Origin of the sequence: Mycobacterium sp. 1164985.4, assembly GCF_001668575.1 — a bacterium.
GTDB lineage: Bacteria > Actinomycetota > Actinomycetes > Mycobacteriales > Mycobacteriaceae > Mycobacterium.
Genome location: NZ_LZMD01000033.1, coordinates 1 through 105,676, shown reverse-complemented (window position 1 = coordinate 105,676; position 105,676 = coordinate 1). Strand labels below are relative to the sequence as shown.

Sequence of the window (105,676 nt, the reverse complement as noted above, 5' to 3'; positions counted from 1 at the left end):
TCACCGACCCGGACGGGCTGGTGCTCGTCGGGACCGACGTCGAGGTCCCCGTGCTGATCCATCAGGCTCCGCGCTCGAGCGCCTCGGAGGCGAAGCGGGCGCCGTGCGCCGCGGCCCCCGGCAGCGCCGCGAACAGGTCCCCGGGTTCGACGTCACCGCTGCGCAGCGTGACGCCGGTGACGCGGACGTCCGGCACGGCGCCGCCCGCGGGCACCGCCTGGACCTGCCCGGCCAACGGCCCGAGCGCCGCGCCGGCGGGATGGCTGGGTCGCAGGTTCATGGCGTTGACACAGTACCGAGTCGCCCTCCTGGCCCCCGCCGCACATCGGGGGCGGTTGCGGCCGCCTTAATCGGCTACCAGCGTCAACCGCGAATCGGCATCCGGCGACAGCGGCACGTTCTCGCGCTGCAGCAACCAGGACGCGATGTTGTGGAACAGCGGCGCCGACGTGGTGCCCGGCTGTCCGTCGGCGGTGCGCTGCGGGTGGTCCATCATGATGCCGACCACGTAGCGCGGGTCGTCGGTGGTGGCGATGCCCGCGAAGGTGATCCAGTAGACGTCGTCGTAGTAGCACCCGCACGCCGGGTTGATCTGCTGTGCGGTGCCGGTCTTTCCGGAGATCTGGTAACCCTCGACGGCGGCCTGCGACCCGGTGCCCTGCTGGACGCCGGTGGGGTCACGTTGCACGGTCGCGCGCAGCATGTGCCGCACGGTCCGCGCGGTCTCCGGCTTCACCACCCGGATACCCTCGGGGCGCGGCTCGTCGGTGCGGGTGCCGTCGGGAGCGATGGTGCTCTTGACGATGCGCGGCGGAATGCGCACGCCGTCGTTGGCGATGGTCTGGTACATGCCCGCCATCTGCAGCAGGGTCATCGAAAGACCTTGCCCGATCGGCAGGTTGGAGAAGGTGCTGCCGGACCACTGGTCGATGGGCGGGACCAGACCCGCGCTCTCGCCGGGCAATCCGACGCCGGTGCGCTGCCCGAGACCGAACTTGCGCACCATGTCGAAGAAGCGCTCCGGTCCGAGCCGCTGCGCGAGCATCAGCGTGCCCACGTTGGAGGACTTACCGAAGATGCCGGTGGTGGTGTACGGCATCGTGCCGTGCTCCCACGCGTCGCCGACGGTGACGCCGCCCATGTGGATCGAACCCGGCACCTGCAGCACCTCGTCGGGGTTCGAGAGCCCGTACTCGATGACCGACGCGGCGGTGATGACCTTGTTGACCGAACCCGGTTCGTACGGCGACGACACCGCCGGGTTGCCCAGTTGGCGGTCCTCCTGGCGGCCGATGTCCTGGCTCGGGTCGAACGTGTTGTCGTTCGCCATCGCCAGCACCTCAGCGGTTTTCGCGTCCAGGACCACCGCGGAGACGTTCTTGGCACCGGACAGGTTCTTGGCCTGCTGCACCTGCTGCTGGACGTAGAACTGGATGTCGTCGTCGATGGTCAGCATGACCGTGGAACCGTCGACCGCATCGTGGCGGTTGCGGTAGCTGCCGGGAATGACCACACCGTCGGAGCCGCGGTCGTAGGTGATCGAGCCGTCCGTGCCCGCCAGCACGGCGTCCATCGAATCCTCAAGGCCTAAAAGCCCGTGGCCGTCCCAATCGATGCCGCCGACGACGTTGGCGGCCAGCGAGCCGCCCGGATACTGACGCAGGTCCTGACGCTCCGAACCGACCTCGGGGAACTTCTTGGTGATCGCCTCGGCGATCGCGGGATCAACGGCACGCGCGAGGTAGACGAAGGTCTCGTTGCTCTTGAGCTTCTTGAGCACCGTCGCCGAGTCCGGCTTGTTGTTCAGCCGCGAGGCCACCTCGGCGGCGATGTCGCGCAGCCTACGGTCGGGTTCGGGCGCCTCGGCGCTCTTGGCTCCGGCCGCTTCGAAGGCCTCCTCGAGTTGCTTGCGGACCTTGACCGGCTGGAAGGTCAGCGCCCGGGCCTCGATGGTGAAGGCGAGCTTGTCGCTGTTGCGGTCGACGATCGAGCCGCGCACGGCCTTGTCGACGTCGGTGACCTTGAGCTGGCTCGCCGCCTCGGCTCGCAGACCCTCGGCACGGGGCACCTGCAGATTGAACAGCTGACCGGCCGCGACGATCAGCACGAGGAAGATCGCCGCGTTCCCCACGCGATGGCGGAACACGAAGGACGCGCTACGCAGGCCGGTTTCGGTGATCGGCGCGCGGGTGCGCCGCGCCTTCGCCGAGCGCTCCTGCGAACCCGGCGTCGGCTTCATACCGGTGTCCGCGGTCCTGCGGGGCCGACGCTCGCCACGGCTCATGCGGCCGGACCCGCCGGAGGCACGACCGCGGGACTGAACTGTTCGACGTTCGGCACCGGGCCCGGCAGCGCCTGCGGGGTCGGGATGTGCGGTGCGCCGACCGGAACCTGGGGTTGTGCCATCGGGGCGGGGGCGGCGGCACCCGGCACCATCGGCGCGGGTAACGCTCCGGGTACCGGCACCTGTCCCGGAATCGCCTGCGGCGCACCCGGTGTGGGCACACCCGGTGTCGGCATCGTCCGCGTCGGCATCCGCACGGTGACCTCACGGGGATCGACGACCCGTGGCGCCGGCCGTGCGGGCGGCGGAGGAGGCGGCGGGGTCGCGTCGGGCAGCGGCGTGTTCAGCGGCGGCGGCGGTACGCCCTCGGCCGGTTTGGGTGTGCCGACGACGACCCAGTTGCCCGCCGGGTCCTGCACCAGGTGCGCGGTGTCGCGCGACGGGATCATGCCGAGATCGCGCGCGGCTTCGGCCAAGGCGGGGGCGGCCTGCGCCTCCAGCACATCGCGCTCGAGCGCTTCTTTCTGTTGCAGCAGAGCCTGATTCGTCTCGCGGGCGCTGCCCAGTTGGTAGGAGCGCTCGGCCGCGTCGGTGGACAGCCACAGCGTTGTACCCAGGCCGACCCCCAGCGACCCGATCACCAGCACCACGAACGGGACCCTGGCCACCAGCGTGCGCGGGTTGAGCTCCACCGAGGAGAGCTTGACGATGATGCGTTCGCGTAAAGGCGGCCGGACGACCTTCGGCGCCTTGGCCTTCCGCGCCTTGGCGCGCGCCTTGGCCTGGCTCGCGTTCTTGGGGCGGCCCGGCGCGCCGGTCGCACGCGGGATGGGGTTGGTCTGGGGCGCCGACCGCAGCGGCCGCTGCTCGCGCGTCGGCTTGCGCCGCGTCTGGGGGTCGGCCGAACGACGCGCGGCACTGCGGGCGGCTCGCCTGCGCTCGTCGTTGCCGCGCACCGCCGTTCCGCGCTTGGCCTGCTTGGCCTGCTTGGCGTTCATCGGGCTCCCCCCACCTTCTCCAACGCTCGTAGCCGCACCGGCGCGCTACGCGGGTTCCGTTCGATCTCCTCGGCAGCTGCACGCTCGGCACCGCGGGTCAGTGCGACGAACTCCGGCTCGTGGCCGGGCAGTTCCACCGGCAGGCCGGGTGGCGTCCGGGACGCCGTCGCGGAGACGAAGGCCGCCTTGACGATGCGATCCTCCAGCGATTGGTAGGCCATCACGACGATGCGGCCGCCGGGAGCAAGCACCTCGAGCGCCGTGGGCAGCGCGTCGCGCAGCGAGTCCAGCTCACCGTTGACGGCGATCCGCAGCGCCTGGAAGGTTCGCTTCGCCGGATGCCCGCCGGTGCGGCGCGCCGGCGCGGGAATGGCCTGGTACAGCAGCTCGACGAGCTCACCGGTGGTGCGAAACGGCTGGCGGGCGCGCCTCCGGACGAGCTGGGCGGCGATCCGGCTGGCGAATCGCTCCTCGCCGAACTCGCGCAGGACCCGGGTCAGCGACTTCTGGTCGTAGGTGTTGATGACGTCGGCGGCGGTCAGCTCCGCGTCGGGGTCCATGCGCATGTCCAGCGGCGCGTCGGCGGCGTAGGAGAAGCCGCGGCCGGTGCGGTCCAGCTGCATGGAGGAGACGCCCAGGTCGAACAGGATGCCGTCCGCCTGGCTCGCCCAGTAGCCGTCGTCGCCGACCACGCCGCCGATGCCGTCGTAGCGGGTACGCACGAGCATCACGCGATCGCCGAACCGCGACAGGCGCTCTCCGGCGATCCACAGCGCGTCGGGGTCGCGGTCCAAACCGATCAGTCGCAGACCGGGCAGTTCGGTCAGGAAGCGTTCGGCGTGCCCGCCCGCTCCGAGCGTCGCGTCGACGAGCACCGCGCCCTCACCGTCGGGGCTGCGCCGCGTCAGTGCGGGTGTGAGCAGCTCGACGCAGCGGTCCAACAGGACGGGGATGTGTCCGTGGTCGCCGCTGCGCCGTTCCATCGCCTTCCCTCCGTCCGACGCCCCTGCACCGAGGTCCCTGTCCGAGAGCGCGGACCTGGCGTCGGGGAAGTACGCCAGGGCCGGTTCGGGCAGAGGCCGCGATGCACGGGCTTGAGGCCTGTACCTGCGTCGACCTATCGCCGAATCAGATGATGTCGTGCAGAGCTTCATCGGTGGCCGCGGAGAAGTTCTCTTCGTGGGTCTGCTGGTACTCCTGCCATGCCGCGGAGTCCCAGATTTCCAGGTAGTCGACCGAGCCGATGACCACGCAGTCCTTGGACAGGTTCGCGTAGCGCCGGTGATCGGCCGACAACGTGATTCGGCCTTGTGCGTCGGGATGCTGTTCGTCGGTGGCGGCAGCCAGGTTCCGCAGGAAAGCGCGCGCTTCCGGATTGCTACGCGATGCCTGCGACGCCCGTCGCGCCAGCTTTTCGAACTCGGCGCGCGGATAGACAGCAAGGCTGTGATCTTGGCTCTTGGTGACCATCAACCCTCCTGCCAGCGCGTCGCGGAACTTAGCGGGCAGCGTGAGCCGCCCCTTGTCGTCGAGCTTCGGCGTGTAGGTGCCGAGAAACATCTCGTCACCTCCAACCGCCCTACCGGTCAACAGAGCCCCGGTCGCTCCGTTGTCCGCCACTTTACCCCACAATCCCCCACCATCCACCATTTGAGCGCCAAAATTCCCGGTGCGTCCCCACGTCACTCCCCTCAGCGGGTCTTTTGGGGCGACGGACGCGGTCGCGCGGGCAGCGGCTAGCAACCAAACCGCTGGCCAGCGGCCTATGGCGGGGCGGTGGGGACGAGTGGGGCGGCAAGCGACCCGAGACACGAAAAAGGGGCAGCCCGCGGCGGCGGGCTACCCCTGTGTCGGGTTACGGCCTATTCGTCGAAACGACGACGGAAACGATCCTCCATGCGGCTGGCAAATGAGCCACCCGAACCCTTGGCACGCTTCTGGCGGGGGCCACCCGGTTCGGCGACCGAATGGTCGCGACCACCCGGGATCCGCGGGCCGGTGATCGCGAAGACCACGCCGCCGAACATGACGATGAAGCCGAGAACAGAGAGCGCCGGGAAACCACTGATCTGGGTGGCCGGGAATGCGACGCCCGAAACCAGCATCGCCAGGCCGAGCACGAAAAGTGCGGCGCCCTGAAGTCGGCGCCGGGTCGAGGGCGCGCGCAAGGTTCCGCCGCGAACACTAGAAGCGAACTTCGGGTCCTCGGCATAGAGCGCGCTCTCGATCTGATCGAGCATGCGCTGCTCATGATCGGAGAGTGGCATTCGTCCCTCCCTCGGAACCCAGGGGCCGCCCGCGGCCTTACTCATCTGTCCAAACTCGTGTGTGCCCGCGTTCACGGGCGTCTAACAGTCATGATACGAGGTCGATCTGAGCCGTACCACCTAGTTCGACGCACGATTGTATGACGTGCGCCGCCGCCTGGGAGGCGCAGGCGCGTCCACTCGATAATGGTGGCAACGACACCGCCCGACCCCCGGAGAGGCAGACACAGTTGGCGACATTTCTGATCGATCTGTCGCCGAGCGATATGCAACGCCGGCTCGGTGACGCGCTCGCGGTCTACGTCGACGCGATGCGCTATCCGCGCGGCACCGAGGCCCAGCGGGCGTCGATGTGGCTCGAACACACCCGCAGACCCGGATGGAAGGCCGTCGCGGCGGTGAGCGTCGGTGATGGCGACGATGCGCACGTCGACGACAGGGCGCTGGCCACCGCCCCGATGGTCGGCATCGCCTACGGCTACTGCGGCGCCCCCGACCAGTGGTGGCAGCAGCAGGTGGTGGCGGGGCTGCAGCGGGTGGGCGCGGACCGCACACACATCGCGGCGCTGATGACGAGCTACTTCGAGCTCACCGAACTGCACATCCACCCCCGCGCCCAGGGCCGCGGGCTCGGCGAGGCGCTGGCCCGCCGGCTGCTGGCCGGCCGCGAGGAGTCACACGTGCTGTTGTCGACGCCGGAGATCAACGGCGAGGCCAACCGGGCGTGGCGGCTGTACCGCAGGCTGGGCTTCACCGACGTCATCCGCGGCTACCACTTCGCAGGCGATCCCCGCGCTTTCGCGATCCTGGGCCGGTCATTGCCGCTGTGAACGACGCGGTCTGGCACGATGACCACGTGCCGGCCCGCCACCGCAGCAGCAGAACCCGCCTGCTCGCACTCGTGATGCTGATGCTCGTCGTGCTCCCGACCGCCGTCGGCTGCGTCCGGGTGCGGGCGTCGTTCACCGTTTCCCCCGATGACCGCGTGTCGGGTCAGATCGTGGCCGCGGCAAAACCGCGCAACGCCGACGACAAGGGCCCGCAGCTGCTGAACAACTTGCCGTTCGCCAACAAGGTGGCGGTCTCGGAGTACAGCCGCGACGACTACGTCGGATCCCAGGCGGTGTTCTCCGACCTCACCTTCGCCGAACTGCCCCAGCTCGCGAACATGAACCGCGACGCCGCCGGCGTCGACCTCTCGCTGCGGCGCGCCGGCGACCTGGTGATCCTCGAGGGTCGCGCCGACCTCACCTCACTCAGCGACTCGGAGGCCGACGTCTCGGTGACGGTGTCGTTCCCCGGCGAGGTCACTTCGACCAACGGCGATCAGGTGTCCGAGGAGATCGTCGAATGGAAGCTGCGGCCCGGCGTGGTCAGCACCATGAGCGCCCAAGCCCGCTACACCGACCCGAGCGCGCGATCGTTCACCGGCGCCGCGATCTGGCTGGGCCTCGGCTCCTTCGTCGTGGCCGCCGTCATCGGCACGCTGGCTTACATGAACCGTGACCAGTCGCCGAAGGTGGGCGAGGCCCGGGACTGACGGTAGGGCGCCAGCCGTCCTGACTTGCTCGGACCGCACACGCAGGCTCTACTCTGAAACACGGTTCGGGGCAGGGTGGTCGCACAGAGAAAGGGGCGCCCGCTGAGCGTGCATGCCACGGCACCGTCGGCCGTCGAGCTGGCGGGCGCCGTCACCGATCAGCTGCGTAGTTATCTGCAGGAGCGCCGCAGCGAATGCGCCTACATGGGCGAGGACTACGCCGAAATGACCGCCGCGCTCGAGGAATTCGTGCTGCGCGGCGGCAAGCGGCTGCGGCCCGCGTTCGCTTACTGGGGCTGGCGGTCGGTCGCCGAGCGGCCCGAGAACCCACTGGACCCGGATGTGCTGCGGCTGTGTTCGTCGCTCGAACTGCTGCACGCGTGCGCGCTGGTGCACGACGACGTCATCGACGCCTCGGCGACGCGGCGCGGGCTGCCGACCGTGCACCGGTTGTTCACCGAGCGCCACCGCTCGAACGGCTGGCACGGCTCGGCCGAGCAGTTCGGCATCTCGTCGGCGATCCTGTTGGGTGACCTGGCGCTGGTGTGGGCCGACGACGTGGTTGCCACGGCCGACCTGTCCCCCGACGCCGCCGCGCGGGTCCGCCGCGTGTGGAGTGCGATTCGCACCGAGGTGCTGGGCGGCCAGTACCTCGACATCTTCGCCGAGGCCAGCGGGGCCGACTCAGTGGCGTCGGCCCTGACCGTCAACATCTACAAGACCGCCTCGTACACGATCACCCGGCCGTTGCAGATGGGCGCCGCGGCGGCCGCTGACCGGCCGGACGTGCAGGAGGCCTTCCACGAGTTCGGCACCGACCTCGGCGTCGCATTCCAGCTTCGCGACGACGTGCTGGGCGTCTTCGGCGATCCCGCGGTCACGGGCAAGCCGTCCGGCGACGACCTGCGGGCGGGCAAGCGCACCGTGCTGTTGGCGGAGGCGGTCGAGCTGGCGGAGAAAACCGACCCGGCGGCGGCCAAGCTGCTGCGCACCTCGATCGGGTCGACGCTGACCGACGTCCAGGTCAGGGAGCTGTGCCAGGTCATCGAGTCCGTGGGCGCGCTGGCCGCGGTGGAGGACCGCATCGCCGAGCTCACCAGGGGTGCGCTGGCCACCCTCGACGCCGCCGCCATCGACGATCAGGCCAAGGCGGGGCTGTCGGAGCTCACCCGATTGGCCGCGAATCGAACCGCGTAGCGATGACCACCTCACCGTCGACGCGACCGTCGAAAGGCGATTTCGCCCAGCATGTTTCGCGGTTGGCTTCGTTCGCCACCTCACCGCAGGCCCAGCCGGCCCGGCTGGGCTTCGTCGGCGCGGTCCTGATCACGGCGGGTGGACTGGGAGCGGGCAGCACGCGGCTGCATGACCCGCTGCTCGAATCGCTGCACCTGTCGTGGCTGCGGTTCGGGCACGGGCTGGTGGTCTCGTCGATCCTGCTGTGGGGCGGCGTGGCGCTGATGCTGGCGGCGTGGCTGTGGCTCGGCCGCCAGGTGGTCAACCGCACCGCGACCGAGTACACCATGGTGGCGACGACCGGATTCTGGCTGGCGCCTTTACTTCTCAGCGTTCCGCTCTTCAGCCGCGATACCTACTCGTACCTGGCGCAGGGGGCGCTGCTGCGCGACGGCCTCGACCCGTACGCCGTCGGCCCCGTCGACAATCCGAACTCGCTGCTCGACGACGTGAGCCCCATCTGGACCACCACCACCGCGCCGTACGGTCCCGCCTTCATCCTGATCGCGAAGTTCGTCACGCTGCTGGTCGGCAACGACGTCGTCGCGGGGACGATGTTGTTGCGGCTGTGCATGCTTCCAGGTCTGGCGCTGCTGATCTGGGCCGCGCCGCGCATCGCCCGCCACATCGGCGCCGACGGTGCGACCGCGCTATGGATCTGCGTGCTCAACCCGCTGGTGATCATCCATCTGATGGGCGGCGTGCACAACGAGATGTTGATGGTCGGCCTGATGATGGCGGGCATCGCGTTGACGTTCACCGGGCGCCATGTCTGGGGTGTGAGCTTGATCGCCACCGCCGTCGCGGTGAAAGCGACGGCGGGACTGGCGCTTCCGTTCATGGTCTGGGTGTGGGCGCGAGACCTGCGTGGCAGGCGCAACTTCTCACCGGTCAAGGCGTTCGCCACGGCGACGGTGGGCTCGGCACTGATCTTCAGCGTGGTCTTCGCGGTGCTGTCGCTCGCGGCCGGCGTGGGGCTGGGCTGGCTCACGGCGTTGGCCGGTTCGGTGAAGATCATCAACTGGCTGACGCTGCCCACCGCGGCGGCGAACCTGATCAACGTCGTCGGCGGCATGTTCCTGCCGGTGAACTTCTACGCGGTGCTCGACGTGGCCCGGATCATCGGCATCGCGCTGATCGCGCTGTCGCTTCCGTTCGTGTGGTGGCGGTTTCGGCACACCGACCGCGAGGCCCTGACCGGTATCGCGGTGGTCATGGTCATCGTGGTGTTGTTGGTGCCGGCCGCCCTGCCCTGGTACTACACCTGGCCGTTGGCGGTGGTGGCCGCCCTGGCGCAGAGCCGACGCTCGATCGCGTTGATCGCGGGCCTGTCGACGTGGATCGCCGTGATCTGGAAACCCGATGGCGCACATGGGATGTACTCGTGGTCGCACGTGATGTTGTCCATCGCGTGCGCCGTGGTGGCGTGGTATTCGCTGAAGAATGCGCCGGAGTCGCGAGCGGTCAATAGGCCACGGCCGCGAGCGGTCAATAGGCCAGAGCCTGGGCCCGGCGAACCACCTCACGGGCCTGATGCGAGTGAAGAGCATCAACCGGCCGGGCATTAGGCAGTTCTTCGGTCGTGCCGTCACGCCGGATCGACAACGACTCGTCGGGCGTGAAGAGCCAACGCACGATCTCGGTGTCGTGGTAGCCCCCGTCCCGCAAGACGACGAGTAGGCCGGGCAGGCTCTTGACGACGTGGCCGTTGTCGTCGAAGAAGACCTTCGGAATCACCACCACGCCGTTACGGCGCACGCCGATCAGCTGGCCGTCCCGCAGTTGTTGGTGCACTTTGGTCACCGCGATGCCGAGCATCTCGGCGACGGTGGGTAGGTCGTAGACGTCTTCGGCGGGATCGAGGACGTCGTCGGCGGCCGGAATGCTGCTCACCGCACCGAGTCTAAATCCGATGGCTCCGTAACATGTCTCCGATGGAGGCCTATCCGCGCACGGACCCGCTGCTGGGAACCGTGCTCGACGGCCGGTACCGCGTCGACGTCATGATCGCGACCGGCGGCATGTCGGCGGTGTACCGCGGATTGGATCTGCGCCTCGATCGGCCCGTCGCGCTGAAGGTGATGGACACCCGGTACGCGGGCGACGCACAGTTTCTCACCCGCTTCCAGCGTGAGGCCCGCGCCGTGGCGCGGTTGGCCGACCCCGGCCTTGTCGCCGTGCACGACCAGGGCGGTGGCCGGGTGGGCGGTCCTCCCCCGTTCTTGGTGATGGAGCTCGTGGAGGGCGGAACGCTGCGAGAGCTGCTGCGCGAGCGCGGGCCGATGCCCCCGCACGCCGCCGCGGCGGTGCTCGGCCCGGTCCTCGGCGGGTTGGCCGCAGCGCACCGCGCCGGCCTGGTGCACCGCGACGTCAAACCCGAGAACGTGCTGATCTCCGACGACGGCGACGTCAAGATCGCCGACTTCGGGCTGGTGCGGGCCGTCGCCGAAGCGAAGATCACCTCGACCAGCGTCATCCTGGGCACCGCGGCGTATCTCTCGCCCGAACAGGTCAGCACCGGCGACGCGGATCCCCGCAGCGACGTCTACTCGGCGGGCATCCTGACCTACGAACTGCTGACCGGCCACACCCCGTTCGCCGGTGACTCGGCCCTCGCGGTGGCCTATCAGCGGATGGACAACGACGTACCAGCGCCGAGTTCGGTGATCGCCGGTGTCCCAGTGCAATTCGACGATCTGGTACTGCGCGCGACCGCACGCGATCCGGCCCGGAGATACGCCGACGCCCGCGAGATGCGCGACGATCTGGACGCGATCGTCGACGAACTCGGGCTGCCGCCGTTCCGGGTGCCCGCCCCGCGCCACTCCGCGCAGCACACCGCGGCCACCATGCGTCCCGCACCGGCGCCGGCGACGGCTCCGCCCGCGCCACGACAGGCGACCCGCACGCTACCGCGCGACGACCGCCCTGAGTCCGAATACGAGCCTGTCTCGGGACGGTTCGCCGGAATCGACATCGAGGAGTTCTACTGGGCCAGGCAGCGTGCCCGGCGCGCCCTGCTGTTCTGGGTCACCGCCGTCATCACGTTGACCGCGCTGATCGCCGCCGGCGCATGGACGGCAGGCACCAACCTGATGAACCTGATCTAGTCGTACCGTCGGACTCCTCAACGCGGCTCGCCCCTCGCCGCTTGATCGTCGTCCGACTAGTCGTACTGTCGGACTCCTCAACGCGGCTCGTCCCTCGCCGCTTGATCGTCGTCCGACTAGTTGTACCGTCGGACTCCTCAACGCGGCTCGTCCCTCGCCGCTTGATCGTCGTCCGACTAGTCGCGCAGCATCTCGGCGACGAGGAACGCAAGCTCCAGGCTCTGCTGCGTGTTCAGCCGCGGGTCGCAGGCCGTCTCGTAGCGCCCGGCCAGGTCGGCATCCGAAATGTCCTGTGCCCCACCGAGACATTCGGTGACGTTCTCGCCGGTGATCTCGACGTGGATGCCGCCGGGATGGGTGCCCAGCGCCCTGTGCACCTCGAAGTAGCCCTGCACCTCGTCGACGATCCGGTCGAAGTGGCGGGTCTTGTAGCCGGTCGACGACTCGTGGGTGTTGCCGTGCATCGGGTCACACTGCCAGACCACCTGATGGCCGGTGGCCTGAACCTTCTCGATGATCGGCGGCAGCAGATCGCGCACCTTGTTGTTGCCCATGCGGGTGACAAGCGTCAGCCGGCCCGGCTCGTAGTTCGGGTCCAGGCGTTCCACGTACTCGACGGCCAGCTCCGGTGTCATCGTCGGGCCGAGCTTGACGCCGATCGGGTTCGCGATGACCTCCGCGAACGCGATGTGCGCGCCGTCGAGCTGACGTGTGCGCTCACCGATCCACACGTAGTGCGCGGACAGGTCGTAGAGCTTGGAGCCCTGCTCAGTTTCGGAGAGCCGCAGCATCGCCCGCTCGTAGTCGAGCACCAGCGCCTCGTGGCTGGCGTAGATCTCGGCCGTCTCCAGGTTGCGGTTGTCGACGCCGCATGCGCTCATGAACGTCAGCGCACGGTCGATCTCACCGGCGAGCGCCTCGTAGCGCGCCCCCGCCGGCGACGTCCGGACGAACTCGCGGTTCCAGTCGTGCACCAGGTGCAGCGACGCCAGCCCGGAGCCGGTCAGGGCCCGCACCAGGTTCATCGCGGCGCTCGCGTTGGCGTACGCACGCACCAGCCGCGACGGATCGTGTTCACGGACCGCGGCGTCGGGCGCGAAACCGTTGATCATGTCGCCGCGGTAGGACCGCAGCCCCAACGCATCGATGTCGGCCGAGCGCGGTTTGGCGTACTGCCCCGCGATGCGGGCCACCTTGACCACCGGCACGCTCGCGCCGTAGGTCAGCACCACGGCCATCTGCAGCAGCGCGCGCAGGTTGGCCCGGATGTGCGGTTCGGTGTTGTTGACGAAGGTCTCGGCGCAGTCCCCGCCCTGCAGCAGAAACGCCTTGCCGCAGGCCACGTCGGCCAGCAGCCCCTTGAGCCGCTCGACCTCGGCGGGCACGGTCACCGGCGGAACGCTTTCCAGCACGGTGCGCATGTTCTTCGCCGCCTCGACGTCCCAGGTCGGCTGCTGCACCGCGGGCTTGGCCAGTGCCGCGTCGAGCCGCTGCCGCAGCTCATCGGGCAGCGGCGGCAACGAGGGCAGCTGTTCGATGGGTACGTCGACGGTCCAGTTCACCCGTTCATGGTAACGGGCCGCGACACGTGCATTTCACCGCTGGCCCGGCGCTTCCCCCGTGGTCATCAGCTGGAACCGCCGCAGATTGTGGCGAGCGTCGACCAGCGCGTCGTGGGCGTCGCGGGGGCGCGGCGGCATCCGCGGCGAACCGCGCTCCTCCCAGAACTGGCGCAGCTCGCGGGTGAAGCGCGGGATCGCCGGCGGCAGATCGGTCATCGGACCCCACAGCTGGCACAGCACGACGTGGTCGTAGGCGCCCACCCAGGCCCACAGCTCGATCGGCTCGTCGCCGTCGATGCCGAAGAAGTCCTCCAGCTCCGAGCGGATCTGGCGGCGCGAGCGCCACAGCTGCGACGCCGGCGGAGGAAGCTTCGGCAGCACATGCTTGCGCACCCAGCTGCCGGCCCGCTCGGGATTGAATTCGGTTGACACCGCGTAATATTCGCGACCATCCTCGGCGGCGATGCCGATCGAGATCAGTTCGATGGTGCGCCCGTTGTCGATGAACTCGGTGTCGTAGAAGTAGCGCACTACGCGGGTTCCTTTTCGGGTTCCACCGCGACCGCCCGGTCCTTCGGAGCGGGCGCGGCGTGGATCTCGCGGTCGAGTTGTTCGTCCACCTTGGCATCGTCGGGAAACTTCGGCATCCCCGCGATGGCGTCCTGCAGCCAGAGCTTGGCCTGCACCACCGGCCGGCGCAGCCAGCGTTCGCGTTCCAGCGCCCGATGCATCTTGCGGGGGCGGTTGGTGTAACGCCAGCGTGCCCACGGCGCATGCGGCCGCGACAACCGGATCGCGCCGACGAACAGCAGCGGGGTCAAGAACATCCCCACCAGGCCCGTCCACACCTTTCCCTTGAGCAGCACGATGACGGCCAGCATCAGGGTCAGCACGGCCGCCACGATCACCCCCGCCCGTGCGATCACCGAGTGGTCGTTGCGCCAGATGTCGATGTCGAAGAACGACAGCGGGTTGAAACCCAAGATCAGCAGGCCGGCGACCGCGACCGCCGCGAAGACCGCATCGACCGAGGTCCTGCCGTCCTCGGCCCAGTAGACGTCCTGGAGATGCAGGATCAGCGCGAACTCGTCGAGCACCAGGGCCGCGCCGACTCCGAAAAAGATTGCCGCCACCGTGAATTCGGGTACTCCCCCGTCAACGCCCAACGTCACCATCGTCACACCGGAGATCATGACCAGGACAACGCCGATCACCACGTGGTGGATGTGCAGCCCAGCGCCCTGTGCCTTCGAAACAGAGATGTTGCGCGGCTGCCACCACTTGCGGGGTGCGTCGGTGTTGGCGTGGCTGCGGATGTACCGCACGATCGTGCGGGTCACGAAGAACGTCAGGATGAACGCGATCAGGCAGAACACGAGCGGCATCCGCGCGTGCGGGACGCCGAACACGAGGTGTAAGTCCGCGAGCACGCAGAAAACTTACGCCGACCTGCGCGTGTCGTGCCCGGGATACCGGCCGACGCGCCGTGGTGCCCGGATAGTCTGGTCGGTGACATGAGTACGTGGCGGTCGCCCGGCGGGGCTGGTTGGGGGCCAACGCTCGCCTGGCGGCTGTTTCAACTGCTGACCTTGGCCGCGTTGGTCTGGGCGGGCTGGCGTTTGCTCGGCCGGATGCCCTACCGCATCGACGTCGACGTCTACCGGATGGGTGGCCAGGCCTGGCTGGACGGCAGGCCGCTCTACGCCGACGGCGCGATGTTCCACACCAGGGGCGGCCTCGACCTGCCGTTCACCTACCCGCCGCTGGCCGCCGTAGCGTTCGCGCCCTTCGCGCTACTGTCGCTGGAAGCGGCCAGTGTCGCGATCACGGTGACCACCCTGGTGCTGCTCGTCGTCGCGGTGACGATCGTGCTGCACCGGTGTGACGTCTGGCCCCAGACCTCGGTGACCACCGAACCGGCGTGGGTGCGGCGGGCGTGGCTGGCCGCGGCCGTCGTCGCCCCGGCGGTGGTCTATCTGGAACCGATCAGGTCCAACTTCGACTTCGGGCAGATCAACGTCGTGCTGATGACGCTGGTGATCGCGGATTGCGTGCCGCGCCGTACACCATGGCCGCGGGGCATGCTGCTCGGCCTGGCGATCGCTCTCAAGCTCACCCCCGCGGTGTTCCTGCTGTACTTCATGCTGCGCCGCGACGTGCGCGCAGTGGTGGTCACGGTCGTGTCGGCCGTCGTCGCCACGCTGATCGGGCTCACGTTCGCCTGGCGCGACTCCCTCGAGTACTGGACCGAGACCGTGCGCAACACCGATCGCATCGGCACGGCGACGCTGAACACGAACCAGAACATCGCCGGGGCGCTGGCCCGGCTGGGACTCGGCGAGGGCCCGCGGTTCGTGTTGTGGGTCGCGGCGTGCTTCGCCGTGCTGGCCGTCACCGTCTGGGCGGTGCGGCGCGTGCTGAAGGCCGATCAGCCGGTGCTCGCGCTGATCTGCGTGGCGATGTTCGGATTGGTGGTCTCGCCGGTGTCCTGGTCGCACCACTGGGTGTGGGCGCTGCCGACGCTTCTCGTCACAGCGCTGGTGGCCTATCGGATGCGGCATGCGGCGCTGGCCGTGGTGACGGCCGCGGGCTTCGCCTTGATGGTGTGGACGCCGATCACGCTGATGCCCGAGCACCAGGAGACCGCCGCGTCGCTGTGGCGCCAGCTGGCCGGGGGCTCCTACGTATGGTGGGCGATCGCGGTGATCGTCGCGGCTGGATCGCTGACGGTGGCTCCCGCGGAGCGCAGCAGGCCGGTCGTGGGCGCCGCGCCTGTGCCAGCGGTCAACTAGGCGGCCGGGCTCAGCCGGCGGCTACCTCGGGCATTCGGGCCGACGGCTTTGTCGTGTCGTCGGCTTTACCCTCCTTGATGTCGGCGGCGTAGAGGTCGACGTACTCCTGACCGGACAGCCGCATCAGCTCGTACATCACCTCGTCGATGACCGCGCGCTCGATAAAGCGGTTGCCCGCCAGGCCCTCGAACCGGCTGAAGTCCATCGGGGTACCGAACTTCACCTGAACCCGGCCGAAACGCCACATCTTGCTGCCGGGCGGGTTGACGACGTCGGTTCCGATCATCGCGACCGGAATGACGGGCACACCCGTCTCCAGCGCCAGCCGCGCGAGACCGGTCTTGCCCTTGTAGAGCCGGCCGTCCGGCGAGCGGGTGCCCTCGGGGTACATGCCGAGGAGCTTGCCCTCGCCGAGGATGCGGGCCGCGGTGTTCAGCGCGCTCTGCGCGCTGTCGGCGTCCGTGCGGTCGATAGGCACCTGACCGGCGACGGTGTAGAACCAGCGGGTGAACCAACCCTTCAGGCCGGTGCCGGTGAAGTACTCGGCCTTGGCCAGGAACGTTATCCTGCGGCTGACCACCAAAGGCAAATAAAAGCTGTCCGCGACCGCGAGGTGGTTACTGGCCAGAATCGCCGCGCCGGACGGCGGAACATGCTCCAGCCCTTCGACTTTCGGCCGTCCCAGCAACGACAGCACGGGTCCCATGAAGATGTACTTGAACAGCCAATACCACATGGGCCCTCCCGGTGATCGAACACCGGCCGGTGTTCTGCGACAACTTTACCCACGCACTGTGGATGCGACCACAGCGCGCAAGACTACTCCTCGACGGTGACCGGGATGTGCTGATAACGCCCCGGCCCTTGCGGCTCGGAGCCGTTCTGGCCAGGATCGCTCGGCGGTGGAGGCGGCCCGTCCGGCGGACCTTGTGGCCCCGCCGCGGCGTCGGCCTGTTCGAGGATCGCGCGGACCACCGCGAGCAGCGCGACGCTGTGCTCGGCGATGACGGTCAGCAGCGGGTGCGCTTCGCCGGCGGCAAGCGCGGCGAGTGCACACACCGGGCACCACACCTGCTGGCACTTGCCCGCGGTGCCGGTCGTCGCGCGGGCGGCGGCCAGCCGCACGGCGGGGTCGAGCTTGTCGAGGATGGCCTGCGCGAGCGCCCGCAACTCCGGGCCGAGGTCGGCGTGCGGCGTCGTCACTTCGGCCACACCTCCGGATTCGGTCGGAACCGCACGGTCAACTCACACCCTCGCAGCTGCGCGTCCAGTACGACGCATCTTCGCAATACGGACGCCAATCGGACCCGGCGCCGCAATCCGCCCGCGCCGATGATCAGGTCGTCGTCGACCCGGCCCAGCGTCAGCGCCGAGGAGTCGACCTGCGGCAACTCTAGCCGCAACCGGTACACCGATTCGAGGCCGGAGCCCGACTCGCGGTCGACGATCGGGCGCAGCGGTCCCGGCGGGGGCGACCCGTCGCGTCGGCGCGCACAGTCGAGCAGCTCACCGAGCGCCTTGGCGCCGATCGGTTCGCCGGCCAGGTGCGGGACCAGCACGAGTTGGACGTCGCCGATGGTCGCGTCGAGCTGGTCGAGGACGGCACGCTGTTCGGAGATCCGCTCGGTGTACCAGTCGAAGGCGGGATGCTCGGGCAGGTTGCGGTATTCGTACGAATCGTCTTGTACGAGTATCTGATTGACGATCAGCTCGGCGACCTGAACACCCATCAGCGCCAGCGAACCCAGGGTGCGGGCCGCTTCGGCGGCGACTACGCGCTCGGCCGTCATAACCAGGTGGGCGCTGACCTTCGAACCGTCGGTCAGCATCGCGGAGAGCACTTCGGTGCCCGCGCTGACGCGTTCGAACAGCGCGACGACGGCCGCGGTGTGCGGGTCGTCGGCGCCGGTGGACAGCCGCCGATGCCGCGGCCACGCCCGTTCCAGGTAGAGACCGAACGTCGCGGGCAGGGTGAGCATGCGCAGCGCATCGGCGGTCGACGCGCAGTCCACCACGATGCGGTCCCACCGCCCCGAGGCCGCCAGTTCGCCCACCTCGTGCAGGCCCAACACCTCCTGGACACCAGGCAACGCCGAAAGTTCTTCGGGTGCAACGTTTCCCAATTCGGACTCGGGGAACCGGTCCGACAGCAGCCCGGCGATCTCGCGCCAACGCGCCTCCAGCAGGGCCAGCGTGTCCAGCGCGAGCGCGTCCAGGGAGCCGCCCCCGGCGTCGGCGTCGTCGGTGAACACCCGGGTGGGCAGGCGTGAACCGGTCGGCGTCACGGTGGCGCCGAGCACGTCTCCGATGGAGTGCGCCTGATCGGTCGAGACGATCAATACGCGCAGCCCCGCGCGTGCATCACGCACGGCGGTCGCCGTCGCCAACGTCGACTTGCCGACTCCGCCTTTACCGACGAACAGGCCGATCTTGGCGACGGGCGGGTCGGTGGCGTTCAGCTCACTCAGCCTCGACTCGTTTCTTGAGGTCCTTCAGCGCGGTGTCGGTGAGGCGACGTTCGGCCTTCCGCTTCAGCAGTCCGATCATCGGGATGATCAGATCGACAGACAGCTCATAGGTGACGTCGGTCCCTGATCCCTTGGGCGACAGTCGATATGCGCCTTCCAACGACTTCAGCAGCGAGCTCGACACCAGCGACCACGTCACCGACTTACGGTCCGGCGGCCAGACGTAGGACAACACCATGGTGTCCTTGAGCACGGCGGCATCCAGCACCAGCCGGGCGGTCTTCGGATAGCCCTCGGCGTCGGCCTCGAGCACCTCGGTCTCCTTGTACTCGGCCACCCAGTCCGGATAGGAACCGATGTCCGCGATGACGTCCATGACCGTCGAGGGATCGGCATCGATGTAGATGGTTTGCGCCGTTTTGTCCGCCACGTTGAAAATCTACCCTCCCCTGTTGAAACTCACGGCGCGTCCGAGGCCAACGGCGACACACCCACTGGACGCGTGGCCTCCAGCCGCTGCTTGACCTCGAATGCCATGTTCTTACCCGCGACCCGTCGCCGGTGGTTCATCTTCGCCAGATTCATCTTGGCCAGCTGCCAGGCCGCCACCCCCGCGGGCTCGGCGTGCAGGAAGTAGTGCAGGACGACGCCGTCGAGCACCGGCTCCAGCCACACCTCCATCGTGCCGACGAGCGCCCCGGTGACCGTCCAGCGGTGGCCCTTGTCGCCCCGGTCCTCCACGACCGTCAACCGCAGGTCGGGCCACCACCGACGCCAGCTCGCGGGATCGGCGATGTAGCGGCCGACCTCGGCGGGGTCAGCCGCGACGAACGTGTCGTCCGCGATCTGAATGCTGTTCATGGCATACCAGCTTCACATACGAACCTGGCCCTGATCCCGGCCGACTAGGGTGTATACGGCAAGAGCAGCCGGATCGAGAGGCCAGGATCGTGCGTGAGTTCAGTGTTCCCGCGTCCTTCACGGTGGACGAGCACGACAATGTCGTCAGCGCCGTGTTCGACCATGAGCGCGACGATCCCGACCATGTGATCTTCCGTCGCCTCGTCGACGGTTCCTGGACCGACGTGACGTGTAAGCAGGCGGCCGAACAGATCCGCGCCACCGCTCTCGGTCTGATCGCCAAGGGGGTGGCCCCGGGCGACCGGGTCGCGCTGCTGTCCGCGACCCGTTATGAGTGGCCCATCTTCGACCTGGCGATCCTGGCCGCCGGTGCGCGCACCGTGCCGATCTACGAGACCAACTCGGCCGAGCAGGTGAAGTTCGTGCTCGGGGACTCCGGTTCGGTTCTGGTGATCGCGGAGACCGACGCGCATGCGGGCAAGATCGAGCACCTCACGAACGAGCTCCCCGCGCTGCGCGGGGTGCTGCGGATCGAAGGCTCGGGCACACCCGCGCTCGACGAGCTCGCCGCGGCGGGTAAGTCGGTCGACCCCAAGCAGCTCGACGAGCGGTTGGCCGCCATCAAGGCCAGCGACCCGGCGACGTTCGTCTACACGTCCGGTACCACCGGCCAGCCGAAGGGATGCCAGCTCACCCATTCGAACCTGGTGCACGAGATCCGCGGCGCGAAGGAGTGTTTCCCGACGCTGCTCGACAAGGGCGAGCGCATGTTGGTGTTCCTGCCGCTGGCACACGTGCTCGCCCGTGCGATCACACTCGCGGCGTTCACCTACAAGGTCACCCTCGGCTTCACCAGCGACATCAAGAACCTGGTGCCGACGTTCGGGATATTCAAGCCGACGCTCGTGGTGTCGGTGCCGCGTGTGTTCGAAAAGGTGTACAACACCGCCGAGCAGAACGCCCGCAACGACGGCAAGGGCAGGATCTTCGACATCGCGGCCGAGACGGCCATCGAGTGGAGCAAGGCTCATGACACCGGCGGTCCGGGCCTGCTGCTGCGGGCCAAGCACGCCGTGTTCGACAAGCTCGTCTACGGCAAGTTGCGGGCGGCGCTGGGCGGTGAGTGTCGCGGAGCGATCTCCGGCGGCGCACCGCTGGGCGCGCGGCTCGGGCACTTCTACCGCGGCGTCGGCCTGACCATCTACGAGGGCTACGGCCTGACCGAGACCAGCGCCGCGATCACGGTCAACCGGATCGACGACATCAAGGTCGGTTCGGTCGGAAAGCTGTTGCCCGGCAACAGCATGCGCCTCAACGACGACGACGAGCTGCTGGTCAAGGGCGGCGTCGTGTTCGCCGGATACTGGAACAACGACGCGGAGACCAACGCGGTGTTCTCCGACGGCTGGTTCCACACCGGCGACCTCGGCGCGATCGACGAGGACGGCTTCCTGACCATCATCGGCCGCAAGAAGGAGATCATCGTCACCGCAGGCGGCAAGAACGTCGCACCGGCGATACTCGAGGACCGGTTGCGCGCACACCCGTTGATCAGCCAGGCGATGGCGGTGGGCGACGCCAAACCGTTCATCGGCGCGCTGATCACGATCGATCCCGAGGCGATCGAAGGGTGGAAGGAGCGCAACGGCAAGAGTGCCGGCGCTTCGGTAGGTGACCTGGCGACCGACCCCGACCTGATCTCGGAGATCGATCTGGCGGTCAAGGAGGCCAACCAGGCGGTGTCGAAGGCCGAGGCGATCCGCAAGTTCCGCATCTTGGCCGTCGACTTCACCGAGGACACCGGCGAGCTGACTCCGACGCTGAAGGTCAAGCGAAAAGTCGTGGCGCAGAAGTTCGCCGACGACATCGAGGCGATCTACACCGGATAGAGCAGGTTCGACAATCGCTTGGCCTGTGTATGCCACTGCCAGTTGTCGACCACCCAGCGTCTGCCCGCCGCACCCATCCGGACCGCACGGTCCGGGTCGGCAAGCAGGTCGCCGACAGCCGCCGCGATAGCGCCGACGTCCCAGCCGTCGACCACCACCCCGGTCTCGCCGTCGCGCACGGTCTCGGGCGCCCCGCCGGAGCGTCCGGCCACCACCGGGACACCGCACGCGGACGCCTCGAGGTAGACGATGCCCAGGCCCTCGACGTCCAGTCCGGCGCCGCGCGTGCGGCACGGCATCGCGAACACGTCGGCCATGGCGTGATGGGCGGGCAGCTCGTCGCCGGGAACGGCGTCGGTGAAGACGACGTGCTCGGCCACGCCGAAGCTGTCCGCCAGCTTATGCAGGGTGGACCGATAGGGTCCGCCGCCGACGATCACCAGCGCGGCGTCGGGCACGCGTTGCCGGATCGCCGGCATCGCCCGGATCAGCATGTCCTGCCCCTTACGTGGCACGAGGCGCGACAGACAGACGACGACGGGCCGGTTGCCGAGTCCGTAGCGCGCGCGCAGCTCGGCGCGGGCGACCTCGTCGGGGGTGAACCGGTCGGTGTCCACGCCCGGCGGCAGGTGTTCGAGCGCGGCGCGCGGCCCGAACGCCGACGCGAACCGGCGCCGGGTGTACTGACTGATGTAGGTGACCGCGTCTGTACCGGATCCGATGCGCCGCAGCGCGTTTCGGGCCAACGGCAACATCGACCACCCGACTTCGTGTCCGTGCGTGCTGGCGATCACCCTGCGGGCACCCGCGTCGCGGGCCAGTGGCGCCATCAGCGCCAGCGGGGCCGCGGCACCGAACCAAACCGTCTCCGCGGAGGTCTCCTCGACGAGGCGCCGCATCCGGCCGATCACCGACGGTTCGGGGAGCATGAGGGTGGTCGGATGCCGTACGACCCGGTACGGGGCGGCGCGGTCGAAGTCGTCGGAGCGCTTCCACTTCGGCGCGTACACCGTCAGCGCATGCTGCCCGTCGGCGACGAGGTGGTCGACCAGCTCCTGCAGGTAGGACTGGATGCCACCGCGGCGCGGTGGAAAGTCGTTGGTGACCAACAGAACCCGGCTCACGTCATCGGCTCGCCCACTGCCGCCACCCGGCGAGCACGGCGTCGAGGTCCGCCCCGAGGACGTCGCGCACCGCCGTGGCGACGTCGGGATGGCCCACAACGCACGCCCGTCGGTACAGCTCGAGCAGCGTGCCGGCGCCGTAGCGGTCGGCGACGAACCGGCTGAACCACCAGGCCCGGTCGTAGGCCTGGGAACGCGCAGGTCCGGCCAGCTCGGCGTCGGTGGGCAGCGCGAGGGTCAAGGAGCCCGGCTTCGTCGTGGCGGGCCGAGCGACGTAGTCCGCGACGCCCTCGGTCAGCCAGCGGGGCGCGTCCGGGGCGGTCGCGGCGCGAGACGCGTAGTGGAAAAGCTCGTGGCGCAAAACGATTCGCAGGGCGGCGTCGCCGAGATCCGCGGCTCCGGGCGCGAACATGATCCTCTCGTCGGTGGTGGTCGCCGCGGTGTGGGTGTCGCCGCCGCCGAGGGACGCGAACTGCGCGTCGGTGCCAGCGACCGCGATCACGACCTCACGCGGCCAGTCGGGGCCCCAGAACGCGGTGACCGCCTCCGAGGCGGCCTCCATCTCGGCCTCGAGCCGCGACTCCAACCCCTCGGTCCGCGGCCCACCCAGATTCATCAACCGGACCACCCGGCCGTCGCCGAGCGTGTGCGTGCGCGACGCCGCGGTTGGCGTAGTCAGCGATGCGGGCGTGGGAGGCGTGGCCACCATCGGGCCGGACGGCACCTCGGAGCGACCGATGAGCAACAGCGCGCAGATCAACTCGGCGAGCAACAGCGCGGCGAGTTTGGACCTGTTCCTCGCGTGCGCGGCACTGCGGCGGTCAGTAACGGCGGACGTTGTAGATCGGCGCATTGTCCACCGGAGCGACTCGCACCGGCGTGCCGTAGGTCGAGGCGTGCACCATCATTCCGTCACCGATGTAGATGCCGACGTGCGAGGCATCGGAGTAGTACGTCACCAGGTCGCCCGGCTGCATCTGATCCCGCGACACCGCCTGCCCGCCGTTGGCCAGGGCCTGGCTGGAGTGCGGCAGCGAGATGCCGGCCTGCTGGAACGACCACATCACCAGTCCGGAGCAGTCGAAGGCGTTGGGGCCGGATCCGCCCCAGGTGTACGGCGAGCCGATGCGGCTCAGCGCGGCCTGGATCACGGTCGCGGAATGGCCGCCCACCGGCGGTGCCATGTCGCCCGGCGGGATGGCGCCCGGCGCGGGTGGCGCGGCCAGCACCGCAGGGTCACCGCCGGGCGGCACCGGCGCGGGCGGCGGCACCGGAGGTCCGGGCGGGACGGCCGCCAGCGCCTCGCGCTGATGCGGCGTCAACGCCTCGTACTGCGACTTCACGACCGCCATCTGCACCTGCAGCCGGCTCTGCTTGGACTGCAGGTCGGCCCGCACAGCCGCGGCCTGTTCGGCGGCGGTCTTGGCCTCGGCAGCCGACTTCGCGGAGGCCTCCTCGGCCAGCGCAGCCTGTTTTCCGATCTCGCGGTAGCTCTTCATCTGCGCCGACATCTCGGCGGCCATCACGCGCTGGATGGACAACTGGTCGATCAGGCCCTGCGGTGAGTTCGCGGTCAGGATCGCGTCCAGACCATCGGTCCTGCCGCCCATGTATTGGGCCGCAGCAACCTTGTTGACGGCACCCTGGAAGTTTGCCAGCTCCTGCCGGGCCTTGTCGGCGGCCGCCTGGTCGGCGGCATGCTTGGCCTCGGCATCCCGCTGGATGGCCAGCTTGTTGTCGAGATCCAGCTGCGCCGAGTGCATCGCCTCGGTGGTCTGCTCGGCCTGTCGCGACAGCTCGTTGAGCTTCGCCAGCGCGTCGTCAGCCGGGTCGGCCTGCACACTGACCGCGAAGAGTCCTGCGAAGAAAGTGATACCGACTATCGCGCTAACCAAGGGGTGAAGAAACCCGCGAATGGTCACGCGCGTGCGGTGGAGCCTCAAGATTTTGCGTCCTTCAACATCCGGAACGAAGCCGTGTCGAACTGCCCTTAGGTCTCAGACAGGTTACGAAACGGCATCGGGGTTGTCCAACAGAAGACGCAAATTTAACAGTCAGCTCATATTTCGTTCGGCCGCCCGCCACGCCGCGTGTCGTCAGGCGACACCCGAACTCCCGTCCCGTCGGACCGGTACCAGCCGGAGCCGCGGTGCCAGGCCGACGTCGGCGAGCACCTCCAGCGCCCGGCGCTCGTCCTCCAACAAGGTGTCCGGTACGCCCAGCAGAACGCTCACGACGCAGTCCTGACATCCAGGCCCGCGAACCGCGCAGTCGTCGCAGTCGATCTTCACCGTGCCCACGAATGGCTCCTCTCGGTCGGTGCGGTCCGCACGCTATCGGGAGGCACCGACAAGTCCCGGCCGCGTGGCAACCCGAGACTGTCGGTGGTGTTTTCTACCGTCGACCCGTGAGCCAGCTCAGCTTCGCCGATGTCGATCGGCAGGCTGACGTCTCGTTACGCGACACCACGTTCGTCGTCGTCGACCTGGAGACCACCGGGGGACGCGCCAGCGGGGACAACCACGACTCGATCACCGAGATCGGTGCGGTCAAGGTGCGCGGCGGTGTGGTGCTCGGCGAGCTCGCGACACTGGTCGACCCGGGCCGCAGCATCCCGCCGCAGATCGTGGCGCTGACCGGGATCACCACCGCGATGGTGTGCAACGCGCCCAAGATCGAGTCGGTGTTGCCGGCGTTCCTCGAATTCTCCCGCGGCGCCGTGCTTGTCGCGCACAACGCCGGCTTCGACATCGGGTTCCTGCGGGCCGCCGCCGAACGGGCTCAGATCGCGTGGCCGAAGCCGCCGGTGCTGTGCACGGTCAAGCTCGCCCGGCGGGTGCTCACCCGCGACGAGGCGCCGAGTGTCCGGCTCTCCGCGCTGGCCCGGCTGTTCGGCGCGAGCACCACGCCGACGCACCGCGCCCTCGACGACGCGCGCGCCACTGTCGACGTCCTGCACGGGCTCATCGAGCGCGTGGGCAATCAGGGTGTGCACACCTACACCGACCTGCGGGGATATCTGCCCGACGTCACCCCGGCGCAGCGGCGCAACCGCCACCTGGCCACGGCGCTGCCCCACCGGCCGGGCGTCTACCTGTTCCGCGGGCCGGGCGCCGAGGTCCTCTACGTCGGCACCGCCGTCGACCTGCGACGCCGCGTCGGCCAGTACTTCAACGGCTCGGACTCGCGCACCCGCATCAAGGAGATGGCTTCGCTCGCCACGGCGGTCGACCACGTCGAGTGCGCACACGAGCTGGAGGCCGGGGTGCGCGAACTCCGCCTGCTGGCCGCGCACGCCCCGCCCTACAACCGGCGGTCGAAGTTCCCGCAGCGGTGGTGGTGGATCACGTTGACCGACGAGGCCTTTCCCCGTTTCTCGATCGTGCGCACCCCGAAGCACGACGCGGTGATCGGCCCGTTCCGCGTCCGCGCCGACGCGGTCGACACCGCCGCGCTCCTGGCCCGGTTCACCGGTGTCCGAACGTGCACCAAGAAGCTGAGGCGCACCGCGGTGCATGGTCCGGCCTGCCCCGAACGCGAGCTCTCACCCTGCCCGGCGCCACGCGATGCGAGCGCCGCCGAGTACGCCGGGACGGTCGCACAGGCCGCCGACCTGATGGCCGGCCGCGACAGCAGCGCCCTGGCCGCCGTGATGGCGCATATCGCGGACCTCGCCGACCGCGGCCGCTACGAGACCGCGGCGCGGGTGCGCGATCACGCCGCCGCCGCGATCGACGGGTTATGGCGCGGGCAGCGGCTGCGGGCGCTGGCCGCCGTCACCGAACTCGTGGCGGCGCGTCCCGACGGCAGCGGCGGTTGGCACCTCGCGGTGGTCCGCAACGGCCAGCTGGCGGCCGCGGGCAACGCCCCGCGTGGCGTCCCACCCATGCCGGTCGTCGACGCGATCTGCGCTGGGGCACAAGCGGTTCTGTCGTCGCCGGCGCCGTTGGGCGGCGCACTGGTCGAGGAGACCGCGCTGATCGCGCGGTGGCTGTACCAGCCCGGCGTGCGCATCGTTCGCGCAGACGACGGGTACTGCACGCCAGCACACGCGGCGGGCCGGTGGGCGGCCTGGGCCGCGTCGGCGCGCTCGGCCCGCGTCGCTGCCGAACAGATCGCCGGCTCAAGCCTGCTGACTGAACCGCACCCAACGCGCGAGGAGCTGTTCGGCCGCCCCGGAGTCGATGGCCTCGGCCGCTCTGGCCAGCCCGCTCTCCCAGGCGGGCAGCCATTTGGCGTCGCTGGCTAGCCCCGCGTGCGCCACCAAAGCGCCTGCGGCGTTGAGGATCACCGCGTCGCGCACCGCACCGGGTGCACCGCCGAACACCGCGCGCACCGACGCCGCGTTGGCCTCCGCGTCGCCGCCGACCAGTTCGGAGATCTCGGCGCGGGCGAACCCGAACGCGGCCGGGTCGAACTTCAGCCGCTCGACCGTGCCCGCCTGCACCCGCCAGATCGTGCTGGTCGTGGTGGTGGTGAGTTCGTCGAGACCGTCGTCGCCGTGCACCACCAACACACTCGACCCCCGGCTCGCGAACACGCCGGCCATCACCTCGGCCAGCTCGCCCCATGCGCACCCGACCAGCCCGGCCCGCGGCGATGCCGGATTCGTCAACGGGCCGAGCAGGTTGAAGACCGTCGGCACCCCGAGTTCGCGGCGCACCACACCCGCGTGCCGGTACGACGGGTGGAAGTGCGGCGCGAATGCGAACCCGATCCCGACCTCGGCGACGCTGCGCGCGACCTCGTCGGGTCCGAGGTCGATGCGCACCCCGAGCGCCTCGAGCGTGTCGGCTCCCCCGGAGAGCGACGACGCGGCGCGGTTCCCGTGCTTGATCACCGGCACCCCGGCGGCCGCGACGACGATCGCCGCCATCGTCGACAGATTCTGGGTGTTGGCGCCGTCCCCGCCGGTGCCCACCACGTCGACGGTCGCGGTGCCGATCACGTCTGTGGGAACCCGCCGCGCGTGTTTGAGCATCGTGTCGGCCAGTTCGGTCACCTCGGCCGACGTCGGGCGCTTCATCCGCATCGCCACCCCGAAACCGGCGATCTGAGCGGGCGTGGCCGCGCCAGTCATGATCTGATCCATCGCCCACGCCGCCTGCCCGATCTCGAGCGACTGGCCGGTGGTGAGCCGGCCCAGGATCCGGGGCCAGGCGAAGGGATCGGGTTTGTCCGTATGAGCCACCTCGCGATTATGACGAAACGCCGACCCGGGTGGAGATCGACAACTACAAAGCGTCATACTTGCTCCTGTGACGAGCGCTGTAGGGACCTCGGGAACCGCAATCACGTCGCGAGTACATTCGCTGAATCGGCCGAACATGGTCAGTGTCGGCACCATCGTCTGGCTGTCCAGCGAGCTGATGTTCTTTGCTGGCCTGTTCGCGATGTACTTCACCGCGCGTTCGCAATCGGGCGGCGAATGGCCGCCACCACCGACGGAGCTGAACCTCGCCCAGGCCGTGCCGGTCACCCTGGTGCTGATCGCGTCGTCGTTCACCTGCCAGATGGGTGTCTTCGCCGCCGAACGCGGCGACGTGTTCGGGCTTCGCCGCTGGTACGTCCTGACCTTCGCGATGGGCCTGTTCTTCGTCCTGGGTCAGGGCTACGAGTACATGCACCTGGTCCAGCACGGCACCACCATCTCCAGCAGCGCCTACGGCTCGGTGTTCTACCTGGCCACCGGCTTCCACGGCCTGCACGTGATCGGCGGACTCGTCGCGTTCCTCATCCTGCTGGCCCGAACCCGGATGAGTAAGTTCACTCCGGCTCAGGCCACCGCGGCGATCGTGGTGTCGTACTACTGGCACTTCGTCGACATCGTGTGGATCGCCTTGTTCGCCACCATTTACTTCGTCCGTTGATCGGCTCGCCGATGAGTCCGTTGACCGGCTCCTTTACCGGTCCGATGAGAAGGGGTTCGATGACCGACAAGTCGCGCCGTCGGCTACGCAGGCGCCTGTCAGGTGCTGTCCTGCTGCTGCTCGGACTGGGCGTCGCGGGCGGTCTGGCCGCCACCCTGACGCCCTCGCCGCAGGTCGCGGTAGCCGACGAATCGCAGTCGGCGCTGCTGCGCACCGGTAAGCAGTTGTTCGACACCTCATGCGTGACCTGCCACGGCGCCAACCTCCAGGGCGTGCCGGACCGCGGCCCCAGCCTCGTCGGCGTCGGCGAGGCTGCGGTCTACTTCCAGGTCTCCACCGGCCGCATGCCCGCGATGCGCGGCGAGGCCCAGGCTCCACGGAAGGCGCCGGTGTTCGATGAGGCCCAGACCGACGCGCTCGGGGCCTATGTTCAGGCCAACGGCGGCGGCCCCGTCGTCCCGCGTGACGCAAATGGCGGGGTCGCGCAGGAGTCCCTGCTCGGCGACAACGTCGCCCGCGGCGGCGACTTGTTCCGGTTGAACTGCGCATCGTGCCACAACTTCACCGGTAAGGGCGGCGCCTTGTCGTCGGGTAAGTACGCGCCCGACCTTGGAGAAGCCAACCCCGCGCAGATCTACACCGCGATGCTCACTGGTCCTCAGAACATGCCCAAGTTCTCGGACCGACAGCTGACACCGGACGAGAAGCGCGACATCGTCGCCTACGTCCGCGAATCGGCGGAGACTCCCAGCTACGGCGGCTACGGCCTCGGCGGGTTCGGCCCGGCGCCCGAGGGTATGGCGGCCTGGATCATCGGCATGGTGGCCGTCATAGTCGCGGCCCTGTGGATCGGAGCGCGAGCATGAGCGAGCCGGGTAACGGCGCAGGCGACACCCCCAAGGGCACGGATGCCCCAGGCCACGGCGGCGTGCCGGGTCAGCCGACCGATGCCGAACTGGCGGCGATGTCGCGTGAGGAGCTAGTCGAACTCGGCGGCAGACTCGACGGCGTCGAAACCGTCTACAAGGAAGACCGGTGGCCGGTTCCCGGCACCAAGGCCGAGAAGCGTGCCGGCCGTGTGGTGTCGTACTGGCTTATGCTGGGCGGTTTTTCGGGCCTGGCATTGCTGCTGGTGTTCTTGTTCTGGCCGTGGGAGTATCAGCCGCCCGGCTCCGAGGGCGAGTTCCTGTTCAGCCTGACCACTCCCTTGTATGGGTTGACCTTCGGCCTCTCGATCCTCGCCATCGGCATCGGCGCGGTGCTGTATCAGAAGAAGTTCATCCCGCAAGAGATCTCGATCCAGGAGCGCCACGACGGCGCATCCCCCGAAATCCAGCGCAGGACGGTGGCGGCGAACCTGACCGATGCGCTGGAGGGTTCGGGGATCAAGCGCCGCAAGCTCGTCGGCCTCTCGCTGGGCATCGGGCTCGGCGCGTTCGGCCTCGGCACGTTGGTGGCCTTCGCGGGCGGGCTGATCAAGAACCCGTGGAAGCCGGTGGTGCAGACGGCCGACGGTAAAAAGGCGGTGTTGTGGACGTCCGGTTGGACCCCGCGGTTCGAGGGCGAAACCATCTACCTTGCGCGTTCCACCGGAAGCGGCACGTTCATCAAGATGCGGCCCGAGGACATCGACGCCGGCGGCATGGAAACGGTGTTCCCGTGGCGGGAGTCCGACGGTGACGGCACCACGACGGAGTCCCACCACCGCCTCGCGGAGATCGCGATGGGCGTGCGGAACCCGGTCATGCTGATCCGGATCAAGTCGCAGGACATGCCCCGCGTGGTCAAGCGCAAGGGCCAGGAGAGCTTCAACTTCGGCGACCTGTTCGCCTACACCAAGGTCTGCTCTCACCTGGGCTGTCCCTCATCGCTTTACGAGCAGCAGTCGTATCGCATCCTCTGCCCGTGCCACCAGTCGCAGTTCGACGCGTTGCACTTCGCTAAACCCATATTCGGCCCGGCTGCGCGCGCGTTGGCGCAGCTGCCCATCACCATCGACCAGGACGGGTATCTCGTCGCCAACGGCGACTTCATCGAACCCGTCGGGCCGGCCTTCTGGGAACGGAAAACAGCATGAGTCCGAAATTGCCGAAACCGCCGAACGTCGCCGAAATCGCGGCCCACCAAGGGAATGCGATCGACTCGCGCTACCACCCGTCCGCGGCGGTGCGACGCCAACTGAACAAGGTGTTCCCGACCCACTGGTCCTTCCTGTTGGGCGAGATCGCGTTGTACAGCTTCATCGTCCTGCTGATCACGGGCGTGTACCTGACGCTCTTCTTCGACCCGTCGATGGCCGAGGTGACCTACAACGGTGTCTACCAACCGCTGCGCGGTGTGGAGATGTCGAAGGCCTACGCGTCGACGCTCGACATCAGCTTCGAGGTCCGTGGCGGGCTGTTCGTCCGTCAGATCCACCACTGGGCAGCGCTGCTGTTCGCGGCGGCGATCATGGTCCACCTGGCACGCATCTTCTTCACCGGCGCCTTCCGGCGGCCGCGCGAGGCGAACTGGGTGATCGGGGCCCTGCTGCTGATCCTGGCGATGTTCGAGGGCTACTTCGGCTACTCGCTGCCCGACGACCTGCTCTCCGGCATCGGGCTGCGGGCCGCGCTGTCGTCGATCTCGCTCGGCATGCCGGTGATCGGCACCTGGTTGCACTGGGCGCTGTTCGGTGGCGACTTCCCGTGCGGCGGAGTCGGATACATGTGCAGCGAGGACGGATACTGGATTCCCAGGATGTACGCGCTGCACATCCTGCTGATCCCCGGAATCATGTTGGCGCTGATCGGGCTTCACCTGGCCCTGGTGTGGTTCCAGAAGCACACCCAGTTCCCCGGCCCGGGCCGCACCGAGACCAACGTCGTCGGCGTGCGCGTCATGCCGGTGTTCGCGGTCAAGTCGGGCGCGTTCTTCGCGATGACGGTCGGCATCCTCGGCCTGATGGGTGGTCTGCTGACGATCAATCCGGTCTGGAACCTCGGGCCCTACAAGCCATCTCAGGTGTCGGCGGGTAGCCAGCCGGACTTCTACATGATGTGGACCGAGGGTGTGGCGCGTATCTTCCCGCCGTGGGAGCTCTACCTCGGCAACTACACCGTGCCGGCCTCGACGTGGGTGGCGCTGTTCATGGGGCTGGTGTTCATGCTGCTGATCGCCTACCCGTACCTCGAGAAGAAGCTCACCGGCGACGACGCGCATCACAACCTGCTGCAGCGTCCGCGTGACGCTCCGGTGCGAACCGCTTTGGGCGCGGCCGCGATCTCGCTGTACATGCTGTTCACGCTGTGCGCGATGAACGACATCATCGCGCTCAAGTTCCACATCTCGCTCAACGCTACGACGTGGATCGGCCGCATCGGCATGGTGGTGCTGCCCGCGATCGTGTACTACATCGCCTACCGGTGGGCCATCGGCCTGCAGCGCAGCGACCGCGAGGTGCTCGAACACGGCATCGAGACCGGAATCATCAAACGGCTGCCGCACGGTGCCTACATCGAGCTGCACCAACCCCTGGGGCCGGTGGACGAGCACGGCCACCCGATTCCGTTGGAGTACCAGGGCGCTGCCCTGCCGAAGCGGATGAACAAGCTGGGCTCCGCGGGAGCGCCGGGTACCGGTGGCTTCCTGTCGGCCGATCCGATCGAGGAGCACGAGGCGCTCGCCGCCGCGCTGCACGCCGGCGAGCGCAGGGCGCTCACCGCGCTGGCCGAGCACCAGGCGCGCACCGGCTCGTCGAACGGGCACGGCTCACGCGATGGGGATTCGTCCAACGGCCATCACTGAGAGGCCGTTCGCGCAACAAACGAAGAAGGACTACGCGCCCTGCTGATCGAGCAGGGCGCGTAGTTCTTTGAGGTAGAACCACGGCACGACCGGCATGGCGAGCGTTACCAGAGCGGTCAGCACGTAGAAGACCCACGCGGCGACATCGCTGTCGATCGCCATCAGGTAGGTCGCGATTCCGATGGCGACCATGGCAATGCCGATCGCGCACGCGATGACCGTCGCGCAGCGCAGCCAGAGCAGGTCGACCGCCGCCGACGCCGGTTCCGCCGCCTCAAGCGTGCGCTGCTGGCGCGGCGCGGCGTACGGCAGCTTCTCGGTGGCAGGCGTCGGATCCACCCCCGGCGCCCGAACCGCGGCCGCCGGGGCGGATCCGGTGCCCTGCGGCTGCGGCGCCTCGGCCAGCGCCTCGCGCCGGGCCCGCAACAACAGCGGGACCGCTCCGACGATCACCACCGCGGAGATCCCGATGATGGTGTAGAGCAGCCACGGCGTCCCGGCGTCGGCCGAGAAGTCGGCGTGCCCCCTCCCGAGGTCCACCAATGCCACCGTCGCGGCGACTCCGGTGCCGAGCGCGACCAGCCAGATCGCCGCGCACGAGGCGAGCAGGATGCGGTCGGTGCGGTCGAGTTCGCTGGGATCCAACGTGGGGGTCAACCGCGAGCGCCCCGACGCGTCGGTTTCGTAAGTCATCAGCAGCTGGTCTGTGCGGCGTTGTTGGTGTTCGAGGACAGCACGGTCCCGTCACTCGTCGTGATCGAGCAGTTGAGCCGGCTCACCAAAAACAGGCTCGACGCCTGCACCGACCCGACCTCGGACTGCGAGATCGGCGTGACGGTCAGCGACCACGGGATGTACACGTTGCGCTGCGTCCGGCTGCGTCCCGACGCGTCGATGTAGGTCACGGTGATGATGTCTCCCGGTGCTTTGGTTCCGGTCACCGAATAGGTGACCTGTCGGGGGCCCGAGCGCGTCGTGGTGGGCGGCGGCGGCGCCGCGGGTGCAGTGTTCTCCGGCGCCGGCGGTGGCGGCGGTTCGGCGGGTGCGGGCGCCGGAGGCGGTGGTGGCGGCTCCTCGGTCACCGTCACCGTTTCCGGCGGCGGTGGCGGCGGCTCCTCGCTCGTCGGCGGCGGAGGCGGTGGCGGCGTCGTCGTGGTGATCTCGTCCTGCACAGGGGGCGCCACGGTCGTGGTGGAGGTCTCCGGTGTGGCGAGGTTGTCGGTGTCGGTGCGGGTCACCAGCACCGAGACGGACGCCACCAGGGCGATGGCCGCGATGATCGCCGCCACGCCGACGACCCACGGCCACCGGGGCGGCGCGGGCTGGTCGACGGCGTCGGCCGGTTCGTAGTGGTCGTAGTCGTACAGCGAGGAGTCGGCCGGCACATAGGGGCCCGCGGTGAAATGCTCCGACTCCGGCGCCGAGTACGCCCGCGAGTGCAACTCGGTTTCGCTGGTGTCCGGCGCGGATTCGTCGCCGACGATGTGGTCCGGTTCGGAACCTGGCTCCTGGCCCGTCAAGTCCGAACCTTCGTCATCCGGGGGATTCGGCCCGCTCATCTACGCCTATCCTTCTCGACTACTCCACCGGCGCCTACAGCGCATCGCCGGCTCGGCCGGCGCGGTCCGATTGCCCGCGCGGCCAGCGCGGCTGACCGTGCCTCGGCAACATTACCCAACGGCGTCACCGCGGGTGATGACCCGGCACGGTTGCCGCGCGAAGTGGTGGCTCGATTGTGACCTTGCGCCGCGGCGCCGACCGGCAAGGTGGACGGCCCGGCCGGTCAGTGCTTCTCGGGGCCGGTGTAGTACTCGAACGTCAGGGCCGCGACCGTCGTGATCACGAAGCAGCCACCGGCCACGATGAGCCACGGCAGCCAGATCGCCACGCCGACGGCAGTGACCGACACCGACAACGCGATGAAGATCGGCCACCAGCTGTGCGGGCTGAAGAAGCCCAGCTCGCCGGCGCCGTCGCTGATCTCGGCGTCCTCATAGTCCTCGGGCCGCGTATCGAGGCGCCGCGCCACGAACCGGAAGAACGTGCCGGTGATAAGGGTCAGGCCGGCGGTGAGCACCAGCGCCGTCGTGCCTGCCCACTCGATGCCGCCGTACTGGAACATCGCCGTCAGCACCGCGTAGACCACCGCGGCGAGGATGAAGAACGCGGTCAGGAACTCGAACAGCCGGGCTTCGATATGCATGTGGTGTCCCTACTTGCTGGCCTGCGTGAGTTGGGGTGCCTGTTCGCCGCGGCGGGTGTCGAACGGCTTCGTGGTGACCGCGGTCGGTGACTGGTTGATCGCCTGCAGCGCTTCGGCGTTCGTCTTACCGTCGATGCGCTGCTGTAGGTACGCCTTGAAGTCGTTGGGCTCCACCACACGCAGCTCGAAGTTCATCATCGCGTGGTAGGTGCCGCACATCTCGGTGCAGCGCCCGACGAACGCGCCGGTCTGGTTGATCTCGCTGATCTGGAACGTGTTGTCGGAGTTGTTGGCCTCCGGGTTCGGCAACACGTCGCGCTTGAACAGAAACTCCGGCACCCAGAATCCGTGGATGACGTCCGCCGAGGCGATCTGGAACTGGATGCGCTTGCCGGACGGCACCACGAGCACCGGGATCTCCGAGGACGTGCCGAGCGTCTCGACCTTGTCGAAGGCCAGGTACGAGCGGTCCTGCGGGTGCTTGCCGGCGATCACGCCGAATTCGCTGCCGTGTGAACCCTCTTCACCACCGTGCTCGCCCTGCAGCCCCTCCGGGCCGGACGCCACCGCGGCCGCACGCTCCGGGTCGGCCCCGTCGTAGGTGAAGGTGCCGTCGGAGAAGTCGACCTTGTTGTAGCCGAACTTCCAGTTCCACTGGAAGGCGGTGACATCGACGACGACCTCCGGGTTCGGCTCCTCGTGCAGGAGCTTCTCCTGCACCACCACGGTGAAGTAAAAGAGCACCGAGATGATCAGGAAGGGGACGACCGTCAGAACCAGCTCCAGCGGCATGTTGTAGCCGAACTGGCGCGGCAACTCGGTGTCGGTCTTCTTGGCCCGGTGGAACGCCGAGGTCCAGAAGATCAGACCCCACACGATCGCGCCCACGACGAGCGAGGCGATCACGGAACCGATCCACAGTTCGCGGTTGACGTGCGCTTCGGGCGTGATGCCCTTCGGCCATCCCAGGCCCAGCACCTCCGACCAGCTGCAGCCGCTGAGCAGCAACGCTGTAGCACCCAGGACGACTGCCAGCGACGCGGTTCGCGCCACCGCCTTCAGCCCGCGAGGTGTCACGTTGGAGCCTCCTAGAAGTCAGTGACGCGCGACCGCGGTGCGGTCGTTTTCTGGAGCGAATACTACGCAGCGTAGACCACGCCCGGGTGGCGGTCTCAACACACCTCGCGATTAGGCATACTGGCGCCGTGTGCGGACTGCTGGCCCTGTTGCGTGACCCGTCCGCTGACGTCTCCCCCGCGCTGATCGACGCGGTGTCGGGCGCGTCGCACCTGATGCGCCACCGCGGCCCCGACGAGCCCGGGACCTGGTCAGATGACCGCGTCGTGCTCGGGTTCAACCGACTCTCGATCATCGACATCGCGCACAGCCACCAACCGCTGCGGTGGGGACCTCCGGAGACGCCGGGCCGCTACGTGCTGGTGTTCAACGGCGAGATCTACAACTACCTCGAGTTGCGCGAGGAACTGACCGCCCGCCACGGCGTGGCGTTCAACACAGACGGTGACGGCGAGACGATCATCGCGGCGTACCACCACTGGGGCACCGATGCGCTGACCCGGCTGCGCGGCATGTTCGCGTTCGCGCTGTGGGACACCGTGAGCGGCGAGCTGTTCTGCGCCCGCGACCCGTTCGGCATCAAACCGCTGTATCTGGCCAGCGGTCCCGGCGGCACGGCGGTGGGCAGCGAGAAGAAGTGCCTCCTCGACCTCGCCGACGAGCTCGGCCTGGACCTCGGCATCGACCAGCGCGCCGTGCAGCACTACACGGTGCTGCAGTACGTGCCTGAACCGGAAACGCTGCAGGTCGGCATCCGGCGGCTGGAGTCGGGTAGCTACGCCCGCATCCGTGCGGGGGCGGACGCCGAGGTGACGCGCTACTTCCATCCACGGTTCTCCGCGGTGCCGTTCGTGGCGGGCAAAGAGTCCGAACGCTACGACGAGATCACCGCCGTGCTCGAGGATTCGGTCGCCAAGCACATGCGCGCCGATGTGACCGTTGGCGCTTTTCTGTCCGGCGGCATCGACTCGACCGCGATCGCCGCGCTGGCCATGCGCCACAACCCGCGGCTGATCACGTTCACCACGGGCTTCGAGCGCGAGGGCTTCTCCGAGGTCGACGTCGCGGTGGCCTCTGCCGAGGCGATCGGCGCCCGGCACGTGGCCAAGGTCGTCAGCCAGGCCGAGTTCGTTGCCGCGCTTCCCGAGATCGTCTGGTATCTCGACGAACCGGTCGCCGACCCCGCGCTGGTGCCGCTGTTCTTCATCGCCCGCGAGGCGCGCAAACACGTCAAGGTGGTGCTCTCGGGCGAGGGCGCCGACGAACTGTTCGGCGGCTACACCATCTATCGGGAACCGTTGTCGCTCAAACCGTTCGAATACCTGCCGCGCCCGCTGCGCCGGTCGCTCGGGCGAGCGTCGCGACCGCTGCCGGAGGGGATGCGGGGCAAGAGCCTGCTGCACCGTGGTTCGCTCACGCTCGAGGAGCGCTACTACGGCAACGCGCGCAGCTTCTCCGACGAGCAACTGCGCGCGGTGCTGCCCGGTTTCCGCCAGGAGTGGACGCACACCGACGTGACGGCGCCGGTGTACGCCGCGTCGCAGGGCTGGGACCCGGTTGCGCGCATGCAGCACATCGACCTGTTCACCTGGCTGCGCGGCGACATCCTGGTCAAGGCCGACAAGATGACGATGGCCAACTCGCTGGAACTGCGGGTGCCGTTCCTGGACCCCGAAGTTTTCGCCGTCGCCTCACGCCTCCCGTATGACCAGAAGATCACCAGGGCAACAACGAAATTCGCGTTACGACGGGCGTTGGAGCCGATCGTTCCCGAGCATGTGCTGAACCGACCGAAGCTGGGCTTCCCGGTGCCGATCCGGCACTGGCTGCGGGCGGGAGAGCTGCTGGACTGGGCGCACTCGATGGTGAACTCGTCGCAGGCGGGAGATCTGGTCGACCTCGCCGCGGTGCGCACCATGCTCGAGGAACACCGCAGCGGCACAAGCGATCACAGCCGCCGGCTGTGGACCGTCTTGATCTTCATGCTGTGGCACGCGATCTTCGTCGAACGCAGCATCACCCCGCAGATCGGCGAGCCGACCTACCCGGTGCAGCTCTGACTCGAGCGCTGCTCCTATTTGAGAGCAGACGCGATCTCCGCCGCCGCTTCGTCGCCGTAGGCGTCGCCCAGTCGCTGAATCGCTTCTTCGCGGTTCCAGCTCCACTCCTGCGGGCCGGGCGCCTCGAACACGAGCACGGCCACCAGCGAGGCGAGCTGCGCCGAGCGCTCCAGGCTCAGCCCGGCGCTGCGCCCGGTCAGGAAACCGGCCCGGAACGCGTCCCCGATGCCGGTCGGGTCGGCCTGGTGCTTCTCGGGAACCACGCCGACGTGGATGAAGGTGCCGTCGGAGCTGACCAGGTCGACACCCTTGGGACCGAGTGTGGTGACGCGCAGCCCGATCTGGCTCATCACCTGGGCCTCGCTCCAGCCGGACTTCTGCAGCAGCAGGTCCCATTCGTAGTCGTTGGTGAACAGGTAGGTGGCACCGTCGATCAGCTTGCGGATCTCCTCCCCCGAGAGCCGCGCCAGCTGCTGAGACGGATCGGCGGCGAAGGCCAGCCCAAGCTTGCGGCACTCCTCGGTGTGCAGGAACATCGCCTCGGGGTCGTTGGCGCCGACGATCACCAGTTCCGGCGTCCCGATTCGCTTCGTCAGGTCCGCCAGGGAGATGTTGCGCGCCTCTGACATCGCACCCGGATAGAACGACGCGATCTGCGCCATCGCCTCGTCGGTGGTGCAGACGAACCGCGCGGTGTAGGCGCTGTCGGAGACCAGCACGCCCTCGGTGTCGACGCCGACGGCCTCCAGCCAGCTGCGATAGTCGTCGAAATCGCGGCCGACGGCGCCAACGAGCGCAACGTCGCCGCCGAGCACGCCGATCGCGAACGCCATGTTGCCCGCGACGCCGCCGCGGTGCACGACGAGATCGTCGACCAGGAAGCTGAGCGAGACTTTCTGCAGGTGATCGGGCAACAGTTGTTCGGAGAACTTCCCGGGGAACCGCATCAGATGGTCGGTTGCAATCGATCCGGTCACCGCAATAGTCACGAACTACACCCTTCATTTGTTAAGTCGCCTAGGTAATTCTAGTGCGCTAACCTGCGTACAAAAGGCAGGCCCGCCTCCTAAGCAGCACTGTAGACAGGCACGTTCCTACGCATATCTCGGGGAGCAAATCTATGACCGGTCCGTACCCGCCCGAATACGGCGCTGGACCGACCGGCCCGCAAATGTATCCGCAATCACTTCCGTACCCGGAAAGTGTGCCGTCGGCCTACCCGGGAATGCTGCCGCCGCCGGTGCCGTACCGGAAAAAGAGGCGGTGGCCGGTCGTTCTGGGAGCGGTGGTGGCACTCGCGTTGGTCGCGGCCATCGTCGCGATCATTGCCAGGTCGGGCGGCGACGACGACGCCACGGGTTCGAGTGCGCTGAGCGACTCGTCGGCCAGGGCCGCCATCCAGGACTATCTGGACGCGCTGACCAACGGCGACGACGAGACCGTAGCCCGGCACACCCTGTGCGGGCTGTTCGATGCGGTGAAGGAGAAGCGCTCCGATCTGGCGCTGGCGCGCCTGTCCGGCGACGCCTTCCGCAAGCAGTACCGGCAGGCCGAGGTCACGTCGATCGACAAGATCGTGCAGCCCTCACCCCACCAGGCGCAGGTGTTGTTCACGATGCGGGTGACACCGGCCGGATCGCGGCGCAATCAGAGCGACACCCGCGAACAGCAGGCCGTCGCTCAGCTGTTGGCGCACGACAACGAGATCTTGGTGTGTTCCTACCTGCCGCGCACGTCGGGGCAGTACTGAGCGGCTGCGATCAGCCGCGGATCAGTTGAACGAGTCGCCGCAGGCGCACGATCCCGTGGCGTTGGGATTGTCGATGGTGAAACCCTGCTTCTCGATGGTGTCGACGAAGTCGATGGTCGCGCCCTGCACATACGGCGCGCTCATCCGGTCCACCGTCAGGTTCACGCCGCCGAACTCCGCGGTCAGGTCGCCGTCCAGCGACCGGTCATCGAAGAACAGGTTGTAGCGCAATCCAGCGCACCCACCCGGCTGCACGGCGATGCGCAGGGCGAGGTCGTCGCGGCCCTCCTGGTCCAGCAACGCCTTGGCCTTGGCGGCAGCAGCATCGGTCAGGATCACACCGTGGGTGGCGGTTGCCGTGCCCGGGGTTCCTGCCGACTCTTCCTGAACTGTCATTACGTCTCCTGTAGGCCTCATTGTCGTGGCGCGTACTGAATCAACGGTACCTCCTTTCGACGCTATTCCCGAGTTTGTCCCCAGGCCGCCGACGCCCAACGGCGCGGAAGTAACCTGGCAGGCGTGAACCTGCTGGGCCGCAAGAAAGACGACAAACCGAACGCCGACGCATCGGATGCCGATGTGGCGGAGAACACGGATACGGAGGCGCAGTCCGCCCGGCCCGGCGGCACCACCCCACCCAAGGGCAGGCCGACGCCCAAGCGCGACCAGGCCGCCCGCAAGCGCGGACCGGTGGCGCCGGCCCCGATGACGGCGGCCGAGGCGCGTCGCCGCCGCAAAGAGATGCGCAACAAGATGAGCCGCGAGGAGCGGCGCGAGGAGAAGGCGGCCCGTCGCGAGCAGATGAACGAACGCCGCGACCGGATGATGGCCGGCGAAGAGGCCTACCTGCTCCCCCGCGACAAGGGTCCGGTGCGCCGTTACGTCCGCGACGTGGTCGACGCCCGCCGCAACGTGCTCGGGCTGTTCATGCCCTCGGCCCTCGGTCTGATCTTCGTGATGCTCGCGGTGCCCTCGGTCCAGGTCCAGCGGCTGATCTCGCCCTTGATGCTCGTACTGGTGCTGATCATGGTGATCGACGGCTTCATCCTCGGTCGACGGGTCAACAAGCTGGTCGACGAGAAGTTCCCCGACAACACCGAAGGCGGCTGGAAGCTCGGCTTCTACGCGGCCAGTCGCGCGTCGCAGCTGCGGCGCATGCGCGCACCGCGCCCGCAGGTGAACCGCGGCGAAAAGGTCACCTGAACCCGGTGCGCACCCTGGTGCTCGGCGGCATCCGGTCGGGTAAGTCGCAGTGGGCCGAAACCACACTCGCCGCCGAGGCGGCCGACGCGCAGCCGATGCGCTATCTCGCGACCGGTCCCTCGCCCGCCGGTGATCCCGAGTGGGCGGCCCGGGTGACGGCACACCGAGAGCGTCGCCAGGATCGCTGGGAGACCGTCGAAACCACCGATGTCGCAACGCAATTGCGCACCCAGCCGATCGCTACCCTGGTCGACGACATCGGCTCGTGGCTGACCGCGGCGATGGACCGATCGGATGCGTGGACGGGCGGCTCGATCGCCGTCGACGTCGATGACCTGCTCGGCGCCGTCGACGGGTTTCCGGCTCCGCTGGCGCTGGTCAGCCCCGAGGTGGGGTTGACCGTCGTGCCCGCGACGGAGGCCGGCCGCAGGTTCGCCGACGAGCTGGGCACGCTCAACCAGCGGCTCGCCGCGCTCTGCGACCGGGTGGTTCTCGTCGTCGCCGGCCAACCGCTCGCGGTCAAGGAGCCGGCGTGACGGACTTCCCGCCCGTCCAGCCGCCGGACGCGGAGGCGGCCGCCGCGGCGCGGGCGCGGCAGGACCGGCTCACGAAGCCGAAGGGATCGCTGGGCAGGCTGGAGGACCTCTCCGTGTGGATCGCCTCGTGTCAGGGCGCGTGCCCGCCGCGGCCGGTGCAGCGACCCCGGGTCGTGGTCTTCGCCGGCGACCACGGCGTCGCCAAGGCGGGCGTATCGGCCTATCCGGCCGACGTCACCGCGCAGATGGTCGCCAACTTCGACGCCGGCGGCGCCGCGATCAACGTGCTGGCCGAGGCCGCGGGCGCGACCGTGCGCGTCGTCGACATCGCCGTCGACACCGACGAGCCGCACTCACCGGCGATCGGTGCGCACAAGGTGCGCCGCGGCAGCGGCAACATCGCGGTCGAGGATGCGTTGAGCCCCGACGAAGTCGTAGCCGCGCTGGAGGCCGGCCGCCGCATCGTCGACAACGAGGTCGACTCCGGCGTCGACCTGTTGATCGCGGGCGATATGGGCATCGGGAACACCACTCCCGCAACGACTTTGATCGCGGCTCTCACCGACACAGAGCCGGTCGCGATCGTGGGGCGCGGGACTGGCGTCGACGACGCGGGCTGGGCGCGCAAGACCGCCGCCGTCCGCGACGCGCTGTATAGGTGCCGGGACAGCCGCACCGATCCCGTTGCGCTGCTGAGGATCTGCGGCGGAGCGGATATCGCGGCGATGACGGGGTTCTGTGCCCAGGCGGCGGTGCGGCGGACGCCGGTGCTGCTCGATGGTCTGGTGGTGAGTGCGGCCGCGCTGCTGGCCGAACGCCTCGTGCCGGGTGCCCGCCAGTGGTGGCAGGCCGGGCACCTGTCCACCGAACCCGCTCACGAGGTGGCACTGCACCGGCTGGGGCTCGAGCCGATCCTCGACATGCGCATGCGCCTCGGCGAAGGCACCGGCGCCGCTGTCGCGCTGTCGGTCGTGCGGGCCGCGGTCGGAGCGCTGACGTCGATGGCGACGTTCGACGAGGCGGGCGTCACGTCCGAGGATCGCTAGCTCGTGATCCGTTCACTTGCAGGGGCTTTCGCGTTCGGCACCGTGGTACCGGTGCGCAGCACGACTGCGATCGGGCGCGGCGCGCTGACGGCGTTGCCGGTGGCGGGCGCGGTGCTCGGCGGGCTGGCCGCGGCTGTGGTGTGGGCGGCGTCGTGGGCATTCGGGGCGGGCCCGCTGGCCGGGGTACTCGCGGTGGCGGTCATCGTGGGTGCGACCCGCGGCTTGCATATCGACGGGTTGGCCGACACGGCCGACGGCCTGGGGTGTTACGGCCCCCCACAGCGCGCCCTCGAGGTGATGCGCGACGGCTCCGCAGGCCCGTTCGGAGTCGCCGCGGTGGTGTTTGCGCTCCTGGTGCAGGCCTTGACGTTCGCCGGGCTGTCTACCGCCGGGCTGGTGGTCGCGGTCATGGCGGGCCGCGTCGCCGCGGTCCTGGCCTGCCGCAGGGGTGTGCCCGCAGCACAGGGAAGCGCGCTGGGCGCGCGGGTCGCGGGCACACAGCCGGTGGCGGTGGCCGGCGCGTGGATCGTCGCGGTCGCCGGGCTCGCCGTCCTCGCGGGTCCGCGGCCCTGGCAGGGGCCGCTGGCGGTCGCCGCGGGCCTGGTGTGCGGCGCGCTGTTGGTGGCGCACTGTGTGCGACGCTTCGGCGGCATCACCGGCGACGTGCTCGGCGCCGCGATCGAAGTGACGATGACGGTCACGGCGCTGGGGCTCGCGATCCGCTGAGCCGCGCCGGACTCCAAGAAGTCGCCAAGAATCCGCCAAGGACGGCGTCGGAGCCTTTCGGTACCGCAAGGAACCCTCCATCGAAAGGAAGCCCGACATGTTCGATCTGAGCCGCATCACCATTGCCGCCGCCGTGGGCGCGCTGGGCATCGCAGCCGTCGTGACCGCAGGCGCCGCCGCGGCCAACACCGTCGACGACACGTTCATCGATGTCCTCAGCCGGCAGGGCATCCAGCCACCGTCGGACTCCGAGGCGATCAGCGTCGCGCACGACGCCTGCGCTGTGATCGACGGGGGCGGCGACCTCGCGGCCGCCGTGGACGCGGTCTCCGGTACCACTAAGCTGGATTTCGAGGATACGGCGTTCTTCGTCGGCGCCTCGATCGCGTCCTACTGCCCCGAGCACGAGAGCCTGATCGGCTGACGTGCGGTGCGGGTGGCCCGGCTCAGCCGAGTCGGGCCATCCAGCCGTGCGTATCGGCGAAGGTGCCGCGCTGAATACCGGTCAATGTGTCGCGCAGCGCCATCGTGATCTCCCCCGGCCCGCCGTCGGCGATGCTGAACTCGCCCTCGGCGTGCTTGACCGTGCCGACGGGCGTGATGACGGCGGCCGTTCCGCACGCGAACACCTCGGTGATCTCGCCGGCGGCCGCCTTCTTCTGCCACTCGTCGACGTCGATCTTGCGTTCCTCGACCGCGAAGCCCGCGTCGGATGCCAACTGCAGCAACGAATCCCGCGTGACCCCGGGCAGAATGGAGCCACTCAGCTCGGGCGTGACCAGCCGTGCCGATCCACCGCTGCCGAATACGAAGAACAGGTTCATCCCGCCCATTTCCTCGACGAAGCGGCGCTCGGCGGCGTCCAACCACACCACCTGGTCGCAGTCGTTGTCCGCGGCCTGGGCCTGCGCGAGCAGCGAAGCGGCGTAGTTACCGCCGAATTTGGCGGCGCCGGTCCCACCCGGGCAGGCGCGCACGTACTCGGAGGACAGCCACACGCTGACCGGCTTGATGCCGCCCTTGAAGTAGGCGCCCGCGGGCGAACCGATGACCATGTAGCGGTACTGCGTCGCCGGCCGCACACCCAGTCCGGGCTCGGTGGCGAACACGAACGGCCGCAGATACAGCGACTCCTCGCCCCCGGCGGGCGGCACCCACTGCTCGTCGACGGCGATGAGCTGGCGCAGCGACTCGATGAAAACGTCCTCGGGAAGCTCCGGAATCGCGAGCCGGCGCGCCGAGGACCTCAGCCGGCGCGCGTTGGCCTCCGGCCGGAAGCTCACCACCGAACCGTCCGCCCACCGGTAGGCCTTGAGGCCCTCGAAGATTTCCTGCGCGTAGTGCAGCACGATCGCCGACGGATCGAGTTCGATCGGGCCGTACGGGATCACGCGCGCGTTGTGCCAACCCTCGCCCTCGGCCCCGTCCTTGTGCCAGTCGATCGAGACCATGTGATCGGTGTGGTACCGGCCGAATCCGGGGTTGGCCAGGATTGACGCCCGTACCTCATCGCTCGCCCGGTTCGCATTGCGCTCAACCGTGAACTCGAGGGGGCCGTCAGTCATGCAGCGATTGTATATCCGGGCGCTAGCGGGTTTTCGCCTCGACGAACGGCGGCTTGACCACCTCACACTCGAGTGCGCGGCCCCGGACGTCGACCGCGACGCGCGCCCCGTCGGCGATGTCGGCCGCGGTGTCGATCAGGGCCAGCCCGATGCCGACTTTCAGTGTGGGAGAGAAGGTTCCCGATGTCGTCACCCCGACGGGCCGGTCGCCGTCGAGCACCGTGAGGTCGGCCCGCAGCACTCCCCGACCGACGGCCTTCAGTCCGCGCAGCAGCCGGGGCGGTCCGGCCTCCTTCTCGGCGAGCAGCGCGTCGCGACCCCAGAACGCGTCCTTGCGCCAGCCGATCGCCCATCCGCAACGGGCCTGCAGCGGCGAGAAATCCAGCGACAGTTCGTGGCCGTGCAGCGGATAGCCCATCTCGGTGCGCAGGGTGTCGCGCGCGCCCAGTCCGGCAGGCTCGCCACCCGCGGCCGTGACGGCCTCGAGCAATGCGTCGAAAACCACATCCGACTGGTCCCACGGCGGCAGCAGCTCATAACCGTGCTCGCCGGTGTAACCGGTGCGGCACACCCGCACGGGCACCCCGGCGAACTCGGCGTCGGCGTAACCCATGTAGTCCATGTCGGTCGGCAGCCCCAACCCGCCGACCACCTCGGCCGACTTCGGCCCCTGCACCGCCAGCACCGCATACGACCGGTGCTCGTCGGTGATGGTGAGCCCGGCCGGTGCCCGCTCCTGCAGCGCCGCGACGACCGCGGGGGTGTTGGCGGCGTTGGGCACCAGGAAAATCTCTTCGTCGGAGACGTAGTAGGCGATCAGATCGTCGATTACCCCGCCGGAGTCGTTGCAGCACAACGTATATTGCGCCTTGCCGGGGCCGATGCGGCGCAGATCGTTGGTGAACGCGGAGTTGACGTACTCGGCGGCGCCCGGTCCGCGCACCAGCGCCTTCCCCAGATGGCTGACGTCGAAAAGCCCGACGGTGTTGCGGGTGGACGTGTGCTCGCTGACCGTTCCCGCGTACGAGACGGGCATCAGCCAGCCGCCGAATTCGGCGAAGTTCGCGCCGAGTTCGCGGTGGCGGTCTTCCAGCGGGCCCTTCAACACGTTCGTCACGCCGATCCACCCTAATGGGGACGCTCAGTTGGCACACTTGTGCAGGTGGTCGATCTCGACGCGCTGCAAGCCGCCGGGATCGCCGACGCCCACGACCGGGCAGGTCTGATCGCCTACCTCGACTCGCTGGGGTTCACCGCCGAGGACATGGTCGAGGCCGAACGACGGGGCCGGCTCTTCGGCCTTGCGGGTGACGTCCTGCAGTGGTCTGGCCCGCCCACTGTCACCCTGCGGGCGGCCGCCGAGCGGCTCGGCGTGTCGCTCGCCGATCTCACCCACGCCTGGCAGGCGCTCGGCCTGCGGGCCGCCGACCCCGACGTGCCCGCGCTGAGCAGCGCCGACGTCGACGCACTGCAGTCCTGGCGGACGATCAGCGCGGTGACCGGCCCGGGCGCCGCGCTCAACTTCCTGCGGATCATCGGTGCGACGATGGCGCGCCTCGCCGAGGCCAGCGGATCGATGATCCGGCTCGCACAGCCGGACCTGCTGATGACCCACACCCACGACGAGCTCACCACCGCACGGGCCTACCGCGCCGTCGCCGAGCTGGTGCCCGGCATCTCGGCGCTGATGGACTCGGTGTGGCGCCACCACATCACCAGCGCCAGGGCCTACTTCGAGAACGTCATCCACGACTCATCGGCGGTGGTGACCTGCGGTGTCGGGTTTGCCGACCTGTCAGGGTTCACTGTGCTGACCCAGCGGCTGAGCCCGACGGAGCTGTCCGAACTGCTGGTCGAGTTCAGCGGCGCGGTGAGCGACGTGGTGCACGGCGACGGGGGCCGGGTGGTCAAGTTCATCGGTGACGAGGTGATGTGGGTGAATTCCGACCCGGAGCAGCTGCTCCAGGCGGCGACGGACCTGATCGACTATCCGCGAGCCCGCGAGAGCGGCCTGGGCGTGCGCGCCGGGCTCGGGTACGGCCTGGTGCTCGCGCTCGGGGGCGACTACTTCGGCACCCCGGTCAACCTGGCCGCGCGGCTGGTCAGCGCGGCGGCGCCCGGCCAGATCCTCGCCGCGGGCGACGTGGTCGATGCGCTGCCCGGCCACCCCGCGACCCCTCTGGAACCCTTGACGCTCAAGGGGTTCGAGGGCCCGGTCACGGCCTACGACCTGCACCCCGGCTCCTGAAGCTAGGGTTGGGCTTCGTGAGCCCTGCAACCCCCGGATACCAAGCCCCCACCGTCACCGTCAGCTCCTCGCTGCCCAAACGCAAGGTCGACGCCTCGGTGCTGATCGTGCCCGTGGTCAACGGTGACGACGACTCCTCGGCGAGGGTGTTGGCCAGCCCGTTCCTCGACACCTCTGCGGTCGCCGAGATCGAGACCGCGCTGGCGGCGCTGGGCGCCAAGGCAGGCATCGAGCAGGTGACGCGTGTCGTGGCGCCGTCGCTCCCGGTGGGCAGCGTGCTGGCGGTCGGGCTCGGCAAGCGGCGCGACAGCTATTCACCCGACGCGGTGCGCCGCGCCGCGGGTGTCGCCGCCCGTTCGCTGAACGGCACCGGGTCGGTGGTGACCACGCTGTCGGGTGTTGACCTGACCGCGGCGATCGAGGGGCTGATCTTGGGCGCGTACCGGTTCAGCGACTTCCGCAGCGAGAAGACCGCCCCGAAGGACGCCGGCCTGCGCGAGATCACCGCGCTGGCCCCCGACACCAAGTCGGCCACCAAGGAGTCCGCGCAGCGTGCGGCGGACATCGCGACGGCGGTGGCCACCGCCCGCGATTTCGTCAACACGCCGCCCAGCCACCTCTTCCCCGACGAGTTCGCCCGGCGCGCAAAGGCTTTGGGTGAGGCGGCTGGACTGTCGGTCGAGATCCTCGATGAGAAGGCATTGGAGAAGGCCGGTTACGGTGGCATCATCGGCGTCGGCAAGGGGTCGTCGCGGCCGCCGAGGTTGGTGCGGTTGACGCACAAGGGCGCCAAGCGCAAGGGCAAGAAGGTCGCGCTGGTCGGCAAGGGCATCACGTTCGACACCGGCGGCATCTCGATCAAGCCCGCGGCGAACATGCACCACATGACCTCCGACATGGGCGGCGCGGCGGCCGTCATCGCGACGGTGGTGCTGGCCGCCAAGCAGAAGCTGCCGATCGACGTCATCGCCACGGTGCCGATGGCCGAGAACATGCCGTCGGCGACCGCACAGCGTCCCGGCGACGTCCTGACCCAGTACGGCGGCATCACGGTCGAGGTGCTCAACACCGACGCCGAGGGCAGGCTGATCCTGGCCGACGCGATCGTGCGCGCTGGCGAGGACGAACCGGACTACCTGATCGAGACCTCGACGCTGACCGGCGCGCAGACCGTCGCGCTGGGCTCCCGCACACCGGGGGTCATGGGCAGCGACGAGTTCCGCGACCGGGTGGCGAGGATTTCCCAGGCCGTCGGCGAGAACGCCTGGCCCATGCCGTTGCCAGAGGAACTCAAGGACGACCTCAAGTCGACGGTCGCCGACCTCGCCAACGTCAGCGGGTCCCGCTTCGCCGGGATGCTGGTCGCGGGCACATACCTACGCGAGTTCGTGCGCGAGGGCGTGCAGTGGGCCCACATCGACATCGCGGGCCCGGCGTACAACACGTCAGGCCCGTGGGGCTACACCGGCAAGGGCGGCACGGGTGTGCCGACGCGGACGATGTTCGCGGTCCTGGAGGATATAGCCGCGAGCGGCTGATCTGGCAGTAGCCGCGAGCGGCTGATTCGGCAGTAGCCGCGAGCGGCTAGAGGACCTTGCCGCGCGCGGTGCTGCGCATCACCTGTGGCAGCAGATGCGCGACGGCGTAGACGATGTGCGCCTCGGGCGCGACCGGGCGGATCGGCTTGTTCTTCTTGACCGCCGAGACGATCGCGTGGGCGGCTTTGTCCGGCCCATAGCCGCGTCGGGAGAACACCTTTTCGAGTTGCGCGCGACGGGCTTCGACCTTGTCCAGTTTGGACGCGGGAGCATCGAACCGGGTGGTGTGCACGATGTTGGTGTCGATAGCGCCCGGACAGACCGTGGTGAGGCCGACGCCCGCCTGGTCCAGTTCGGCGCGCAGGCAGTCGCCGAACATGAACACCGCCGCCTTGCTGGTGGCGTACGCGTTCATCGACTGCTGCGGCGAGTACGCCGCCATCGACGAGATGTTCACGACGTGCCCGCCCAGCCCGCGGTCGACCAGCCGGCGGCCAAATGACCTGCAGCAGTTGACGACTCCGCCGAAGTTGATGGCCAGCACGCGGTCGTACTCCTCGCGCGGGGTGTCGAGGAACATCCCCGCGTGTCCGACACCAGCGTTGTTCACCACGATGTCGGGCACCCCGTGTTCGGCGCACACCTCGTCGGCGAACCGCTCGACGGCGTCGGCGTCGGACACATCGACGGTGTAAGCGTGCGCGATTCCGCCGCGGGCGGCGATCTGGGCAGCGGTCTCTTTCACTGTGCCCTCGTCGACGTCGCTGACAACGATCTCGGCACCCTCGCGGGCGAAGGCAAGCGCCGTCGCACGGCCGATGCCGCTGCCGGCGCCTGTCACCGAAACCAGTGTGTCGCTGAAGTGTTCGCGCGGCCGGCCGACCTGCGCGCGCAACAGCTCACGCGCGGGGGGCTCGCCCTCGAGATAGTCGACGAGCTGCTCGACCGACGTCGCGACGGCCTGCGGATGCGACATCGGCGACCAGTGTCCGGCGGCGATGTCGCGGCGCCACAGCCGCGCCACCCATCGGCGGGTGTCCTCGTAGACGTGCGGCCGCACGAACGGATCCCTGGTGTTGACGATGAGCTGCACCGGGATGTCGACGTAGTGGTCCTTGCGCCCCGGCGCCATCGACCGCAGGTAGTTGGCGCCGTACACCTTGACGCCCTTCGCGGCGTCGGCCCTGTAGGTCGCCGAATGGTGCAGTTGCTCGCGCGGGATGCCGTCGCGCACCAACAGGATCTGGCGCACGAACTCGGCGACGAAGGCGCGTACCGCCAACGGGGCCACCACCGGGATCGAGAAGAACCCCATGTACGAGAACGACAGGAACTGGCTCAGCGCGCGCACGAACCGGCGCGGGCGCCACGGGCGCATCAGGGCACTGGTGATGAAGACGTTCAGGTGATCGATGCTCGGACCCGAGACCGAGGTGAACGACGCGATCCGGTCGCCGGCACCGGGCCGGGCCAGGTACTCCCACATGGCCGCCGAACCCCAGTCGTGGGCGAGCACGTGCACCGGCCCGGCCGGGCTGACCGCGGCGACGACCGCTTCGAAGTCCTCGGCGTACCGCGACATTCGGTAGGCCGAAACCCGTTTGGGCCCAGTCGATTCCCCGACGCCGCGGTTGTCGTAGCGCACGATACGGAACCGGTCGGCCAGCAGGGGTACCACTCCGTCCCACAGGACGTGCGTATCCGGCCACCCGTGCACGAGAACCAGGGTGGGACGGTCGGGGTTGCCCTCTTCGTAGACCGCGATCCGCACGTCATCCGTGCTGTCGACGAATCGCTGCGCGATCGCCCCCATTACACCTCCCGTGAATTGGCGAAACCGCCGGTACCGTATCAGTGCTGCGGCTAGCGCTCCTCGAGCTCGCGTCGCATCGCACGTCGGCGCTCGATCCGGCGCCGCTCGTCGTAGTCGCGCATCCGCTGCGGATAGCCGACTTTCTGCACGTCGTAGACGGGGATCCCCAGCCGGTCGGACAGCAGACGGGCACCCGCGTCTCCCCCGGCGCGGCGCCGCGTCCACTCGCCGTCGGCGGCGACCAGCACCACGGTGACATCGGTGACGGTGGTCTTCGGTTCGACGAACGCTTCGACGCCGGTGTGGTCGGCGACCCACTGGCGCAGGTAGTTCAGATCGGCGGCAGGATCGTCGCGCGGGCCTCTGGACCCGCGCTTGCCGCGCCGGAACCTGTCGAGGACTCCCACTCCCGTCCGCTCTCCCTCCGATAGCTCTTTCGATAGTGCCAGAGCGTTGGGTCGGACAGTCTGCGGCGAACTGCGCGTCCGGACGTGACAGGATGGGTATGAAGACAATCACCCCAGCACGATCGACGACCGTTCAAGGGAGCGAGGGAGTCAATCACATGGCCATCTCTGTTCAGATGCCCGCACTCGGTGAGAGCGTTACCGAGGGGACTGTCACCCGATGGCTCAAGCAAGAGGGTGACACGGTCGAACAAGATGAGCCGTTGCTCGAAGTCTCCACCGACAAGGTCGACACCGAGATCCCCGCGCCCGCTTCCGGTGTGCTGAAGAAGATCATCGCCCAAGAGGACGACACCGTTGAGGTTGGCGGCGAGCTCGCGGTCATCGGCGACGCCGACGAGGACGGGGGTGACACCGGCGAATCCGACGAGGACGAAGGCGACACCGCAGACTCCGACGACGCCGAGGAGGACCAGGAGGAGCCCGCCGAGGAAAAGCCGGCAGAGGAGCCCGCCGCGCAGTCCGAACCCGCCGCCGAAGAGACGGAATCAGAACCCGAGCCCAAGTCCAAACCCCCCGCGAAATCCTCGGGTGAGGCGACACCGGTGCTGATGCCCGAACTCGGCGAGTCGGTCACCGAAGGCACCGTGACCCGTTGGCTGAAGAAGGTCGGCGACAGCGTGGAGGTCGACGAGCCGCTGCTGGAGGTCTCGACGGACAAGGTCGACACCGAGATCCCCTCGCCCGTGGCGGGCACGCTGATCGAGATCGTCGCCGAAGAAGACGACACCGTCGAGGTGGGTGGCGAACTGGCCAAGATCGGCGATGCCGATGCAAAGTCCGAAGCCGAGCCCGAACCGGAACCTGAGCCGGAGCCGGAACCCGAACCGGAACCTGAGCCGGAGCCGGAGCCCGAACCGAAGCAGGAGTCGAAGGAACAGCCCGAGCCGGAACCCAAGCAAGAGGCCAAGTCGGAACCCAAGTCCGAACCGAAGCCCGAGCCGAAATCCGAATCGAAGCCGGCGCCCAAGCCCCAACCGAAGTCCGAACCTGAGCCGTCGAGCGACTCCGGCCCCTACGTCACCCCGTTGGTGCGAAAGTTGGCCGCGGAGAACAACGTTGACCTCGCCAGCGTGAAGGGCACCGGGGTTGGTGGACGGATTCGCAAGCAGGACGTCCTGGCGGCGGCGGAGTCGAGCAAGGCACCGTCGACCGAACAGGCCGCCGAGGCCCCGGGCAAGTCGCCGGCGGCAGCGGCACCTGCGGACGCCAACGCCTCGCGCGCATCCCTGGCACACCTGCGCGGCACCACGCAGAAGGCCACCCGGATCCGTCAGTTGACCGCCAAGAAGACCCGCGAATCTCTGCAGGCGACAGCGCAACTGACGCAGACCCACGAGGTCGACATGACCAGGATCGTGTCGCTGCGGGCGCGGGCGAAGGCCAGCTTCGCCGAACGCGAAGGCGTGAACCTGACCTATCTGCCGTTCATCGCCGTCGCGGTCATCGACGCGCTCAAGGCGCATCCGAACGTCAACGCCAGCTATAACGAAGAGACCAAGGAAATCACCTACTACGACGCCGAGCATCTCGGCATCGCGGTGGACACCGAACAGGGTCTGCTCTCACCGGTCATCAAGAACGCCGGCGACCTGTCGCTGGGCGGGCTGGCCCGCGCGATCTCGGACATCGCCGCGCGCGCGAGGTCCGGTGATCTCAAGCCCGACGAGTTGTCCGGCGGGACGTTCACCATCACCAACATCGGCAGCCAGGGCGCACTGTTCGACACGCCGATCCTGGTGCCGCCGCAGGCGGCGATGTTGGGCACGGGTGCGATCGTCAAGCGGCCGCGGGTGATCGCCGACGAGTTCGGCAACGAGTCGATCGGCGTGCGGTCGGTGTGCTACCTGCCGCTGACCTACGATCACCGGTTGATCGACGGTGCCGACGCCGGACGCTTCCTGACAACCGTCAAGCGCCGCCTCGAGGAAGGCGCATTCGAGGCCGATCTGGGCCTGTAGAAGGTTCCGAGAGAAGGGCTTACGCCTGTCGTGTCCGAAGCCGTAATCGCGATCGCGGGATCGTCCGGTCTGATCGGCACGGCTCTGGTCTACGCGCTGCGCGCCACCGACCGCCGTGTGCTCCGCATCGTCCGGCGCGCACCGTCGAACGCCGACGAGGTGTTCTGGAACCCCGACACCGGTGAGTTCGACCCGGCGACGCTGGCCGGGGTGGATGCGGTGGTCAACCTGTGTGGGGTGAACGTCGGCGAGAAACGGTGGTCGGGCGCGTTCAAACAAAGCCTGCGCGACAGCCGCATCGGCCCGACCGAGGTGCTGGCCGCCGCCGTCGCTGAGGCGGAGGTGCCGGTGCTCGTCAACGCCAGCGCGGTCGGGTACTACGGCGACACGGGCCACCGCATCACCGACGAGACCGCTTCGGCGGGCGACGGGTTCCTCGCCAATCTCTGCGTCGACTGGGAGGCCGCCACCTGGCCGGCCCGCCAGGACGGCGCCCGGGTGGTGCTGGTGCGGTCGGGGCTGGTGTTGGCGCAGGCCGGAGGAGTGCTGGGCAGGCTCAAGCCGCTGTTCTCCCTGGGTTTGGGCGCCCGCCTGGGTAACGGCCGCCAGTACATGCCGTGGATCAGCCTGGAGGACGAGATCCGCGCGCTGCTGTTCGCGATCTCGCACGAGGAGCTGTCGGGGCCGGTGAACCTGACCGGCCCGGCGCCGGTCACCAACGCCGAGTTCACGACGGCGGTGGGGCGCGCGGTCAACCGCCCGACACCGCTGATGGTGCCCGGGTTCGCGCTGCGCGCCGCGCTCGGCGAGTTCGCCGACGAGGGTCTGCTCGGCGGTCAACGTGCCATTCCGGCCGCACTCGAGCGGGCCGGTTTCGTCTTCCACCACAACACCATTGGTGAGGCATTGGCGTTCGCCACCGCGTCGCCGGAGTAGCGTCGTCGGTATGGCGGATTCGATTCGTTCGGCGACAGCGCCGGTCGACGTGCGCCGGCTGGGGTCGGTCGAGTACGAGAACGCGTGGCAATTGCAGCGCACGATCGCCGACCAGCGGGTGGCGGGCGGCCCGGACACGCTTCTGCTGCTCGAGCACCCGCCGGTGTACACCGCGGGGCGGCGCACGCTCGCCGAGGAGCGGCCCCGCCCGGGCGTCGGCACCACGCCCGTCATCGACACCGACCGCGGCGGGAAGATCACCTGGCACGGACCGGGTCAGCTCGTCGGCTATCCGATCGTCGGCCTGGCCGAACCGCTGGACGTCGTCAACTTTGTGCGCCGCCTAGAGGAGGCGCTGATCAAGGTCTGCTCCGACCTGGGCGTGCGGACCGGCCGGGTGGAGGGCCGGTCCGGGGTGTGGGTGCCGTCCGCGGCGGACCGCGAATCCGATAGCGCCGGAACCGGCCGGGCCCGCAAGATCGCCGCGATCGGCATCCGGGTGGCGCGGGGAACGACGCTGCACGGGTTCGCACTGAACTGCGATTGCGACCTGTCGGCGTATTCGGCGATCGTGCCGTGCGGAATCGCCGACGCCGGGGTCACTTCGCTGACGGCTGAACTGGGGCGTCGCGTCGCGGTCGCCGACGTCATCGACCCGGTGGCCGAGGCCGTGTGCGATGCGCTCGACGGTCGGCTGGTAGTAGCGTTGACGTAGTGACTGTCGCACCTTCATCCAATGTCGCCGGCCATGCGGCTCCGGCATCCAATGTCGCCGGCCATGCGGCTCCGGAAGGCCGGCGGCTGCTGCGTCTCGAGGTCCGCAACGCCGAGACGCCGATCGAGCGCAAGCCGCCGTGGATCAAGACCCGCGCTCGGATGGGTCCGGAGTACCAGGAGCTCAAGGCGCTGGTGAAGCGCGAGGGTCTGCACACAGTCTGCGAAGAAGCAGGCTGCCCCAACATCTTCGAATGCTGGGAGGACCGCGAGGCCACCTTCCTGATAGGCGGTGAGCAGTGCACGCGTCGCTGCGATTTCTGCCAGATCGACACCGGCAGGCCCGCCGAGCTCGACCGCGACGAGCCGCGCCGGGTCGCCGAGAGCGTGCAGGCGATGGGGTTGCGCTACTCGACGGTGACCGGTGTGGCCCGCGATGACCTGCCCGACGGCGGCGCGTGGTTGTACGCCGAGACGGTCCGCGCGATCAAGGCGCTCAACCCGAACACCGGCGTCGAGTTGCTGATCCCCGACTTCAACGGTGATCCGGATCTGCTGCGCCAGGTGTTCGACTCGCGCCCAGAAGTGTTGGCGCACAATGTCGAAACCGTTCCGCGGATCTTCAAACGCATCCGGCCGGCGTTCCGGTACGAGCGCAGCCTCGAGGTCCTGACCGCGGCGCGCGAGTACGGGTTGGTGACGAAGTCGAACCTGATCCTCGGCATGGGCGAGACGCCCGAGGAGGTGCGCACCGCGCTGACCGATCTGCACGACGCGGGCTGCGACATCGTCACTATCACGCAGTACCTGCGGCCCTCGGTGCGCCACCACCCGGTGGAGCGCTGGGTGCACCCCGACGAATTCGTCGAACACGAGCGGTTCGCTCAGGGTCTCGGCTTTGCCGGTGTGCTGGCCGGACCGCTGGTGAGGTCGTCATACCGCGCGGGTCGGCTCTACGCGCAGGCCAAAGCGATATCGGAGACGGGAGCCGCGACGGCGCCGACATCGGACTCCGTATCCTGAAGCAATGGCGAAATCCCGCAATCCCGAGGCCATGAAGGCCGCGAAGGCCGAGGCCAAGGCGGCCCGCAAGGCAGCGTCGAAAGAACGCCGCAGCCAGCTGTGGCAGGCGTTCCAGATGCAGCGCAAGGAGGACAAGCGCCTCCTGCCGTACATGATCGGCGCGTTCGTGCTGATCGTCGCCGCCTCTGTGGCGCTCGGCCTCTTCGCGGGCGGCTTCACCACCTACATGATGATTCCGCTGGGCATCGTGCTCGGCGCGCTGGTGGCGTTCATCATCTTCGGCAGGCGCGCGCAGAAATCGGTGTACAGCAAGGCCGAGGGCCAGACGGGCGCCGCGGCCTGGGCGCTGGACAACATGCGGGGCAAGTGGCGCGTGACGCCCGGTGTCGCAGCGACGGGTCACTTCGACGCGGTGCACCGCGTGATCGGCAGGCCCGGCGTGATCTTCGTCGGTGAGGGTTCGCCGTCGCGCGTGCGGCCGCTGCTGGCGCAGGAGAAGAAGCGCACGGCTCGACTGGTCGGCGACACCCCGATCTATGACGTCATCATCGGCAACGGCGAGGGCGAGGTGCCGCTGGCCAAGCTGGAGCGCCATTTGAACAAGCTGCCCGCCAACATCACCGTCAAGCAGATGGACTCGCTCGAGTCGCGGCTGGCCGCGCTCGGCACGAAGGTGGGACCCGCCGCGATGCCCAAGGGTCCGCTGCCGGCGCAGGCCAAGATGCGCGGCGTGCAGCGCACCGTGCGCCGCCGCTGACGGCCCGGCGCGCCGCCTTGCCGCGGCGCCGAACACTTCGCGATACTTCCCCGGCCATGTGTACCGCCTGCGAATGGGCACCCCATTTCTCCCGTCGGACGGTGCTGCGTGCGGGCGCGGTGGCCCTCGCCGCGACGGCGGCGAGCGCCTGCTCGGTGACGCCGGAACCCGAGACCGGCACCGAGAAGGCGACCGCTGACTTCGTGTTCCGCAACGGCCCGATCTACACCGTCGCGGGACCGCAGCCCTGGGCCCAGGCGGTCGCGGTGCGGGGCAACACCATCGCTCACGTCGGTGACGAGGCGGGCGCGATGGCGCTCGTCGGACCCGACACCCGGGTCGTAGACCTACCGGGCCGGTTGCTGATGCCTGGTTTCGTCGAAGGCCACATCCACCCGTTCCTCGGCGCCTTCCTCACCTCGGGCGTCGACCTGCAACTGCCGACCGGAGCCGACGCGCTTGCCGCGATCGAGCGGTACGCGAAGGCGAATCCTACCGGGCCGGTGCGCGGATTCGGTTGGCGCGTCGACATGTTCGGCCCCGCCGGACCCGACCGCGCCGACCTCGACCGCGTGCTGCCCGACCGGCCGGGGTTCTTCTTCGCCATCGACGGACACAGCCTGTGGGCCAACAGCAAGGCGCTCGAGATCGCGGGTGTGCACCGCGACACCCCCGATCCGATTCCTGGGTTCAGCTACTACGTGCGAGACCGCAACGGCGACCCGACCGGATACGTGCTCGAGGTGAACGCGGTTCTCGGGTTGGTCGACGCGATCGAGCCGATCTCGCCGGAGACCATGGGACGCCTGCTCGAAACGTGGCTGCCGAAGGCGTCGGCGGCCGGCATCACGTCGGTCTTCGACGCCGGAGTACCGCCGATCGGCGAGGACCAGGGTGCGCTGATCGGCCTGTACACCGACATCGAGAAGCGCGGAGCGCTGCCGTTCCGGGTGGTGGCGTCCTACAGCGTGCGATCCGCGCCGGTGGACGACGCCGTGCAGAAACTGACCGATATCCGCGACCGGTTCACAACCGATCTGGTGCGGGCCGATGTGGTCAAGATCGTCGGCGACGGTACCCAGGGCGGCTACACCGCGTGGTTGATCGAGCCGTACGCGGACAAGCCCGACTCCACGGGCGGATCGCCGTTCACCGAGCAGCAGTGGCACGAGCTCATCGGCCGGGTCGACGCCGCGGGCTTCGACGTGCACGTCCACGCATGCGGTGAGCGCACCGCCCGCGTTGCGCTGGACGCGATCGAGCGGGCCGTCGCCGCCAATCCCCCGCGCGACCGCAGGCACGCCGTCGCGCACCTGGTGTACGTCGAGGACCCCGACAGCGGGCGCTTCGGCGAGCTTGGCGTCGTCGCGCAGTTCTCGGCCAACTGGATGTCCGCCGATCCCGACACGATGCAGAACATGGCCGCCCGCTACGGCGCGCCGCGCAAAGACCTGATGTATCGCCCTCAGGACGTGCTGAAATCGGGCGGGCGCATCTCGCTGGGCACGGATTGGCCTGCGGCGGGCTACTTTTCAACGTACAGACCACTCGACTCGATCCAGATCGGCGTCACCCGCACGCTGATCGGCGAGCCGGATGCGCCGGTGTTGGCGCCGGCCGACCAACGGCTGACCGTCGCGGAAGCCGTGCACGCGAACACGCTCGGGGCGGCCTACCAGCTCCGGATGGACGATGAGGTGGGCTCACTCGAGGTCGGCAAGCTCGCCGATCTCATCGTGCTCAGCGAGAACATCTTCGAGGTCGACCCGCACGACATCCACCGGGCCGACGTGACGCTGACGATGATGAACGGCCAGATCCGCCACGAGACCTGACCTGCACCCGCGAACTACCGCCGGACCACCGCGGTGTTGGTGAAGCGGTCCTGATAGCCGCGGAAGTCCTTATCGGTGAACAGCGCGGGGATGATGAAGAACACCAGCAGCCCGCGCACCGCGGCGCGGCCGACGCCGACGTGCTGGCGGTGATCGATCGAGGCGACCCGCAAACCCAGTGCCCACTGGCCGGGCGTGAACCCGTACAACCGCACCGAGACGATGCCGAGCAGCAGCCACACCACCGCGATGGCCGTCGAGCCCAGCGGCGAGTACAGGAACGCATCCTTGCTGATCAGCCCGAGGTTGACGGCAAGCCCCACCAGCCCGTAAGCGATGAACCAGTCGATCATCAGCGCGGCGATGCGCCTGCCGAAGCGGGCGATCGACCCGGGACCGGTCTCCGGCAAACCCAGCCGCTGACCGGGATAGTCGTTGGGTCCGGCGTCGCTGGTCGGATCGGGTCCCGACAGCCAGGACCCCAGTGTGCGGGCCATACACTGAAGGATATGGGACTCGAGGAAGTCCATCGGCCGCCGGCGACAAGCACTGACGTGATTGCGTAACTTCAGCGCAACATTCGGTTGACGACCGTGCAACATCGTGTCCTTAGCGTCAACGCGCGAGTTACTGAATAAAGGAGAAAACTCAGTGGCAGAAAAGACGGCCGACGACATCCTCAAGCTGATCAAGGACCAGGACGTCGAGTACGTCGACATCCGGTTCTGCGACCTGCCCGGAGTCGTTCAGCACTTCTCGATCCCGGCTTCGGCCTTCACCCAGGACGTCTTCGAGGACGGCCTGGCGTTCGACGGCTCGTCGGTCCGCGGCTTCCAGTCGATCCACGAATCGGACATGATGCTGCTTCCGGACCCCGCGACCGCGCGCATCGACCCCTTCCGCGCCGCGAAGACGCTGAACGTGAACTTCTTCGTGCACGATCCGTTCACTCGCGAGGCCTACTCGAGGGATCCCCGCAACGTCGCCCGCAAGGCGGAGAACTACCTGGCCAGCACCGGCATCGCCGATACGGCGTACTTCGGCGCCGAGGCCGAGTTCTACATCTTCGACTCGGTGACGTTCGACTCCCGGATCAACGGCACCTTCTACGAGGTCGATTCCGAGGCCGGTTGGTGGAACACCGGTGAACCGGTCGAGGCCGACGGCAGCGCCAACCGCGGGTACAAGGTCCGGCCGAAGGGCGGCTACTTCCCCGTGGCCCCCTATGACCACTACGTGGACCTGCGCGACCAGATGGCCACCAACCTGATCAACGCCGGCTTCACCCTCGAGCGTGGCCACCACGAGGTGGGCACCGCCGGACAGGCCGAGATCAACTACAAGTTCAACACCCTGCTGCACGCGGCCGACGATGTGCTGCTGTTCAAATACATCATCAAGAACACCGCATGGCAGGCCGGCAAGACCGTCACCTTCATGCCCAAGCCGCTGTTCGGCGACAACGGCTCCGGTATGCACGCGCACCAGTCGCTGTGGAAGGACGGCCAGCCGCTCTTCCACGACGAGTCCGGCTACGCGGGCCTGTCCGACACCGCGCGCCACTACATCGGCGGCATCCTGCACCACGCGCCGTCGCTGCTGGCGTTCACCAACCCGACGGTGAACTCCTACAAGCGCCTGGTGCCGGGCTACGAGGCGCCGATCAACCTGGTGTACAGCCAGCGCAACCGCTCGGCGTGTGTCCGCATCCCGATCACGGGCAACAACCCGAAGGCCAAGCGCCTCGAGTTCCGCTGCCCCGACAGCTCGGGCAACCCATACCTGGCGTTCGCGGCGATGCTGATGGCAGGCCTCGACGGCATCAAGAAGAAGATCGAACCGCTGACCCCCGTGGACAAGGACCTCTACGAGCTGCCGCCGGAGGAGGCCGCCAACATTCCGCAGGCGCCCACCTCGCTGTCGGCGGTCATCGACAAGCTCGAAGAGGATCACGATTACCTCACCGAGGGTGGCGTGTTCACCGAGGACCTGATCGAGACCTGGATCTCGTACAAGCGTGAGAACGAGATCATGCCGATCCAGATCCGCCCTCACCCCTACGAGGTTGCGCTCTATTTCGACGTGTAACTCCAGACACGTAAACAGCACGCGACACTTCGGGCCGGGCGGGTCATTTCGCCCGGCCCGAAGCGCATCTGCAAGTAGGGTCAACACGCATGACGACCTTCGACGCACGCCTGTCCAGCTACTCGTCGCCATTCCTGAGCCTGTTCCGGATCATCGCCGGAATTCTCTTTGCACTGCACGGATCGCAGAAGGTGTTCGGCTGGCCGGTGGCGGCCCCGGTCCCGATCGAGGCCGGTTCGTGGCCGCTGTGGTGGGCCGGCCTGATCGAACTCGTGGCCGGTTTGTTGATCGCCGTCGGATTATTCACCCGCATAGCGGCTTTCATCGCTTCGGGCGAGATGGCGGTGGCCTACTTCTGGCAGCACTGGCCGCCGCTCGAGGGCCCTCCGGCGAGCTTCTGGCCGATGGAGAACGGCGGCGAGGTCGTGCTCCTGTACTGCTTCGGGTTCCTCGCGATCTCCGCGTTGGGCGCGGGCGCCTGGTCGGTCGACGCCCGGCGCGGCACGCGGATGGGTGCGGGCGCACCCGGTCGCGTGGTCAGCGGCACCGCGGCACCCGCCGGTTACGCCCAACCTGTTCGGCGCCGCGGTCTGCTGAGCCGTTTCCGGCGGTGACGCGCCGATGCGCAAGGGACTTGCGGCGGCAGCGGTGGCCCTCGCGACGGTGACAAGCATGCTCGGCCCGTCGGCCTCCCCCGCCGGCGCCCAGAGCGCCCGCCTCGTCGTCATCACCACCGGCGGCACGATCGCGACGAGCACCGACCCCAGCGGTGTGCGGCGTCCGACGGTCGGCGGCGCGGAGCTCGCCGCCGGGCTCGACGTCGAGATCGTCGATCTGATGAAGAAGGACAGCTCGCAGCTGACCCCCGCCGACTGGGACGCGATCGGGGCGGCCGCCAGGAACGCCGTGGCCAACGGCGCGGACGGGGTGGTCATCACACACGGCACCGACACCATGGAGGACACCGCGATGTGGCTGGACGTCACCTATCGCGGTGCCCCGCCGATCGTGCTGACCGGAGCGCAGCGCTCCTCCGACGCCCCCGACGCCGACGGCCCGAAGAATCTGCGCGACGCGCTGACCGTCGCCGCCAGCCCCGCCGCCCGCGAACAGGGCGTGATGATCGTGTTCGACGGCACCGTATTCCAGGCCCTCGGCACCCGGAAGATGGACACCGCGAGCCTCTCGCCGTTCGCGGGCGCTCCGATCGGCACGGTCAGCGGCGATGTCTTCAACCTGACCCAGCCCGCGCGACGCCCGTTCATTGCCGAGGTGTCGGCGGCCAACGCTCCGCGGGTCGACATCGTGGCGGCCTATCCGGGCGACGGCCCCGGACCGATCGACGCCGCCGTCTCCTCCGGTGCACGCGGAATCGTGGTGCAGGCGTTGGGATCCGGTAACGCAGGCGACGGGGTGGTCGACGCGGTGCGTCGGCACGCGCCGGCCGGCGTCGCGTTCGCGATCTCGACCCGCGTCCCGACCGGACCCGTCGAGGCGGAGTACGGACCCGGCGACGACATGGTCAAGGCCGGTGCGGTGATGGTGCCGAACCTGCGGCCCAGTCAGGCCCGGGTGCTGGTGATGGCCGCGCTCGCGGCGGGCCAACCGGTGGGCGATGTGATCGCCCGCTGGGGCTAGGGGTCCAGCCCGAGGTCCTTGCGGAACCGCTTCATCCCGTCGATCTTCTCGGCCGTCGTGGCCTGCGGACCGGCGTAGAACATCCACGGCATGGTGATGATGCCGGTGATGCCGCCCGCCTCCGCGCGCTCGTAGTGTTCGGGGGTGAACGCGTCGGTCAGCGGAGTCAGCACCTCGAAATCGTCCATCGTCAAACCCTTTTCGGCCCGCAGCTCACGCAGCTTGCCGATGCGTTCGAGCGCCCGATCGGTGGTGATCAGGTCGCCGATCCAGCCGTCGTGCCGCGCGGCCCGGCGCAGCGCGATGTCCGAGAGCCCGCCGACGTAGACGGGAATCGGCGGCGGCGTGGGCTCCATCTCCAGCTTCGGCGTCTGATAGAACTCGCCGTCGAACTCAGTCCACCCCGGCCTCCAGAGCTCCTTCATCAGCTCGAGCATCTCGTCGGTGCGCTTACCGCGACGCGCGAACTGCTGTCCCATCAGCGTGAACTCTTCCTCGCACCAGCCCACCCCGATGCCGAGTTCGAGTCGCCCACCGGCCAGTACGGCCGCGGTGCCGATCGCCTTGGCCGCGGAATACGGATCGCGCATCGCCGGCAGATACACCGTGGTGACGAACCGCGTCCGCGACGTCACGAGCGCCAGCCCGCCGATCAGCACCCACGGATCGGGCCAGTCGGTGAACGCCTCCCAGCGCCTGCTGCCGTCCTTGGTGTAGGGATAGGGTGTGGCCAACGTTTCGAGGTTGACGACGTGGTCCGGGATACCGAGGCCTTCGTAGCCGAGATCGTCGGCGGCCTTGGCGATTTCGACGACCTCGGTGGTGTCGAGGAACGCCAGGCTGACGTAGAACTTCATCCGGCGTCTCTCGCCCACGCCGGCTGGATGAACACACCCTCCGCCTCGACCGTCGGGCCCTCGGCGTCGAGCAGGTACCCCCGCGCGAACGTCTTGACACCCTCGATCCGCTCGACGTACGCCTCGGCCCGCAACGCTCCCAGCGGTGTTCCGCGCAGATAGCGCAGCGAGATCGTACCGGTGAACTTCGGTTTGGTCAGCCCTTCGCTGGCCGCCTCGCCGAGCAGGTGGTCGAGCACCAACGCACAGATGCCGCCGTGCACCCAGCCCGGCGGCCCCTCGTAGGCGCCGCTCAGCGTGAACTCGCTCCAGCACCGGCCGTCGTCCTCGTGATGGATGATCATCGGAGGCGCGATCGCATTACGCAGTCCCACAGCAGGATTCGCCCAGGCCAGCGGGCGTCCGGTCTCCTCATGGACCACCTGCACGCTCGAGCGCTGCTTGCTCTCGAGAATCTCCGCGACGGCCTCGATCTTTGCCTGCGCCTCTTCGACGGTGTCCGCGTCGATCTCGGTGTGCAGGCTCGCGTAGATCAGCCGGCGCACCGCCTCCGTCAACGGCCCGTAGAGGGCACGTTGTCTCTCGTACTCCTCGTCGGTGATCACGTCGAACCCGAAATCCATGCTCATCGGCTGTGCCCGTCCACTATGTCTCGCCACCGAAAATCTTGCGCACCACGGCTTTTGCGCGCCTTGTCACCCGCAGGTAGTTGTCGAGGAACTCTCCGCCGTCGTCGGTGTCCCAGCCCGCGGCCACCGCGACGGCGTTCAACTGCCGCCCGGGCCCGGGTAGCTGATCGGTCGGCTTTCCGCGCACCAGCACCAGTGCGTTACGCGCGCTGGTCGCGGTCAGCCATGCTTGGCGCAGCAGTTCAACGTCGCCCTCGGCGATCAGTTCCGCAGCGCCGATCGCATTGAGCGTCTGCAGCGTCGACGTGTTGTGCAGTGCGGGCACCTTGTGCGCATAGCGCAACTGCAGCAGCTGCACGGTCCACTCTATGTCGGCGAGGCCGCCGCGCCCGAGCTTGGTGTGAGTGTTCGGGTCGGCACCGCGCGGCAGCCGTTCGGCGTCGACCCGCGCCTTGATCCGCCTGATCTCCTGCACCGCCTCGGGTGACACGCCGCCGGGTGGGTAGCGGATCTTGTCGATCATCAACAGGAACCGCTCGCCGAGGTCGAGGTCGCCGGCCACGCGGTGCGCCCGTAGCAGCGCCTGCACCTCCCACGTCTGGACGTAGCGCTGGTAGTACGCCTGATACGAGGACAGGGTGCGCACCAGCGGGCCGTTGCGGCCTTCGGGACGCAGGTTCGCGTCGATCTCCAACGGCGGATCCGAGCTCGGCGTCCCGAGCAGGGCACGCACCTGCTCGGCGATCGTCACCGCCCATTTGACCGCGGCCGATTCCTCAACGCCCTCTTCGGGTTCGCACACGAACATCACGTCGGCGTCCGAGCCGTAGCCCAGCTCGCCGCCGCCCAGCCGACCCATGCCGATCACCGCGATACGGGCCAGAGGGCCCCGGTCGGTCGTGTTGGCGCGGATGACCGCGTCCAATGCGGCCTGCAGCACCGCGACCCACACCGACGTCAGCGCGCGACACACCTCGGTGACCTCGAGCATGCCGAGCAGGTCGGCCGACGCGATGCGCGCCAGCTCGCGCCTGCGCAGCGTGCGCGCCGCCGCGATCGCACGCTGCGGGTCGGAATACCGTGCGGCCGAAGCGATCAGGGCCCGTGCCACCGCCTCGGGTTCGGCCTCGAGCAGCTTGGGCCCATTCGGTCCGTCGGCATAGGACTGGATGACCTCCGGCGCCCGCATGAGCAGTTCCGGGACGTATGCCGAGGTGCCGAGCACCTGCATGAGGCGTTTGGCGACGGCGCCCTCGTCGCGCAGCGTCGCCAGGAACCACCGCTGTTCGGACAGCGCATCGCTGATGCGGCGGTACGACAGCAGCCCCGCATCCGGGTCGGGCGTGTCGGAGAGCCAGTTGAGCAGCGTCGGCAACAGCACCTGCTGCACCCGGCCGCGGCGGGCGCTGCTGCCCGTCAGTGCGGCCAGATGCGTCAGCGCACTCTGCGGACCCTCGTAACCCAACGCCGCCAGTTGCCGTTCGGCGGCCTTCTGGGTCATACCGTCCGAAATGCTCACTGCCGGTTCGCCGACCGATTCCAGCAGCGGTTGGTAGAACAGCTTCTCGTGCAGCCGCGACACCCGAAGGCTCTGGCGTTTGAGCTCTTCACGCAGCACGCCCAGCGCGTCGCGGGTGCCGTCGGGACGCATGTGGGCGGCCCGCGCCAACCAGCGCAGCGCCTCGTCGTCGTCTTCGTCGGGCAGCAGATGCGTACGCACCAGCCGCTGCAGCTGCAGCCGATGCTCGAGCAACCGAAGGAACTCATAGGACGCGGTGAGGTTGGCGGCGTCGTCGCGTCCGACGTATCCCCGCTCGCCGAGCGCGGCCAGCGCGGCGACCGTCGACGCGACATGCAACCGCTCGTCGTTGCGGCCGTGCACCAATTGCAGTAGCTGCACGGCGAATTCAACGTCGCGCAAACCGCCGGTGCCCAGCTTGATCTCCCGCGAACGCTGACCCGCGGGCACCAGCTCCTCGACGCGCCTGCGCATGGCCTGCACCTCGGAGACGAAATCCTCGCGCTCGCAGGCCGTCCACACCATCGGCATCACGGCGTCGATGTAGGCCTGACCGAGCTCGGCATCCCCCGCGGCCGGTCGCGCCTTCATCAACGCCTGGAATTCCCACGTCTTGGCCCAGCGCTGGTAGTAGGCGACGTGCGAGTCCAGCGTGCGCACCAGCTGGCCGTGCTTGCCTTCGGGTCGCAGCGCCGCGTCGACCTCGAAGAAGGCGTCGGCCGCGAACCGCATCATCTCGCCGGCCACCCGCGTCGCCAGCGCGTCGGCGGGTTCGGCGACGAAGATGACGTCGACGTCGCTGACGTAGTTCAGTTCGCGCGCACCGCATTTGCCCATCGCGATGACCGCAATCCGGGGCGGAGAGTCACCGCCCGTCGTCTTGATCGCGAGGTGCAGCGCGGCGGCCAGCGCCGCATCGGCGAGGTCCGACAGATGCTCCCCGACGGCCGGGAAGGGCAGGACCGGTTCGTTCTCGACCGTCGGCGCCAGGTCCAGGCTGGCCAGCACCAGCAGCCGGTCGCGGTAGAGCTTGCGCAGCGGCTGCAGCGCCGTCGACGTGTCGGAGGATTCGTCGGCCAGCGCGACGAACATCTCGCGCAACTCGTCGGCGGACGGCAGCGTGACGTCGCCGGCGAGCAGCCGCCAGTTCTCCGGGTTCGCGATGATGTGGTCGCCGAGAGCCAGCGAGGAACCGAACACGCTGAACAGCCGGCCGCGCAGGCTCCGGTCGCTGAGCAGCGCGCGATTGAGTTCGTCCCAGCCGTCGCCGAGGGCCTCGGAAAGCCGCACCATCAAGTGCAGCGCCGTGTCGGCGTCGGGCGCGCGCGACAACGACCACAGAAGCTCGACGTGGCCGTCGGTGTTCCAGCCCAACCGATCGAGATCCGTGGGCGCGGTGGGCTCGACGAGACCCAGCCGGCCGACGCTCGGCAGCTTCGGACGCTGCGTCGCTGGTTTGGCCACGCCTAAAAGGTAGCGCAGCGCCTATGTCGGCTAAGCACCTACAGAGCCGCGCCTTAGAGAGAGAGGTAAGCCTTCAGCTCGAACGGCGTGACGTGGCTGCGGTAGTTCTCCCACTCCGCGCGCTTGTTGCGCAGGAAGTAGTCGAAGACGTGCTCGCCCAATGCCTCCGCGACCAGCTCGGAGTTCTCCATCTCGGTGAGCGCGACGCCGAGGCTGCCCGGCAGCTCCTTGTAGCCCATCGCGCTGCGCTCCTCGGGGGTGAGCGTCCAGACGTTGTCCTCCGCCTCCGGCGGCAGCACGTAGTTCTTCTCGATACCGCGCAGACCCGCGGCCAGCAGCACCGCGAACGTCAGGTACGGATTGCACGCCGAGTCGGGGCTGCGCACCTCGACGCGCCGCGACGAGGCCTTCCTCGGGGTGTACATCGGAACGCGCACCAGCGCCGAGCGGTTCGCCGCGCCCCAGGACGCCGCCGTGGGCGCCTCGCCGCCGTGTACGAGGCGCTTGTAGGAGTTGACCCACTGGTTGGTGACGGCGCTGATCTCCTTGGCGTGCTCGAGGATTCCGGCGATGAACGACTTGGCCACGTCGGAGAGCTGCAGTGGGTCATCGGGGCTGTGGAAGGCGTTGGTGTCGCCCTCGAACATGCTCATGTGCGTGTGCATGGCCGAACCGGGATGCTCGGCGAACGGCTTCGGCATGAACGACGCCCGCACGCCGTCCCCGAGCGCGACCTCCTTGACGACGTAGCGGAATGTCATCACGTTGTCGGCCATCGACAGCGCGTCGGCGTAGCGCAGGTCGATCTCCTGCTGGCCGGGCGCGCCCTCGTGGTGGCTGAACTCCACCGAGATGCCCATCTGCTCGAGGGCGTCGATGGCGTGCCTGCGGAAGTTGGGCGCCGAATCGTGCACGGCCTGGTCGAAGTAGCCGCCGTTGTCGGCGGGCACGGGCGGGGTGCCGTCGTCCTCGCCGGGCTTGAGCAGGAAGAACTCGATCTCCGGGTGCACGTAGCAGGAGAAGCCGAGGTCGCTGGCCTTGGCCAGCTGCCTGCGCAGCACATGGCGCGAGTCCGCCCACGACGGCGAGCCGTCGGGCATCGTGATGTCGCAGAACATCCGCGCGGAATGGTGTCGGCCGGATCCGTCGGCCCACGGCAGCACCTGGAAGGTGGACGGGTCGGGACGGGCGACCATGTCGGCTTCGGACACCCGGGCGAAGCCCTCGATCGACGAGCCGTCGAACCCGATCCCCTCTTCGAACGCGCCCTCGAGTTCGGCGGGGGCGATCGCGACCGATTTCAGGTACCCGAGCACGTCGGTGAACCACAGCCGGACGAAGCGGATGTCGCGTTCCTCCAGCGTGCGCAGCACGAATTCCTTCTGCCGATCCATGACCGCAGCGTAGGCACCGGCTGTTAATTCCGTGTTACACGGCGGCTGCGTTTGCCGGGTCACCAGATGCGGCGCATCTGGGCCCCGGTACGACGGTGTAGCAGCTGGGCCCGGCGCTCCTCTGCGGTGAGCACCTCGGTGCCCGCCGGGAGGTGGTCGAGCACGGCGGTGACCGGCACTTTTGTGACCGTCACGTCGGGAAAATCGTCGGCCTTGTAGAAGCGTGCCTGCAGGATCCCCCACGGCCAGTCGGCCTTGTCGAGCCAGTTGTGCACGCCCGGGTCGCGCTTGGAGACCACGCCGCGAAACCAGCCGTCGGGGTCGATCCGCGCCTGGGTGTCGTTGAGGCTGGACTGCCGATTGACCCAGTCGACGGTCGAGAAGCGGTCGTCGGCCACCAGGATCTGCCAGTAGTAGCAGTTGGCCGGCACCGGAAACTCCACGATCAGGGCCTCGTCGTCGGCGATCTGATGGATACCGTCGTAGTAGGCCTGCTTGGTCGCCAGGCCGCCACCCTGCTGGATCCACTGGGACCGCAGCAACACGTTGAAGCCGTGGTGCTCCCGGTAGTACCGGACGAGCTCCATGTCGAAGTCGATCATCCCCTTGATCCAGTCGCCCAGTTCCGAGAACCGGCGCGCGATCTCGGCCGGCGACATGTCCTCACCGCCGTCGTCGAGGCGGTTGATCGCGACCTGGGCGTCGATCTCGGTGTTCCAGTCGCAGGCGCACTTGCGCATCAGCAACTTGCCGACCTCCGGGTTGAGCGGCCACCAGTCGCCGTCGTATCCCTCGGGGCGTTCGACGGACATGATCACCCGGAAAGTGCCGTCGTCGGCGACGGTCAGGTCGTCGAGGTCGTGGGTGATGGCCTGGAACGTCATCTGCCGTTCGACGCCCTTGAGGCTCTTCATCATTCCCGGTGCCTGCTGCGTCACCTCGACGAAGCGCACGGTGCCGCGGCGGCCGGTCAGCTCGTACACCCCGGAGCCGTCGACCTCGGCCGAGAGGTAGACGTAATCCGGGTTGGGCCCACCCTGGTTGCAGGCGTAGTTCCACAGCGGCATGAACACCGGGCGCCGGGAATCGGTGTAGACGTGGCAGAGGTATCCGCACGCGAGGATCGACAGCGCGAGCTTGTTCATGTCCTGGATTTCGGCCTCTGAGGCGCCGTCGGGTCGCCACGTCGCCAGCAGGTGGTCGGCGACTCCCTTGAGCGCCTCCATCTGCGTGTCCCAGCTGGGCAGGGTGGTCATACGTGAGCCTCCTCAGGCCTCCACGGCCACATTGAAGTGACGGACGTAGAAGTCGTAGTCCGAGCGGATTTCATCGACCGAGAGGCCGAACTGTTCCGCGGTGTAGGCGTGCGTCCCCCTGGCGCCCGCCGCGTTGGCGTCCTGCCAGTCGAAAATCGCCTGCGCGACATCGGGTTTGAACTCCAGTTCGAGCCAGTCGTAGAGGCGGCGCACCGTACCCTGCGGATCGGCCACCAGCTCGCGGTGATGCACGTCGAGGAAGCGGTCCTCGCCGATGCGGGCGCGTTCGGCGATGGCGCGCTCCATGCCCTCACGCAGATGCCGGCTCACCTCACGCCCGAGCGCCCATAGGTCGCGCTCCCCCGCTGCGGGCGGGAAGATCGTCGACACCAGGCTGGTGTAGGACGGCACGACCCTGGCCGGGTCGCGGTGCGTCATCACGAACCGCACGTCCGGGTAGGCCGCCGCGAGCGCCTCGAGGTGGAACTTGTGGTGTGGCGCCTTGAACAGCCACAGCTGCGGTGGGCATTTCGATCCGAGCAGCTTCACCACCCTGCGGTGGTAGGCGTATGTCTCGGTCAGATCGGCGCGCCGCCACCACGATCGGTACCCCGCCACCGGCAGCGTCATCTGCTGGCCGTGAAAGGCCATCCCGAGAATCTCGGTGTCCTCCATGGTCGCGTCGACCTCGAAGATGTGCATGGCGGCCTGCGCGACCGGCCGCTCCTCGTGCATCCGGATGAACGCCTGCCTACGCGGGTCGTCGGCCTCGCCGCCGGCCAGCGGCGGCGGAACCGGTTGGTACTGCTCCCATCCGCGCAAGCATCGGAACTGGGGGTCGAGTGACAACATGTCGGCCAGCGCGGTGGTGCCGGTGCGCGGCAACCCGTTGATGTCGACGGGCCCCTCGATGACGACGTCCTCGACCTCGGGATGGTCGCGGTAGTGTGCCTCGACCTCGAGGCGATTGACCAGCCTGCGGCGCAGGTCGCCGATGACGGCGGCGTCGGTGCCCGGGTCCAGGTCGCCGTCGCGTTCCAGGCTCTCCAGCAGTACGGTCAGCCCTTCGCGGAAGTCGCCGGGGCCGAAGTCGGTGTGGCCCGTTTCGGCGACCGCCTCGTCGAGTAACTGTTGTGGCTGCGGATAGCGCATGACCATCAGGTCTTCACGCGGTCGGGATAGTGGTGAGCGGTCATGGCGCGGAACCCGTCTCGCCAGTCGACCGTGCAGGGGCCGGTGATCGTCGTGCGCCTGGTGTGGTCGCCCACCGAACCGACGGACGCGCCGGGAACGGGTCGCACCTCCACCCGCGGGGACACACCGAGAAGTTCGCCGAAGTACGCACACCACTGCTGGACGCTGACCGGGGTGTCGCCGGCGAAGTTGACGATGGTGGCAGGCACGCTCGCCGCGTCGAGTAACGCCGGGATGTGGGCGCTGATGTCGTCGTAGTGAATGGGGCTGTACGGCAACGGGTCCCAGCGGGCCACGACCGGTTGCCCCGCGGCGATGGCCTGCAGGTGCCACAGCGGGAGGCCGCCGCGATCTCCGTAGGCGCTGCCCATTCGAGCGATGGTGGTCGGTATGCCGAACTCACGGGCGCAGTACCGCGCGACGGCCTCCTCGGCGATCTTGACAATCGAATAGGGTTGCGGGCTGGGCAATCCGGCGTCGCCGATCGGGTCGTCCTCGCGGAACGGATGCCAGGGGTCGGGGTGGGGTTTGTACACGGTGACCGTAGACATCACCAGCGCGGCCTTGACGGCACGGCAGTGCGACAGCAGCAGCCCGGTTCCCTCGGCGTTGACCCGTAGGCCCTGCTCGTAGTCTTCTCCGAAGTCGGCGGCAATGTGCAGGAGGTAGGTGAAATTGGTTGGCAGATCGGTGAAATCACCGACACCGAGATCGACGGGGCGGGTGGTCACGCCCAGCGCCTCGACCTCATCGCGCGCAGCGGGATCGGAGAACCTGGCGATGCCCCACACCTCGTTGTCGCGCGCGAGCGTCCTGGCGACGCCGTAGGCGATCCGGCCTGCCGGTCCCGTGATGAGGACCCGTTCCCCGCTCAGCATTGCGCAACCGTGCCATGATCGTGCGTATGGATCTCTTCGAACAGCCGTGGCCCGAAGGGGATTATCGATTCTTCCAACTCGGGCACGTCGTCGACGACGTGTTCGAAGCCGCCGCGGGGTGGGCGCGGGTGTTCGGGGTCGGACCGTTCCACGTGTTGCCCGTCGTCGATCAGGAGACCGACTACGGAGGCGAGACCCGCACGGTCCGGATCCAGGTCGCGGTCGCGCAGGCGGGTCCGGTGCAGATCGAGTTGATCCAGCAGCACTGTCAGACCCCGAGCATCTACTCCGAGTGGAGCCGTGGCGGAACCAGTTCGTTTCATCAGATCGCTACGATCACAGACGATTTCGACGCCAAGACGGCACATTTCGCGTCGATGGGCTATCCGGTCGCCGCCCAAAGCGTCGGCGGCGGTTTCCGCGTGGCCTACGTCGACACCGTGGCGGACTTCGGGTTCTACACCGAAGTGGTCGACGCCCCGGGCGCCTTCCTCGACCATGTGCGCCGCATCTCTGCGACCTGCGCCGAATGGGACGGCAGCGACCCGGTGCGCATCATGACCCGCGACGGCTACCGGGTGCCGCAGGATTCCAGGGGCCACCCCGGGACTCTAAAGTCTTAGAGACAATGGTGGCAAGCATCTGGCAGGATCCATCCGTGATGGCCACCGATGAGACCGACCCGCAGACCGACCTGACCGGCCCATTGCAGGGCACCGCGCTGGAGAAGTCGGTGCTCGAATCCCTCGACACCCTCGAACGCGCGCTCGCCGTGCAGCCTCTGGGCGCCGGCCGCTTCCGGGCGACGAACGAACGCGATCGCTTCAGCCGGATCTTCGGCGGGCAGCTGCTCGCACAGGCCCTCTATGCCGCCTCGCGCACCGTCGACCATCACGCGCCGCACTCCCTGCACGCCTACTTCGTCCAGACGGGCGCATCGGACACACCGGTCGACATCGCCGTCGACACCGTCCGCGACGGGCGGTCGATGGCCACCCGTCAGGTCACCATCGCGCAGGGCGACCGCACGCTGCTCACCGCCCTCGCGTCGTTCCACACCAATCCCACCGAACCCGAACTCGATCACCCCCGACCGGACACCCCGGCGCCCGAGGAGATGCCGCTGCTACAGCACTGGGTGCACCAGGTCCCCCCGCAACTCAGGGAGAACGCGCAGAAATGGATCGATGTCCCACCCGCGGTGGAGATGCGCATCGCGGAGCCGACGAATTTCCTCGGCGGCCGCCAAACTCCCGGGCCCCGGTCGCACTGGATGCGGTTGCCCCGCCCCATCGGCGACGATCCGGCGCTGCACAGCGCGATGCTCGCGTACGCCAGCGACTACCTGCTGCTGGACATGGCGTTGCGTAACCATCCGCATCGCGCCGACTACGCGTCCATCGCGGCGGTCAGCCTCGATCACGCTCTGTGGCTGCACCGCCCCGTGCGCTTCGACGACTGGCATCTCTACACCCAGGACACGGTCGCCGTCAGCGGACACCGCGCGCTGATCCGCGGGACCATCCGCGACGTGGCAGGACGCACCGTGGCCAGCACGTCGCAGGAAGTGTTGATCCGCCCGATCGCGACGTAGATGGCCGAACGCCGAACCCCGGACGGGCGACAACGCCGTCGCGATCTCTGCGACGTCGCGATCAGGCTGCTCGCCGAGCACGGCGCGAAGGGGCTGAGCCATCCGCGGGTTGACCGCGCGGCGGGCGTTCCGGAAGGGAGCACCTCATATTACTTCCGGACGCGCAGCGCGCTGATCCACGCCGTCGCCGAGCGGGTCGCCCAGCTGGATCTGGCGGACCTGCGCACGGTCGCCGAGGCGGACGCCGACACGTCCCGACAGGCCGCGGTCACCAGACTGGCCGCGGTGGTGATGAAATCGCTGACCGGCGACGGCCTCACCCGCACCCGGGCCCGGATCGAGCTGCTCCTACAGGCCAACCGCGATCCGGCGATATCCGCTGTCTTTCATGCGAATTCGCAGACCTATCTGGCGTTGCATCGCGAGCTTGCGGAGCGCTCGCGAACGTCGGATGCCGACCCGTCCGCCGTGGACGACCGGGCTCTGCTCACGGTGATGTTCATCAGCGGGCTCATGCTCAGCGCGGCAGCGGGCAATCAGCCGGCCATCGAGAGGGATCGGCTGGAGTTCCTGCTCGTCCAGATCGCCGAGAGCCGGCCCTGAAGGGGTTGCCTGGGGTTTCGAATGCACGCTTCGCGGGTAGGTGACGTTCAATCGGGGGGTCGCGCCGCTGAAACCGATGCGAGGAGCGACCACATGAATCTCAAGAAAACCGCATTGACGATGAGCCTGGCCGGAGCAGTGTGCGGCTTTGCCGCGCTCGGCGCGAGCGTGGGGACCGTGAACGCGGACCCGAAGTTTCCGTCCCCGCCCGTGCCTCCCATCCCCGGGCCGCCGCCGATTCCCAAGGTCAATGTGCCGCGCGTCGAGGCACCGCGGGTGCCTGACGTGAACGTGCCGCGGGTCGAGGCACCGCGAGTGCCGGATGTCCACGTGAACGTGCCACCGGCCGGGGTGCCGCCACTGCCCAAGGTCAACGTGCCGCCACCCCCGGCGCCCGTCGTCGACATCGACCTGCCCCGCCTAGCGCCGAACCTGCCCGACGTCGACGCCTATTTCGGCTTGCCGGGCGGTCACATTCCACCGGGTCAACTGATGAACGCGGCCACCATCAACGGTGTCCCGAACCCGTTCTTCAAGATCCCGCCCGGGCAGCTCAAGAAGATGCGGACCGTCCAGGGCTATGAGAACCCGTTCTTCGACGAGGTTCCGGGCCACTGGGAAATCCCGGCGTCAGTGATACCCGACGCCTGGCCGGGCGTGCCGGGTATCAACGACTACTTCGGCCTGCCGGGCCAGCAGATCGGCCCGGTACAGCTGCGGGCGGAGGCCACCATCAATGGGGTGCCCAACCCGTTCCACGGCATCCCGGCCGATGAGCTGCGGAAGCTTCCGACGGTGCAGGGCTTCGAAAATCCGTTCTTCGACGGCGCCCCCGGACACTGGGACATTCCTTAAGGGATCGCAGCACGGCACCGGCTCGCCGCGGAGCTAGTCCGAGGAGCAGGTGGTGTCCGGCGGCGGCACCGTCACGTCGACGAGGTAGCGGGCGGCGATGTCGTCGATGCACTTGTTGCCCTGGAACACCACGGTGTGCTGGGTGCCCTGGAACGTCACCAACGTCCCCCCGAGCTGCTTGGCGAGCTCCACGCCCGCCTGATACGGCGTCGCGGGATCGTTCGTCGTCGAGACCACCAGCGTCGGCGGCAATCCCTCGACCTTGAGCTCGTGCGGTTCGCTCGTCGGCGGCACCGGCCAGAACGCGCACGTACCCAGCGGAGCGTGCCCGGTGAATTCGCCGTAGCTCATGAACGGCGCGGCCTCTCGGACCCGCCGGTCCTCTTCGGCGACCTTGGCCCGGTCGGTCACCGCCGGCTTGTCCATGCAGTTGACCGCGACCCGCACGTCGGTCGAGTTGTTGTAGTGGCCCTGCGCATCTCGTCCCATGTACAGGTCGGCCAGCGCGAGCATCGTGTCGCCGGTTCCGCGCTCCATCTCGCTGAGCGCCTGCGTCAGATGTCGCCACAGGTTCGGCGAGTACAGCGGCAGGATCGTCCCCACGATCGCGTCGGAGTAGCTCAGCCCTCGCGGATCCCGGGTCTTGAGCGGCTTGTCCACCAGCGGGTCGACCAGGCTGTGGTAGACGTCGTTGGCCTTCGCCGGATCGGTGCCCAACGGGCAGCCCGGGTTCTTGGCGCAGTCGGCGGCATAGTCGTTGAACGCGGTCTGGAAGGCGGCGGCCTGCCGGACGTTGGCCTCGGTGGGATCGGCGTTCGGATCGACCGCGCCGTCGAGGATCATCGCGCGCACCTTGTCCGGATACGCCTCGGCGTACGTGGCGCCGATCCGGGTGCCGTAGGAGTAGCCGAGGTAGGTCAACTTCTCGTCACCGAGCGCCTGGCGCATCGCCTCGAGATCCTTGGCCACGTTGACGGTTCCGACGTTGGCGAGGAACTCCTTGCCCATCTTGTCCTCGCAGCGCTGGACGAACTCCTTGGTCTCCTTCTCGATCTCCGCGACGCCCTCCGGCGAGTAGTCGACCTGGGGTTCGGCCCGCAGCCGGTCGTTGTCGGCATCGGAGTTGCACCACAGCGCGGGCGTGGAATTGGCGACGCCGCGCGGATCGAAACCGACGAGGTCGAAGCGCTGCCGCACCGACTCGGGCAGTGAGCCGACGACGCCGGCGGCGGCCTCCACACCGGACTCCCCCGGCCCTCCCGGGTTGATGATCAACGAGCCGACCTTGTCGCCGGTGGCCCTGAACCGGATCATCGCGATGCGGGCGACGTCACCGTCGGGGTCGTCGTAGTTCACCGGAACCGACAGCATGCCGCACTCCGCGTCGGCGGGGATCCGCGACTCGTCGGGCTGTTCGGTCTGGCACTTGGTCCACTCGATCGGGGTACCGGGCGGCGGCACCGCGACGACGGCGCGGCCGTCCACCACATGGCTGCATCCGGTGGCCGCGAGCAGCACAGTGGCCGCGAGGACCCCGATCTTGGCGTTCATGGCTCAACATGCTGCCATGAACCCTCATCGGCCCTGGCTAGGGCGCTATCGCGTGGCGGCCAGCAACTCGTCGAGGGCAGCGGAGAAATCGTCTGCCATATCCCACAGGTCGGGCAGTAGTTCCGGGCAGGACACGATGCCGACGTTCAGTGAGCCCGTCAGCGACATGACGGTGATGTTGAGCCCCGACCCGTGGAAGATCGGGCCGAGCGGATACATCGCCTTGGCCTCGCAGCCCAGGTAGTACAGCGGCACCTGCGGGCCGGGAACGTTGGAGATGACGAGGTTGTGCACCGGCCTGGCCCCGCTGAGCCGGCTCGCGGCGTAGACGCGCATCGCGACGCCGAAGACCGCAGGCGCGGCGAACTGCGTCCAGTCCTGCAGCAGGGTGGCCCCGATCGCCGAACTGTGTTGTTTGGCAACGGAATTCGACTCGGCGATGGACTTCAGCCGGGCCGCGGGATCCTCGATGTGGGTTTCCAGTCGCGAGAACATGCCCGACACCTGGTTGCGGCCGGGCCGGTCGGATTTGTCATGCACCGAGACCGGGACCATCGCGACGAGCGAGTTCTCCGGCAGTTGGCCGTGATCGGCGAGGTACTTGCGCAGCACGCCGGACACCAGCGCCATGACGACATCGTTGACCTTCACCCCGAAGTGGTTCTTGACGGTCTTGATGTCCTCGAGGTCCAGTTGCGCGAACGCGACGTTGCGGTGCCCGGTGACGTTCATGTTGAAAACCGTCCTCGGGGCCGCGAACGGCGGCGCCATCGACAGGCCGGAGCGGGCCCGGCGGACCGTGTCGACCACCGAGGAAACCGTCACGGGCAGCGCGTTGACCAGTTTCAACGGCCGGGTGGCGAACTTGACCGCACCGCTGACCGCGATCTCCAGCGAGCTGGCGTCGCCGGGACCGTCGACGGGATCGGGCGGCAGCGCGTCGGGTTCCGTGCTGCACAGTTGCGACATCAGGCTCGCGCCGGTGACACCGTCGACGCCGGCGTGGTGCACCTTCGTCATCACCACGAGGCGCCCGCCGTCCTGCGGGTTGGTGCCGTCGACGTTTTCGATCACCCACTTCTCCCACAGAGGACGGCTGCGGTCGAGGGGCAGCGACGCGATGTGGCCGCAGATCTCGGCGAGCTCGCGGGGTCCGCCCGGCGCGGGTAGCCCGATGCGATGCAGGTGGCGGTCGACGTCGAAGTCCTTGTCCTCCACCCACACCGGATGGTCGAGGTTGAACCGGCTGTCGGCGAGCTTCTCGCGGAACTCGGGCATCGCCTTGATGCGCAGGTTCAGCGCGTCCTTGAACCGGTCGAACGTGTAGCCGCCGGGCATCGTCGAGGTGTCGAGCTCGAGAATCGAGCACACATGCAGCGGCTGCTGCGCGGTTTCGAGGTACAGGAAACTGGCGTCGAGCCCGCTGAGCCGTTGCATGTCGCCGATGTTATGCCCGGTGACGGCGGGTGTGAGCAAATCCACTCAACAGCCCTTTTAACATCTCGGACACCAAGTGGCAGACTTGGTGGGTCAGACGAACCCGGGGACCGTGCATCGGCCTCGAGGATTCGACCCGACCCACCCAATTGGGGGACAACGATGTCTGAGCAGACCGTGTACGGGACTGCCTCCGCTCCGCGGAGCAAAACCCGCACGCTCCACCTCCAGAAGTGGAAAGCAGAAGGCCACAAGTGGGCCATGCTCACCGCCTACGACTACTCCACCGCGCGCGTCTTCGATGACGCCGGCATCCCGGTGCTGCTGGTCGGCGACTCGGCCGCCAACGTCGTCTACGGCTACGACACCACCGTGCCCGTGACGATCGACGAGCTGATCCCGCTGGTCCGCGGCGTCGTCCGCGGCGCCCCGCACGCGCTGGTCGTCGCCGACCTGCCGTTCGGCAGCTACGAAGGCGGGCCGCAGCAGGCGCTCGCGACCGCCACGCGGTTCCTGAAGGAGACCGGTGCGCACGCTGTCAAGCTCGAGGGTGGCGAGCGTGTGGTCGAGCAGATCGCGACGCTGAGCGCCGCGGGCATCCCGGTCATGGCGCACATCGGCTTCACCCCGCAGAGCGTCAACGGGTTGGGCGGTTTCCGGGTTCAGGGTCGCGGCGACGCCGGCGAGCAGACCGTTCACGACGCCATCGCCGTGCAGGAAGCCGGCGCGTTCGCCGTCGTCATGGAGATGGTGCCCGCCGAGCTGGCCACCCAGATCACCGGCAAGCTGACCATCCCGACCGTCGGGATCGGCGCGGGACCGAACTGCGACGCGCAGGTGCTGGTGTGGCAGGACATGGCGGGCATGACGAGCGGCAAGACCGCGAAGTTCGTGAAGCGGTTCGGCGCCGTCGGCGACGAATTGCGCCGCGCCGCAGAGCAATACGCCGACGAGGTCGCCAGCGGGGCGTTCCCCGCCGACGAGCACTCGTTCTAGGCGAACTCCGCTTTCCGCTTGGCCAGGAAGGCGTCGACGCCCTCGCGTCCGTCGCTGGAGCAGGCGCGTGCGGCGATCAGCCGTCCCTCGAGCTCCATCTGTTCTTCGAGGCCGTTACCGAAGGTGCCGAGCAGCAACTGCTTGACCCCACCGTTGGAGCCGGCTGACGTGGCCGCCATCCGATCGGCGAGCTTGCCCGCCCGCTCTGCCAGTTCGGCGTCCGCAACGACCTCGGTCACCAAACCCCACTGCGACGCCTCCTGCGCCGACAGCGTGCGGTTGGTCAGCATGAGCTCCTTGGTCTTGGTGACGCCGATGAGCCGCGGCAAGTAGTAGGACGCGCTGCCGTCGGGGCTGAGCCCGACCCGGGTGTAGGCCATGGTGAACGACGCGGACTCGGCGGCCAGCACCAGGTCGCCGGTCACCGCGAGCGAGAACCCCGCACCGGCGGCGGTGCCGTTCACCGCGGTGATGACCACCGCATTCATCCGGGCGAAGGTCGAAATCGCGCGGTGCAGATCGTCGGCGACGCCCTTGATGTGTGCACCGCGGTCGTCGGCGTCCGCGAAATCCTTCAAATCACCGCCCGCGCAGAAGAACCGGCCCGATCCGGTGAGGACCACGACCTTGGTCGCGGCGTTGTCACACCGCTTGGCGGCGTCGGCCAGCTCACGAGTCATCGTGCCGTTCATGCCATTTGCCGCATCCGGTCGATTGAGGGTGATGCGGGTGATGGCGCCGGTCTGCTCGACGGTCAGCGTTTCGTAATCGGTCACAGTGGGACCTTATATTCGCCGCCCTCCCCGATGTTCACCTGCGTGTGGCAATCTGTCTCGCACTATGGGCAAATCGGGCGAGTCCACGCGGCATCTGGAGGTCGAGCGCAAGTTCGACGTCGGCGAATCGACCGTGTCGCCCTCGTTCGAGGGATTGTCATCGGTGGTTCGCGTCGAAGGGTCGCCGGCGCACCATCTGGAGGCCGTGTACTTCGACACCCCCGACCACGACCTCGCGGCTCGGCGCATCACGCTGCGCAGGCGAACCGGCGGTCCGGACGAAGGCTGGCACCTCAAACTGCCCGCCGGGCCCGACGCGCGGACCGAGGTCAGGGAGCCGCTGGGTGAGGACGCTGTGGTGCCGGATGCGCTGCGCGACGTCGTGCTGGCGATCGTGCGTGACCATCCGCTGCAGCCGATCGCCCGCATCTCCACCCAACGCACCGTCGACGTGCTCTACGGTCCCAACGGCGCGCCGGTGGCGGAGTTCTGCGACGACCAGGTGACGGCCTCCGCCGAGCCCGACGGCCCCCAGCAGGCGTGGCGCGAGTGGGAGCTCGAACTGGCCGACGGCGCCGACCGCGAGCTGCTCGACCGGCTGTCGAACCGGCTGATCGATGCCAGCGCCAAGCCCGCCGCCAGTGGTTCGAAGCTGGCGCGGGTGCTGGGGTCGCTGCAGGAGAACGCGTCGCAACCGTCGGATGCGGTGCACCGAGCGGTCGCCGAACAGGTCGAGCAGCTGATCGAGTGGGACCGCGCGGTGCGTGCCGACGTCGAGGATTCGGTGCACCAGATGCGGGTGACGACGCGCAAGATCCGCAGCCTGCTGCAGACCTCGCGCGAGGCGTTCGGCATCTCCGACGACGCGTGGATTCTCGACGAGCTGCGGCAGCTCGCCGCGATCCTCGGAGTGGCTCGCGACGCCGAAGTGCTGGCCGAACGCTACGCAAAGGCCCTCGATGAGCTGCCGGAAGAGCTGGTCCGCGGCCCTGTGCGGGAGCGGCTGGTCGACGGCGCCGAGCGGCGCTACGCGGCCGGGCTGCGCCATTCGTTGATCGCGATGCGCTCGCAGCGGTACTTCCGGCTGCTCGACGCGCTCGAAGGGTTGGTCGCCGCAGAAGCGGTCCCGGCGCAGGACGAGGACGAGCGCAGCCAGGCGACGATCGACGCGGCCTACAAGCGTGTGCGCAAGGCGGCGAAGGCCGCCGCGCAGGCGGACGAGGACAAGGACGAGGCGCTGCATCGAATCCGTAAGGGCGCCAAGCGGCTTCGATATACCGCGGCGGCAACCGGACAGGGCAAGGTGTCGGCTCGCGCCAAGAAAATCCAGTCGATGCTTGGCGATCACCAGGACAGCGTGGTCAGCCGGGCGCACCTGAGCCAGCAAGCCGAGGCGGCGCACGCCGCGGGCGAGGACACGTTCAGCTACGGTCTGCTCTTCCGGATGGAGGAGGAGCTCGCGCAGCGCTCGCGAGACCAGTTGGACCGTGCGCTCAAGAAGCTCGCCAAGGCGGTGCGCAAGGCGCGCTGACCCGGGCCCCGGATCGGGCGCGCCGGTGCAGGGCGGATGAGTTGGCCTGTAAGCCGGATTCTGTCCCTCACCACCGCGGCGACCGCGGCGGCGAGGTGGCGACCATCCATCTGGACACACCGTCGCCGGGTGCCTCGAGCGGCCTACCCGCAGGCTCGGGCGAGCAACCCTCGGGCGCCTGCGCGGCCGCAACCAGGTTGCGGCCTTCTTGGCCTTGCTTCGGGTGGGGTTTGCCTAGCCACTCCGGTCACCCGGAATGCTGGTGCGCTCTTACCGCACCGTTTCACCCTTACCACCCCGAGTCCGAAGACCCGGTGGTGGCGGTCTGTTTTCTGTGGCACTTTCCCGCGAGTCACCTCGGATTGCCGTTAGCAATCACCCTGCTCTGTGAAGTCCGGACTTTCCTCGAAACCCAGGCGAACCTGGATCCCGCGGCCGCCCAGCCAACTCATCCGCGAGTTCAACGTAGCGCCTGTCGCCGCTGTTCCGCGACTTCGACATACTTGGCGCATGGCGCAGGTGCCTCCGGCGCGCTATCTGATGCGCGCCAAGGATCTGGTCGACGCGCGGTACGCCGAGGCGATCACCGTCGACGACCTGGCTGCTGCCGCGGGCCTGTCCCGCGCGCACTTCAGCAGGATGTTCACCCGCACCTTCGGGGAAACGCCGCGGGCTTACCTGCAGACCCGCCGCCTGGAACGCGCCGCGGCGCTGCTGCGCAACACCGACCGCTCGATCGCCGACATCTGCGTGATGGTCGGGTTGCAGAGCGTGGGGTCGTTCACCACCAGCTTCGCCCGGGTGTACGGGCTGCCTCCTGCCGCGTACCGGGCGAGCCTGCCGCCGGCGGCGATCCACGCCCGTGTGCCGAGTTGCATCCTCAAGCGCGATACTCGGCCTCCCGCCGACAGCCGGGTGCGCAAGACAGCACACGGGGAGAAGACGCAGAGACGCGACCCGTCGTAGCGTCGAGCCATGATCAAAATCGCAAGCGCCCACCTCTGGGTACATGACCAGGAAGCGGCATTGAAGTTCTGGACCGAGAAGGTCGGTATGGAAGTGCGCCAGGATGTTTCGCTGCCGGATGTGGACGGCCTGTTCCGATGGCTGACCGTCGGGCCGCCCGGCCAAGACGATGTGTCGATCGTGTTGATGGCCGTACCCGGTGAACCCGTCATGGACGAGGCGACCCGCAAGCAGGTGCTGGACCTCACCGCCAAGGGCTTCGCGGGAACGGTGTTTTTGACGACGGAGGACTGTCGGGCCTCCTATGAGGAAATGCGTTCGCGTGGAGTCGAGTTCACCGAGGAACCACACGAGATGCCCTACGGCATCGATTGCGGGTTCCGCGATCCGTCCGGTAACAGTGTGCGCCTGACGCAACTCGCGGACCTGTCGGCCATCACGGGATAGCGCGTGCGGATTCCCACCGCTGCACTCGCCTCGGCGGCATTCTTTGTAGTGGCGCCCGGCACGTTCGTGGGGCTCGGTCCATGGTTGATCACGCGCTGGGACTTGTCCGACGCTCCGGCATGGCGGATCGTCGTGGGCGGGATCGTGGTCGTCGTCGGTTTGATCCCACCCATCCACGCGTTCGTCGAATTCGTCAGGGCCGGTGGGACTCCCATGCCCGTCGCGCCCACGCAACGTTTGGTCGTGACGGGCTTCAACCGGTTCGTCCGTAATCCGATGTACGTCGGGCTGATCACGGCGATCCTCGGTCAGGCAGCGCTTTTCGGCAGCCTGTGGCTCGTACTCTATGCGGCGATCGGATGGGCGGTCACGGCGTCGTTCGTGCGGTGGTACGAAGAACCCACGCTGGTGCGAACGTACGGGGCGCAGTACCAGACGTATCGCGCACACGTGCGCGCGTGGCTGCCCCGGCTGACGCCGTGGACGCCGGTTGGGGACGTCAGCGGTTAGGCCACGTCGCGCGGGGCGCCGGTCCTCCCGGCGGGGCGGGCTTGAGGTTCGCGCCGGGGACCTGTGAGTTCTGCCAGGCCGACATGCACAGCCCGATCCTGCCGGGTTTACACCAGCCGCCCGTGCCCGGGATCCCGAGCGTGGTTTGGGATTGCGCCCAGCACACCCCGGTCCGCTGATCCCACACCTCGCTGGCCTTGCACTGCGCGTGCGCGGCTGGAGCGGTCACAAGGGGGGACGACAGCAGCACGGCGCTGCACACCGAAGCCAGTAGGAGGACTGGAGCCGTGGTCCGGATTCTCATATCGATGCGTCTCCGTCGGTAAGCGGGGTCCTGGAGTCTCGGAGGGAGCGGCCGGTCATGACGGTGGGGTGATGGTCGTCTGTTCGTCGATGACCTTGATGGCGTCGAGCACGGCGTTCTGTTCGGCCTCGGGACTGTCCGCATTCAGCTGCAGGACGAAGAGGCCATCTGACGCCGGCACGACGACGGTCTTCTGGGCGACGAATCGCTTCTGACCGTCGTTCATGAACGTGCCTGCGTACGAAAGGGCATCGAAGCCACCGAATTTGCCCTTCGCCGGTTCTGCCAACGGCTTGAACTCGGCCATGTCCTCCAGCTGCTCCGGGGCGTATTCGAGAATCTTCGCCTGGTCTACGTTGCCGGTGAGCTTCGAGGCGATCGCGTACATGTCCGGCGGGTCATTCGGATCCTTCGGGGTGTCGTAGACGATCGCGCCGTAGGCCCATTCCGGCGTCGCCTCGCCCGCGTCGCGCCATCCGGGCGGGATCGGGAAGTTGAAGGTCGGCGTCCCGGGCTCGCCGGGTTTGATCGGCGTCTCCGCGATATCGCTCTCGGTGACGTACTCGTTGATCGTGTCGTCATCGTCGGCAGCGGGGCTCGGCGTGGCCGTCGCCGTGCCGGTCTCGCTGGTGGCCGACGTCGTGGTCGTGGCCGCCGTATCGGCGTCGGAACCACAGCCCACGAGTCCAAAGCTCAGTGCGATGACGAAAAGACCCGCCGCCGGCCCTACGGGGAGATTCTGCATCGGCTCGCCGCCTCCTACGGTTCTTGTTTCACAACGCCGAGGATTGATCTTGAAAGCGAGCCTAGAGGGTGGACACCGAAAATTCGCTACTTCGTCAATTTCAGAAAGGTGGGGGCTTGTAGACCGCCGCGAGCCACGCCTGATGCTGCCGCTCCTCCTCGGCGATCAGCTCGCTTCGTAAACGCCGCTCAGTGTCGATACGGTCGCGGCGAACTTGTTCTCGGGTTTGTCTGCGCCGAGGCATCATTGCCATTCGGTCGAGGTTCTCCGGCGGAGGCGTGACGACCTCGAGCACGCCGGTCGATTGCCCGAGCGCGGGGAACATGCTCGCGCCGTGGGGTTCCGACCGGTACACGTGTCCGGTCGGAGCGGTCAAAACGATTGTGCCGTCCGGTAATTGCTCATCGCGCCAGCCACCGCTGCCGCAATAGAACGTCTTGATCAGATGGTGGATACGGCAGTAGTGCTTGGTGTTCGACGGATGCGTCGGACCATAGGGCCAGGGCACGGTATGGTCCACGTCGCATCTCGTCACCGGCCTGTCGCATCCGGGCCAGCGGCACGTCAGGTCCCGCCACTGCAGGAACTCGATCAACTTGGCGCCGGGGCGATATCCGATGCTGGCGCTAATGGGATCTCCGGTGCTCGCCACGGCAGCGCCGGCGGCGGGCACGCCCACCGGCTTGAGTTCGGCGTGTTGCGCCAGATCCCGCACCGACTCGGCGGGCAGCACCCCGAACCCGCGCAGATATCCCGGTCTGTCGCTGGTTCCATCGACGGTGGCTTCTTCGGCCAGAACATGGATCACCGCTACGGACGCCGCCGCACGTTCGGCGCCCGCCGAGCAGTCGTCGGATCCACACCGGCAGGCCAGCGTCGCTTCGAGACGCGAGAGCGCACCGCAAGCGTCGGCGCGACGCTGGGCGACCGTCCGCGGATCGTTCTCACACACGGTGGCGGCCAACGCATCCAGCCGCGCATCCAGCGAGGCGCCGTCTTCGGCGCGCAACTTGCCCGAGAGAAACGCCAATCCGGCGCAGTCGGCGGGATTGACGTCGACATAGCGATGCTTGTCGGCCTCCGGCGGCACTCGTACCGCGGCGGGGTCGAATTCGGCGATGAACAGATCGATGCGGTCGCGCAGCTTGGGTTTGGACAGCTTCATCCACTTCTCGACCCGCCATGCCAACGCCTCATCGAGGTTCACCATGACGTCGTCGTCGACGTTCTCGGTGCGCGCGACGATCGTCGACACCATCCGATAATCGATCACACCCCGACAGAACCGCCTGAGGACCTGCGGCAGCCGATCCCGCAGTGCGATCGCGACCTCGACCTGACCGACCGCTCGCGCATGGCTGATGTTCTGCACCGGCGCGATCTCGGCCGCCACCGCCGCGATCGCATCGGCCACGTAGAACCGCGACTCGACCATCTCGGGATTGCGCCTGGCGAACAACTCACCGACCAACGACAACCGGCGCCCCATCGCCGCCGACTCCTCGCGCGCCTCTTCACCCATGAAGGTGATGAGATCGGCATCCGAGGCGTCTTCGAACATGCTTTCGACACTAGTTCTGCCCACTGACGTGTCGACACGAGAATCGTGACCCTGTGGATCAATTCGCTGTCTGGGAGAACCTCACGAAATGTCGATCCCGGGCGTCTACTGGGTATGCATCGCCAAATGGCGCATACGCAATGGCACGCCCGTGTCGACTCCGCCAATTGGGACGCCGTCGTCACCGAACTCGACGCAACCGGCGGCGCCCTAGCTTCCACGCCTACTGACCAAGCCCGAGAGCGCTGCGCTCAAGCGCCTCTACATCGACGACGACAGATTCCGTTCGACCGTCGACATGGCCCGCCACCGCTTCGGCGAGGGCGAGTACCGCTACTTGCGCGAGCCCTACCCCGAACCGGTCCAAGCGCTCAGGCGGGCGCTGTATCCGCGGCTCCTCCCGATCGCGCGGGACTGGTGGGCCCGATTGGGCCGCCCCGCGCCTTGGCCCGACCAATTCGACGACTGGCTCGACATGTGCCACGCCGCCGGCCAGACGAAATCGACCGCGCTCATGCTCAAATACGGACCCGGTCACTGGAATGCGCTGCACCGAGACCTCTACGGCGATCTGGTGTTTCCGCTACAGGTCGTGATCAACCTCAGCGAACCGGGCATCGACCACACCGGCGGTGAGTTCCTGTTGGTCGAACAACGCCCCCGCGCTCAATCGCGCGGCACATCGACCCTACTGCCCCACGGGCGCGGCTACGTCTTCACCACCCGGGAGCGGCCCGTGCGGTCGGCGCGCGGATGGTCGGCCGCGCCGGTACGGCACGGTGTGTCGGTGGTGCGCTCCGGACAGCGATACACGCTCGGGCTCATCTTCCACGACGCCGCATGAACCGAGCAACGGAGCGTGAAGCTCAGCGTCGCCGCAACACGATCACGTTGTCGGCCCACTGCGCTGTCTCTCCGTCCGGGGTCGTCACTTCACGCACCGGTTTGCGGATCTCGGCCGGATCCCATTCGGAATCCGGGAGATTCAGCGCCGCGACCACCTCCTCGGGTGGCGTGAACGTGTGGTGGTGCTCATGAAGCTCCGACAGCCACGGCGGCGGCGACCCGTGATCGACGATCAGCAGGAGCCCACCCGGGCGGACCGCCCGTGCCGCAGCGCCGAAGATCGCCGTCCGGTCGAGCGGGAAAGTGGAGTGCAGGAATTGGGCGTTCACCAGATCGAACTCGCCCTCGGGGAAACTCTCCAAGAGGTCGTGCTGTGCGAAGTCGATGCGGTCGGCGACCCCGCGCGCGGCGGCGTCTTCGGCGGCGCGCTGCAAGGCGGTTTCGGCGATGTCGACGGCGAGGACCCGCCATCCCCGTTCGGCGAGCCACATCGCGTCCCCGCCCTCGCCGCTGCCCAAGTCCAGCGCGGTCCCGGGCTCGAGGTCCGAGGCCACCTCGACGAGGCGAACGTTCGGCCGCCCGCTCCAGATCCGGTCCTGCGAGCTGTAGCGCTCTTCCCAATGTTGTTTGGCGCTAGGCGTTGACATATCCACTCCCCTCCAGGATGACCGCCGGGAAATCCTCCTCCATCAGGCTCTGCACGACGGCGGCGGCCGCGGCCGAGCCGGACGCCACCGCGGTGGCCACCTGTGGCATCTGAGCGACGACATCACCGGCAGCGAAAACTCCGTGCGCACTGGTCCGATACAGAGCGTCGACCTGAACCGGGTTCTGCGCCAGGGGCGTCGGCTCTGCAACAACGACGCCCAGTTGCTCGGCGAGCGGCGACCGCTGATGCAACGTCGTCGCCACCAGAAGACCCTCGCGGGGCAATCGGCCGCCATCGGCGAACACGACGGCGGCCAGATTTCCCGCCGCGGAATCCAATTCGGCTACCGGCCGCTCGTCGATCATGACACCGGCCGCCGTCAGCCGTTCACGCTGTGCGGCATCGAGATCGGCCGGACCATCGGTCAGCAGAATGACGTCGTCGCTCCAAAGCCGCAGCAGCAGCGTGGAATGCACCGCGCGCTCACCACGGGCCAGCACCCCCAGGGGCTGATCGCGCACCTCCCATCCGTGGCAGAACGGGCAGTGAAACACCGACCGGCCCCACAGCTCCGACAGCCCTGGCAGTGACGGCGGCCGGTACTGCATACCGGTGGCCAACAACACCCGCCTGGTTTGCTCGACCCGGCCGTCGTCCAACCGCAGGACCAACCCGTTCTCGGCTCGCTCACCGGCGACGATGTCGCCCGCCACGACCTCCACGGACGGATACGCCGACAATTCTTCGCGGCCCAACGCGTACAGTTCCGCGGGCGGTCGGCCGTCATGGCCCAGCAGCCCGCCGATGCCATGCGCGGCCAGGTTGCTCTGCGCACCCGCATCGACCAGCAGTGTGCGGCGCCGGGCCCTGCCGAGCACCAATGCGGCGCTCAACCCGGCGGCACCGCCGCCGACGATCACACAATCCCAATCTCTGTCCATGCGACCACCTTGCATTCGCTACTCCCAAGATGCCAAGCTTTGTTGCCATGCAGGCAAACGACGAGGACGGCGTCGACGCCCGGGTGCGCCGCAGGCTGCGCGAACTGCGCACCCGGCACGGCCTGACCCTCGAAGAGGTCGCCCGGCGATCGAACATCGACGTGTCGACGCTGAGCCGGCTCGAGTCCGGCAAGCGCCGTCTCGCCCTCGACCACCTGCCGAGACTGGCCGCAGCGCTGTCGGTCAGCACCGACGAACTGCTGCGTGCCCCCGAAGCCGAGGATCCGCGGGTGCGCAGCGGATCTCACACCGCACACGGGATCACCTACTGGCCGCTGACTCGACAGGCCGCCGGCGGCCTACACGCGTTCAAGATCCGGATCAGCGCCCGGCGCCGCAACCCGCCCGCCGAACTCCCCGTGCACGAGGGCCAGGACTGGATGTACGTGTTGTCCGGACAGCTGCGATTGATCCTCGGCGAACGTGACTTCACCGTGAAACCCGGTGAGGCGGTGGAGTTCTCGACATGGACACCCCACTGGTTCGGCGCCGTCCACGGCCCGGTCGAGGCCATCACGATCTTCGGGCCGCACGGCGAGCGGCTCCACCTACACGACTAGTCCAGGTACGCCGTCTGATTGACCAGCCGCACCGATGCCGCTCCGTCGGGATAGAACTCGGCGATTGACAACGACGCGAGGTCGAGGTGCAGGCGGTACAGGATGTTCGGCCCACCGTCGAGCGCCATCCGCAGCAGCGTCTTGATCGGCGTCACATGCGACACCACCAGCACCGTCTCCCCCGCATGCTCGGCGATGATCCGCGCCCGGGCCCTTCCGACCCGCTCCGCCGCGGAGTCGAAGCTCTCACCCTCCGGAGGCGCCAAGGAGGTGTCGCGCAGCCAGCGCCGGTGCAAATCCGGATCCCGTTCCGCCGCTTCGGTGAACGTCAGACCTTCCCACGCTCCGAAATCGGTTTCGATCAGATCGTCGTCCACGGTGACGTCGAGGCCCAGCACCTTGGCCGCCGCCGCCGCGGTGTCGTACGCGCGCTGCAGCGGCGACGTGACGACCGCTGCGACGCCGCCCCGTTGCCCGAGGTACTGCGCGGCGGCTTCGGCCTGCCGACGGCCGAGATCGGTCAGCGCCGGGTTGCCACGCCCCGAATACCGACGGCCGACGGACAGTTCGGTCTGGCCGTGGCGCAGCAACAGCAACCGCGTCGGCGCGCCGCGGGCACCGGTCCACGCGGTGGGGTTCGACGCCTGATGCGGCTTGGATTTTTCGGCATCCACCAGCATTTCGGCCGCGGCATCCATCGCTTCGTTGGCCAGCCGGTCGGCGTGGCTGTTCTCCGCACGCGGAATCCACCGGTAGGACACGCGGTCGAACCGGGCCGCCAGCGCCGTGGCCTGCTGGTGCAGAGGCGCGATGTCCGGGTGCTTGACCTTCCACCGGCCCGACATCTGCTCCACCACCAGCTTCGAGTCCATCAGCACGTCGACCTCGGTGGCACCCAGGCTCGACGCCTCGCTCAACCCGGCGATCAGGCCGCGATACTCGGCGACGTTGTTGGTGGCGCGGCCGATCGCTTCCTTGCTCTCGGCGAGCACCGCACCGTGGTCGGCCGACCACACCACCGACCCGTAGCCGGCCGGTCCGGGGTTTCCGCGCGAACCGCCGTCCGCTTCGACGATCACCTTCACGTGCCGAACCCCTTGACCCGCAACAGGATCGCACCGCACTCGGGGCAACGGAGCACCTCGTCGTCGGCCGCCGCGGAGATCCGCGCCAACTCCCCCTTGTCGATCTCGATCCGGCACGCCCCGCAACGGCGGCCCTGCAACTGGCCCGCACCGGCGCCGCCGCGGGCACGCTGGCGTTCGTAGAGCCCCACCAGATCGGCGTCGAGCGCCGCGACCAACTCGTCGCGCCGCGACAGGCTCTGGTGACGGTGCTGGTCCAATTCGGAGCGCACTTCATCGCAGGCGGTCTGCGCGACGCCCAGATCGCGTTGCAGGTCGTCGATCTTCGTCAACGCCTCTTGTTGGTCGCGCTGCAACTCCTCGCGCCGCTCCATCACCTCGAGCTGCGAATCCTCCAGCGCGGCCTGCCTGCGCTCCAGCGTGTCGAGTTCGTGCTGCAACTCGGTGAGCTGTTTGGCATCCACCGACCCACCCGCGAGCAGCTTTCGGTCCCGCTCCTCGCGCTGGCGTACCGAGTCGATCTCGGATTCGAACTTGGCGACCTGCGCGTCGAGATCCTCGATGGCGATCTGCAGTGCGGCCAGCCGGTCGTTGGCCTCCCGGTGCGCGGCCTGAACCTCCTCGAGCCGCCGCTGTTCGGCGAGATTCTTCACACGGTGCTCGAGGCGAGCGAGGGTGGCATCGAGTTCGGCCAACTCGAGTAGCGATTGTTGTTGTCCTACTTCAGCTTTCATGCTCAACTTTCGACATTCCATGGATCGGTGCGCACGTCCGAGACCCGCACGGGCAGCGCGTCACCGAAGTGCCCCCGCAGTAGGTCCGCGGCTTGGTCGCACCACGGGTATTCGCTGGCCCAGTGCGCGACGTCCACGAGCGCGACTTCAGAGGCGCGTCGGTGTTCGTCGGCGGGATGGTGCCGCAGATCCGCCGTCACGTACGCGTCGACACCGGTGCGGGCGACGAGGCCGAGCAGCGAGTCCCCCGCTCCGCCGCACACCGCGACCCGCGACACCTGCGCGTCCGGATCACCGGCCGCGCGCACCCCCCAGGAGGTGGCGGGCAGTGCCCGGCGCACGCGGGAGACAAACGCCGACAACGGTTCCGGACGATCCAACACCCCTATCCGCCCCAGGCCCGCATTCCCCGGGATCGGTGCGAGCGCGAAGACGTCGAATGCCGGTGCCTCATAGGGATGCGCCCCCCGCATCGCGGCCAGCACGTGGCCGCGCAACCGCGCGGGGGCGATGACCTCGACCCGGTCCTCGGGCACGTGTTCGACGGACCCCACGCTGCCGATCGCCGGTGACGCGCCATCGTGCGGCAGGAACTGTCCGGTGCCGGTCGTCGTCCAGCAGCAGTGCGAGTAGTCGCCTATGCGACCTGCGCCCGCGGCGAACATGGCCTCCCGCAGCGCCTCGGAGTTCTCGGCGGGCACGAAGACGACCCACTTGTCGAGGTCGGATTCCGCGCTCGCGGGGGCCAGCACCTCCTCGACGGTCAGCCCGAGCGTCTCGGCCAGCGCGTCGGAAACGCCGGGCGACGCGGAATCGGCGTTGGTGTGGGCGGTGAACAGCGCCCGCCCGCTGCGGATCAGCCGGTGGATCAGGGCGCCCTTGGCGGTGCCGACCGCCACGGTGTCGACCCCGCGCAGCAGCAGGGGGTGATGCGCGAGCAGCAAGCCCCGGTCGGGCACCTCGGCGACGACGTCGGCGGTGGCGTCGACAGCCACCGTCACCGTGTCGACGGTCTCCGACGGATCCCCGCAGACCAGGCCGACCGAGTCCCAGTCCTGCGCCAACTCCGGCGGATACGCCGCCTCCAACACGTCGATGATGTCGCCGAGACGCGCGCTCATCGCAGCGCCTCGGTCATCGCCTCGACCAGCACCGGCCATTCGGGCCGGACCGCCGCGCGCAGGAATTGGCCGTCGAGGCCGACGAACGTGTCGCAGCGGCGCACGGCAATGCCGCTGCGATCCAGATGTTTTCGCATCAGTTCGGCATCCGGAACGGAGAACAGGAGGAAGGGGGCCGAACCGGGGACGACATGCACGCCGATGCTAGTCAATCCGGCCACCATCTCGGCGCGCACCTCCGTCAGACGCCGGGCGGCACGGTCGGCCTCGCCCACCGCCTCCGGCGTGTTGCACGCGGCGATGGCTTCCAGTTGCAGCGTGCCCAGTGGCCAGTGCGGCCGTCGCGCTGTCAGCCGCGCCAACACCTCGGAGGGGCCGAGCGCGTAGCCGACCCGCAGCCCCGCCAGCGCCCACGTCTTGGTCAGACTGCGCAGCACCACGACGTCGGGTAGCGCCTCGCCGGCCAGCGATTCGGGTTCGCCGGGTATCGCGTCGGCGAACGCCTCGTCGACCACCACGATGCGGCCGGGCCGCCTCAGCGTGAGCACCTGCTCGCGGGTGTGCAAAACCCCGGTCGGATTGGTGGGGTTACCCACGACGACGAGGTCCGCGTCGTCGGGCACCGCGTCCGGGCAGAGGATGTACGGCGGTTGGAGCACCACGTGGGTGAAGGGGACACCGGCCGCCGCGAGGGCCGCCTCCGGTTCGGTGAACGACGGCACGATCAGCGCGGTCCGTCGCGGTCGCAGGTCGGCCAGGCGCGCGAAGCCCTCGGCGGCGCCCGCCAGCAGCGCGACCTCGTCAACGGGGCGGCCGTGCCTGCGCGCGGCCGCCTCGAGCGCGCGCTGCTCGTCGGCCGCGCCCGGATACCGGCCCAACCCGCTCAGCCGGGCCGCCAGGCGGTCGACCAGCCACGACGGCGGTGCGTCGACGCGGACGTTGACGGCGAAGTCCAGCACCCCGGGGGCGACGGCCTGGTCGCCGTGGTAGCGCGCGGCAGCGCGCGGAGGACTCGCCACAGCACGACACTAGTGCGCCGACCGGCGCGGTTCTGCGATCGGGGAGAATGGATGCGTGACCGACACGTTGTCGACCGGCCTGTCCACCGGCCCGTCCGCCGCAACCGAGGCGACCCGCCCCGAACTGGTGATCTTCGACCTCGACGGCACCCTGACCGACTCGGCGCAGGGCATCGTCTCGAGCTTTCGCCATGCGCTGGGCTCCGTGGGCGCCGAGGTGCCCGACGGCGACCTCGCGACGATGATCGTCGGCCCGCCGATGCACTACACGCTGGGGCGCCTCGGCCTCGGGGCGAAGACCGACGAGGCGATCGCGGCCTACCGCGCCGACTACGTCGACCGCGGCTGGGCGATGAACCAGGTCTTCGACGGCATCCCTGCGCTGCTCGCCGACCTGCGCGCGGCCGGTGTGCGGTTGGCTGTCGCCACCTCGAAGGCCGAGCCGACCGCCCAGCGGATCCTCGCGCACTTCGGCCTGGCCGACTGCTTCGAGGTGATCGCCGGCGCGAGTGTCGACGGCACGCGCGCCCGCAAGGTCGACGTCGTCGCCCACGCATTGGCCCAACTCGGCACCGTGCCCGAGCGCACCCTCATGGTCGGCGACCGGTCCCATGACGTCGAAGGCGCCGCCGCACACGGAATCGACACCGTGATCGTCGGGTGGGGTTACGGCGAGGGCGATTTCGACGAGCCGGACGCTGCCGCGCCGGCCGCGCACGTCGCGACCGTGGCGGACCTGCGTGAGGTGTTGGGTGTCTGATCTACTGCACGTGACGTTCGTTTGCTCGGGCAACATCTGCCGGTCACCGATGGCCGAGAAGATGTTCGCCCATCAGATCTCGGAGCGCGGCCTGGCCCACGCGGTCCGGGTGACCAGCGCGGGCACGGGCGGTTGGCACGCGGGAGAACCCGCCGACCGCAGGGCCACTCACGTGTTGCGAGAGCACGGATATCCAACCGCACACCGCGCCGCCCAGGTCAACGAGGACCACATGTCCGCCGACCTGGTGATCGCACTGGGCCGCAACCATGTTCGGATGCTCAAGGATCTGGGTGTGCCCGCCGAACGGATCCGGATGCTGCGGTCCTTCGATCCGCGATCGGGCGCCCATGCGCTGGACGTCGAGGATCCCTACTACGGCGACCACGCCGACTTCGAGGACGTCTTCGCCGTCATCGAGGCATCGCTGCCCGGCCTGCACGAATGGGTCGACGAGCAACTCGCCGGCAGGGGGCTCGCCAGCTGATGCGCCGGTGGACGTTCCTGCTGCGGCCGTCATGGCTGGCGTTGTTCGTCGTGGTGGCGGGCTTCGCCTACCTGTGCTTCACGGTGCTGGCGCCGTGGCAGCTGGGCAAGAATTCCAAGACCTCGCGGGAGAACGCGCAGATCTCGCAATCGCTGAAGGCCGACCCCGTACCGGTTACTTCTCTTCTGCCGGAACAGGATTCGGCGGCGCCGGACGACCAGTGGCGACGTGTCACGGCGAGCGGCCACTATCTGCCCGAAGGACAGGTGCTCGCGCGGCTGCGCATGGTCGAGGGTGAACCCGCGTTCGAGGTGCTCGTGCCGTTCGCGGTCGACGGCGGGCCGACCGTCCTGGTCGACCGCGGCTACGTCCGGCCGATACAGGCTTCGGGCGTGCCCGAGATCCCGCCGGTGCCGGACGGCACGGTCACCATTGCCGCGCGGCTGCGCGACTCCGAGGGGCTGGCCCAGGGCAAGGAGCCGTTCCGCCAGGACGGCATCCAGCAGGTGTACTCGATCAACACCGGACAGATCTCGTCGCTCACCGGTATCCCGCTGGCCCGTTCGTACCTGCAGTTGGAGTCCGACCAGCCGGGTGGGCTCGGCGCGATCCCGCTGCCCCACCTCGACGCCGGACCGTTCCTGTCGTACGGCATCCAGTGGATCGCGTTCGGCATCATCGCGCCGATCGGGCTGGGCTACTTCATCTACGCCGAGGTGCGCCAGCGCAGGCTGGAGAAGGCAGCGCGGGAGGCGGCGCAAGCCAAGCCCGACGCGCCGCTCAGCACGGAGGACAAGCTCGCCGACCGATACGGCCGGCGGCGCTGAGTCCGAGTGCGGCCGACGCCGCGGCCACCTGGACCGCGCGCGACAACCGCACGGCCCGCCGCAGATCGGCGACCTGCGGCTGCGGACCGTCGCCGAGGGTGGGCCGGATCTCGAGTTCGTGGGCGTACTGCGTCGGCCCGCCGAGCCGCACCCCCAGCGCCCCCGCGAAGGCCGCCTCCGCGACACCCGCGTTCGGGCTGGGATGGCGTCGCGCGTCGCGCTTCCACGCACGCAGGGCCGCTACCGGCGAGCCGCCCACCACCGGTGCGCACACGGCCACCAGCACCGCGGTGACCCGCGCGGCGAGATAATTCGCGGCGTCGTCGAAACGGGCTGCCGCCCAACCGAACCGCCGGTAACGAGGCGACTTGTGACCGATCATCGCGTCGAGGGTGTTCGCCCCGCGGTACACCAGGACGCCGGGGACACCGCCGATCGCGGCCCACAGCAGCGGTGCCACATGCGCGTCGGAGGTGTTCTCCGCGACCGACTCGAGCGCAGCCCGCGCGAGACCCGCCTCGTCGAGCACCGACGGGTCGCGTCCGCACAGCGACGGGAGGAGCCGACGAGACGCGTCGATGTCGCCGCCGTCCAGGTGATCCGCCATCTCCTCGCCGATGCGGGCCAGGGAGGTCCCGCCCAGCGCGACGAACACCGACGCGGCCGTGATGACGGCGGCCGACGCAGGGCCCCGCCGCGGCGCCCCCTCCGCCGCGATTCCGAGCAGCGCGAGCGCGCCGAGGAGCGCGACGGTGTGCAGCGCGCCCGAGGCGCGGCTATCGGCGTACGTGCGACGCTCCAAAGCCGCTGCCGCACTGCCGAAGAGCGCCACGGGGTGTCCGCGACGGGGATCGCCGAACACCAGGTCGGCGGCACAACCTGCCGCGATCCCCACCACACGCGGGCGTGAGGTCGGTGCAAACACTCCGCGAGCGTCTCACAAGGTGATCTACTCGAAGCCATGAGGTTCGGGCCACCGCGCCGCCCGAGGCGCGTCGTCGATCTGCTCAATCCCGCGGCCGTGCTGGCACCGGCGGCCAACGTGATCATGCAGCTGGCGTCGCCCGGTGTGGGTTACGGGGTGCTCGAGAGCCCAGTCGACAGCGGCAACGTCTACAAGCATCCGTTCAAGCGGGCACGCACCACGGGCACGTATCTGGCGGTGGCGACGATGGGCACCGAGAGCGATCGCAGGCTGATCCGCGACGAGGTCGACCGCGTGCACGCGCTGGTGCGATCAACCCCGTCAAGCCCGGTGTCCTACAAAGCTTTCGATCCCCGATTGCAGTTGTGGGTGGCCGCCTGCCTGTACCGCTACTACGTCGACCAGCACGAATTCTTGTACGGCCCGCTCGACGACGAGGCGGCCGACGCGATCTACGACGACGCCAGGAAGCTGGGCACCACGCTGCAGGTGCGCGAGGACATGTGGCCGCCGGACCGTGCCGCGTTCGACGAGTACTGGAAACGCTCACTGGACGAACTGCGCATTGACGAACCAGTGCGCGAGCATCTGCACGGGGTGGCCGCGATGGTGTTCCTGCCCGCTCCGCTGCGCCTGCTGGCAGGCCGGTTCAACCTGTTCGCAACGACGGGGTTCCTGCCTCAGGAGTTCCGTGAGCACATGCAACTGCCGTGGTCGGGCCGTCAGCAGCGCAGTTTCGAGACGCTGCTGACCGGGCTGCGCGTCATCGACCGCGTCGTCCCGCGCGATCTCTGGCTCCTCGGCTACCGGTTGTATCTCTGGGACATGCGGACCCGGGCACGCCTCGGCAAGCGAGTCGTGTGAACCGATCAGAAAATCAGGAGGCGCCATGCCCTTTCCGTCACTGAACCACGTCGCGCTGACCGTGCGCGACCTCGCGGTCAGCGCGCCCTGGTATCAGGAGCTGATCGGGGCCGAACCGGTCCTCGACGAACACACCGACACCGGATTCCGGCACATCGTCTGGCAATTCGACAACGGCACGCTGTTCGGCATCCACGAACACGACAAGTCGGTGCCCGACGAACAGTTCACCGAATTCCACTCGGGTCTCGACCATGTCGGCTTCGGGTGCGCGAGCCGCAGCGAACTCGAGGGGTGGGCGGAGCGCCTCGACAAGCTCGGCGTCGAACACGGGGACATCGTGGATGCCCCGTACGGTTCGGGGCTCAGCTTCCGCGACCCCGACGGCATCGCGCTGGAGTTCTTCGCACCGCCGAGTTGACCGATATGTCGTGGAAAATGCGTCAATCTGCTTGGTCGAACCGCTGGCGTTGCCGCACCCCGTAGGCCGCCGCCTTGACGGCACTGCCGTCCTCCATACCCGATCCCAGTGCACCGCCCAACGTAGCGACTGCCGCCACCAGCCAGGCCACCACCAACACGGTGGGGAATTCGACGGGATGGCCTATGTTTCGTGCGACCAGGTGCGGCGGAAGCGTCCACCAAGCCGTGAGCAGTATCAAGACGTACAGCCCGATATGGAAGATGGCGACGCCGATCGTCAGAGTGACGAGAGTCGTTGCGTTGTACAACACGGCTCGTTTGCGTTCGCCGGCCGAATGCGGTCGTTCCCATAACTCGTGGTCGAGGATGAGCCACGCAATCAGAGCGGCACTCGCCAACATGGTCGCCGCGGTCAACCGCCAGGGGCCCATGGTGTCGGACAACTGCCAAATCGTCGGATAGGCAAGGCTTACGGCGCCGGCGGCGAACGCGGCCATCATCACCTTGGACAGGCCAGCGACCAACCGCCACGGGCGGTTGGCATAAACCATGCCGCTCAGGAGTCGGAGACGGGACAGCGCAGACGGCGCGACGTAACGGACGACATCGTTGTTATGCGTCCGCTTCAGCCGCTTCAGTGAAGGAGTCGGCTTGTCTGATCGGCGCTCGATCTCGGCCACGACGGTCTGTGCCAGTTTCCTTATCCGGAGATCGATGAACACGCCGCCTACCGCGGGAATCGAAATAACTCCCAACCTGTCGGGAACGCTGATATCGGCTATCACCGGCGTCTTCCCCTGACGCCGGGGCAGATCAGTCAGGTAGATGACGATGTCCTCCGGGCTGCTACCCGGTTCGATGGTGCGGATCACCTGGGAGACGTCGGCGTCCTCGTCGACCGGATACGCGTGACGTCGCACCGACACATTCCACGCCTTGCGGGCCGGAGACTGGTTCTGCAGCGCATTTCGCAACGAATCCGCCACACGCTCGGCGATTGCCGCGGGGGCACCGGGATCCGCGATCAGCAGGATTGACAACGGCTCGTCCGGCATTCGAATCGCGTACCCATGCGCCGAACGACCAAACGCGGGCGGGCGCGCTGAGCGTCAGGCCGACGCGGCAGGTTCGTGTGATTTCTCCGCCGTCTCGGAGAATTCGCGCTGGATCTCGTCGTCCTCGCGGGCGGGCGCGCTGAGCGTCAGGCCGACGCCGCAGGTTCGTGTGATTTCTCCGCCGTCTCGGAGAATTCGCGCTGGATCTCGTCGTCCTCGCGGGCGGTCATCAGCGATACCGCGACGGCGACGACGAGACACGCGATGAAGCCCGGAACGATCTCGTACATCGCGCTCGACAGCGCCTCGGTTTGACCCCAGACGCCAACCACCACGGCGCCGGCGACCATGCCGGCGATCGCGCCGGCCGACGTGAGCTTGCGCCAGAACAGCGACAGGATGATCAGGGGGCCGAAGGCGGCGCCGAAGCCGGCCCACGCGAAGCCGACAAGGTCGAGGATCGTGTCATCCGGGTTGAGCGCCAACAGAACCGCGACCACCGCAACTGTCAAGACCCCGAGTCGACCGTAGGTGACGAGCCTCGTCGGACTGGCCTCCTTGCCGAACGCCCGGTAGATGTCTTCGACCAGTGCTGACGAGCACACGATGAGCTGCGACGAGATCGTCGACATGATGGCCGCCAGCACCGCGGCGAGCACGACCCCGGCGACGAAGGGATGGAACATGACCTGCGCCAGGCGCAGGAACACGGTCTCGGGATTGTCCAGCGTGACACCTTCGCGGAAGAAGTACGCCAGGCCCGCGAAGCCGGTGGTGATCGCGCCGAGCGAGGTGAGGACCATCCAGCTGATGCCGATGCGCCGACCGGCCTTGGCGTCGGCAGCCGAGCGCATCGCCATGAAGCGGACGATGATGTGTGGCTGGCCGAAGTAGCCGAGTCCCCAGGCCGCCGCCGACACGATGGCGAGGAAGCTCCCGCCGAAGAACAGTGATGTGCGGTGCATTTCGTCACCGGGATCGGCGGCGTTGTGTGCGGCGTCGGCGGCCCGGACCAGATCGACGACCTCGCCCGGCCCGCCGGTGGCGACGATCGCGACGACGGGAATCGTGACGAGCGCGGCCAGCATCAGCAGCCCCTGCGCGACATCGGTGAGCGAGGCACCCAGGAAACCGCCGAACAGCGTGTAGCACAGGGTGACTCCGGCGACCAGCAGCATGCCCATCAGATACGACGAGCCGAACGACGACTCGAAGAACACGCCGCCGGCGACCATGCCGGACGATACGTAAAAGGTGAAGAAGACCAGAATGATGGTGCCCGCCGAGATCCGAAGGACATGCGACTTGTCGCGCAGCCGGTTCTCGAAGAAGCTCGGCACGGTGATCGAGTTGTTGGCGATCTCGGTGTAGGTCCGCAGCCGCGGCGCGACGAACTTCCAGTTGAGCCAGGCGCCGATCACCAGCCCGATCACGATCCACGACTCGAGCAGGCCCGAGGCGTAGATGGCGCCGGGCACGCCCAAGAGCAGCCATCCGGACATGTCCGATGCGCCCGCTGATAGCGCGGCAACCGCCGGGGGCAGCTTGCGGCCACCGAGCATGTAGTCGTCGAGGTCGCTCGTGCGGCGGAAAGCGTAGAAGCCGATCGCGAGCATCACGGCGAAGTACAGGCCGATCGCCACCATCTGGAACGCGGTGTCGGATATGGGTCGTCTCGTTCCGCCGAAGGGACCTACCGGTCCTTCGATCGTATGGGAATTCCGGTGGGCGCGGACCGTATCGGCAGTCGTCGCATCTGCATGCCAGCCGCGTCGGCGCGCGCCTCCGGATTACGCCCGCGAAAGCTAATTGCCCCGCCTTGGTGTCGGTCCAGTGCTAACGTTCCGGCATCCGGATTTATCCGGGTTCACGACAGGGGCGGGACATGTCCGCAGGCAATCAAGATTGGTCCAAGCCGGCCGCGATGGCCATCCCCAAAGAGGGTTACTTCGAGCTCAAACAGGGTCGCTACGGTCCAGTGTTTCCCCGGACACCGGCATGCTACGGCTTCTCGATCATCGCGAAGGTCAAAGAAGGCCGTGAAGAAGCTGTCCGCGCCTACGGCAAGACCATCGAGGAGACGATAGCGGCCAGTCCCGATGCGCTGGCCCCGCTTCGTCTGCATTACCTGCGTTGGCAACTTTTCGACGTCGGCTCAGGACTGCATTTTCAATACCAAGGCATCTTCGACACCGACTTCGACAAGTACACCGAGGATGCCGTCCAGCTGTTCAGCGCCACGGGTATCACGACCGTGTTCACCAACCTCGAAGGGTTCCCCGAGGACTGGAAGGAAAATCCGGAATCGTTCGTGAAATTCGTTCGTGAACACCAGGTTCCGAGTTTCCTCGAGTATGGCGAGTACCCATTTGTGACCGCCGACGAGATCAAGAAGGCGCTGCGGCTCAAAGCCGCGTTCTCCACCATGCTCGACCAGATGCAGTAGCTACCGTGGGCACGTCCGACCCTCTGGTCGCGGTGAGTCGCTATGTCGAAGCGTTCAACCGCGGCGACATCGCTGGTATGGCATCGATGTTCGACTCCGAGGGTGTGATTTTGGACGGCATGGCGCCGCACGTCTGGTTGGGTCCGTCAGCCGCCCAGACTTGGTACCGCGACGTGCTGGTCGAAGGCGAACATCAGGGCGCGTCCGGTTATGCCGTCGCGCTCGGCGAACCGCGGCATCACACCGTCACCGGTGATCGCGCCTATCTCGCAATTCCGGCGACGATGACCTTCAGCCTCAAGGGCACCACGGTGACGCAGACGGGCGCATTCTTCACAGCCGCCCTGCGTCGCGTGGGGAACGACTGGCGAATCACCGCCTGGACATGGACGAAAGGCACGCAGCAGCAGTGACATCGACAACCAGTGCACTCGAACTCGACGACATTCAGCACATCCTGCTGACCCGCACACCGGCTATCACCGGACGGTACGAATTCCTCACGTTCGACACGCCCGCAGGCGGGCGCGCCTACGTCACCGCGCTGCTTGACAAGGTCCAATCCGCCGCCGATGTCCGTAACACGATGGACACGTCGAACCGCTGGGTCACCCTGGCCTTCACCTGGCATGGGTTGCGCGCACTGGGAGTTCCTGAGGACTCACTGGCCACGTTTCCTGATGCGTTCCGTGAGGGCATGGCTGCTCGTGCCGGCATCCTCGGTGACACGGGCGCGGCCGCACCGCAGCACTGGCTCGGCGGGCTCGCGGGAGACGATCTGCATGCCATTGCGATCCTCTTCTCGCGGACCGACGAGCAGTACCGAGTGTCTATCGCCAACCATGATGCACTCTTGGCGAGCTTGGACGGCGTACGCAGCCTCTCGCACCTGGACCTCAACGCGACTCCGCCGTTCAACTACGCGCACGATCACTTCGGCTTCCGCGACCGGTTGTCGCAGCCGGTGATGAAGGGCTCCGGCGAGGAACCGACGCCGGGGTCCGGTGCGCCCTTGGCGCCAGGCGAATTCATTCTCGGTTATCCCGACGAGAACGGCCCCGTCGCTGATCTCCCCCAGCCCGAGGCGTTGTCGCGCAACGGCAGCTATATGGCCTACCGCCGGCTCGAGGAACACGTCGGCACGTTCCGTGATTATCTGCGCGCGAACTCAAAAGACGCCGACGAAGAAGAACTTCTTGCAGCGAAGTTCATGGGCCGCTGGCGAAGCGGCGCCCCGCTGGTCCTCGCGCCTGCCAAGGATGATCCCGAACTCGGCGCCGATCCGATGCGCAACAACGACTTCAACTACAAAGAGATGGATCCGTTCGGATACGCGTGCCCGCTCGGATCGCACGCCAGACGACTCAATCCCCGGGACACCGCCCACTATATGAACCGCCGGCGGATGATCCGCCGTGGCGCGACCTATGGTCCCGCGTTGCCCGAGGGCGCGCCCGACGACGGTGTCGAACGTGGTATCGCCGCGTTCATCATCTGCGCCGACCTGGTGCGGCAGTTCGAGTTCGCCCAGAACGTCTGGATGAACGACAAAACCTTCCACGAACTCGACAACGAACACGACCCTATCGCCGGGACGCAGGACGGAACATTGGACTTCACCGTGCCGAAGCGCCCCATCCGCAAGGTGCACAAGGGAATCCCGGCGTTCACCACGCTGCGAGGTGGGGCCTACTTCTTTCTGCCGGGTATGGGCGGCCTGGAGTACCTGGCAACACTGGGAGAAACATCATGACCACTGCTCGCACTTACAATCAAGGGCACGTCGCGCGCGCGCATGACGGCCGCCGACGGATCAGCATCTACTGGACGTGGAGCTACCCGTGGGAAGCACAGCGTCGTCCCGGCGAGATGTACAACCGCTTTTCCACCATGACAGAAGTGCGAAACGCGTTGTGGCCCAACTACGAGACGGTCGAGTACGACGAAGCCCACTTTCTGCAGGGCATCGCCGGAACTCTGGAACTGTTCCACCGGTCGACGCTGGCCTTCCAAGATCTCGCCGGTGAGGCGACCGGCCATCCTGTGGCGGTGTTCCAGCGCATCGATCAAGCCGGCTATCAGCTGCCGATCGACGAACGCATCCTCGCCGACACCGACACACTGATGGTTTTCGGTCTCGACCACATCTTGTCGGAACAGGAGGCGACCGCTGACGAGATAGCCGCGATCAGGCAGTGGTTGCAGCGGGAGGGCACCTGCCTGCTGCTGGCGCCGCACCACGACGTCGGCTTCACCGACGACTTCGACCAGCGCGCCGTGGAATTCGCCCACCACGGCGACCCGCTGGTACCCCGCCAACAGCGGTTCGGCCAGTACACCCGCTCGCTGATGAAGGCGCTCGACGTACCGGTCCACAACACGTGGGGTTTACGCCCGGCAGTGGTCGAGGGCACCCGGGAGATTGCGCCGCTGAACGGATTTCGCGATCTTGACACCGCCCGACTGCTCGACAACGTGACGACCTTCAACTTCCACCCCCACCTACCGCACTACGAACTCACCGCACCCGAGAGCGACGGCCTGAGAGTGCTGGGGAGACAACGCGTGGACCCCAACAGACCGCACCCGTTCACCTCCGACGGCAACACCGAGTTCAATGCCCTGATTTGGATGCCACCTGCGGGTGAGCGAGCCGGCGACATCGTGCTGATCGACTCGACACACTTCACCACCCTCTTCGGCGGCACCGACAGCCTGCGCAACCTCTGGCACAATCTCGCCACCATGAAGTAAACGACCATGCAGATATTGGCCGGATGACCGGCCTGTTCGAAGTCCTCGAGAGGGCCGTTCCCGTTGCGACGCTTGTCTTCGTCGTGTCGAGCGTGATCGCAATGGGGCTTGGGCTCAAGATCGCGCAACTAGCGGCTCCGCTGAAGAATCCTCGCTTGGTGACGATGTCGGTGCTGGTCAACTTCGTCGCGGTGCCCGCCGGCGCGATCGCGATCACCCGGATACTGCGACTCGACGAGCCCTTCAGCATCGGGTTGCTATTGCTGGGTGTGGCTGCCGGCGCTCCATTTCTCCCCAAGCTCGCCGAGATCGCCCACGGAAACTTGGCGTTCGCGGTCGCCCTGATGGTGTTGCTGATGATCGTTACGGTGGGCTATCTGCCGCTGGTGTTGCCCTTGCTGCTGCCGGGCGTCTCGGTTGACCCGGCAAGAATCGCGCGATCGCTCGTCGTGTTGATGCTTCTACCCTTGGCGATCGCGCTTGGCATCAACGCGAAGTGGCCCGCTGTCGCCGCGCGCGCGAAACCGCTGTTCGACCGGTTGTCCAGCCTCGGCCTTGTACTCGTCGTGGTGCTGTTGGTGGTGGTGAACTTCGGCAAGGTGCTTTCCGTCTTTGGCACCCGCGCCATCCTGGCCGGCTTGCTGTTCATCGCACTTGGATACGTCGTGGGATGGGCGGCAGGAGGGACAGGCGCTGACACCCGCGTCGTGCTGGGGCTGGGAACAGCCCAGCGCAATATCGCCGCGGCGCTCGTGGTCGGCGGCCAGAGCTTCAGCGACCCCAGCGTCGTGGTCATGGTGGTCGTCGTCGCGATAACGAGTCTCCTGGTCCTCCTGCCGTTGTCGCGCTTCATGGCCAGACGAAGTCAGTCGCCGGAAGTGACCACGTGAAGTGACTACGTGTGTGTGAGTCAGAGAAGGCTGGCTGATTGAACACCCCCGGCACTGCGCTGGTCGGCGAACGAAACGAGTGTCTCCGTTCACATCTCCGGTAGCCGCGAGGCACGCTTGATCTTGACCGGCAAAAAAATTGTTCGCATCGAAAAGATTGCAGTATTGGTCCGGTTTTTTCGCTCGAAAGCCCGTATGCATTCTGCTTAGCTGAAGTAGCCGCGACCGTCATCGATTGCGGCGAGGTGATTACGGTAAAAGGAGTTAGCTATGTTCCTCGCGGCCCTAATTGCGCGTCGGGCGGTAGTCGGCGCGATCGGCGTTGGTGCAGTTACCGGCACACTGTTATCTACGGCAGGGTTCGCCGTCGCGCAACCGCAACCTCGGCCACCCAACTGCACGGCCGCCGACGTGGCCGGCGTCGCCGCAGGTGTCGCCGCAGCCACGTCGGCCTACCTTTATACGCGCCCTGACGTGAACGGATTCTTCACCGACCTGCAGGGGCAGCCCAGAGATGCGATGCGTGACGACGTCCAGAACTACGTTGACGCCAACCCGCAAGTGCAGGCCGATCTGGAGCGCATCCGTCAGCCACTGACTGACATCCGGCAGCGTTGCCAGTGGACTCCCATACTCGGGCAGGGCGGCGCGACTCCCTGAGAGATTGAGCCGCGAACATGCGCATGGCCAAAAAGATGTCTAGGCCGGCCCACCGAGTGTATTGGCTGTGCTGATTAAGATCTCATTTCAAATCGGGAGGAATATACTGTGTTCCTCGGCCCGCGCACCGAGCCATAAATTGCCAACGGTGACTGAAGGAGATCGCGATGAATAGTTGGACGCGGTCTTGGACTGCGGCGGGGATATTGGTTTTGACTCTGACAGCGGTTCCTGGCATATATGCGGTGCTGCAGCCCTCCGGTGTGGCCAATGCCGACGTCTGCGCCAGCGTCGGCAGGCGAGTTTCGGTGGGCGGGTGCATGAACATCGCCGACACGATCAACGCTTACGCACCGCCGCCAGCCTTCTATGCGCCGCTACCGCAGGACTTCCAAGCGCCGCCACCGCCGCCACCGCCGCCGGTGGATGTCGGCGTCTGCGCTAGCATCGGCCGACGGGTCAGTGTTAGCGGCTGCGTCTAATTGCTGCATGCTGGCCGGCGAGTACATCGCTGGCTTCCTGCCGTGAAACCCACATGTGGCGTAGGTGGCCGAACCGGGGCCCTACGGAGTCCGATTTCCGATGTCGGCAAGAATGCGCACACAGTGACCTTTCGCTGCCGCCCGAAACTTCAACTCTGGCTGGCCCGCCCTTCCTCGAAGTCGCCCGCGCGGGCCAGAATGAAGCCGCTGACCTGATGACCCCGATGTTGCTGGCCACCGAGCTGACGGCCACTGGTTCCAAGACCCGGCCGGGCCGTGTCGAATTCGGTGGGCGCGGACGGTATCGAACCGCCGACCGCTGGTGTGTAAAACCAGAGCTCTACCACTGAGCTACGCGCCCTTGCAGGGCAAGCTACACGGCCATGACCTGCGACAGGAAATTCGTCAGCCGGAGCGCAGCGCCGCCAGCGCGTCAGTCCACAGCGCCTGGTCCCGGGCCTCCCCCGGCTGCTTCATCTCGGCGAAGCGGACGATTCCCTCGCCGTCGACGACGAACGTCCCGCGATTGGCGATCCCGGCGTCCTCGTTGAACACGCCGTACGCCGATGCGACCGCGCCGTGCGGCCAGAAGTCGGACAGCACCGGGAACGTGAACCCGCTCTCGGTCGCCCACACCTTGTGGGTAGGCGGCGGCCCCACCGAGATCGCCAGCGTCGCGGTGTCGTCGTTCTCGTATTCGGGCAGTCGGTCGCGGATCTCGTCGAGCTCACCTTGGCAGATGCCGGTGAACGCCAGCGGGAAGAACACCAGCAACACGTTCTTCGAGCCGCGGAAGCTGCTCAGCGTGACGGGCTGACCGTTCTGGTCCTTGAGCGTGAAATCGGGCGCCTTCGCGCCGACACCGATCACCCTCTCCGCCCCGCGGCCTTCGACTTCGGCTGCACCAGCCGCGTGCCGATCCAGTCCCCGAGGTTCGCCGACGACGTCTGCATCAGGCCGGCGGTGGGTGCAGACTCCGCGATTTCGGCCGGTTGGACGTGGCCGGGCTTGCCGGTCTTCGGCGTCACCACCCAGATGACGCCGTCGTCGGCCAGCGGGGTGATGGCGTCCATCAGCGCGTCCACCAGGTCTCCGTCGTCGTCGCGCCACCAGAGCAGCACGACGTCGATGACCTCGTCGGCATCTTCGTCGAGCAGCTCGCCGCCGCACGCTTCCTCGATGTCGGCTCGGATGTCGTCGTCGACGTCCTCGTCCCAGCCCAGTTCCTGTACAACCTGATCTTTTTGGATGCCCAGTCTGTGGGCGTAGTTCGGGGCGTCATCCGCCGCGACCACGGTCGGTCCTCCTTCAGCCGGCTCGGGCGCACGATGCGCTCGGCGTTATCTTGCGCCCTATCGTCGCACGAAGCACTAGGCCCGCACGTGACTGGCGGCAAGGTTGGTCAATTATCAACGTTGGTCAGTACGCCGCGTCGCAAAGGTTGAGCGCGCTGGTCTTGGTGTCGTTGAGCCGGGTGATCGCGGAGTTGAACTCGTCGGGGCCGTAGTTGCCCTCGATCGCGGTGGCCACACCCCTTGCAGCGTCGACCCAGCCGTTGAGCGCGTCCTTGAGTTCAGGGCCCACCGGATCGGCGATGCTGCGCGCGACCATGTCGGCGCTGTGGTTCAGCGCGTCGATCGCCGGTCCGGCCTTGGCGGGCGCATCGCCTGCGCTGCGGTTGAACGCGTCGACGTAGGCATTGACCGCGGTGATCGCGTCGACGCTGGTCGAGCTCAGCGTCTCGCACGACGAGTGGATCGCCTCCTTGGTGATCGACGACTGGCGCTCGGACTCTCTGGCGCTGGAACTGGCGGCCGACTCCTCCCGCGACGCCGTCACCGACGCCCGGTACACCGGCGCCTCGGCCTTGTCGACCTGTGCGGAGCCCTCGGTGACGCTGCTGCAGCCGACGACGACCATGGCTGCGGCGGCCGACAGGCCGACCACGAGTGCGCCGATCCGCAGCGGTTTCTGCACCAGCGGGGCTGCCGACTGGAATGAACCGGCGATCGCCGGACCGAACCGGTAACGTCTGCAGCCGTGATCGGTG

At 68.1% G+C, this 105,676-nt stretch carries 105 protein-coding genes, 1 tRNA gene, 1 other RNA gene and 3 pseudogenes; 53 read left to right on the top strand and 57 right to left on the bottom strand.

Annotated features, from left to right (window positions below):
• Window positions 1–64: 64 nt before the first annotated feature.
• The 6 genes and pseudogenes from A5650_RS04580 to A5650_RS04555 all read right to left on the bottom strand — a co-directional run.
• A pseudogene (locus A5650_RS04580) lies at window positions 65–280 on the bottom strand (Mur ligase domain-containing protein); the annotation flags it as partial.
• A 66-nt stretch (window positions 281–346) separates the two neighbouring features.
• Window positions 347–2,239: a peptidoglycan D,D-transpeptidase FtsI family protein gene (locus tag A5650_RS04575; RefSeq protein WP_067286685.1), complete on the bottom strand. Its 1,893-nt coding sequence runs from the start codon at window positions 2,237–2,239 to the stop codon at window positions 347–349.
• Window positions 2,240–2,280: 41 nt separating this feature from the next.
• A complete protein-coding gene (gene ftsL, locus A5650_RS04570) occupies window positions 2,281–3,282 on the bottom strand; it encodes a cell division protein FtsL (protein ID WP_067286682.1) in 1,002 nt (333 codons plus the stop codon).
• Window positions 3,279–4,436, bottom strand: coding sequence for a 16S rRNA (cytosine(1402)-N(4))-methyltransferase RsmH (gene rsmH / locus A5650_RS04565; RefSeq protein WP_197501783.1), 1,158 nt, complete (start codon window positions 4,434–4,436; stop codon window positions 3,279–3,281). The genes ftsL and rsmH overlap by 4 nt, the downstream gene beginning before the upstream one ends.
• Window positions 4,411–4,842, bottom strand: a complete 432-nt coding sequence (gene mraZ / locus A5650_RS04560; protein WP_064349961.1) for a division/cell wall cluster transcriptional repressor MraZ — start codon at window positions 4,840–4,842, stop codon at window positions 4,411–4,413. Before mraZ ends, rsmH begins: the two co-directional genes overlap by 26 nt.
• A gap of 302 nt (window positions 4,843–5,144) precedes the next feature.
• Window positions 5,145–5,549, bottom strand: a complete 405-nt coding sequence (locus A5650_RS04555) for an SCO2097 family morphological protein (RefSeq protein WP_067089778.1) — start codon at window positions 5,547–5,549, stop codon at window positions 5,145–5,147.
• Between the two features lie 230 nt (window positions 5,550–5,779).
• Between A5650_RS04555 and A5650_RS04550 the strand changes: the two genes are divergently transcribed.
• The 4 genes from A5650_RS04550 to A5650_RS04535 all read left to right on the top strand — a co-directional run bounded on the left by A5650_RS04550 (window position 5,780) and on the right by A5650_RS04535 (window position 9,893).
• Window positions 5,780–6,379: a GNAT family N-acetyltransferase gene (locus tag A5650_RS04550; protein ID WP_067286723.1), complete on the top strand. Its 600-nt coding sequence runs from the start codon at window positions 5,780–5,782 to the stop codon at window positions 6,377–6,379.
• 74 nt (window positions 6,380–6,453) lie between these two features.
• On the top strand, window positions 6,454–7,089 hold the full coding sequence (locus A5650_RS04545; RefSeq protein ID WP_067286720.1) for an LppM family (lipo)protein: 636 nt from the start codon (window positions 6,454–6,456) through the stop codon (window positions 7,087–7,089).
• Between the two features lie 108 nt (window positions 7,090–7,197).
• A complete protein-coding gene (idsA2, locus tag A5650_RS04540; protein WP_067286675.1) occupies window positions 7,198–8,286 on the top strand; it encodes a bifunctional (2E,6E)-farnesyl/geranyl diphosphate synthase in 1,089 nt (362 codons plus the stop codon).
• A gap of 2 nt (window positions 8,287–8,288) precedes the next feature.
• Entirely contained in the window at window positions 8,289–9,893 is a 1,605-nt protein-coding gene (locus A5650_RS04535; RefSeq protein WP_067286674.1) for an alpha-(1->6)-mannopyranosyltransferase A, read from the top strand.
• On the opposite strand, the gene A5650_RS04530 is transcribed toward A5650_RS04535, so the two are convergent.
• Window positions 9,814–10,218, bottom strand: coding sequence for an Rv2175c family DNA-binding protein (locus tag A5650_RS04530; RefSeq protein WP_067286672.1), 405 nt, complete (start codon window positions 10,216–10,218; stop codon window positions 9,814–9,816). The genes A5650_RS04535 and A5650_RS04530 overlap by 80 nt on opposite strands.
• A 41-nt stretch (window positions 10,219–10,259) precedes the next feature.
• Between A5650_RS04530 and A5650_RS04525 the strand changes: the two genes are divergently transcribed.
• Complete coding sequence (locus A5650_RS04525) at window positions 10,260–11,435, top strand: protein kinase domain-containing protein (RefSeq protein ID WP_502687046.1); 1,176 nt, start codon at window positions 10,260–10,262, stop codon at window positions 11,433–11,435.
• A 176-nt stretch (window positions 11,436–11,611) separates the two neighbouring features.
• On the opposite strand, the gene A5650_RS04520 is transcribed toward A5650_RS04525, so the two are convergent.
• The 3 genes from A5650_RS04520 to A5650_RS04510 are packed head-to-tail and all read right to left on the bottom strand — an operon-like array spanning window position 11,612 to window position 14,382.
• Entirely contained in the window at window positions 11,612–12,997 is a 1,386-nt protein-coding gene (locus A5650_RS04520; protein ID WP_067286664.1) for a class II 3-deoxy-7-phosphoheptulonate synthase, read from the bottom strand.
• A gap of 33 nt (window positions 12,998–13,030) precedes the next feature.
• Window positions 13,031–13,528 (bottom strand): polyadenylate-specific 3'-exoribonuclease AS, encoded by a 498-nt coding sequence (locus tag A5650_RS04515; protein ID WP_067286661.1) that lies wholly within the window; start codon window positions 13,526–13,528, stop codon window positions 13,031–13,033.
• The gene (locus A5650_RS04510; protein ID WP_156744007.1) at window positions 13,528–14,382 is read right to left on the bottom strand and encodes a hypothetical protein; all 855 of its coding nucleotides are present in this window, start codon (window positions 14,380–14,382) and stop codon (window positions 13,528–13,530) included. The genes A5650_RS04515 and A5650_RS04510 overlap by 1 nt, the downstream gene beginning before the upstream one ends.
• 129 nt (window positions 14,383–14,511) lie before the next feature.
• On the opposite strand from A5650_RS04510, the gene A5650_RS04505 reads away from it, so the two are divergent.
• Entirely contained in the window at window positions 14,512–15,789 is a 1,278-nt protein-coding gene (locus A5650_RS04505) for a glycosyltransferase 87 family protein (RefSeq protein WP_067286655.1), read from the top strand.
• A 10-nt stretch (window positions 15,790–15,799) separates the two neighbouring features.
• Here A5650_RS04505 and A5650_RS04500 read toward each other — a convergent pair whose 3' ends face one another.
• From A5650_RS04500 to A5650_RS04480, 5 genes are all read right to left on the bottom strand, one after another.
• Window positions 15,800–16,525, bottom strand: a complete 726-nt coding sequence (locus A5650_RS04500; protein ID WP_067286653.1) for a lysophospholipid acyltransferase family protein — start codon at window positions 16,523–16,525, stop codon at window positions 15,800–15,802.
• 83 nt (window positions 16,526–16,608) lie between these two features.
• Window positions 16,609–16,992 (bottom strand): hypothetical protein, encoded by a 384-nt coding sequence (locus A5650_RS04495; protein ID WP_067286716.1) that lies wholly within the window; start codon window positions 16,990–16,992, stop codon window positions 16,609–16,611.
• Entirely contained in the window at window positions 16,989–18,248 is a 1,260-nt protein-coding gene (locus tag A5650_RS04490) for an ArsA family ATPase (RefSeq protein WP_067286651.1), read from the bottom strand. Before A5650_RS04490 ends, A5650_RS04495 begins: the two co-directional genes overlap by 4 nt.
• Window position 18,249: 1 nt before the next feature.
• The gene (locus A5650_RS04485; protein ID WP_067286650.1) at window positions 18,250–18,687 is read right to left on the bottom strand and encodes an SRPBCC family protein; all 438 of its coding nucleotides are present in this window, start codon (window positions 18,685–18,687) and stop codon (window positions 18,250–18,252) included.
• A 29-nt stretch (window positions 18,688–18,716) separates the two neighbouring features.
• Window positions 18,717–19,118 (bottom strand): SRPBCC family protein, encoded by a 402-nt coding sequence (locus tag A5650_RS04480; protein ID WP_067286648.1) that lies wholly within the window; start codon window positions 19,116–19,118, stop codon window positions 18,717–18,719.
• Window positions 19,119–19,207: 89 nt separating this feature from the next.
• On the opposite strand from A5650_RS04480, the gene A5650_RS04475 reads away from it, so the two are divergent.
• Entirely contained in the window at window positions 19,208–21,007 is a 1,800-nt protein-coding gene (locus A5650_RS04475; RefSeq protein ID WP_067286646.1) for an AMP-dependent synthetase/ligase, read from the top strand.
• On the opposite strand, the gene A5650_RS04470 is transcribed toward A5650_RS04475, so the two are convergent.
• From A5650_RS04470 to A5650_RS04455, 4 genes are all read right to left on the bottom strand, one after another.
• Window positions 20,995–22,131, bottom strand: a complete 1,137-nt coding sequence (locus A5650_RS04470) for a glycosyltransferase family 4 protein (RefSeq protein WP_067286644.1) — start codon at window positions 22,129–22,131, stop codon at window positions 20,995–20,997. The two genes, A5650_RS04475 and A5650_RS04470, sit on opposite strands and share 13 nt — an antisense overlap.
• A 1-nt stretch (window position 22,132) precedes the next feature.
• The gene (locus tag A5650_RS04465) at window positions 22,133–22,984 is read right to left on the bottom strand and encodes a basic secretory protein-like protein (protein WP_067286642.1); all 852 of its coding nucleotides are present in this window, start codon (window positions 22,982–22,984) and stop codon (window positions 22,133–22,135) included.
• The gene (ripC, locus tag A5650_RS04460; RefSeq protein ID WP_231992534.1) at window positions 22,953–24,026 is read right to left on the bottom strand and encodes a peptidoglycan hydrolase RipC; all 1,074 of its coding nucleotides are present in this window, start codon (window positions 24,024–24,026) and stop codon (window positions 22,953–22,955) included. The genes A5650_RS04465 and ripC overlap by 32 nt, the downstream gene beginning before the upstream one ends.
• A gap of 201 nt (window positions 24,027–24,227) precedes the next feature.
• Complete coding sequence (locus A5650_RS04455) at window positions 24,228–24,431, bottom strand: hypothetical protein (RefSeq protein ID WP_067089664.1); 204 nt, start codon at window positions 24,429–24,431, stop codon at window positions 24,228–24,230.
• 2 nt (window positions 24,432–24,433) lie between these two features.
• On the opposite strand from A5650_RS04455, the pseudogene A5650_RS04450 reads away from it, so the two are divergent.
• A pseudogene (locus tag A5650_RS04450) lies at window positions 24,434–26,317 on the top strand (DEDD exonuclease domain-containing protein); the annotation flags it as partial.
• Here the strand turns inward: A5650_RS04450 and trpD are convergent.
• A complete protein-coding gene (trpD, locus tag A5650_RS26290; RefSeq protein WP_231992533.1) occupies window positions 26,255–27,322 on the bottom strand; it encodes an anthranilate phosphoribosyltransferase in 1,068 nt (355 codons plus the stop codon). The pseudogene A5650_RS04450 and the gene trpD overlap by 63 nt on opposite strands.
• 67 nt (window positions 27,323–27,389) lie before the next feature.
• On the opposite strand from trpD, the gene ctaE reads away from it, so the two are divergent.
• The 4 genes from ctaE to qcrB are packed head-to-tail and all read left to right on the top strand — an operon-like array spanning window position 27,390 to window position 31,787.
• Complete coding sequence (ctaE, locus tag A5650_RS04445; RefSeq protein ID WP_082950603.1) at window positions 27,390–28,001, top strand: aa3-type cytochrome oxidase subunit III; 612 nt, start codon at window positions 27,390–27,392, stop codon at window positions 27,999–28,001.
• Window positions 28,002–28,045: 44 nt separating this feature from the next.
• A complete protein-coding gene (gene qcrC, locus A5650_RS04440; protein ID WP_502687045.1) occupies window positions 28,046–28,867 on the top strand; it encodes a cytochrome bc1 complex diheme cytochrome c subunit in 822 nt (273 codons plus the stop codon).
• Window positions 28,864–30,078, top strand: a complete 1,215-nt coding sequence (gene qcrA, locus A5650_RS04435) for a cytochrome bc1 complex Rieske iron-sulfur subunit (protein ID WP_067286631.1) — start codon at window positions 28,864–28,866, stop codon at window positions 30,076–30,078. Before qcrC ends, qcrA begins: the two co-directional genes overlap by 4 nt.
• Window positions 30,075–31,787 carry a cytochrome bc1 complex cytochrome b subunit gene (qcrB, locus tag A5650_RS04430; protein WP_067286629.1) on the top strand — a complete coding sequence of 571 codons (1,713 nt, stop codon included), beginning with the start codon at window positions 30,075–30,077 and terminating at the stop codon, window positions 31,785–31,787. The genes qcrA and qcrB overlap by 4 nt, the downstream gene beginning before the upstream one ends.
• 30 nt (window positions 31,788–31,817) lie before the next feature.
• Here the strand turns inward: qcrB and A5650_RS04425 are convergent, their stop codons facing one another.
• The 4 genes from A5650_RS04425 to ctaC form a co-directional block, all read right to left on the bottom strand.
• Window positions 31,818–32,480: a DUF2561 family protein gene (locus A5650_RS04425; protein WP_067286627.1), complete on the bottom strand. Its 663-nt coding sequence runs from the start codon at window positions 32,478–32,480 to the stop codon at window positions 31,818–31,820.
• Window positions 32,480–33,346: an MmpS family transport accessory protein gene (locus A5650_RS04420; protein ID WP_067286625.1), complete on the bottom strand. Its 867-nt coding sequence runs from the start codon at window positions 33,344–33,346 to the stop codon at window positions 32,480–32,482. Before A5650_RS04420 ends, A5650_RS04425 begins: the two co-directional genes overlap by 1 nt.
• A 224-nt stretch (window positions 33,347–33,570) precedes the next feature.
• Window positions 33,571–33,990 carry a cytochrome c oxidase subunit 4 gene (locus A5650_RS04415; protein WP_067286620.1) on the bottom strand — a complete coding sequence of 140 codons (420 nt, stop codon included), beginning with the start codon at window positions 33,988–33,990 and terminating at the stop codon, window positions 33,571–33,573.
• 9 nt (window positions 33,991–33,999) lie between these two features.
• On the bottom strand, window positions 34,000–35,067 hold the full coding sequence (gene ctaC / locus A5650_RS04410; RefSeq protein ID WP_067286617.1) for an aa3-type cytochrome oxidase subunit II: 1,068 nt from the start codon (window positions 35,065–35,067) through the stop codon (window positions 34,000–34,002).
• 128 nt (window positions 35,068–35,195) lie between these two features.
• On the opposite strand from ctaC, the gene asnB reads away from it, so the two are divergent.
• Window positions 35,196–37,127, top strand: a complete 1,932-nt coding sequence (gene asnB, locus A5650_RS04405) for an asparagine synthase (glutamine-hydrolyzing) (protein WP_067286614.1) — start codon at window positions 35,196–35,198, stop codon at window positions 37,125–37,127.
• A 14-nt stretch (window positions 37,128–37,141) separates the two neighbouring features.
• On the opposite strand, the gene A5650_RS04400 is transcribed toward asnB, so the two are convergent.
• A complete protein-coding gene (locus A5650_RS04400) occupies window positions 37,142–38,116 on the bottom strand; it encodes a carbohydrate kinase family protein (protein WP_067286612.1) in 975 nt (324 codons plus the stop codon).
• Window positions 38,117–38,247: 131 nt separating this feature from the next.
• Here A5650_RS04400 and A5650_RS04395 point away from each other — a divergent pair, with 131 nt between their 5' ends.
• Window positions 38,248–38,877 (top strand): Rv0361 family membrane protein, encoded by a 630-nt coding sequence (locus A5650_RS04395; RefSeq protein ID WP_067286611.1) that lies wholly within the window; start codon window positions 38,248–38,250, stop codon window positions 38,875–38,877.
• A 21-nt stretch (window positions 38,878–38,898) separates the two neighbouring features.
• On the opposite strand, the gene A5650_RS04390 is transcribed toward A5650_RS04395, so the two are convergent.
• The gene (locus A5650_RS04390; RefSeq protein ID WP_067087765.1) at window positions 38,899–39,273 is read right to left on the bottom strand and encodes a HesB/IscA family protein; all 375 of its coding nucleotides are present in this window, start codon (window positions 39,271–39,273) and stop codon (window positions 38,899–38,901) included.
• Window positions 39,274–39,396: 123 nt separating this feature from the next.
• On the opposite strand from A5650_RS04390, the gene A5650_RS04385 reads away from it, so the two are divergent.
• The 5 genes from A5650_RS04385 (at window position 39,397) to A5650_RS04365 (ending at window position 42,812) form a co-directional block, all read left to right on the top strand.
• Window positions 39,397–40,080, top strand: a complete 684-nt coding sequence (locus A5650_RS04385; RefSeq protein WP_067286610.1) for a DUF3043 domain-containing protein — start codon at window positions 39,397–39,399, stop codon at window positions 40,078–40,080.
• Between the two features lie 5 nt (window positions 40,081–40,085).
• Window positions 40,086–40,616: a bifunctional adenosylcobinamide kinase/adenosylcobinamide-phosphate guanylyltransferase gene (locus A5650_RS04380; RefSeq protein ID WP_067286607.1), complete on the top strand. Its 531-nt coding sequence runs from the start codon at window positions 40,086–40,088 to the stop codon at window positions 40,614–40,616.
• Complete coding sequence (gene cobT, locus A5650_RS04375; protein WP_067286605.1) at window positions 40,613–41,662, top strand: nicotinate-nucleotide--dimethylbenzimidazole phosphoribosyltransferase; 1,050 nt, start codon at window positions 40,613–40,615, stop codon at window positions 41,660–41,662. The genes A5650_RS04380 and cobT overlap by 4 nt, the downstream gene beginning before the upstream one ends.
• Window positions 41,663–41,665: 3 nt before the next feature.
• Window positions 41,666–42,388, top strand: coding sequence for an adenosylcobinamide-GDP ribazoletransferase (locus A5650_RS04370; protein ID WP_067286602.1), 723 nt, complete (start codon window positions 41,666–41,668; stop codon window positions 42,386–42,388).
• Window positions 42,389–42,485: 97 nt separating this feature from the next.
• Entirely contained in the window at window positions 42,486–42,812 is a 327-nt protein-coding gene (locus A5650_RS04365) for a DUF732 domain-containing protein (RefSeq protein ID WP_067286600.1), read from the top strand.
• A gap of 22 nt (window positions 42,813–42,834) precedes the next feature.
• Here A5650_RS04365 and A5650_RS04360 read toward each other — a convergent pair whose 3' ends face one another.
• A complete protein-coding gene (locus A5650_RS04360) occupies window positions 42,835–43,953 on the bottom strand; it encodes a branched-chain amino acid aminotransferase (protein ID WP_067286596.1) in 1,119 nt (372 codons plus the stop codon).
• Window positions 43,954–43,975: 22 nt separating this feature from the next.
• Window positions 43,976–45,070 (bottom strand): glycine cleavage system aminomethyltransferase GcvT, encoded by a 1,095-nt coding sequence (gene gcvT, locus A5650_RS04355; RefSeq protein WP_067286595.1) that lies wholly within the window; start codon window positions 45,068–45,070, stop codon window positions 43,976–43,978.
• Window positions 45,071–45,115: 45 nt separating this feature from the next.
• Between gcvT and A5650_RS04350 the strand changes: the two genes are divergently transcribed.
• Both A5650_RS04350 and A5650_RS04345 read left to right on the top strand, forming a co-directional pair.
• Window positions 45,116–46,201, top strand: a complete 1,086-nt coding sequence (locus A5650_RS04350) for an adenylate/guanylate cyclase domain-containing protein (protein WP_067286713.1) — start codon at window positions 45,116–45,118, stop codon at window positions 46,199–46,201.
• A 17-nt stretch (window positions 46,202–46,218) separates the two neighbouring features.
• On the top strand, window positions 46,219–47,739 hold the full coding sequence (locus tag A5650_RS04345; RefSeq protein ID WP_067286710.1) for a leucyl aminopeptidase: 1,521 nt from the start codon (window positions 46,219–46,221) through the stop codon (window positions 47,737–47,739).
• Between the two features lie 46 nt (window positions 47,740–47,785).
• Here A5650_RS04345 and A5650_RS04340 read toward each other — a convergent pair whose 3' ends face one another.
• Together A5650_RS04340 and A5650_RS04335 are read right to left on the bottom strand one after the other, a co-directional pair.
• On the bottom strand, window positions 47,786–49,552 hold the full coding sequence (locus tag A5650_RS04340; RefSeq protein ID WP_067286594.1) for an SDR family oxidoreductase: 1,767 nt from the start codon (window positions 49,550–49,552) through the stop codon (window positions 47,786–47,788).
• A gap of 50 nt (window positions 49,553–49,602) precedes the next feature.
• The gene (locus tag A5650_RS04335; RefSeq protein ID WP_067286593.1) at window positions 49,603–49,959 is read right to left on the bottom strand and encodes an oxidoreductase; all 357 of its coding nucleotides are present in this window, start codon (window positions 49,957–49,959) and stop codon (window positions 49,603–49,605) included.
• Between the two features lie 158 nt (window positions 49,960–50,117).
• On the opposite strand from A5650_RS04335, the gene sucB reads away from it, so the two are divergent.
• The 6 genes from sucB to A5650_RS04305 all read left to right on the top strand — a co-directional run bounded on the left by sucB (window position 50,118) and on the right by A5650_RS04305 (window position 57,245).
• Window positions 50,118–51,980, top strand: coding sequence for a 2-oxoglutarate dehydrogenase, E2 component, dihydrolipoamide succinyltransferase (gene sucB / locus A5650_RS04330; RefSeq protein WP_156744004.1), 1,863 nt, complete (start codon window positions 50,118–50,120; stop codon window positions 51,978–51,980).
• 30 nt (window positions 51,981–52,010) lie between these two features.
• Window positions 52,011–52,916, top strand: coding sequence for a TIGR01777 family oxidoreductase (locus A5650_RS04325; protein WP_067286591.1), 906 nt, complete (start codon window positions 52,011–52,013; stop codon window positions 52,914–52,916).
• A gap of 10 nt (window positions 52,917–52,926) precedes the next feature.
• The gene (lipB, locus tag A5650_RS04320) at window positions 52,927–53,631 is read left to right on the top strand and encodes a lipoyl(octanoyl) transferase LipB (protein ID WP_067286589.1); all 705 of its coding nucleotides are present in this window, start codon (window positions 52,927–52,929) and stop codon (window positions 53,629–53,631) included.
• A gap of 86 nt (window positions 53,632–53,717) precedes the next feature.
• The gene (lipA, locus tag A5650_RS04315; RefSeq protein ID WP_067286707.1) at window positions 53,718–54,653 is read left to right on the top strand and encodes a lipoyl synthase; all 936 of its coding nucleotides are present in this window, start codon (window positions 53,718–53,720) and stop codon (window positions 54,651–54,653) included.
• A 4-nt stretch (window positions 54,654–54,657) separates the two neighbouring features.
• Window positions 54,658–55,410: a DUF4191 domain-containing protein gene (locus A5650_RS04310; protein ID WP_067286587.1), complete on the top strand. Its 753-nt coding sequence runs from the start codon at window positions 54,658–54,660 to the stop codon at window positions 55,408–55,410.
• Between the two features lie 56 nt (window positions 55,411–55,466).
• Window positions 55,467–57,245 carry an amidohydrolase gene (locus A5650_RS04305; protein ID WP_197501780.1) on the top strand — a complete coding sequence of 593 codons (1,779 nt, stop codon included), beginning with the start codon at window positions 55,467–55,469 and terminating at the stop codon, window positions 57,243–57,245.
• A gap of 14 nt (window positions 57,246–57,259) precedes the next feature.
• Here the strand turns inward: A5650_RS04305 and A5650_RS04300 are convergent, their stop codons facing one another.
• Window positions 57,260–57,742: an RDD family protein gene (locus tag A5650_RS04300; RefSeq protein WP_067087795.1), complete on the bottom strand. Its 483-nt coding sequence runs from the start codon at window positions 57,740–57,742 to the stop codon at window positions 57,260–57,262.
• Between the two features lie 154 nt (window positions 57,743–57,896).
• Here A5650_RS04300 and glnA (A5650_RS04295) point away from each other — a divergent pair, with 154 nt between their 5' ends.
• From glnA (A5650_RS04295) to A5650_RS04285, 3 genes are all read left to right on the top strand, one after another.
• The gene (gene glnA / locus A5650_RS04295) at window positions 57,897–59,333 is read left to right on the top strand and encodes a type I glutamate--ammonia ligase (protein WP_067286584.1); all 1,437 of its coding nucleotides are present in this window, start codon (window positions 57,897–57,899) and stop codon (window positions 59,331–59,333) included.
• An 89-nt stretch (window positions 59,334–59,422) separates the two neighbouring features.
• Window positions 59,423–59,947 carry a DoxX family protein gene (locus tag A5650_RS04290; RefSeq protein WP_067286582.1) on the top strand — a complete coding sequence of 175 codons (525 nt, stop codon included), beginning with the start codon at window positions 59,423–59,425 and terminating at the stop codon, window positions 59,945–59,947.
• A gap of 58 nt (window positions 59,948–60,005) precedes the next feature.
• The gene (locus A5650_RS04285) at window positions 60,006–60,971 is read left to right on the top strand and encodes an asparaginase (RefSeq protein ID WP_067286705.1); all 966 of its coding nucleotides are present in this window, start codon (window positions 60,006–60,008) and stop codon (window positions 60,969–60,971) included.
• Here the strand turns inward: A5650_RS04285 and A5650_RS04280 are convergent.
• Genes A5650_RS04280 through A5650_RS04250 form a run of 7 tightly spaced genes read right to left on the bottom strand, consistent with a single transcriptional unit; the run spans window position 60,968 to window position 70,162 of the window.
• The gene (locus A5650_RS04280) at window positions 60,968–61,828 is read right to left on the bottom strand and encodes a TIGR03619 family F420-dependent LLM class oxidoreductase (protein WP_067286580.1); all 861 of its coding nucleotides are present in this window, start codon (window positions 61,826–61,828) and stop codon (window positions 60,968–60,970) included. The two genes, A5650_RS04285 and A5650_RS04280, sit on opposite strands and share 4 nt — an antisense overlap.
• A complete protein-coding gene (locus tag A5650_RS04275) occupies window positions 61,825–62,457 on the bottom strand; it encodes a PaaI family thioesterase (RefSeq protein ID WP_067286577.1) in 633 nt (210 codons plus the stop codon). Before A5650_RS04275 ends, A5650_RS04280 begins: the two co-directional genes overlap by 4 nt.
• A 16-nt stretch (window positions 62,458–62,473) precedes the next feature.
• Window positions 62,474–65,458 carry a bifunctional [glutamine synthetase] adenylyltransferase/[glutamine synthetase]-adenylyl-L-tyrosine phosphorylase gene (locus A5650_RS04270; protein ID WP_197501787.1) on the bottom strand — a complete coding sequence of 995 codons (2,985 nt, stop codon included), beginning with the start codon at window positions 65,456–65,458 and terminating at the stop codon, window positions 62,474–62,476.
• A 35-nt stretch (window positions 65,459–65,493) separates the two neighbouring features.
• Window positions 65,494–66,834, bottom strand: coding sequence for a type I glutamate--ammonia ligase (gene glnA, locus A5650_RS04265; RefSeq protein WP_067286574.1), 1,341 nt, complete (start codon window positions 66,832–66,834; stop codon window positions 65,494–65,496).
• 59 nt (window positions 66,835–66,893) lie between these two features.
• Window positions 66,894–68,090, bottom strand: coding sequence for a DUF1214 domain-containing protein (locus A5650_RS04260; RefSeq protein ID WP_067286573.1), 1,197 nt, complete (start codon window positions 68,088–68,090; stop codon window positions 66,894–66,896).
• A 12-nt stretch (window positions 68,091–68,102) separates the two neighbouring features.
• Complete coding sequence (locus A5650_RS04255) at window positions 68,103–69,248, bottom strand: sulfotransferase family protein (protein WP_067286572.1); 1,146 nt, start codon at window positions 69,246–69,248, stop codon at window positions 68,103–68,105.
• Window positions 69,248–70,162: an NAD-dependent epimerase/dehydratase family protein gene (locus tag A5650_RS04250; RefSeq protein ID WP_082950602.1), complete on the bottom strand. Its 915-nt coding sequence runs from the start codon at window positions 70,160–70,162 to the stop codon at window positions 69,248–69,250. The genes A5650_RS04255 and A5650_RS04250 overlap by 1 nt, the downstream gene beginning before the upstream one ends.
• 26 nt (window positions 70,163–70,188) lie before the next feature.
• Here A5650_RS04250 and A5650_RS04245 point away from each other — a divergent pair, with 26 nt between their 5' ends.
• From A5650_RS04245 to A5650_RS04230, 4 genes are all read left to right on the top strand, one after another.
• Entirely contained in the window at window positions 70,189–70,785 is a 597-nt protein-coding gene (locus tag A5650_RS04245) for a VOC family protein (RefSeq protein ID WP_231992532.1), read from the top strand.
• A gap of 38 nt (window positions 70,786–70,823) precedes the next feature.
• The gene (locus A5650_RS04240) at window positions 70,824–71,756 is read left to right on the top strand and encodes an acyl-CoA thioesterase (protein WP_067286570.1); all 933 of its coding nucleotides are present in this window, start codon (window positions 70,824–70,826) and stop codon (window positions 71,754–71,756) included.
• Window positions 71,757–72,359, top strand: a complete 603-nt coding sequence (locus A5650_RS04235) for a TetR/AcrR family transcriptional regulator (RefSeq protein WP_067286566.1) — start codon at window positions 71,757–71,759, stop codon at window positions 72,357–72,359.
• A 93-nt stretch (window positions 72,360–72,452) separates the two neighbouring features.
• On the top strand, window positions 72,453–73,214 hold the full coding sequence (locus A5650_RS04230; protein ID WP_067286564.1) for a hypothetical protein: 762 nt from the start codon (window positions 72,453–72,455) through the stop codon (window positions 73,212–73,214).
• Between the two features lie 33 nt (window positions 73,215–73,247).
• On the opposite strand, the gene A5650_RS04225 is transcribed toward A5650_RS04230, so the two are convergent.
• Window positions 73,248–74,765 carry an alpha/beta hydrolase gene (locus A5650_RS04225; RefSeq protein ID WP_067286562.1) on the bottom strand — a complete coding sequence of 506 codons (1,518 nt, stop codon included), beginning with the start codon at window positions 74,763–74,765 and terminating at the stop codon, window positions 73,248–73,250.
• A gap of 45 nt (window positions 74,766–74,810) precedes the next feature.
• Window positions 74,811–76,202, bottom strand: a complete 1,392-nt coding sequence (locus A5650_RS04220; protein WP_067286699.1) for a WS/DGAT/MGAT family O-acyltransferase — start codon at window positions 76,200–76,202, stop codon at window positions 74,811–74,813.
• Between the two features lie 162 nt (window positions 76,203–76,364).
• Between A5650_RS04220 and panB the strand changes: the two genes are divergently transcribed.
• The gene (panB, locus tag A5650_RS04215; RefSeq protein WP_067286560.1) at window positions 76,365–77,198 is read left to right on the top strand and encodes a 3-methyl-2-oxobutanoate hydroxymethyltransferase; all 834 of its coding nucleotides are present in this window, start codon (window positions 76,365–76,367) and stop codon (window positions 77,196–77,198) included.
• Here the strand turns inward: panB and A5650_RS04210 are convergent.
• Window positions 77,195–77,974, bottom strand: coding sequence for an enoyl-CoA hydratase/isomerase family protein (locus A5650_RS04210; protein ID WP_067286558.1), 780 nt, complete (start codon window positions 77,972–77,974; stop codon window positions 77,195–77,197). The two genes, panB and A5650_RS04210, sit on opposite strands and share 4 nt — an antisense overlap.
• A 64-nt stretch (window positions 77,975–78,038) precedes the next feature.
• Here A5650_RS04210 and A5650_RS04205 point away from each other — a divergent pair, with 64 nt between their 5' ends.
• A complete protein-coding gene (locus A5650_RS04205; protein WP_067286556.1) occupies window positions 78,039–79,505 on the top strand; it encodes a CYTH and CHAD domain-containing protein in 1,467 nt (488 codons plus the stop codon).
• Between the two features lie 33 nt (window positions 79,506–79,538).
• Here A5650_RS04205 and rnpB read toward each other — a convergent pair.
• Window positions 79,539–79,956: RNase P RNA component class A (gene rnpB, locus A5650_RS04200), an RNA gene on the bottom strand.
• 59 nt (window positions 79,957–80,015) lie between these two features.
• Here rnpB and A5650_RS04195 point away from each other — a divergent pair.
• From A5650_RS04195 to A5650_RS04185, 3 genes are read left to right on the top strand one after another with little or no spacing between them, the layout of a single operon-like run.
• Entirely contained in the window at window positions 80,016–80,471 is a 456-nt protein-coding gene (locus A5650_RS04195; RefSeq protein ID WP_067286554.1) for a helix-turn-helix transcriptional regulator, read from the top strand.
• A gap of 9 nt (window positions 80,472–80,480) precedes the next feature.
• Window positions 80,481–80,918 carry a VOC family protein gene (locus A5650_RS04190; RefSeq protein WP_067286552.1) on the top strand — a complete coding sequence of 146 codons (438 nt, stop codon included), beginning with the start codon at window positions 80,481–80,483 and terminating at the stop codon, window positions 80,916–80,918.
• A gap of 3 nt (window positions 80,919–80,921) precedes the next feature.
• Window positions 80,922–81,428 (top strand): methyltransferase family protein, encoded by a 507-nt coding sequence (locus A5650_RS04185; RefSeq protein WP_067286550.1) that lies wholly within the window; start codon window positions 80,922–80,924, stop codon window positions 81,426–81,428.
• Window positions 81,429–81,787: 359 nt separating this feature from the next.
• On the opposite strand, the gene lpqN is transcribed toward A5650_RS04185, so the two are convergent.
• A complete protein-coding gene (lpqN, locus tag A5650_RS04180; protein ID WP_067286548.1) occupies window positions 81,788–82,477 on the bottom strand; it encodes an envelope biogenesis lipoprotein LpqN in 690 nt (229 codons plus the stop codon).
• Window positions 82,478–82,577: 100 nt separating this feature from the next.
• Entirely contained in the window at window positions 82,578–84,038 is a 1,461-nt protein-coding gene (locus A5650_RS04175) for an HNH endonuclease signature motif containing protein (protein WP_067286546.1), read from the bottom strand.
• A 126-nt stretch (window positions 84,039–84,164) separates the two neighbouring features.
• On the opposite strand from A5650_RS04175, the pseudogene A5650_RS04170 reads away from it, so the two are divergent.
• Window positions 84,165–84,882: pseudogene (locus A5650_RS04170) on the top strand (2OG-Fe(II) oxygenase).
• A 22-nt stretch (window positions 84,883–84,904) separates the two neighbouring features.
• On the opposite strand, the gene A5650_RS04165 reads toward A5650_RS04170, so the two are convergent.
• Window positions 84,905–85,531, bottom strand: a complete 627-nt coding sequence (locus A5650_RS04165) for an SAM-dependent methyltransferase (protein ID WP_067286544.1) — start codon at window positions 85,529–85,531, stop codon at window positions 84,905–84,907.
• Window positions 85,518–86,474: an NAD(P)/FAD-dependent oxidoreductase gene (locus A5650_RS04160; protein ID WP_067286543.1), complete on the bottom strand. Its 957-nt coding sequence runs from the start codon at window positions 86,472–86,474 to the stop codon at window positions 85,518–85,520. The genes A5650_RS04165 and A5650_RS04160 overlap by 14 nt, the downstream gene beginning before the upstream one ends.
• Window positions 86,475–86,521: 47 nt before the next feature.
• Here A5650_RS04160 and A5650_RS04155 point away from each other — a divergent pair, with 47 nt between their 5' ends.
• Window positions 86,522–87,094, top strand: coding sequence for a helix-turn-helix domain-containing protein (locus A5650_RS04155; protein WP_067286541.1), 573 nt, complete (start codon window positions 86,522–86,524; stop codon window positions 87,092–87,094).
• Here the strand turns inward: A5650_RS04155 and A5650_RS04150 are convergent.
• The 4 genes from A5650_RS04150 to cobC are packed head-to-tail and all read right to left on the bottom strand — an operon-like array spanning window position 87,091 to window position 91,053.
• Window positions 87,091–88,179 (bottom strand): bifunctional RNase H/acid phosphatase, encoded by a 1,089-nt coding sequence (locus tag A5650_RS04150; protein ID WP_067286539.1) that lies wholly within the window; start codon window positions 88,177–88,179, stop codon window positions 87,091–87,093. The genes A5650_RS04155 and A5650_RS04150 overlap by 4 nt on opposite strands.
• Window positions 88,176–88,913 (bottom strand): zinc ribbon domain-containing protein, encoded by a 738-nt coding sequence (locus tag A5650_RS04145; RefSeq protein WP_067286537.1) that lies wholly within the window; start codon window positions 88,911–88,913, stop codon window positions 88,176–88,178. The genes A5650_RS04150 and A5650_RS04145 overlap by 4 nt, the downstream gene beginning before the upstream one ends.
• Before the next feature lie 2 nt (window positions 88,914–88,915).
• Window positions 88,916–90,034 (bottom strand): Nif3-like dinuclear metal center hexameric protein, encoded by a 1,119-nt coding sequence (locus A5650_RS04140; RefSeq protein WP_067286535.1) that lies wholly within the window; start codon window positions 90,032–90,034, stop codon window positions 88,916–88,918.
• On the bottom strand, window positions 90,031–91,053 hold the full coding sequence (gene cobC, locus A5650_RS04135) for an Rv2231c family histidinol phosphate aminotransferase CobC (protein WP_067286533.1): 1,023 nt from the start codon (window positions 91,051–91,053) through the stop codon (window positions 90,031–90,033). Before cobC ends, A5650_RS04140 begins: the two co-directional genes overlap by 4 nt.
• Before the next feature lie 55 nt (window positions 91,054–91,108).
• Between cobC and A5650_RS04130 the strand changes: the two genes are divergently transcribed.
• The 3 genes from A5650_RS04130 to A5650_RS04120 are packed head-to-tail and all read left to right on the top strand — an operon-like array spanning window position 91,109 to window position 93,127.
• Window positions 91,109–91,813, top strand: a complete 705-nt coding sequence (locus tag A5650_RS04130; RefSeq protein ID WP_502687043.1) for an HAD-IA family hydrolase — start codon at window positions 91,109–91,111, stop codon at window positions 91,811–91,813.
• Window positions 91,806–92,300, top strand: a complete 495-nt coding sequence (locus tag A5650_RS04125; RefSeq protein ID WP_067286532.1) for a low molecular weight protein-tyrosine-phosphatase — start codon at window positions 91,806–91,808, stop codon at window positions 92,298–92,300. Before A5650_RS04130 ends, A5650_RS04125 begins: the two co-directional genes overlap by 8 nt.
• Window positions 92,300–93,127: an SURF1 family cytochrome oxidase biogenesis protein gene (locus tag A5650_RS04120; RefSeq protein ID WP_067286530.1), complete on the top strand. Its 828-nt coding sequence runs from the start codon at window positions 92,300–92,302 to the stop codon at window positions 93,125–93,127. The genes A5650_RS04125 and A5650_RS04120 overlap by 1 nt, the downstream gene beginning before the upstream one ends.
• Here the strand turns inward: A5650_RS04120 and A5650_RS04115 are convergent.
• Complete coding sequence (locus A5650_RS04115; protein WP_067286528.1) at window positions 93,081–94,052, bottom strand: cobalamin biosynthesis protein; 972 nt, start codon at window positions 94,050–94,052, stop codon at window positions 93,081–93,083. The genes A5650_RS04120 and A5650_RS04115 overlap by 47 nt on opposite strands.
• A 36-nt stretch (window positions 94,053–94,088) precedes the next feature.
• Between A5650_RS04115 and A5650_RS04110 the strand changes: the two genes are divergently transcribed.
• On the top strand, window positions 94,089–94,916 hold the full coding sequence (locus tag A5650_RS04110; protein ID WP_067286525.1) for an oxygenase MpaB family protein: 828 nt from the start codon (window positions 94,089–94,091) through the stop codon (window positions 94,914–94,916).
• 25 nt (window positions 94,917–94,941) lie between these two features.
• Window positions 94,942–95,337, top strand: a complete 396-nt coding sequence (locus A5650_RS04105; protein WP_067286523.1) for a VOC family protein — start codon at window positions 94,942–94,944, stop codon at window positions 95,335–95,337.
• A 22-nt stretch (window positions 95,338–95,359) separates the two neighbouring features.
• Here A5650_RS04105 and A5650_RS04100 read toward each other — a convergent pair whose 3' ends face one another.
• Together A5650_RS04100 and putP are read right to left on the bottom strand one after the other, a co-directional pair.
• Complete coding sequence (locus A5650_RS04100) at window positions 95,360–96,394, bottom strand: hypothetical protein (RefSeq protein ID WP_067286521.1); 1,035 nt, start codon at window positions 96,392–96,394, stop codon at window positions 95,360–95,362.
• 146 nt (window positions 96,395–96,540) lie between these two features.
• The gene (putP, locus tag A5650_RS04095; protein ID WP_067286519.1) at window positions 96,541–98,061 is read right to left on the bottom strand and encodes a sodium/proline symporter PutP; all 1,521 of its coding nucleotides are present in this window, start codon (window positions 98,059–98,061) and stop codon (window positions 96,541–96,543) included.
• A gap of 218 nt (window positions 98,062–98,279) precedes the next feature.
• Between putP and A5650_RS04090 the strand changes: the two genes are divergently transcribed.
• The 7 genes from A5650_RS04090 (at window position 98,280) to A5650_RS26285 (ending at window position 103,626) form a co-directional block, all read left to right on the top strand.
• Entirely contained in the window at window positions 98,280–98,840 is a 561-nt protein-coding gene (locus A5650_RS04090) for a hypothetical protein (protein ID WP_067286517.1), read from the top strand.
• 5 nt (window positions 98,841–98,845) lie between these two features.
• The gene (locus A5650_RS04085; RefSeq protein ID WP_067286515.1) at window positions 98,846–99,253 is read left to right on the top strand and encodes a YybH family protein; all 408 of its coding nucleotides are present in this window, start codon (window positions 98,846–98,848) and stop codon (window positions 99,251–99,253) included.
• Window positions 99,250–100,593 (top strand): Dyp-type peroxidase, encoded by a 1,344-nt coding sequence (locus tag A5650_RS04080; protein ID WP_067286513.1) that lies wholly within the window; start codon window positions 99,250–99,252, stop codon window positions 100,591–100,593. The genes A5650_RS04085 and A5650_RS04080 overlap by 4 nt, the downstream gene beginning before the upstream one ends.
• Entirely contained in the window at window positions 100,590–101,594 is a 1,005-nt protein-coding gene (locus A5650_RS04075) for a hypothetical protein (RefSeq protein ID WP_067286512.1), read from the top strand. Before A5650_RS04080 ends, A5650_RS04075 begins: the two co-directional genes overlap by 4 nt.
• 23 nt (window positions 101,595–101,617) lie before the next feature.
• Window positions 101,618–102,484, top strand: a complete 867-nt coding sequence (locus tag A5650_RS04070; RefSeq protein WP_067286509.1) for a bile acid:sodium symporter family protein — start codon at window positions 101,618–101,620, stop codon at window positions 102,482–102,484.
• Window positions 102,485–102,754: 270 nt separating this feature from the next.
• Window positions 102,755–103,144 carry a heme-binding protein gene (locus A5650_RS04065; protein WP_067286507.1) on the top strand — a complete coding sequence of 130 codons (390 nt, stop codon included), beginning with the start codon at window positions 102,755–102,757 and terminating at the stop codon, window positions 103,142–103,144.
• Window positions 103,145–103,311: 167 nt separating this feature from the next.
• Window positions 103,312–103,626, top strand: coding sequence for a hypothetical protein (locus tag A5650_RS26285; protein WP_082950601.1), 315 nt, complete (start codon window positions 103,312–103,314; stop codon window positions 103,624–103,626).
• Window positions 103,627–103,915: 289 nt separating this feature from the next.
• On the opposite strand, the gene A5650_RS04060 is transcribed toward A5650_RS26285, so the two are convergent.
• From A5650_RS04060 to A5650_RS04045, 4 genes are all read right to left on the bottom strand, one after another.
• Window positions 103,916–103,987, bottom strand: a tRNA-Val gene (locus A5650_RS04060).
• A gap of 44 nt (window positions 103,988–104,031) precedes the next feature.
• Window positions 104,032–104,496 carry a peroxiredoxin gene (locus A5650_RS04055; protein ID WP_067286504.1) on the bottom strand — a complete coding sequence of 155 codons (465 nt, stop codon included), beginning with the start codon at window positions 104,494–104,496 and terminating at the stop codon, window positions 104,032–104,034.
• Window positions 104,493–104,921, bottom strand: a complete 429-nt coding sequence (locus A5650_RS04050) for a DUF3052 domain-containing protein (RefSeq protein ID WP_067087880.1) — start codon at window positions 104,919–104,921, stop codon at window positions 104,493–104,495. The genes A5650_RS04055 and A5650_RS04050 overlap by 4 nt, the downstream gene beginning before the upstream one ends.
• Window positions 104,922–105,045: 124 nt before the next feature.
• A complete protein-coding gene (locus tag A5650_RS04045; protein ID WP_067286695.1) occupies window positions 105,046–105,546 on the bottom strand; it encodes an Rv2240c family protein in 501 nt (166 codons plus the stop codon).
• Window positions 105,547–105,676: the final 130 nt, after the last annotated feature.

What these genes read in the sequence shown, in the direction of transcription:
- A5650_RS04575 (WP_067286685.1), bottom strand. Translation starts at nt 2,239, where the DNA reads ATGAAGCCGACGCCGGGTTCGCAGGAGCGCTCGGCGAAGGCGCGGCGC.
- ftsL (WP_067286682.1), bottom strand. Translation starts at nt 3,282, where the DNA reads ATGAACGCCAAGCAGGCCAAGCAGGCCAAGCGCGGAACGGCGGTGCGC.
- rsmH (WP_197501783.1), bottom strand. Translation starts at nt 4,436, where the DNA reads ATGAAGCTCTGCACGACATCATCTGATTCGGCGATAGGTCGACGCAGG.
- mraZ (WP_064349961.1), bottom strand. Translation starts at nt 4,842, where the DNA reads ATGTTTCTCGGCACCTACACGCCGAAGCTCGACGACAAGGGGCGGCTC.
- A5650_RS04555 (WP_067089778.1), bottom strand. Translation starts at nt 5,549, where the DNA reads ATGCCACTCTCCGATCATGAGCAGCGCATGCTCGATCAGATCGAGAGC.
- A5650_RS04545 (WP_067286720.1), top strand. Translation starts at nt 6,454, where the DNA reads ATGCTGATGCTCGTCGTGCTCCCGACCGCCGTCGGCTGCGTCCGGGTG.
- A5650_RS04535 (WP_067286674.1), top strand. Translation starts at nt 8,289, where the DNA reads ATGACCACCTCACCGTCGACGCGACCGTCGAAAGGCGATTTCGCCCAG.
- A5650_RS04525 (WP_502687046.1), top strand. Translation starts at nt 10,260, where the DNA reads ATGGAGGCCTATCCGCGCACGGACCCGCTGCTGGGAACCGTGCTCGAC.
- A5650_RS04510 (WP_156744007.1), bottom strand. Translation starts at nt 14,382, where the DNA reads ATGCCGCTCGTGTTCTGCCTGATCGCGTTCATCCTGACGTTCTTCGTG.
- A5650_RS04505 (WP_067286655.1), top strand. Translation starts at nt 14,512, where the DNA reads ATGAGTACGTGGCGGTCGCCCGGCGGGGCTGGTTGGGGGCCAACGCTC.
- A5650_RS04500 (WP_067286653.1), bottom strand. Translation starts at nt 16,525, where the DNA reads ATGTGGTATTGGCTGTTCAAGTACATCTTCATGGGACCCGTGCTGTCG.
- A5650_RS04480 (WP_067286648.1), bottom strand. Translation starts at nt 19,118, where the DNA reads ATGAACAGCATTCAGATCGCGGACGACACGTTCGTCGCGGCTGACCCC.
- A5650_RS04465 (WP_067286642.1), bottom strand. Translation starts at nt 22,984, where the DNA reads ATGCGCCGATCTACAACGTCCGCCGTTACTGACCGCCGCAGTGCCGCG.
- qcrC (WP_502687045.1), top strand. Translation starts at nt 28,046, where the DNA reads ATGAGAAGGGGTTCGATGACCGACAAGTCGCGCCGTCGGCTACGCAGG.
- qcrA (WP_067286631.1), top strand. Translation starts at nt 28,864, where the DNA reads ATGAGCGAGCCGGGTAACGGCGCAGGCGACACCCCCAAGGGCACGGAT.
- qcrB (WP_067286629.1), top strand. Translation starts at nt 30,075, where the DNA reads ATGAGTCCGAAATTGCCGAAACCGCCGAACGTCGCCGAAATCGCGGCC.
- A5650_RS04425 (WP_067286627.1), bottom strand. Translation starts at nt 32,480, where the DNA reads ATGACTTACGAAACCGACGCGTCGGGGCGCTCGCGGTTGACCCCCACG.
- A5650_RS04420 (WP_067286625.1), bottom strand. Translation starts at nt 33,346, where the DNA reads ATGAGCGGGCCGAATCCCCCGGATGACGAAGGTTCGGACTTGACGGGC.
- A5650_RS04415 (WP_067286620.1), bottom strand. Translation starts at nt 33,990, where the DNA reads ATGCATATCGAAGCCCGGCTGTTCGAGTTCCTGACCGCGTTCTTCATC.
- A5650_RS04395 (WP_067286611.1), top strand. Translation starts at nt 38,248, where the DNA reads ATGACCGGTCCGTACCCGCCCGAATACGGCGCTGGACCGACCGGCCCG.
- A5650_RS04390 (WP_067087765.1), bottom strand. Translation starts at nt 39,273, where the DNA reads ATGACAGTTCAGGAAGAGTCGGCAGGAACCCCGGGCACGGCAACCGCC.
- A5650_RS04365 (WP_067286600.1), top strand. Translation starts at nt 42,486, where the DNA reads ATGTTCGATCTGAGCCGCATCACCATTGCCGCCGCCGTGGGCGCGCTG.
- A5650_RS04360 (WP_067286596.1), bottom strand. Translation starts at nt 43,953, where the DNA reads ATGACTGACGGCCCCCTCGAGTTCACGGTTGAGCGCAATGCGAACCGG.
- A5650_RS04340 (WP_067286594.1), bottom strand. Translation starts at nt 49,552, where the DNA reads ATGGGGGCGATCGCGCAGCGATTCGTCGACAGCACGGATGACGTGCGG.
- sucB (WP_156744004.1), top strand. Translation starts at nt 50,118, where the DNA reads ATGGCCATCTCTGTTCAGATGCCCGCACTCGGTGAGAGCGTTACCGAG.
- lipB (WP_067286589.1), top strand. Translation starts at nt 52,927, where the DNA reads ATGGCGGATTCGATTCGTTCGGCGACAGCGCCGGTCGACGTGCGCCGG.
- A5650_RS04310 (WP_067286587.1), top strand. Translation starts at nt 54,658, where the DNA reads ATGGCGAAATCCCGCAATCCCGAGGCCATGAAGGCCGCGAAGGCCGAG.
- A5650_RS04305 (WP_197501780.1), top strand. Translation starts at nt 55,467, where the DNA reads ATGTGTACCGCCTGCGAATGGGCACCCCATTTCTCCCGTCGGACGGTG.
- A5650_RS04300 (WP_067087795.1), bottom strand. Translation starts at nt 57,742, where the DNA reads ATGGCCCGCACACTGGGGTCCTGGCTGTCGGGACCCGATCCGACCAGC.
- A5650_RS04290 (WP_067286582.1), top strand. Translation starts at nt 59,423, where the DNA reads ATGACGACCTTCGACGCACGCCTGTCCAGCTACTCGTCGCCATTCCTG.
- A5650_RS04285 (WP_067286705.1), top strand. Translation starts at nt 60,006, where the DNA reads ATGCTCGGCCCGTCGGCCTCCCCCGCCGGCGCCCAGAGCGCCCGCCTC.
- A5650_RS04280 (WP_067286580.1), bottom strand. Translation starts at nt 61,828, where the DNA reads ATGAAGTTCTACGTCAGCCTGGCGTTCCTCGACACCACCGAGGTCGTC.
- A5650_RS04275 (WP_067286577.1), bottom strand. Translation starts at nt 62,457, where the DNA reads ATGAGCATGGATTTCGGGTTCGACGTGATCACCGACGAGGAGTACGAG.
- glnA (WP_067286574.1), bottom strand. Translation starts at nt 66,834, where the DNA reads ATGGATCGGCAGAAGGAATTCGTGCTGCGCACGCTGGAGGAACGCGAC.
- A5650_RS04260 (WP_067286573.1), bottom strand. Translation starts at nt 68,090, where the DNA reads ATGACCACCCTGCCCAGCTGGGACACGCAGATGGAGGCGCTCAAGGGA.
- A5650_RS04255 (WP_067286572.1), bottom strand. Translation starts at nt 69,248, where the DNA reads ATGGTCATGCGCTATCCGCAGCCACAACAGTTACTCGACGAGGCGGTC.
- A5650_RS04250 (WP_082950602.1), bottom strand. Translation starts at nt 70,162, where the DNA reads ATGCTGAGCGGGGAACGGGTCCTCATCACGGGACCGGCAGGCCGGATC.
- A5650_RS04245 (WP_231992532.1), top strand. Translation starts at nt 70,189, where the DNA reads ATGGATCTCTTCGAACAGCCGTGGCCCGAAGGGGATTATCGATTCTTC.
- A5650_RS04240 (WP_067286570.1), top strand. Translation starts at nt 70,824, where the DNA reads ATGGCCACCGATGAGACCGACCCGCAGACCGACCTGACCGGCCCATTG.
- A5650_RS04235 (WP_067286566.1), top strand. Translation starts at nt 71,757, where the DNA reads ATGGCCGAACGCCGAACCCCGGACGGGCGACAACGCCGTCGCGATCTC.
- A5650_RS04230 (WP_067286564.1), top strand. Translation starts at nt 72,453, where the DNA reads ATGAATCTCAAGAAAACCGCATTGACGATGAGCCTGGCCGGAGCAGTG.
- A5650_RS04225 (WP_067286562.1), bottom strand. Translation starts at nt 74,765, where the DNA reads ATGAACGCCAAGATCGGGGTCCTCGCGGCCACTGTGCTGCTCGCGGCC.
- A5650_RS04220 (WP_067286699.1), bottom strand. Translation starts at nt 76,202, where the DNA reads ATGCAACGGCTCAGCGGGCTCGACGCCAGTTTCCTGTACCTCGAAACC.
- panB (WP_067286560.1), top strand. Translation starts at nt 76,365, where the DNA reads ATGTCTGAGCAGACCGTGTACGGGACTGCCTCCGCTCCGCGGAGCAAA.
- A5650_RS04205 (WP_067286556.1), top strand. Translation starts at nt 78,039, where the DNA reads ATGGGCAAATCGGGCGAGTCCACGCGGCATCTGGAGGTCGAGCGCAAG.
- A5650_RS04195 (WP_067286554.1), top strand. Translation starts at nt 80,016, where the DNA reads ATGGCGCAGGTGCCTCCGGCGCGCTATCTGATGCGCGCCAAGGATCTG.
- A5650_RS04190 (WP_067286552.1), top strand. Translation starts at nt 80,481, where the DNA reads ATGATCAAAATCGCAAGCGCCCACCTCTGGGTACATGACCAGGAAGCG.
- lpqN (WP_067286548.1), bottom strand. Translation starts at nt 82,477, where the DNA reads ATGCAGAATCTCCCCGTAGGGCCGGCGGCGGGTCTTTTCGTCATCGCA.
- A5650_RS04175 (WP_067286546.1), bottom strand. Translation starts at nt 84,038, where the DNA reads ATGTTCGAAGACGCCTCGGATGCCGATCTCATCACCTTCATGGGTGAA.
- A5650_RS04165 (WP_067286544.1), bottom strand. Translation starts at nt 85,531, where the DNA reads ATGTCAACGCCTAGCGCCAAACAACATTGGGAAGAGCGCTACAGCTCG.
- A5650_RS04160 (WP_067286543.1), bottom strand. Translation starts at nt 86,474, where the DNA reads ATGGACAGAGATTGGGATTGTGTGATCGTCGGCGGCGGTGCCGCCGGG.
- A5650_RS04155 (WP_067286541.1), top strand. Translation starts at nt 86,522, where the DNA reads ATGCAGGCAAACGACGAGGACGGCGTCGACGCCCGGGTGCGCCGCAGG.
- A5650_RS04145 (WP_067286537.1), bottom strand. Translation starts at nt 88,913, where the DNA reads ATGAAAGCTGAAGTAGGACAACAACAATCGCTACTCGAGTTGGCCGAA.
- A5650_RS04140 (WP_067286535.1), bottom strand. Translation starts at nt 90,034, where the DNA reads ATGAGCGCGCGTCTCGGCGACATCATCGACGTGTTGGAGGCGGCGTAT.
- A5650_RS04120 (WP_067286530.1), top strand. Translation starts at nt 92,300, where the DNA reads ATGCGCCGGTGGACGTTCCTGCTGCGGCCGTCATGGCTGGCGTTGTTC.
- A5650_RS04110 (WP_067286525.1), top strand. Translation starts at nt 94,089, where the DNA reads ATGAGGTTCGGGCCACCGCGCCGCCCGAGGCGCGTCGTCGATCTGCTC.
- A5650_RS04105 (WP_067286523.1), top strand. Translation starts at nt 94,942, where the DNA reads ATGCCCTTTCCGTCACTGAACCACGTCGCGCTGACCGTGCGCGACCTC.
- A5650_RS04100 (WP_067286521.1), bottom strand. Translation starts at nt 96,394, where the DNA reads ATGCCGGACGAGCCGTTGTCAATCCTGCTGATCGCGGATCCCGGTGCC.
- A5650_RS04090 (WP_067286517.1), top strand. Translation starts at nt 98,280, where the DNA reads ATGTCCGCAGGCAATCAAGATTGGTCCAAGCCGGCCGCGATGGCCATC.
- A5650_RS04075 (WP_067286512.1), top strand. Translation starts at nt 100,590, where the DNA reads ATGACCACTGCTCGCACTTACAATCAAGGGCACGTCGCGCGCGCGCAT.
- A5650_RS04070 (WP_067286509.1), top strand. Translation starts at nt 101,618, where the DNA reads ATGACCGGCCTGTTCGAAGTCCTCGAGAGGGCCGTTCCCGTTGCGACG.
- A5650_RS04065 (WP_067286507.1), top strand. Translation starts at nt 102,755, where the DNA reads ATGTTCCTCGCGGCCCTAATTGCGCGTCGGGCGGTAGTCGGCGCGATC.
- A5650_RS26285 (WP_082950601.1), top strand. Translation starts at nt 103,312, where the DNA reads ATGAATAGTTGGACGCGGTCTTGGACTGCGGCGGGGATATTGGTTTTG.
- A5650_RS04045 (WP_067286695.1), bottom strand. Translation starts at nt 105,546, where the DNA reads ATGGTCGTCGTCGGCTGCAGCAGCGTCACCGAGGGCTCCGCACAGGTC.